Annotated in this window: 112 protein-coding genes, 2 tRNA genes, 1 other RNA gene and 2 pseudogenes (2 of these 117 running past the window's edge); 84 read left to right on the top strand and 33 right to left on the bottom strand. The window is 47.0% G+C overall.

Annotation, left to right across the window (positions count from 1 at the left end; translation table 11 throughout):
• From HH196_RS10185 to HH196_RS10230, 10 genes are all read left to right on the top strand, one after another.
• Nucleotides 1-1258, top strand: partial view of an FAD-dependent oxidoreductase gene (locus HH196_RS10185; RefSeq protein WP_169452011.1) — the 3' portion only. Its footprint begins 428 nt before the window's first position; the window shows 1258 of its 1686 coding nt (coding positions 429-1686); its start codon lies off the left edge, out of view; the stop codon is at nucleotides 1256-1258.
• Nucleotides 1258-2088 carry a shikimate dehydrogenase gene (locus HH196_RS10190; protein ID WP_169452012.1) on the top strand — a complete coding sequence of 277 codons (831 nt, stop codon included), beginning with the start codon at nucleotides 1258-1260 and terminating at the stop codon, nucleotides 2086-2088. The genes HH196_RS10185 and HH196_RS10190 overlap by 1 nt, the downstream gene beginning before the upstream one ends.
• 11 nt (nucleotides 2089-2099) lie before the next feature.
• Nucleotides 2100-3776, top strand: coding sequence for an FAD-dependent oxidoreductase (locus tag HH196_RS10195; protein ID WP_211160786.1), 1677 nt, complete (start codon nucleotides 2100-2102; stop codon nucleotides 3774-3776).
• The gene (locus tag HH196_RS10200) at nucleotides 3769-4578 is read left to right on the top strand and encodes a sugar phosphate isomerase/epimerase (protein ID WP_169452014.1); all 810 of its coding nucleotides are present in this window, start codon (nucleotides 3769-3771) and stop codon (nucleotides 4576-4578) included. Before HH196_RS10195 ends, HH196_RS10200 begins: the two co-directional genes overlap by 8 nt.
• Before the next feature lie 142 nt (nucleotides 4579-4720).
• Nucleotides 4721-5572, top strand: a complete 852-nt coding sequence (locus HH196_RS10205) for a LysR family transcriptional regulator (protein WP_211160787.1) — start codon at nucleotides 4721-4723, stop codon at nucleotides 5570-5572.
• A 107-nt stretch (nucleotides 5573-5679) separates the two neighbouring features.
• On the top strand, nucleotides 5680-6672 hold the full coding sequence (locus tag HH196_RS10210; RefSeq protein ID WP_169452016.1) for a tripartite tricarboxylate transporter substrate binding protein: 993 nt from the start codon (nucleotides 5680-5682) through the stop codon (nucleotides 6670-6672).
• Between the two features lie 91 nt (nucleotides 6673-6763).
• Complete coding sequence (locus HH196_RS10215) at nucleotides 6764-7288, top strand: tripartite tricarboxylate transporter TctB family protein (protein WP_169452017.1); 525 nt, start codon at nucleotides 6764-6766, stop codon at nucleotides 7286-7288.
• Entirely contained in the window at nucleotides 7288-8778 is a 1491-nt protein-coding gene (locus tag HH196_RS10220; protein ID WP_169452018.1) for a tripartite tricarboxylate transporter permease, read from the top strand. The genes HH196_RS10215 and HH196_RS10220 overlap by 1 nt, the downstream gene beginning before the upstream one ends.
• Nucleotides 8779-8863: 85 nt before the next feature.
• The gene (locus tag HH196_RS10225; RefSeq protein WP_169452019.1) at nucleotides 8864-9727 is read left to right on the top strand and encodes a shikimate dehydrogenase; all 864 of its coding nucleotides are present in this window, start codon (nucleotides 8864-8866) and stop codon (nucleotides 9725-9727) included.
• A gap of 136 nt (nucleotides 9728-9863) precedes the next feature.
• Entirely contained in the window at nucleotides 9864-11717 is a 1854-nt protein-coding gene (locus tag HH196_RS10230; protein WP_169452020.1) for a bifunctional sugar phosphate isomerase/epimerase/4-hydroxyphenylpyruvate dioxygenase family protein, read from the top strand.
• Between the two features lie 10 nt (nucleotides 11718-11727).
• Here HH196_RS10230 and HH196_RS10235 read toward each other — a convergent pair whose 3' ends face one another.
• Nucleotides 11728-12918 carry an ROK family transcriptional regulator gene (locus HH196_RS10235; protein WP_169452021.1) on the bottom strand — a complete coding sequence of 397 codons (1191 nt, stop codon included), beginning with the start codon at nucleotides 12916-12918 and terminating at the stop codon, nucleotides 11728-11730.
• 14 nt (nucleotides 12919-12932) lie between these two features.
• The gene (locus HH196_RS10240) at nucleotides 12933-13709 is read right to left on the bottom strand and encodes an ATP-binding cassette domain-containing protein (protein WP_169452022.1); all 777 of its coding nucleotides are present in this window, start codon (nucleotides 13707-13709) and stop codon (nucleotides 12933-12935) included.
• Nucleotides 13710-13887: 178 nt separating this feature from the next.
• Between HH196_RS10240 and HH196_RS10245 the strand changes: the two genes are divergently transcribed.
• The 3 genes from HH196_RS10245 (at nucleotide 13888) to HH196_RS10255 (ending at nucleotide 17101) form a co-directional block, all read left to right on the top strand.
• Entirely contained in the window at nucleotides 13888-14817 is a 930-nt protein-coding gene (locus HH196_RS10245) for a sugar ABC transporter substrate-binding protein (protein ID WP_169452023.1), read from the top strand.
• An 83-nt stretch (nucleotides 14818-14900) separates the two neighbouring features.
• Nucleotides 14901-16433 (top strand): ABC transporter permease, encoded by a 1533-nt coding sequence (locus HH196_RS10250; RefSeq protein WP_169452024.1) that lies wholly within the window; start codon nucleotides 14901-14903, stop codon nucleotides 16431-16433.
• Between the two features lie 119 nt (nucleotides 16434-16552).
• Nucleotides 16553-17101: a YaeQ family protein gene (locus HH196_RS10255; protein WP_169452025.1), complete on the top strand. Its 549-nt coding sequence runs from the start codon at nucleotides 16553-16555 to the stop codon at nucleotides 17099-17101.
• Between the two features lie 4 nt (nucleotides 17102-17105).
• Here the strand turns inward: HH196_RS10255 and HH196_RS10260 are convergent, their stop codons facing one another.
• Nucleotides 17106-17468, bottom strand: coding sequence for an outer membrane protein assembly factor BamE (locus HH196_RS10260; protein WP_169452026.1), 363 nt, complete (start codon nucleotides 17466-17468; stop codon nucleotides 17106-17108).
• A 79-nt stretch (nucleotides 17469-17547) separates the two neighbouring features.
• On the opposite strand from HH196_RS10260, the gene HH196_RS10265 reads away from it, so the two are divergent.
• The 3 genes from HH196_RS10265 (at nucleotide 17548) to HH196_RS10275 (ending at nucleotide 20007) form a co-directional block, all read left to right on the top strand.
• On the top strand, nucleotides 17548-18840 hold the full coding sequence (locus HH196_RS10265) for a DEAD/DEAH box helicase (RefSeq protein WP_169452027.1): 1293 nt from the start codon (nucleotides 17548-17550) through the stop codon (nucleotides 18838-18840).
• Nucleotides 18841-19076: 236 nt separating this feature from the next.
• Nucleotides 19077-19382: a hypothetical protein gene (locus tag HH196_RS10270; protein ID WP_169452028.1), complete on the top strand. Its 306-nt coding sequence runs from the start codon at nucleotides 19077-19079 to the stop codon at nucleotides 19380-19382.
• 10 nt (nucleotides 19383-19392) lie between these two features.
• The gene (locus HH196_RS10275; RefSeq protein ID WP_169452029.1) at nucleotides 19393-20007 is read left to right on the top strand and encodes a hypothetical protein; all 615 of its coding nucleotides are present in this window, start codon (nucleotides 19393-19395) and stop codon (nucleotides 20005-20007) included.
• Nucleotides 20008-20063: 56 nt separating this feature from the next.
• On the opposite strand, the gene HH196_RS10280 is transcribed toward HH196_RS10275, so the two are convergent.
• The 3 genes from HH196_RS10280 to HH196_RS10290 all read right to left on the bottom strand — a co-directional run bounded on the left by HH196_RS10280 (nucleotide 20064) and on the right by HH196_RS10290 (nucleotide 21453).
• The gene (locus HH196_RS10280; RefSeq protein WP_169452030.1) at nucleotides 20064-20810 is read right to left on the bottom strand and encodes a class II aldolase/adducin family protein; all 747 of its coding nucleotides are present in this window, start codon (nucleotides 20808-20810) and stop codon (nucleotides 20064-20066) included.
• A gap of 80 nt (nucleotides 20811-20890) precedes the next feature.
• On the bottom strand, nucleotides 20891-21205 hold the full coding sequence (locus HH196_RS10285) for a type II toxin-antitoxin system RelE/ParE family toxin (protein WP_169452031.1): 315 nt from the start codon (nucleotides 21203-21205) through the stop codon (nucleotides 20891-20893).
• Nucleotides 21205-21453, bottom strand: a complete 249-nt coding sequence (locus HH196_RS10290) for a type II toxin-antitoxin system ParD family antitoxin (RefSeq protein ID WP_169452032.1) — start codon at nucleotides 21451-21453, stop codon at nucleotides 21205-21207. The genes HH196_RS10285 and HH196_RS10290 overlap by 1 nt, the downstream gene beginning before the upstream one ends.
• Nucleotides 21454-22105: 652 nt before the next feature.
• Here HH196_RS10290 and HH196_RS10295 point away from each other — a divergent pair.
• The 4 genes from HH196_RS10295 (at nucleotide 22106) to HH196_RS10310 (ending at nucleotide 26685) form a co-directional block, all read left to right on the top strand.
• On the top strand, nucleotides 22106-23221 hold the full coding sequence (locus HH196_RS10295) for an integrase arm-type DNA-binding domain-containing protein (RefSeq protein ID WP_248276924.1): 1116 nt from the start codon (nucleotides 22106-22108) through the stop codon (nucleotides 23219-23221).
• A 22-nt stretch (nucleotides 23222-23243) separates the two neighbouring features.
• The gene (locus HH196_RS10300; RefSeq protein WP_169452034.1) at nucleotides 23244-23900 is read left to right on the top strand and encodes a hypothetical protein; all 657 of its coding nucleotides are present in this window, start codon (nucleotides 23244-23246) and stop codon (nucleotides 23898-23900) included.
• Between the two features lie 77 nt (nucleotides 23901-23977).
• Nucleotides 23978-24175 (top strand): AlpA family transcriptional regulator, encoded by a 198-nt coding sequence (locus HH196_RS10305; protein WP_169452035.1) that lies wholly within the window; start codon nucleotides 23978-23980, stop codon nucleotides 24173-24175.
• The gene (locus HH196_RS10310; protein ID WP_169452036.1) at nucleotides 24172-26685 is read left to right on the top strand and encodes a YfjI family protein; all 2514 of its coding nucleotides are present in this window, start codon (nucleotides 24172-24174) and stop codon (nucleotides 26683-26685) included. The genes HH196_RS10305 and HH196_RS10310 overlap by 4 nt, the downstream gene beginning before the upstream one ends.
• Before the next feature lie 414 nt (nucleotides 26686-27099).
• Here the strand turns inward: HH196_RS10310 and HH196_RS10315 are convergent, their stop codons facing one another.
• The 6 genes and pseudogenes from HH196_RS10315 to HH196_RS11645 form a co-directional block, all read right to left on the bottom strand.
• Complete coding sequence (locus tag HH196_RS10315; RefSeq protein WP_169452037.1) at nucleotides 27100-27750, bottom strand: hypothetical protein; 651 nt, start codon at nucleotides 27748-27750, stop codon at nucleotides 27100-27102.
• 92 nt (nucleotides 27751-27842) lie between these two features.
• Nucleotides 27843-28313, bottom strand: coding sequence for a hypothetical protein (locus HH196_RS10320; RefSeq protein ID WP_169452038.1), 471 nt, complete (start codon nucleotides 28311-28313; stop codon nucleotides 27843-27845).
• 215 nt (nucleotides 28314-28528) lie between these two features.
• Entirely contained in the window at nucleotides 28529-29857 is a 1329-nt protein-coding gene (locus tag HH196_RS10325; RefSeq protein WP_169452039.1) for a sensor histidine kinase, read from the bottom strand.
• Nucleotides 29858-29894: 37 nt separating this feature from the next.
• Nucleotides 29895-30194: a winged helix-turn-helix domain-containing protein gene (locus HH196_RS11635; protein ID WP_371807856.1), complete on the bottom strand. Its 300-nt coding sequence runs from the start codon at nucleotides 30192-30194 to the stop codon at nucleotides 29895-29897.
• 14 nt (nucleotides 30195-30208) lie between these two features.
• Nucleotides 30209-30308, bottom strand: a pseudogene (locus tag HH196_RS11640) (DNA-binding response regulator); the annotation flags it as partial.
• A pseudogene (locus HH196_RS11645) lies at nucleotides 30285-30563 on the bottom strand (response regulator); the annotation flags it as partial. The pseudogenes HH196_RS11640 and HH196_RS11645, both read right to left, overlap by 24 nt.
• Nucleotides 30564-30665: 102 nt before the next feature.
• Between HH196_RS11645 and HH196_RS10335 the strand changes: the two are divergent.
• The 5 genes from HH196_RS10335 to HH196_RS10355 all read left to right on the top strand — a co-directional run bounded on the left by HH196_RS10335 (nucleotide 30666) and on the right by HH196_RS10355 (nucleotide 37062).
• Entirely contained in the window at nucleotides 30666-31754 is a 1089-nt protein-coding gene (locus HH196_RS10335; RefSeq protein ID WP_169452041.1) for a tricarboxylate transporter, read from the top strand.
• A 79-nt stretch (nucleotides 31755-31833) separates the two neighbouring features.
• Nucleotides 31834-33864 (top strand): tripartite tricarboxylate transporter permease, encoded by a 2031-nt coding sequence (locus HH196_RS10340; RefSeq protein ID WP_169452042.1) that lies wholly within the window; start codon nucleotides 31834-31836, stop codon nucleotides 33862-33864.
• A complete protein-coding gene (locus tag HH196_RS10345) occupies nucleotides 33849-34946 on the top strand; it encodes a 4-oxalomesaconate tautomerase (protein WP_169452043.1) in 1098 nt (365 codons plus the stop codon). The genes HH196_RS10340 and HH196_RS10345 overlap by 16 nt, the downstream gene beginning before the upstream one ends.
• Nucleotides 34947-35023: 77 nt before the next feature.
• Nucleotides 35024-36004 carry a D-2-hydroxyacid dehydrogenase family protein gene (locus HH196_RS10350; protein ID WP_169452044.1) on the top strand — a complete coding sequence of 327 codons (981 nt, stop codon included), beginning with the start codon at nucleotides 35024-35026 and terminating at the stop codon, nucleotides 36002-36004.
• Nucleotides 36005-36006: 2 nt separating this feature from the next.
• The gene (locus HH196_RS10355) at nucleotides 36007-37062 is read left to right on the top strand and encodes an AbrB family transcriptional regulator (RefSeq protein ID WP_211160789.1); all 1056 of its coding nucleotides are present in this window, start codon (nucleotides 36007-36009) and stop codon (nucleotides 37060-37062) included.
• Here HH196_RS10355 and tcuB read toward each other — a convergent pair.
• Both tcuB and tcuA read right to left on the bottom strand, forming a co-directional pair.
• Nucleotides 37059-38204 (bottom strand): tricarballylate utilization 4Fe-4S protein TcuB, encoded by a 1146-nt coding sequence (gene tcuB / locus HH196_RS10360; RefSeq protein ID WP_169452045.1) that lies wholly within the window; start codon nucleotides 38202-38204, stop codon nucleotides 37059-37061. The genes HH196_RS10355 and tcuB overlap by 4 nt on opposite strands.
• Nucleotides 38188-39576, bottom strand: coding sequence for an FAD-dependent tricarballylate dehydrogenase TcuA (tcuA, locus tag HH196_RS10365; protein WP_169452046.1), 1389 nt, complete (start codon nucleotides 39574-39576; stop codon nucleotides 38188-38190). The genes tcuB and tcuA overlap by 17 nt, the downstream gene beginning before the upstream one ends.
• Nucleotides 39577-39665: 89 nt before the next feature.
• Here tcuA and HH196_RS10370 point away from each other — a divergent pair, with 89 nt between their 5' ends.
• The 3 genes from HH196_RS10370 to HH196_RS10380 all read left to right on the top strand — a co-directional run bounded on the left by HH196_RS10370 (nucleotide 39666) and on the right by HH196_RS10380 (nucleotide 42498).
• Nucleotides 39666-40322 carry a GntR family transcriptional regulator gene (locus HH196_RS10370; RefSeq protein WP_169452047.1) on the top strand — a complete coding sequence of 219 codons (657 nt, stop codon included), beginning with the start codon at nucleotides 39666-39668 and terminating at the stop codon, nucleotides 40320-40322.
• 550 nt (nucleotides 40323-40872) lie between these two features.
• Entirely contained in the window at nucleotides 40873-41736 is an 864-nt protein-coding gene (locus tag HH196_RS10375; protein ID WP_169452048.1) for a GyrI-like domain-containing protein, read from the top strand.
• A gap of 204 nt (nucleotides 41737-41940) precedes the next feature.
• Nucleotides 41941-42498, top strand: coding sequence for a hypothetical protein (locus tag HH196_RS10380; protein ID WP_169452049.1), 558 nt, complete (start codon nucleotides 41941-41943; stop codon nucleotides 42496-42498).
• A 377-nt stretch (nucleotides 42499-42875) separates the two neighbouring features.
• On the opposite strand, the gene ssrA is transcribed toward HH196_RS10380, so the two are convergent.
• Nucleotides 42876-43235: a transfer-messenger RNA gene (ssrA, locus tag HH196_RS10390) on the bottom strand.
• A gap of 41 nt (nucleotides 43236-43276) precedes the next feature.
• On the bottom strand, nucleotides 43277-43753 hold the full coding sequence (smpB, locus tag HH196_RS10395; protein ID WP_169452050.1) for an SsrA-binding protein SmpB: 477 nt from the start codon (nucleotides 43751-43753) through the stop codon (nucleotides 43277-43279).
• A 126-nt stretch (nucleotides 43754-43879) separates the two neighbouring features.
• On the opposite strand from smpB, the gene HH196_RS10400 reads away from it, so the two are divergent.
• Nucleotides 43880-44311: a type II toxin-antitoxin system RatA family toxin gene (locus HH196_RS10400; RefSeq protein ID WP_169452051.1), complete on the top strand. Its 432-nt coding sequence runs from the start codon at nucleotides 43880-43882 to the stop codon at nucleotides 44309-44311.
• 8 nt (nucleotides 44312-44319) lie between these two features.
• Nucleotides 44320-44622, top strand: a complete 303-nt coding sequence (locus HH196_RS10405) for an RnfH family protein (RefSeq protein ID WP_169452052.1) — start codon at nucleotides 44320-44322, stop codon at nucleotides 44620-44622.
• Nucleotides 44623-44658: 36 nt separating this feature from the next.
• On the opposite strand, the gene HH196_RS10410 is transcribed toward HH196_RS10405, so the two are convergent.
• Nucleotides 44659-44979, bottom strand: a complete 321-nt coding sequence (locus HH196_RS10410) for an outer membrane protein assembly factor BamE (RefSeq protein ID WP_169452053.1) — start codon at nucleotides 44977-44979, stop codon at nucleotides 44659-44661.
• A gap of 88 nt (nucleotides 44980-45067) precedes the next feature.
• On the opposite strand from HH196_RS10410, the gene fur reads away from it, so the two are divergent.
• Nucleotides 45068-45493 carry a ferric iron uptake transcriptional regulator gene (gene fur, locus HH196_RS10415; RefSeq protein WP_169452054.1) on the top strand — a complete coding sequence of 142 codons (426 nt, stop codon included), beginning with the start codon at nucleotides 45068-45070 and terminating at the stop codon, nucleotides 45491-45493.
• Nucleotides 45494-45537: 44 nt separating this feature from the next.
• Here fur and recN read toward each other — a convergent pair whose 3' ends face one another.
• The gene (recN, locus tag HH196_RS10420) at nucleotides 45538-47229 is read right to left on the bottom strand and encodes a DNA repair protein RecN (RefSeq protein ID WP_169452055.1); all 1692 of its coding nucleotides are present in this window, start codon (nucleotides 47227-47229) and stop codon (nucleotides 45538-45540) included.
• Nucleotides 47230-47384: 155 nt separating this feature from the next.
• Here recN and grpE point away from each other — a divergent pair, with 155 nt between their 5' ends.
• From grpE to dapB, 5 genes are all read left to right on the top strand, one after another.
• Nucleotides 47385-47963: a nucleotide exchange factor GrpE gene (gene grpE / locus HH196_RS10425; protein ID WP_169452056.1), complete on the top strand. Its 579-nt coding sequence runs from the start codon at nucleotides 47385-47387 to the stop codon at nucleotides 47961-47963.
• A gap of 102 nt (nucleotides 47964-48065) precedes the next feature.
• A complete protein-coding gene (dnaK, locus tag HH196_RS10430; RefSeq protein ID WP_169452057.1) occupies nucleotides 48066-49988 on the top strand; it encodes a molecular chaperone DnaK in 1923 nt (640 codons plus the stop codon).
• A 107-nt stretch (nucleotides 49989-50095) separates the two neighbouring features.
• Nucleotides 50096-51223 carry a molecular chaperone DnaJ gene (gene dnaJ / locus HH196_RS10435; protein WP_169452058.1) on the top strand — a complete coding sequence of 376 codons (1128 nt, stop codon included), beginning with the start codon at nucleotides 50096-50098 and terminating at the stop codon, nucleotides 51221-51223.
• The gene (cysE, locus tag HH196_RS10440) at nucleotides 51223-52017 is read left to right on the top strand and encodes a serine O-acetyltransferase (RefSeq protein WP_169452059.1); all 795 of its coding nucleotides are present in this window, start codon (nucleotides 51223-51225) and stop codon (nucleotides 52015-52017) included. Before dnaJ ends, cysE begins: the two co-directional genes overlap by 1 nt.
• Before the next feature lie 24 nt (nucleotides 52018-52041).
• The gene (dapB, locus tag HH196_RS10445) at nucleotides 52042-52851 is read left to right on the top strand and encodes a 4-hydroxy-tetrahydrodipicolinate reductase (protein ID WP_211160790.1); all 810 of its coding nucleotides are present in this window, start codon (nucleotides 52042-52044) and stop codon (nucleotides 52849-52851) included.
• A gap of 121 nt (nucleotides 52852-52972) precedes the next feature.
• Here the strand turns inward: dapB and HH196_RS10450 are convergent, their stop codons facing one another.
• From HH196_RS10450 to HH196_RS10460, 3 genes are all read right to left on the bottom strand, one after another.
• A complete protein-coding gene (locus HH196_RS10450) occupies nucleotides 52973-54196 on the bottom strand; it encodes a glycine betaine/L-proline ABC transporter ATP-binding protein (protein ID WP_169452060.1) in 1224 nt (407 codons plus the stop codon).
• Entirely contained in the window at nucleotides 54189-55085 is an 897-nt protein-coding gene (locus HH196_RS10455; protein ID WP_169452061.1) for a proline/glycine betaine ABC transporter permease, read from the bottom strand. Before HH196_RS10455 ends, HH196_RS10450 begins: the two co-directional genes overlap by 8 nt.
• Before the next feature lie 68 nt (nucleotides 55086-55153).
• The gene (locus HH196_RS10460) at nucleotides 55154-56152 is read right to left on the bottom strand and encodes an ABC transporter substrate-binding protein (RefSeq protein WP_169452062.1); all 999 of its coding nucleotides are present in this window, start codon (nucleotides 56150-56152) and stop codon (nucleotides 55154-55156) included.
• 180 nt (nucleotides 56153-56332) lie between these two features.
• Between HH196_RS10460 and HH196_RS10465 the strand changes: the two genes are divergently transcribed.
• Nucleotides 56333-56821: a MarR family winged helix-turn-helix transcriptional regulator gene (locus HH196_RS10465; protein WP_169452063.1), complete on the top strand. Its 489-nt coding sequence runs from the start codon at nucleotides 56333-56335 to the stop codon at nucleotides 56819-56821.
• A 50-nt stretch (nucleotides 56822-56871) separates the two neighbouring features.
• Here HH196_RS10465 and HH196_RS10470 read toward each other — a convergent pair whose 3' ends face one another.
• Nucleotides 56872-57453 carry an NUDIX hydrolase gene (locus HH196_RS10470; protein ID WP_169452064.1) on the bottom strand — a complete coding sequence of 194 codons (582 nt, stop codon included), beginning with the start codon at nucleotides 57451-57453 and terminating at the stop codon, nucleotides 56872-56874.
• Between the two features lie 97 nt (nucleotides 57454-57550).
• Here HH196_RS10470 and HH196_RS10475 point away from each other — a divergent pair, with 97 nt between their 5' ends.
• On the top strand, nucleotides 57551-58162 hold the full coding sequence (locus HH196_RS10475) for a CoA pyrophosphatase (protein ID WP_169452065.1): 612 nt from the start codon (nucleotides 57551-57553) through the stop codon (nucleotides 58160-58162).
• A complete protein-coding gene (locus HH196_RS10480) occupies nucleotides 58149-58328 on the top strand; it encodes a DUF1289 domain-containing protein (RefSeq protein WP_169452066.1) in 180 nt (59 codons plus the stop codon). Before HH196_RS10475 ends, HH196_RS10480 begins: the two co-directional genes overlap by 14 nt.
• A gap of 20 nt (nucleotides 58329-58348) precedes the next feature.
• On the opposite strand, the gene HH196_RS10485 is transcribed toward HH196_RS10480, so the two are convergent.
• Nucleotides 58349-59626, bottom strand: coding sequence for an HlyC/CorC family transporter (locus HH196_RS10485; protein ID WP_169452067.1), 1278 nt, complete (start codon nucleotides 59624-59626; stop codon nucleotides 58349-58351).
• An 84-nt stretch (nucleotides 59627-59710) separates the two neighbouring features.
• Entirely contained in the window at nucleotides 59711-60502 is a 792-nt protein-coding gene (locus HH196_RS10490; protein WP_169452068.1) for an inner membrane protein YpjD, read from the bottom strand.
• 135 nt (nucleotides 60503-60637) lie between these two features.
• Here HH196_RS10490 and ffh point away from each other — a divergent pair, with 135 nt between their 5' ends.
• From ffh to greA, 21 genes are all read left to right on the top strand, one after another.
• Nucleotides 60638-62029: a signal recognition particle protein gene (gene ffh, locus HH196_RS10495; RefSeq protein ID WP_169452069.1), complete on the top strand. Its 1392-nt coding sequence runs from the start codon at nucleotides 60638-60640 to the stop codon at nucleotides 62027-62029.
• 213 nt (nucleotides 62030-62242) lie between these two features.
• Nucleotides 62243-62491: a 30S ribosomal protein S16 gene (gene rpsP, locus HH196_RS10500; protein WP_169452070.1), complete on the top strand. Its 249-nt coding sequence runs from the start codon at nucleotides 62243-62245 to the stop codon at nucleotides 62489-62491.
• 20 nt (nucleotides 62492-62511) lie between these two features.
• Nucleotides 62512-63045 carry a ribosome maturation factor RimM gene (gene rimM / locus HH196_RS10505; protein ID WP_169452071.1) on the top strand — a complete coding sequence of 178 codons (534 nt, stop codon included), beginning with the start codon at nucleotides 62512-62514 and terminating at the stop codon, nucleotides 63043-63045.
• A gap of 36 nt (nucleotides 63046-63081) precedes the next feature.
• Nucleotides 63082-63789, top strand: a complete 708-nt coding sequence (gene trmD, locus HH196_RS10510) for a tRNA (guanosine(37)-N1)-methyltransferase TrmD (RefSeq protein WP_371807857.1) — start codon at nucleotides 63082-63084, stop codon at nucleotides 63787-63789.
• A gap of 26 nt (nucleotides 63790-63815) precedes the next feature.
• Nucleotides 63816-64172: a 50S ribosomal protein L19 gene (rplS, locus tag HH196_RS10515; protein WP_169452073.1), complete on the top strand. Its 357-nt coding sequence runs from the start codon at nucleotides 63816-63818 to the stop codon at nucleotides 64170-64172.
• Nucleotides 64173-64286: 114 nt separating this feature from the next.
• Complete coding sequence (locus tag HH196_RS10520) at nucleotides 64287-65618, top strand: hypothetical protein (RefSeq protein WP_169452074.1); 1332 nt, start codon at nucleotides 64287-64289, stop codon at nucleotides 65616-65618.
• A 110-nt stretch (nucleotides 65619-65728) separates the two neighbouring features.
• The gene (gene xerD / locus HH196_RS10525; RefSeq protein ID WP_248276853.1) at nucleotides 65729-66610 is read left to right on the top strand and encodes a site-specific tyrosine recombinase XerD; all 882 of its coding nucleotides are present in this window, start codon (nucleotides 65729-65731) and stop codon (nucleotides 66608-66610) included.
• A gap of 78 nt (nucleotides 66611-66688) precedes the next feature.
• The gene (locus tag HH196_RS10530) at nucleotides 66689-67408 is read left to right on the top strand and encodes a DsbC family protein (RefSeq protein ID WP_169452075.1); all 720 of its coding nucleotides are present in this window, start codon (nucleotides 66689-66691) and stop codon (nucleotides 67406-67408) included.
• Nucleotides 67409-67648: 240 nt separating this feature from the next.
• Nucleotides 67649-68950, top strand: a complete 1302-nt coding sequence (locus tag HH196_RS10535) for a homoserine dehydrogenase (protein WP_169452076.1) — start codon at nucleotides 67649-67651, stop codon at nucleotides 68948-68950.
• Nucleotides 68951-68961: 11 nt separating this feature from the next.
• On the top strand, nucleotides 68962-70356 hold the full coding sequence (gene thrC, locus HH196_RS10540; RefSeq protein WP_169452077.1) for a threonine synthase: 1395 nt from the start codon (nucleotides 68962-68964) through the stop codon (nucleotides 70354-70356).
• 48 nt (nucleotides 70357-70404) lie between these two features.
• Nucleotides 70405-71202 carry a YdcF family protein gene (locus tag HH196_RS10545; protein WP_169452078.1) on the top strand — a complete coding sequence of 266 codons (798 nt, stop codon included), beginning with the start codon at nucleotides 70405-70407 and terminating at the stop codon, nucleotides 71200-71202.
• The gene (gene recJ / locus HH196_RS10550; protein ID WP_169452079.1) at nucleotides 71199-72926 is read left to right on the top strand and encodes a single-stranded-DNA-specific exonuclease RecJ; all 1728 of its coding nucleotides are present in this window, start codon (nucleotides 71199-71201) and stop codon (nucleotides 72924-72926) included. Before HH196_RS10545 ends, recJ begins: the two co-directional genes overlap by 4 nt.
• Before the next feature lie 21 nt (nucleotides 72927-72947).
• Nucleotides 72948-73130, top strand: a complete 183-nt coding sequence (locus tag HH196_RS10555) for a hypothetical protein (RefSeq protein ID WP_169452080.1) — start codon at nucleotides 72948-72950, stop codon at nucleotides 73128-73130.
• Nucleotides 73118-74002 carry a deoxyribonuclease IV gene (gene nfo / locus HH196_RS10560; RefSeq protein WP_169452081.1) on the top strand — a complete coding sequence of 295 codons (885 nt, stop codon included), beginning with the start codon at nucleotides 73118-73120 and terminating at the stop codon, nucleotides 74000-74002. The genes HH196_RS10555 and nfo overlap by 13 nt, the downstream gene beginning before the upstream one ends.
• Nucleotides 74003-74023: 21 nt before the next feature.
• A complete protein-coding gene (locus tag HH196_RS10565; protein WP_169452082.1) occupies nucleotides 74024-74641 on the top strand; it encodes an NUDIX domain-containing protein in 618 nt (205 codons plus the stop codon).
• Nucleotides 74642-74653: 12 nt separating this feature from the next.
• Nucleotides 74654-75103, top strand: coding sequence for a DUF1249 domain-containing protein (locus HH196_RS10570; RefSeq protein ID WP_248276854.1), 450 nt, complete (start codon nucleotides 74654-74656; stop codon nucleotides 75101-75103).
• 4 nt (nucleotides 75104-75107) lie between these two features.
• Nucleotides 75108-75695, top strand: coding sequence for a YqiA/YcfP family alpha/beta fold hydrolase (locus tag HH196_RS10575; RefSeq protein ID WP_169452083.1), 588 nt, complete (start codon nucleotides 75108-75110; stop codon nucleotides 75693-75695).
• Between the two features lie 21 nt (nucleotides 75696-75716).
• Nucleotides 75717-77612 (top strand): DNA topoisomerase IV subunit B, encoded by a 1896-nt coding sequence (gene parE / locus HH196_RS10580; protein WP_169452084.1) that lies wholly within the window; start codon nucleotides 75717-75719, stop codon nucleotides 77610-77612.
• Between the two features lie 259 nt (nucleotides 77613-77871).
• Nucleotides 77872-79005, top strand: coding sequence for a glutamine-hydrolyzing carbamoyl-phosphate synthase small subunit (gene carA, locus HH196_RS10585; RefSeq protein WP_169452085.1), 1134 nt, complete (start codon nucleotides 77872-77874; stop codon nucleotides 79003-79005).
• A gap of 39 nt (nucleotides 79006-79044) precedes the next feature.
• A complete protein-coding gene (gene carB / locus HH196_RS10590; RefSeq protein ID WP_169452086.1) occupies nucleotides 79045-82266 on the top strand; it encodes a carbamoyl-phosphate synthase large subunit in 3222 nt (1073 codons plus the stop codon).
• A complete protein-coding gene (gene greA / locus HH196_RS10595; RefSeq protein ID WP_169452087.1) occupies nucleotides 82263-82742 on the top strand; it encodes a transcription elongation factor GreA in 480 nt (159 codons plus the stop codon). The genes carB and greA overlap by 4 nt, the downstream gene beginning before the upstream one ends.
• A gap of 152 nt (nucleotides 82743-82894) precedes the next feature.
• On the opposite strand, the gene HH196_RS10600 is transcribed toward greA, so the two are convergent.
• The 4 genes from HH196_RS10600 to yhbY all read right to left on the bottom strand — a co-directional run bounded on the left by HH196_RS10600 (nucleotide 82895) and on the right by yhbY (nucleotide 86345).
• On the bottom strand, nucleotides 82895-84208 hold the full coding sequence (locus HH196_RS10600; protein ID WP_169452088.1) for a TRAP transporter large permease: 1314 nt from the start codon (nucleotides 84206-84208) through the stop codon (nucleotides 82895-82897).
• Nucleotides 84205-84717, bottom strand: a complete 513-nt coding sequence (locus tag HH196_RS10605) for a TRAP transporter small permease (RefSeq protein ID WP_169452089.1) — start codon at nucleotides 84715-84717, stop codon at nucleotides 84205-84207. The genes HH196_RS10600 and HH196_RS10605 overlap by 4 nt, the downstream gene beginning before the upstream one ends.
• A 32-nt stretch (nucleotides 84718-84749) precedes the next feature.
• Nucleotides 84750-85793, bottom strand: a complete 1044-nt coding sequence (locus HH196_RS10610; RefSeq protein WP_169452090.1) for a TRAP transporter substrate-binding protein — start codon at nucleotides 85791-85793, stop codon at nucleotides 84750-84752.
• Nucleotides 85794-86042: 249 nt separating this feature from the next.
• Complete coding sequence (gene yhbY / locus HH196_RS10615; protein WP_169452091.1) at nucleotides 86043-86345, bottom strand: ribosome assembly RNA-binding protein YhbY; 303 nt, start codon at nucleotides 86343-86345, stop codon at nucleotides 86043-86045.
• Nucleotides 86346-86720: 375 nt separating this feature from the next.
• Between yhbY and ftsH the strand changes: the two genes are divergently transcribed.
• The 13 genes from ftsH (at nucleotide 86721) to pnp (ending at nucleotide 100886) form a co-directional block, all read left to right on the top strand.
• Nucleotides 86721-88766: an ATP-dependent zinc metalloprotease FtsH gene (gene ftsH / locus HH196_RS10620; RefSeq protein WP_169452389.1), complete on the top strand. Its 2046-nt coding sequence runs from the start codon at nucleotides 86721-86723 to the stop codon at nucleotides 88764-88766.
• A gap of 51 nt (nucleotides 88767-88817) precedes the next feature.
• A complete protein-coding gene (gene folP, locus HH196_RS10625; protein WP_371807840.1) occupies nucleotides 88818-89690 on the top strand; it encodes a dihydropteroate synthase in 873 nt (290 codons plus the stop codon).
• 2 nt (nucleotides 89691-89692) lie between these two features.
• Nucleotides 89693-91042 carry a phosphoglucosamine mutase gene (gene glmM / locus HH196_RS10630; protein ID WP_169452092.1) on the top strand — a complete coding sequence of 450 codons (1350 nt, stop codon included), beginning with the start codon at nucleotides 89693-89695 and terminating at the stop codon, nucleotides 91040-91042.
• A 77-nt stretch (nucleotides 91043-91119) separates the two neighbouring features.
• Nucleotides 91120-91482, top strand: coding sequence for a preprotein translocase subunit SecG (secG, locus tag HH196_RS10635; protein WP_169452093.1), 363 nt, complete (start codon nucleotides 91120-91122; stop codon nucleotides 91480-91482).
• Between the two features lie 6 nt (nucleotides 91483-91488).
• Nucleotides 91489-91574, top strand: a tRNA-Leu gene (locus HH196_RS10640).
• A 48-nt stretch (nucleotides 91575-91622) separates the two neighbouring features.
• Nucleotides 91623-91699 (top strand) — tRNA-Met (locus HH196_RS10645).
• A gap of 354 nt (nucleotides 91700-92053) precedes the next feature.
• Nucleotides 92054-92509 carry a ribosome maturation factor RimP gene (rimP, locus tag HH196_RS10650; protein WP_169452094.1) on the top strand — a complete coding sequence of 152 codons (456 nt, stop codon included), beginning with the start codon at nucleotides 92054-92056 and terminating at the stop codon, nucleotides 92507-92509.
• 31 nt (nucleotides 92510-92540) lie between these two features.
• Nucleotides 92541-94022, top strand: a complete 1482-nt coding sequence (gene nusA, locus HH196_RS10655) for a transcription termination factor NusA (RefSeq protein WP_169452095.1) — start codon at nucleotides 92541-92543, stop codon at nucleotides 94020-94022.
• A gap of 24 nt (nucleotides 94023-94046) precedes the next feature.
• Nucleotides 94047-96569 (top strand): translation initiation factor IF-2, encoded by a 2523-nt coding sequence (gene infB, locus HH196_RS10660; protein ID WP_169452096.1) that lies wholly within the window; start codon nucleotides 94047-94049, stop codon nucleotides 96567-96569.
• A 14-nt stretch (nucleotides 96570-96583) separates the two neighbouring features.
• Complete coding sequence (rbfA, locus tag HH196_RS10665) at nucleotides 96584-96985, top strand: 30S ribosome-binding factor RbfA (protein WP_169452097.1); 402 nt, start codon at nucleotides 96584-96586, stop codon at nucleotides 96983-96985.
• Nucleotide 96986: 1 nt separating this feature from the next.
• Nucleotides 96987-97940, top strand: a complete 954-nt coding sequence (gene truB / locus HH196_RS10670) for a tRNA pseudouridine(55) synthase TruB (protein ID WP_169452098.1) — start codon at nucleotides 96987-96989, stop codon at nucleotides 97938-97940.
• Between the two features lie 129 nt (nucleotides 97941-98069).
• Complete coding sequence (gene rpsO / locus HH196_RS10675; RefSeq protein WP_169452099.1) at nucleotides 98070-98339, top strand: 30S ribosomal protein S15; 270 nt, start codon at nucleotides 98070-98072, stop codon at nucleotides 98337-98339.
• Between the two features lie 435 nt (nucleotides 98340-98774).
• Nucleotides 98775-100886 carry a polyribonucleotide nucleotidyltransferase gene (gene pnp / locus HH196_RS10680; RefSeq protein WP_169452100.1) on the top strand — a complete coding sequence of 704 codons (2112 nt, stop codon included), beginning with the start codon at nucleotides 98775-98777 and terminating at the stop codon, nucleotides 100884-100886.
• 214 nt (nucleotides 100887-101100) lie between these two features.
• Here pnp and HH196_RS10685 read toward each other — a convergent pair whose 3' ends face one another.
• From HH196_RS10685 to HH196_RS10700, 4 genes are all read right to left on the bottom strand, one after another.
• A complete protein-coding gene (locus HH196_RS10685) occupies nucleotides 101101-104820 on the bottom strand; it encodes a calcium-binding protein (protein ID WP_169452101.1) in 3720 nt (1239 codons plus the stop codon).
• 10 nt (nucleotides 104821-104830) lie between these two features.
• Nucleotides 104831-105121, bottom strand: coding sequence for a hypothetical protein (locus HH196_RS10690; protein ID WP_169452102.1), 291 nt, complete (start codon nucleotides 105119-105121; stop codon nucleotides 104831-104833).
• A complete protein-coding gene (locus tag HH196_RS10695) occupies nucleotides 105122-106321 on the bottom strand; it encodes an HlyD family type I secretion periplasmic adaptor subunit (protein WP_169452103.1) in 1200 nt (399 codons plus the stop codon). It lies immediately after the preceding gene.
• Between the two features lie 101 nt (nucleotides 106322-106422).
• Nucleotides 106423-108582, bottom strand: coding sequence for a type I secretion system permease/ATPase (locus tag HH196_RS10700; RefSeq protein WP_169452104.1), 2160 nt, complete (start codon nucleotides 108580-108582; stop codon nucleotides 106423-106425).
• A gap of 141 nt (nucleotides 108583-108723) precedes the next feature.
• Here HH196_RS10700 and HH196_RS10705 point away from each other — a divergent pair, with 141 nt between their 5' ends.
• From HH196_RS10705 to rfaH, 11 genes are all read left to right on the top strand, one after another.
• Nucleotides 108724-108990: a CopG family ribbon-helix-helix protein gene (locus HH196_RS10705; protein WP_169452105.1), complete on the top strand. Its 267-nt coding sequence runs from the start codon at nucleotides 108724-108726 to the stop codon at nucleotides 108988-108990.
• 2 nt (nucleotides 108991-108992) lie between these two features.
• Nucleotides 108993-109271 carry a type II toxin-antitoxin system RelE/ParE family toxin gene (locus tag HH196_RS10710; RefSeq protein WP_169452106.1) on the top strand — a complete coding sequence of 93 codons (279 nt, stop codon included), beginning with the start codon at nucleotides 108993-108995 and terminating at the stop codon, nucleotides 109269-109271.
• 440 nt (nucleotides 109272-109711) lie between these two features.
• Complete coding sequence (locus HH196_RS10715; protein ID WP_169452107.1) at nucleotides 109712-110866, top strand: 1-acyl-sn-glycerol-3-phosphate acyltransferase; 1155 nt, start codon at nucleotides 109712-109714, stop codon at nucleotides 110864-110866.
• Nucleotides 110866-111342: a cyclic pyranopterin monophosphate synthase MoaC gene (gene moaC, locus HH196_RS10720; protein ID WP_169452108.1), complete on the top strand. Its 477-nt coding sequence runs from the start codon at nucleotides 110866-110868 to the stop codon at nucleotides 111340-111342. The genes HH196_RS10715 and moaC overlap by 1 nt, the downstream gene beginning before the upstream one ends.
• A 5-nt stretch (nucleotides 111343-111347) precedes the next feature.
• Nucleotides 111348-111602, top strand: a complete 255-nt coding sequence (moaD, locus tag HH196_RS10725; RefSeq protein WP_169452109.1) for a molybdopterin converting factor subunit 1 — start codon at nucleotides 111348-111350, stop codon at nucleotides 111600-111602.
• Nucleotides 111603-111612: 10 nt separating this feature from the next.
• Nucleotides 111613-112329, top strand: a complete 717-nt coding sequence (locus HH196_RS10730) for a 1-acyl-sn-glycerol-3-phosphate acyltransferase (protein ID WP_169452110.1) — start codon at nucleotides 111613-111615, stop codon at nucleotides 112327-112329.
• Nucleotides 112330-112630: 301 nt separating this feature from the next.
• A complete protein-coding gene (locus HH196_RS10735) occupies nucleotides 112631-112879 on the top strand; it encodes a type II toxin-antitoxin system Phd/YefM family antitoxin (protein WP_169452111.1) in 249 nt (82 codons plus the stop codon).
• Complete coding sequence (locus HH196_RS10740; RefSeq protein WP_169452112.1) at nucleotides 112869-113153, top strand: type II toxin-antitoxin system RelE/ParE family toxin; 285 nt, start codon at nucleotides 112869-112871, stop codon at nucleotides 113151-113153. The genes HH196_RS10735 and HH196_RS10740 overlap by 11 nt, the downstream gene beginning before the upstream one ends.
• Nucleotides 113154-113435: 282 nt before the next feature.
• Nucleotides 113436-113666, top strand: coding sequence for a type II toxin-antitoxin system VapB family antitoxin (gene vapB / locus HH196_RS10745; RefSeq protein WP_169452113.1), 231 nt, complete (start codon nucleotides 113436-113438; stop codon nucleotides 113664-113666).
• Nucleotides 113666-114064 carry a tRNA(fMet)-specific endonuclease VapC gene (gene vapC, locus HH196_RS10750; protein ID WP_169452114.1) on the top strand — a complete coding sequence of 133 codons (399 nt, stop codon included), beginning with the start codon at nucleotides 113666-113668 and terminating at the stop codon, nucleotides 114062-114064. The genes vapB and vapC overlap by 1 nt, the downstream gene beginning before the upstream one ends.
• A gap of 323 nt (nucleotides 114065-114387) precedes the next feature.
• Entirely contained in the window at nucleotides 114388-114867 is a 480-nt protein-coding gene (gene rfaH, locus HH196_RS10755; protein ID WP_169452115.1) for a transcription/translation regulatory transformer protein RfaH, read from the top strand.
• Here rfaH and HH196_RS10760 read toward each other — a convergent pair.
• A protein-coding gene (locus HH196_RS10760; RefSeq protein WP_169452116.1) for a tyrosine-type recombinase/integrase crosses the window boundary here: on the bottom strand, nucleotides 114860-115343 show its 3' portion. 464 nt of this gene lie beyond the right edge of the window; the window shows 484 of its 948 coding nt (coding positions 465-948); its start codon lies beyond the right edge, outside the window; the stop codon is at nucleotides 114860-114862. The genes rfaH and HH196_RS10760 overlap by 8 nt on opposite strands.

The raw sequence follows: 115343 nt of genomic DNA on the forward strand, positions 1-115343 counted from the left end.
CCCTATGGGTAAGCTCCGTGAATTGGTGCGCCCGCCTATCGAAGAATTTACTGTTCTTGGTGGTATGCAGGTTGACCGTATCGATATTCGTAACCTACTTGATCGTTACAAGTCAGTGAAATCATTTTTCTATGTTGGGCGTTTAGTTGCGACCTACGTGCTCGATCGAATTTTTTATGGACGTCACTCTCGCTATGTCATGGGGCAGGCGATGATTGCTCGTCTACTTCACTCAGCCAGTGAGCTTGGTGTTGATATAAAAGTGAATGCGTCGGTAACCGAACTTGTTGAAGAATCGGGTCGGGTTGTTGGAGTTAAGTACTCTGATAACGGCAGCACAAAAGAGGCTACTACCAAACGTGGCGTGTTGCTTGCTACGGGCGGGTTTGGTGCAAACAAAGAGCGTCAAAAACAGTACTACGAAGCTACATGCTCTGGTGTTTCACCTGCGAGCTCAGATAACAAAGCATCTATTCATCCACTGGTTGAAGCACTCGGTGCACACTATGGTTCTGCCGATAAACATCCTGCCTTTTACGCACCCTGTTCAACACGACAGCGCAAAGATGGTTCAACAGCTGTGTACCCTCACTTTGTCTTTGATCGAAGCAAGCCCGGTACAATTTGTGTTAATGACGAGGGCAAGCGCTTCCTAAACGAGACGATTTCATATCACGATTTCGGTCGAACAGCGTTGGCTATGCAGATGGGTGGTGAGCCGATTTGGCTTATCGGCGATCAGAGAGCTGCAAATAAGTATGGTCTAGGTTTACTCCGTCCAGGTGGCGATAACCCGAAACCTCTTATCAAAGAGGGCTACCTTAAGAGCGCATCAACTATTGCAGGGCTTGCGAAAGAGATTGGAGTATCCGCTGAAAATCTTGAAGCTACACTCAATCGTTACAACGAATCTGCAGTGCGAGGCGAAGACCCAGAGTTTGGACGAGGTAGCACACCATACCAGCAACATAATGGCGACCCGGATAACGCACCGAATACGACAATTCGACCGCTGTCAGGCCCATTCTTCGCAGTGAAGCTTGAAATAGGTGTCATAGGAACTGCAAAGGGCTTTGCAGGTAATGCATTTGCTCAGCTAAACAAGGGCGATGGCTCGGTCATTGAGGGAGTTTACGCTGCTGGTAATGACCTTCAATCAATCATGGGTGGTGTATATCCTGGACCTGGTATCACGATTGGTCCTGGAATCACCTTTGCATACATCGCGACTCAGCATGCTGCAGGGGAGTTGAGCTAATGAGTATTGAACTCTCAGGAGAGACTCGTCTTTTCCCTATTGTTGGTGACCCGATTGCCCAGGTTCGCTCGCCAAAGTATCTCACTGAAATTATGGCTTCGCGCGGGATTAACGGCATAGTTCCACCGGTCCATGTTGCTCCCTCAGAGTTGGCTGGCTTCTTTGCTACAGCCAAGGCTATTCAAAACTTGGATGGCATCGTCATTACACTGCCTCACAAGATCGACTCCCTGGCATTTTGTGATCGAGTGACAAAGCGTGCATCAGTGATTGGTGCTGTGAATGTGACGCGTCGAATGGCAGATGGGTGCTTCTATGGCGACAACACGGATGGTGAAGCTTATGTCTCTGCAATTCGAAATCGCGGTGGTGAGCCAGAGGGTAAACAGGTACTGCAAATTGGTGTCGGTGGAGCTGGAAGTGCGGTGGCCTATGAGTTTTTGGCGCAGGGTGTAGCAACCCTTTATATATTCGATGTTGATGCTGCTCGTTTATCTCAGGCAGTTACCAAATTAGATGCGGTGTTCCCGGGTCGTGTTCGAGCTGCAGAGAGTAACTCTCCTAAAGGTATGGATATAGTTGCTAATGTAACGCCGGTGGGTATGAAAGAGAGTGATCCTACGCCCGTTCCTTTGGATGAGCTTACGTCAGATATGATGTTTGGTGATGCGCTGACTAAACCTGCTATCTCTAAAACGGGTGAGTTTGCCCGCTCTATTGGCTGCAAAGCAATGGCTGGCGCTGATATGTTTGATGCACAGGCAGAAACACTCGTTAACTTTATGACAGACGACGAGTCTAAATTTCTCGCTGGATTTGAATTACTTTAATGGGGTCAAGAATGGATAACGCTCACTACGATATGATTGTTCTTGGCTCCGGCGCAGCGGGTCTGTCTTCTGCTGTCACGGCGGCTAAAAACGGCTTGCGTGTCCTGGTTATTGAGAAAGATAAGGATATCGGCGGGACCACGGCGTGGTCGGGTGGTTGGATTTGGTCCCCACGAAATCTGTTTGCCACTGCCCGCGGTATTCATCATGAACCTTCAGAGGTTAGAGAGTATCTGAAGAATGTTACCGGTCCGTTTTTTAATGAAAAGCGAGTTGATGCTTTTATAGAAAATGCGCCAAAAATGATCGACTTCTTTCACAAGAATACCTCACTTCAGTTTCAGGGTGATCCAGGTATTCCAGACACCTATGGACATCAGCCTGGTGCAGGAATGGGTGGACGTTCAGCGATAGCGGAGCCTTTTGATGCCAAAATGCTCGGCCGCGATTTTGCTAAATTGAAGAAGCCTCTAAACGAGACCACATTTTACGGCTTAATGATTCAGTCTGGGTCAGACTTGAAAGCTTTTATGTCGATGACTCGCTCTTTCAAGTCTATGGTGCACGTTGGCAAGCGTATGACGCGCTTCTTCTTTGACATGCTGCGTTTTAGACGCAGCACAGATCTTAGAAATGGCAATGCATTGATTGGTCGCCTTCTTAAATCAGCGATAGATCTCGGTGTGGAATTCAAGTTAGAGGCTCAGGTTACAGCCCTAGTCCAGCAATCAGATAGGGTTGTTGGCGTTAAATTGGGCGAACAAGAGATTTTGGCGAATAAAGGTGTTGTATTGGCCAGCGGGGGGTATCCGCATGATCAGCAGCGCAGAGAGAAGTTGTTTGTGCGAAATGCCGAGCACTCAACTCTTGCAACGTCGCTTGCTACTGGTGATGGTGCATCACTCGCTGAAAGTGTCGGCGGACATTTTAAGTCAGATACCGCAGCCCCAGCAGCCTACTGCCCTGTTTCATTGGTGCCCTGGCAGAACGGCCGTATTGGAGTCTTCCCTCATATCATCGATCGCGGCAAGCCAGGTCTGATTGCTGTCCGTCGAAATGGTCAGCGCTTCTGTAATGAAGGACTGGGTTACCACGACTTTGTTGCCGACCTTCAGGCTCAATTAGATGCCGACGAGCCTGCAAAGGCATGGATGATCTGTGATTACCGATTCTTACGTCGATATGGGCTTGGCATTGTTCGTCCAACTCCTGTTCCATATTCTCCATGGGTTAAATCTGGGTATCTCAAAGAGGCTAACACTCTAGAGGAGTTAGCACGCCAGTGTGGGATTGATTCAGCAGCTTTTGTTCAAACGGTAAAATCGTTCAATGACTCGGCTGCGAAAGGTGAAGATCCAGAGTTTGCTCGAGGTACAACTCCTTATATGCGTCTACAGGGAGATGCTGAAATTCAGCCTAACCCCTGTGTTGCGCCTATCTTGAAAGCGCCATTCTTTGCTATTGAAGTTGTTCCAGGAAGTTTTGGTACTTTTGCCGGTATAGATGTCGATGAGAATTGCCGTGTGCTTACCGCGGATCAGAAGCCCATCGAAGGGCTCTTTGCGGTTGGAACGGATGCCGCCAGCGTGTTTGGTGGCTTCTATCCGGCCGGCGGTATCGCAATTGGTCCTGCGCTGACCTTTGGTTATGTCGTAGGTAATTATGTAGCAGGCACGACAAATGAATAACTACCCTTTAGGGTTGGCACACCTTTCGGCCTTAGACCTGCCGCCTCCGCAATTTATTCGTGTAGCAGCGAAAGCTGGATTTAGTAGCGTTGGACTTCGCTTTGTTGCAGTAAACGATGTAACCCCGGGTTATCCGTTGATGTCTGATGCCAAGATGCTGCGTGAAACGAAAGATGCGTTATCAGAAACGGGACTTCGGGTTAACGATGTCGAGTTTTTAAAGTTCGAACCTGGTACTGATCCTCGCTCGTTTGATGCGTTAATTGATACGGCAGCAGAACTAGGCGCAAGAACTATTATTACCGCCCCTTATGATGAAGATCTCACTCGACTTGGTGACAACCTTGGGCAGTTTGCTGATCTGACTGCTGCCAAGGGTGTTCAGACTGTCCTAGAGTTTTTCCCTTGGACTGTCATTGATGACTTGGCGAGTTGCTGGAAGCTGGTACAGAACAGTTCAGAGCATCTAGGCATCTTAGTTGATTCACTTCACTTCAACCGTTCGAACTCGAGCATAAAGTTGCTAAAGAAAATTCCGGCTAAACGACTTCCGTTCGTGCAGCTGTGTGATGCACCTGTGCAATCGAGCTATACCTTTGAAGAACTGATTTACGCGGGTCGTGATGAGCGATTGGCGCCTGGGTTAGGTGAAATACCTTTGGCAGAGATTGTGACGGCTCTGCCGAAGGAAATAGTAATTTCACTCGAGGTGCCTCAGATTAAAAAGACTAAAGAGCTTGGTGAGGACCGGGTATTGCAGCAGCTCTTTGCCGATACACAAGCTTATCTAAAAAATCGATAATAAGTAGCATATAAGTTATTAGGTATAACTTACTATAATTTGTTAGTTTTATTATTAAGCGCAGTAAAGCGTAACAAAATAACCCCAAGGAATCGGTTTGCGCGATATAACTCTTAGGCAAATTGAAGCGATTAGAGCGGTCATGCTACGCGGGAGTATTCGCGGTGCAGCTGAGCATTTGCATGTCTCGGCGCCCGGAATAAGCCGCATTATCAAGCATGCCGAAGATACCTTGGGTATTCGATTGTTTGAGCGAAAGGGTGGCACCTTTGTCCCTGCGGTTGAAGCGAGAAACTTTTTTGACCAGTTGTCAGAAGTTTATAAAGGTGTTGAGAATCTTCAGCTTGCCCTTGAGTCGGTAAAACGCGGTGACGATTCAGAGTTGTCCTTCGCTTCTGCTCCATCAATAGCTGCTTACATTGCGCCGCAGGCGATACGGACGGTCAGAGACTGTTACCCAGGCCTCTATATCGATCTGAATATCGTTAAATATGAAGAGGCGATTGATTATGTCCTGCTAGAGCAGGGCGAATTCGCCATTATGACTACCGATGTTGATAGTCAGGGTATTGAGGTTAAGTTTCTGGGAAGTGTACCTGTAAAGGTCATTCTTCCTCTTGGGCATCAGTTGTCCTCGAAAGAGGTTATTTCGGTTCAAGATATCCGAAACGAATCGATTATAGGTGTTGATCCTCATGACCCTTTTGGTGCTCAGCTTTACGCGCCATTTAAAGATGCTGGACTCAATGTTGTCTATGCAACGCGAGGACGCTTCTCGCAAACGGTGATCGGTTTGGTTCGTGAAAATCAGGGTGTTGCGTTAATTGATGACACCTCTGTTTTAAGAAGAGATTTGAGTGGTGTAGAGGTTCGTGACTTGGCTGAAGATTACTATATCTCGGTCTACCTCTACTCTAAGTCTGGGCACAAGATGTCGAGTTTTGCACAACAGACGATTTCAGAAATTGAAAAAAGATTGGGTCGCGGAAAATAACATTAAGTTAACATTAGTTAAATATTGGTATTTTACGTTATTCACAACCGGGGCAAGAATGTAAAAAGGTCTTGGCCTAATAAATAAAAAAATACTGGAGAGATACAATGCGCAAGCTTCTTCTCGGTGCTGCTATAGCACTAACAGCTACTACTACGTTCGCTGCTGATTACCCTGCTAAAGATGTACAGGGCATCATCCAATGGGGTGCTGGTGGTTCTACTGATACTGTAATGCGTTCAGTAACACCGCACGCTGAAAAAGCGCTTGGTCGTGACATCGTTATGACTAACAAAACAGGTGGTGTTGGTGCGATCGCAATGAAATATGTAAACGCTCAGAAAGCTGACGGTTACACACTTCTAATGGGCGCTGAAAACCCACAGATGTACAAGACTCTTGGTCTTGCTGACATCGACTACAACGACATGATCCCAATTAACGTGTTGGCTCGTGGTGTACCAATTTTCGTTGCTCGTAACGATGCACCATACAACAACATGAAAGAGCTTGTTGCTTACGCTAAGGCTCACCCAGGTGAAGTTAAAACTGGTTCAACTGGTCCTGGCGGTCTAACTTCTATCGTTCTTGCTATGCTTAACGCGCAAGCAAACGTTGAGTTCACAGGTGTTCCATACGACGGTGACGGCCCAGCTCTTACAGCACTTCAGGGTGGCGCTATCGACGTAATGCCTGCGGTACTTGGTGCTGCTATCGAGCACGTTAAAGCGGGTCGTATGAAAGCGATCGGTCTTGTAGACGTTGCAGCTAACCCACTTCTACCAGGTGTTGCGCCAATCACTGAAGCATTCCCTGGTTACAACGAGTTCCTACCTTGGGGTCCATTCTTTGGTGTATTCGTGAAGAAAGGCACACCAGCTGATGCTGTTGCTAAACTTCAGGCTGCATACGCTGAAGGTGCTAAATCTCCTGAGTTCTTGAAGCTTATGAAAGATCGTGGTTTCACTGTAATGGGTATTTCTGGTCCAGAAGCTGAGAAATTCCTAACTAACTACCGTGCAACTTCGTCTTGTATCGTTCACAACGCTGGCTTCGGCAAGCAGGATCCTAAAGAGTTCGGTATCAACTGTTCTAAATAAGATCGTTTGAACGCAGCAGTCGGGTCTTTTCAGGCCCGGCTGTTTCTAACCATTTTGGCCAAGATGGCCACTATCTTGGATGGTTGCTTCTATGCTTCACTCTCAACACGCAACTGTAAAACCAGGCGAAGTTCTATTCGGCTTCCTACTGGTGGCATTCAGCCTCTTCCTGTTTTGGCAGTCTTACGAAATAGCGGGTTTTTCTGCGCTAAGTTCTCCAGGCTCATTTCCGCTAGCAGCTTCAGCACTCATGGTGATTAGCTCATGCATCGTGGCGGTTCAAAACCTTAAACTACCAAAACAAGAGGGTGCTTTTTTCTCAGTCGACATCATGCCTAAGATTGTCGCTGTTACCCTTGCGATTCTGTTGATCTTCTCAGTGGTGCTTGAAACTGTTGGTTTTATTCTAACGGCATTTGTTTTCTTGGTAGCCTCTATTCGTTACCTACATCGCTCTTCTTGGCAACGTACTTTGCTGCTCTCTACTATGATTCTTGTGATTATCTATGTTGTATTCCGCCTTATCTTCCAGGTTGTGCTTCCTGAAGGAATAGTGCCGGAGCGTGAGATTATGGCGTGGTTTGAGGATCTCTTTAAATCAGGAGGCACCAACTAATGGAAGCTATTAGTAACTTTTTAATTACATGGACCTCGATTGATCTTCTAGCGCTAACAGCTCTTGGAACATTCTTGGGTATATATATCGGTGCGATTCCTGGTCTATCAGTAACGATGGCCGTCTCAATCCTGATCTCATTTACCTTCTCTTGGGAGGTTTACAATGCACTAGCATTGATGGTGGGTGTCTTCATGGGTGGTGTTTACGGTGGTTCGCGTACAGCGATTCTGCTGAACATCCCTGGTGCTCCATCGGCAATCGCGACAGCGCTTGATGGTTTCCCAATGGCGCAAAAGGGTGAGGCAGGACGTGCTATCGGTCTCTCTACAGTGATGTCTGTAGTGGGTGGTTTTGTTGGGATTATTATTCTTTCAATTGCTGCGCCTAATATCAGTGAATTCGCACTAACCTTCCAGCCGCGTGATTACATGATGCTCGGTATCATGGGTATCCTCTTGGTAGGTTCGCTTTCTGGTGAGAGTTTGACCAAGGGTATCTTTGCCGGTGCATTTGGTATGTTGATTGGTACAGTTGGTCTTGACCCGCTAACAGCAGAAGAGCGCTTTACATTTGGCGTTGTCGAGCTGTGGAACGGGATCAATCCAGTGGCTGTCATGATCGGTATGTTTGGTCTCTCTGAAGCGCTGATGCAGCTTCATCATCTTGATAAACAGGCCATTAAACAGAAGTTAGATAAGATCATCCCTAGCTGGGGCGATGTGAAAAAATATCTGCCACTGAGTCTGCAAACTTCAACCATTGGTACCATTATCGGTGCACTTCCAGGTACGGGTGGTGATATCGCAGCCTTGATCTCTTACGACTACGCAAAACGCACGACGAAAAAACCGGAGGTGTCATTTGGTCAGGGTGCTAAAGAGGGTTTGATTGCTCCAGAGTCGGCTAATAATGCAGCTGTAGGTGGCGCCTATATTCCAATGCTAACCCTTGGTATCCCAGGTGATGCTGTAACAGCGGTATTTATTGGTGCGTTGTTCATTCATGGTTTGAACCCTGGTCCGTTGCTTCTGATCGAACGCCCAGAGATGTTCTGGATGACCGTAGGTAACCTGACTCTAGCTAATATCTTTGTTCTGATTTTTGGTCTGACGGGTATCAAAATCTTCTCTAAGATTGTTGAGTGTCCAAAAGGACTTCTCATCCCAATGATCTTTATGCTTTCGATTGTCGGTGCTTATGCTATTAACACCTCGATCGCGGATGTTTGGTGGATGATCGCCTTTGGTGTGCTTGGATATTTCATGAAGCTTTATGGCTTCCAAGTAGGCCCAGTAATTTTGGGTGTCATCTTGGCTCGTCTAGTTGACGAGAACTGGCGCCGTGCGATTATTTCGGAGCGTGAATCGCTTCCAGATTTCTTTGCCAATCTGTTTGCAAGTCCGCTTTCGGTTGCTCTCTTCACGATAATCGTACTTGCGGTTGTGACTCAGACCCCGCTAATGAAGCTGATCAAACGTAAAGGCTAATGTTTCATCTGACCACTCTTACTTGGGGTAGTGGTTATTTTTGAGAGGCTTAGGCCTCTCTTTTTTGGTCGAAAGGAGACCGAATATGACGATTAAGATTGGATTGATTGGACATGCAATCAGTCAGTCACAGTCCCCTGCGCTGCATGAGATGCTGGGTGAGATCTATGGTTTTGACGTGAAGTATGATCTGATCGAGCCAGAGCATAATACGCTTGAGTGCTTTCAGGAGACCGTCGATCGAATGAGATCAGAAGGGTACGTAGCAACCAATGTGACTTTTCCCTTTAAGCAGTTAGCAACGCATGTCGTTACGAATGGTGATCAGGCTGTTGAGATGGTGGGTTCTACAAATACAATGCGTATTGGGCAAGAATCGATTGATGCCACCAACACTGACTTTAGTGGCTTTGTAAAAGGCTATCAGAGCCGCCGTGGTGATAGACCAGCCGGTGACGTGCTGATGCTAGGAGCCGGAGGTGTAGGGCGTGCAGTGGCTTTTGGTTTAACGAAGCTCAATGCAAAAAAAATCTACGTCTACGACCTTAGTGCTGCAGGAGCTGAATCGCTCGTTGAAGCATTAGTTGCTGTAGGTGCAGATGCAGAGGCGATTCTAGCGGATGAGATCCCAACGATTGCTAAGCAGGTTGATGGTCTTGTGAACTGTACCCCTATAGGGCACCTTAAATCGCCAGGTAATCCATTAGATCCTTCGCTTTTCGGCGGACAGAAGTGGGCATTCGATGCCGTATATGTGCCACTGGATACTGAGTTTCTGAAAGCTTCTCATGCTGCAGGCCTTGATTTGGTTTCAGGCTTTGATCTCTTTTTCTATCAAGGAATCGATGCATTTCAGTTCTTTGTTAACAGTAAGGTCGATCCTAGTGAGGCGCGAACTCGGTTTGTTGAGAAGTTTAAAGTGAGCAGTGATCTTTTAGATCTAGCGTGAAATTAGAGAAGAGGCGAATGCCTCTTCTTTTTTGATTGATGAAATTTAAGTAATACAAAACTAATTAAATAGTATTTAGTGTTTTTTGTAGATCTTGCTAAAATGCCATCAGTTAAACCCAACTGGAGGGAACATCATGAAAACAGCAATCGCAACGGTAACACTCTCGGGCAGCTTGCCTAAGAAGTTAGAAGCAGCCGCAGATGCCGGTTTTGATGCTGTAGAGCTGTTTGATAATGATTTGATTCAGTTTTCGGGAACGCCGCGAGATGTTAAAGAGATTGCGGATGACCTAGGTCTTAAGATTTTAGCGCTTCAGCCTTTCCGTGACCTGGAGGGGATGCCAGAAGAGCTTAAACGTCAGAAGTTTTACCACATGCAGCGCCGTTTTGAGATGATGCATGAGTTAGGTACCGAACGTATCCTTTGTTGTTCTAACGTTTCCCCTTACGCAGTTGCTGATAAAGAGCGTTGTGCTGCGGACCTTTATGAAGCTGCAGAACTGGCGCATAAAGAGGGCTTCATTATGGGTTATGAAGCGCTATCTTGGGGACGTTACGTGGCTGATTATGAGGATGCTTGGGATCTTGTTAAACGTGCTAACCATCCTGCGCTTGGTATCAACCTAGACACGTTCCACATGTTCTCACGTGGCAATACACTCGATTGTCTTCGAGATGAGATAACCGTTGATAAGATCGCGTTAGTGCAGGTTGCAGATGCGCCAATTATTCCAACATCCGATCTAATGCACTGGAGCCGTCACTACCGCTGTTTCCCAGGGCAGGGTGATATGCCGGTTGCTGAGTTTATGAAGGTTCTGTGTGATAAGAACTTTGATGACTACATTTCTCATGAGATCTTCAATGATGAGTTCCGCTCTTCGTCTGCTGAACAGCGTGCCGTTGACGGTATGCGTTCACTTATTTGGTTAGATAAGACCTGCAAAGATGTAAAACCTACTGCAGATATCACTGATATTGAATTTGTAGAGTTTGCGATTGAGGGTGAGCAGGGTGAGGCGCTAGTTGAAACGCTCAACTCACTTGGATTCAATGAGACTCATAAACACGTTTCGAAAAATGTCAGCCTGATGCAGATGGGTGACATTAACCTTGTATTAAACCGCGAACCGACAAGTCAGGCGCACCAGCACTACCAGGTTCATGGTGCATCGGTATGTGCATTCGCTTTGACCACTTCAAGTGTGAAAGAGTCCCTCAGCCAGGCTGATGAGTACCGAATCAAGCGCTTTAAAAATGCTACGGGTCCTGGCGAGCTAAATATTCCTGCGTTGCGAGGCGTAGGGGATGGTTTGGTCTACCTTGTTGAACGTCATAAGAAGTTTCGTTTCTATGATGTCGACTTTGATGCAATTGAAGGCGCGCAGCCTGGTGATGCAGGACTTATCCGTATCGACCACATGGCGCAGTCAGTGGCTAATACAGACTTCCTGTCGGCCTCTTTCTTCTATAAATCGGTATTTAACTTTGATATTGCACCGGTGCAGGATCTTCCAGATATCTACGGATTGGTGACCAGTCGAGTGGCTTCTAGCCAAAATGGCCGAGTGAAGATTCCGCTTAATATGACAGAGGCTAAACAGGCGTCACCAGAGCGCTTCATTCAGCGTACCCATGGAGCAGGTGTTCAGCAGATCGCATTTGAGTGTGAAGACATCATCAAAGCGGCCGCTAAGCTGAGTCAGGATAAGGTTCTGCCAATTCCTGATAACTACTACCGTGAGATTGAAGGTAAGTTCCAGATTGAGCCGCAGCTTCTCGAGAAGATGAAATCACTTAACGTGCTCTATGATCGCAATGAAGATGGTGAGTTCTTCCACTTCTATACGCGCGAAGTACAGGGTGCATTCTTCGAGGTTGTGCAGCGTGTGGGGAACTATGCAGGTTTTGGTGAACCGAATGCCCACGTCCGTTTTGCTGCGCAGGCTGCGATTCGTGAGATGGAAGCAACGCTAGCGCTTAACTAAGCGTTAGCGATTAACCTGCCGCTTTAAGGAAGGCTTGGTTATCCAAGCCGAAGTTTGAGTAGATTGGAAGGAGTGCACCGCCTTTGGCGCGCGCTTCAAATCCTAAATGACCGGCAAGGATGCTTGGTTTCTCCAAACCTTCCCAGTTAGTTTCGCTGGTCGCAGCGTTAACTGCTGAAACTAGATAGTTAGTCGCCACCTTAGGTATGCGACCATCAATGATGATGCCATCCGGATCTAATAGCGCTGTGCCAGCTGCAACAGCGTCGGCAATGTATTTTGCAGCGCTATCTGCCCAGGCTGTGAAATGATTCCACGCCTCTTCACCCATCGATGCCGATAGGTTGGCAAAGTTAGCGCTTAGATTGTGCTCTTTCAGCGTTTTATCAAGCTGATGGAGTGAAGCTTTGTGGATCAACTGCTTACGATTCACCGTTGGAAGTGAACCAATCGCCCCTGCGTTTGAGTGGCTGCCATTCCAAATCTGACCGTTCATCACTACGCCGCCACCAATAAATGTGCCGACATATATGTAGATGATGTTTGACCACGCTTGTGGGTTGCCGAAGGTGATTTCCGCAAGGCAGGCTGCGGTTGCATCGTTGATGAGACTGACATCAAAACGTGTGCGTTTACGAACTTCGTGAAGGATATCGACCTTTGCCCAGTCGCGCAGTGCATTGCGTGCTTCAACTAGCTCGTCACTCCAGCCATCTAAAGCAAATGGCGCTGCAACACCGATTCCTGTGCATCGCTCAAGCTGAAGCGGACTGAGTGTATCTGTAAGCTTGAAGATGCTCTCTTGGATCTTGGTAAACACTTCGTTGGGAGTTGGGAAATCATACTCGTGAGTGAATTGAGTACGTACTTGCCCCGTGAAGTCCATAAAGAGGATATCGGTTGATGCACGACCGATCTTGATACCAATACTGTAAGCACCATCAGGATTGAGGCTGTATGGCGTTGAGGGTTGACCCACGCCACCACGACGTTTTGTTCCCGCGATTAGAAGATCCTGAGCGCAGAGTCGGTTGATGATTGATGCTGCAGTCTGTGGTGTTAGATTGGTCGCCTTAGCTATCTCGGCTTTGGTCAACGCACCATTCTCCCGAATTAACGAGAGAATGACCCGCTCGTTGTACTGGCGAACCCCAACTTGGTTGGAGCCAGATACTTGCTGAGTGACTGAGCTAAGACGCATATCTTCTAATATCCTTAGATGTAGCTCGCGTTTTCGTGCACGCCCTGGTCTGCTGCACCCGTGATCAATGAAACGATTTCGTTACCATTGGTCTCTTTAGCAACACGTGTACCCACGATGCGACCTTGACGGAATACCACAATACGATCGACAAGGTTAAATACCTGGCGAAGGTTGTGGCTGATAAGAATCATCGGAATGCCCTGTTCTTTCAGGCCGCGAATGATGTTCTCTACGCGTGTAGTCTCTTGAATACCGAGTGCAGCTGTTGGCTCATCCATGATGATAAGCTTTTCGCCCCAAGCTGCTGCACGGCTTATCGCAACACACTGGCGCTGACCGCCTGACATGCCACGAAGTGACTGAGAGAGGTCTGGAATTTTTACGCCAGTCTTCTCAAGCATCGCTTCAGACTCGCGACGCATCGCCTTTTTGTCTAGCCAGCTCAGTGGACCCAAGTTGAATTTGGTTTTCTCACGGCCTAGGAAGATGTTTGCTGGTACATCAAGTTCATCTGCAAGTGCTAGGTTCTGGTAAACAGTTTCAATACCTGCGTCACGTGCTTCTAATGGCGAAGCAAAGTCGATCTCTTCACCGTAAAACTTGATAGAGCCTGCAGTGCGCTGTTCAACACCAGTTAGGTTACGAACGAAGGTTGACTTACCTGCACCGTTGTCGCCAACGATTGCTACGTGCTCACCTGGAGCTAGGTCGAAATCCGCATCATTTAGAGCGTGTACACCGCCGTAATGCTTAGTTAAACCGCGAATTTCTAGTACTGGATGAGACATAACATCTCCTAAGATTAGAGGTTAATAATTGTTCGAATGAAGGCAAATGTAACGGCAAATAATTTTTAAATCAATTGAATTTAATAATTGACACGAAATTAAGTTTCAGGAATTATTCACCTCAGGCAACGACTCGGTCGCCGAAAACAAGAACAACCAAAATTTTGGAGATCTACCCATGAAATTGAAAAAAATGCTTGGTGTAATGGTTGCGGGTGCAATGCTTTCTGGCGCTGCATACGCGGACTCAATCGGTTACATCACTAAATCTGCTACCAACGCTGGTTGGATGATGATCAACCAGGGCGCAGCTGATGCTGCTAAAGACGCTGGTGTTGATCTAGTGACTGTTGGTCCTGCTTTCCAGGGCGACCTTTCTAGCCAGCTAGAAGTTTTTGAAAACCTTGTTGCACAGGGTGTTAAAGCGATCGGTATCGCACCAGTTGACTCTTCTGGTGTAGCTCCAGCAGTTAAAGATGCAATGGGCGCAGGTATCCCTGTAGTTGCAATCGATACTGGTGTATCTGGTGCTGACGTTACTTCATTCGTTGCTACTGACAACTACGCAGTTGCTAAAGTACAGGGTGCTGTTGCAGCTACTCTAATCAACGATGGCGACGCTATCATCTACGTTACTGGTAACCAGGCACAGTCTACTGGTCAGGAACGTCGTAACGGCTTCATCGAAGCATTCAAAACTGCACGCCCTAACTCTGAAATCCTAGAAGTACCAACTGAGTGGAACTCTCAGCAGGCTCAGGAAGGCGTAGAAGCTATCCTTAACTCACGTAGCGACATCAAAATGGTTGCTAACGCATGGGACGGCGGCACCATGGGTGCTAAAGCTGCAATGGAAAACCTAGGTCTTTCAGCTGGTGATATCAAACTAGTTGGTTTTGACGGTGCAACTGACGCTATCGAAGCTATGGACAAAGGTTGGGTACACGCTGATACAGCACAGATGCTTTACCAGATGGGTTACCAGGGTATCAAAGCAGCTGCTGCAGCAGCACAGGGTAAAGCAGTATCTCCACGTATCGATACTGGCTTCTTCCTAGTAACACCATCTACTTCTGGTGCTTACAAAAACCTAGTTGGTATCAAGTAATAACTTGATCCGATGATCTACGAATGGATCGGGTGTTACCCGGTCCATTTTTCTTTAAAGCTAATTAAATATGGTTCTTACACATGTCCTCTAGCAGCCTTCAAGACAAAGCGATCGGGTTAACAGTCTCGTTCTTTCGCAAGGAGTGGTCTGGTGCTCTTTTGGCGATCGTGATTCTAGCAATTGCAATCGAGATGGTGACTGACGGTAAACCGTTCTTCCACCCAACAAACTTGATGACGATCCTCAACAACTCAGCCGCGATTGGTGTCGTTGCTGGTGGCATGACACTCGTAATTCTCGCAGCAGGTATCGACCTGTCTGTCGGATCCGTTATGGGATTAATTGCAGCATTAACGGGCTACATTTGTAGCTACTGGGGTTTCCCAGCCTGGGCCGCAATTCTATCGGGTCTAGCAATGGGTGCAGCGGTAGGGATTATTCACGGAACACTGGTCGCTTACGTAGGCATGCCTGCCTTTATCGTAACTTTGGCTGGTCTTTCTGTTTGGCGTGGTGCTGCTCACTTATCTACAGGTGCCAAAGCGACGCCTAAACTACCTGAAACTTTTGATCTCTTTGGTCGTTACAACCCTTTTGCTGGGATTCGTGATGACTACAAAGCGGGCGAGCTTTCTGGATTTATGGAGTCAGTAGGTTCTTTTATTGATGCTCATTGGATGGATTTCTTCCGTACTTTCCAAATGAGTATGCTGATCTTCATTGTCTTCTTTATTCTGTTGGCGATGGTCGTATCTAATATGCGTCTAGGTCGCTACATCTATGCTATCGGCAGTAACGAGCAAGGCTCTCGTCAGGCTGGTATCAATACGAAAATGTACACGCTTTACACCTATGTAATCTGTTCGCTTGGTGCGGCGCTTGGAGCAATGCTGTTCTTAGGTCGTGCGCCTTACGCTAAATCTGACTACGGTCAGATGTGGGAGCTTGATGCGATTGCAGCGGTAGTTATCGGTGGTACCTCGCTATTTGGCGGCCGTGGCACAATCATCGGCACATTTATGGGTGTTATCCTGCTTAAACTGATTAACAACGGATTGACGCTAGCTCAGTTAGCGACTTTCTGGCAGATGGTTGTACTAGGTCTAATCATTCTTGTTGCTGTTGGTTTGGATATTGTTCGTCAATCTAAATCGGCTCTACGTGTTCAGCGAATGATGGGTGTGGTTGCAATTGTTTTAGCTCTGTTTGCAACACTGACGCCGGGTTCTAAAGTGATTAGCTCTGCTGTTACTCTTCACGAGCACAACAGCATGGTTGCTCTACAGGCGGCAGGTACTGACCTTGCAGCTAACCAGACTGCACGTCTTCTAGCAGAGCCAGTAGTGGCTGAGCACGCTGCGACTGTTGCAGCTAACTGGCAGCCAGCATTGCTTCTATTAGTACTTGTTGTTGCTGCACTACTAGTTTCTATCACTCTTAAACGTACTTTCGCTCTGGGTGCTGCTGCGCTTTATGCAGCGGGTGCTGTAGCGGTTGTTTCCATGGGAATGGCAGCGGTAGCGCCACTGCTTATCCTAGGTGCGGTCGTGTTGGCAGGTCTAACAACTGTGCCTTACATGTTCGATCGTGCACGTGCATTGAGTGAGTTTTAATTTTTCTAGGCCATTCCTAGCCGGGCTTGTCCCGGCTTTTTTTTGCCCGAAATAAACTCAGTAAAGCTTAGCTTCACGGAATCCCGTATACTGCGCCCATCTTACAAGGCGAAATTCTTATGGCTCAAAACTCAACAATTTTTAAAGTATTTCTTCAGATCGCAGATATGGATCGTCACTACTATGCCGACCACAATCTGACCTTAGCTCGTCACCCATCTGAGACTGATGAGCGAATGATGATGCGTCTGTTGGGTTTTGTCATAAATGCAGATGAGCGTTTGGAGTTTACTCGTGGTCTCTGTGTAGAGGATGAGCCAGATCTATGGAAGAAGAGCTACTCTGACGAAATTGAGCTATGGGTCGATGTAGGTTTGCCAGGCGAGAAACAGATCAAACGTGCTGCGAGTCGTGCACAGCAGGCACAAATAATTGCTTATGGTTCAGATCAGGCTTTTGATCCTTGGTGGAAGGGTGTGAAGGCCGTGGTGACTAAGCAGAGCAATGTTCAGTTACTTCGAGTCAATCCTGAGCAGAGTGAAGCCTTAGCAGATTTAGCTCAGCGCGGTACGCAACTGAGTGTGAACATCCAAGATGGCCAGCTTTGGTTTAGCAGTGAAAGTGGCGAGGTGACTATTGAGCTGGAAAAAATTTTCCCAGCTCAATAAGGGTTTACTGTAAGCCTTCAACCAATTGGTTGCAGGTGTTTAGTTCGTGAACAAAGGGCGAGTATTCGTTTGAATTCACAACAGCTTTTACAGCGGTCTCATCATCGAAAGTGATTACTAACTCGCATTTACCCTGTTGCGATGATTTGTTCTGTTCTGTATCCGAGTGATAGACCCAAACTGAAGTGTGCGGCCCGGTATCTGTTTTGCTTCGCGGACTCCCTAACTGCATCTCGACAGATGTTTTATCGAGTTTAATAAGACGTTCGCTAATCTTCTCAGTGGTGTCAAAACGCACCTGCGGGGCAGAACACGCGACGAGTAAAGATGTTGAAAGCAGTAGCCCAATTAATGCGGTACGGTTCATACTAACCTCCTAGAATTGAATTAAGCTAAGTCTTGCACGGCTTAACAGCCTCAGCAATAGAGTTTTACAAGGAATTTGAATGACTAAATTTGCCGATCTTGGATTGTGTGAAGAGCTGGTTGAGCAGTTACAGCTGCTAGGTCACCACACGCCGACACCGGTTCAGTCCGAAACCATTCCTTTGGCTCTAAATGGTGCTGACGTTGTTGCTGAAGCACAGACGGGAACCGGCAAAACTGCCAGCTTTGCCCTCCCAATGATCCAACGTCTGCAACGTGATGCCATTGAGGGTGAATACCGCCAGGTGCGTGGTTTGGTGTTAGTGCCAACGCGTGAACTTGCAGTTCAGGTGGCAGATCACACCCTCGAGTATGGACGCCCACTTAAGATGCGCGTCGTCTCTATCTTTGGCGGTGTTCGATTTGATAATCAGATTCGAAAATTAAAGCGCGGTGCAGATATCTTAGTCGCAACCCCGGGGCGACTTTTAGACTTGATCAGACACAACGAAATTTCCCTTAAAGAGGTTGAGATGTTGGTCTTTGATGAAGCCGATCGCATGTTGGATTTAGGTTTTATTGGCGATATTAGAAAGCTCTTGGACTTCATTCCCGAGAAGCGTCAAACGATGCTCTTCTCGGCAACCTTAAACGACTCTGTTGAGGTGCTGGCAGAAAAACTCCTGACAGAACCCAAGCGCATCTCCGTGACTCAACGCAATTCTGCCAGCAAACAGGTAAAGCAGAGTGCCTATGCTGTAGAGCATTCAGACAAATCGGATGTACTTGCGTTTCTTTTACGCAACGGTAACTGGCAGCAGGCCATCGTATTCACTCGAACCAAGAAGCGCGCGGATCAAGTGACGTTTGATTTGGCAGCCGAGGGGATAGGCGCGGTGGCAATACATGGTGATCGCTCCCAACGTGATCGTTTGGCAGCGCTAAAAGCATTTACAGAAGGTGAAGCCCAGATACTCGTGGCAACGGATGTTGCAGCGCGCGGTCTAGATATAGAGGCGCTGCCGCTTGTAGTGAACTATGAGTTACCTAATGTACCTGAGGCCTATGTGCACCGAATTGGGCGCACTGGCCGTGCTGGGCTACAGGGAAGGGCAATCTCTCTAGTGGGCGGTGATGAACGACGCTTCTTGAAGGCGATCTCTGATCTTTTAGGTAAGCCAATCCAACTTCAGCCGGTGCCAACTCTTGAATGTGGAAAGCTTGTTGAGGGTGGAGTGTTATCTGAGAAGAAGCGTAGCCCTAAAAATGGCAGTGTGTCGGCTAAAAATCACAGCTCTAAGGCAGCCCCTGAAACCTACCAAGTTGATAAATCTCGTAAAAGCTTGCGACCATCGCTTTTCAAAAAAGGGTAGCTCTGAACACTGCTCTTTAAGCCAGAAAGTCTTATAGAAATCATAACTGCAATAAATGTCATTTCGGTTTTGATTGAATCGAAAATATTGCTGAATCTATTCTGAAGATTTTTTCGTTTCTAACTGATTGAATTAACAGCTCTATGAATCATTTCTGAAGCGCAACAGTTACTCAGCCCCATATTTTCATAATCCTTTTCTACACTGAAGTTGTTCAGAAATTAAAGGAGCCCCTCATGAATACACTTATCCTAGCTACAGCGCTCTCATTTTTAAGCCCGGCTGAAGCCGCTACAGAAACATCAAACTGCAAATCGTTGGAGCGATATGCTGCCGTAGTCATGCATGCCCGCCAAACTGGTACCGGCAAAGCTGACATAAGCTCATTGGTTTCTACTATTCCGGCAAGTTACCAGCCAGCACTATCTAGCATGATTAACACGGCGTACAAGAAACCTCGTTTTCTATATTCCGGTGAGGAACGTTTAAATTCAGTCAATCAATTCCGTACAGAAATTGCACTTGAGTGCTACTCAAAGTGAGGATAGAACAATGAAAAAGTTAATGTTTACATCACTATTAGTTTCGACACTGTCTTTATCTGCAAGTGCATCGATAACGCTTCAGTCAGGTCAAGTTATTGGCCCTGATGGGGCTATTTATGATGGTATGTCACCACAAACTGAAGCTGCTTTGCTTGAATCTATCGAACCTGGCGAGACTAGGGTGGGAGTTGTTAACAATAGTTTTTACGTGATTGTTAATGATGAGATTACAACTGTTCCACTCAGTGATTTGCAGAGCTTAGATAGTGATTCACGTCTTGAGTACATAAAGGATGCAATAAAGAGTGACTACCTCGAGAGCGGATCAATTGAGTTATCTGATTCACTCAATCACAGTGAGGTGGAGAGAGAGCTTGAACATCAATCTAGTGAACTAGAGTCAGAAATGGAGCGTTATTCTTCTGAGATAGAGTCAGAGATAGCAAAGCATGAGACTGAAATTGAACAAGAATTAAGCAAACATGAAGCCGAAATTGAAAACGAACTTTCAAAGCATGAAACTGAAATAGAGCATCAGTTGGCGGAGCATAAATCCGAGATAGAAAGTGCTCATGATAATGGCGCTGAACACGATGATCATGATTCTGATGGCCATAGTTAAGAGTGTGTGAGCTAGATGGTTACAGTTCTAATCGACATCTAGCTCACTATATAAATCTACTCCTTATAAGAGGGATCGATCTTCTCAATGATGCGGGTGAAGGCTGCAACCGCATCTTTGCCTGCACCAAACTTCGGGTTGAAGTTGAGAGAGTCTCGTACACACTTATTAAGAACATCTTCTGGTATCTCAATCAGCTCACCCATCGATGCAGATGCCATCTGCACCTCACATGCGCGATTGACGAGCCACATTAGAGAGAATGCTTGCGCTAAGGTTGATCCTATAACGACGGGTCCATGGTTCTTGAGAAGAAGTACTGGTTTATCGCCAGCGCTCTCGAGAATACGAATCCCTTCATCTCGATGAACTGTAATACCTTCAAAGTCATGGTAGGCAACCTTCCCATACAGCTGAGCTGAATAAAAGTTAGTGTAACTTAACCCCTCTTTCAGACAGCAAACCGCGAGTGTAAGTGTGGTATGAACGTGCATGACACAGTGCCCACCTGGAACTCGCTTATGTATCTCGCCATGGAATGTGAATCCGGCAGGGTTTATCGGCCAATCAGAATGGCCAATGATGTTTCCGTCTATATCGACCTTAACCAGATTTGATGCAGTAACCTCAGTGTAGTGGAGCCCAAAAGGGTTTATCAAAAAGTGCTCATCTTCCCCGGGGATACGAAGTGAGATGTGGTTATAAATCGCCTCATCCCACTTCAAGTAAGCGAAGATACGGTACATAGCAGCGAGTTCTACACGGGCTTGCCACTCTTGTTCTGAATAGGTTGCTTTGGTCATGGGGTGTGGTTCTTTTTTATCTGTTTTGCAGTGAGTATAGAGGGCTGAGGGAAGGGTGTCAGCGGATAAGTCGTTCCTATTCAACTCTCAGAGAAGTAGTTGATCGTATCCATGTTTTTATGTGGTATGCCGATCATGTCTATTGTCTCGTGACCTATTAGATAAAACACTACGTGCTGACCTTTGGGAAGGCTGTAGTAGCCCTCGCAGATATCTGTTCTATGCCTACCCAAGAATGGATCCTCTGCTAACGATTTGAAGCAGGTCTCTAAACTCTTTAGATAGTGGTTGCGCTGACTATTACCCCAAGTTCTTTCAGTGTATCGGCCAATATTTTTTAGATCGTCGTATGCGCGGGGTGTGACTCGAACTCGTCGAACCAATTTTTTTGACATCAGGACTCCGCATCCAAGTCGGCGATCAATGAATCCATCGTAAAGTCCTCGACGAACTTTCCATTTTTGGCTTGTAATGCTCCTTCAGAAAGATGTGCACGAAGAGCTTCTATCTTGCTCTTGCGTTCTTCCATTGCTCTTAAAGCATCACGAACTACTTCGCTTGCGGATCCGTAACGACCGCTAGAAATTTCGTTTTTGATGAACGCTTCCCAATGTTCACCTAGGCTTAGGCTGGTAGTTGCCACAATTCACCTCATATATTCATATTTGTTAATAATGAATATAGTTTTATGGTGGTTGTAATTCAAGCATGGAGCACATTTAGTGTTTTCATGTGTGGCTTCTCTTAGTTCGAGTGGCGGGTTTGATGCAGGCCTTCCTGGCGCTCGGTCTGACGGAGCAGACTCTGGTAAATAAAAGTGGCGGGTTTGATTCGGGGCATCCTGCCCCTCACCCCTTTGGGGCAACACTTTGTGTTGTCCAAAACTACATCCTTGTAGTTTTGTCGAACCCGCTCCGCGGGCTCTGTAACCCGCCACAAAAATTAAAAAGGGCCACTCCCTTCGGGGTGGCCCTTTTTAATTTTGTATGGTGGAGGTGGCGTCCACCTAGGTCGTGTCACAATTTGTGTTGGCTAGTATTAATTTGTCATTATAAAACAATATCTTAAATTGTAATTTATAATTTTTATTTCTCTTTCTGTCGCATCATGTTGCACCCAATGCTATTATTTTATGTGGGAGCTTATGTGGTAACTGAAGCTGTCTTTGTGGTTCAAATTCCAATCTTCCAAATTCGATAGATAAATAGGGCTTCGAAGTGCCAAAAAAAGCTAAAGAATTAAGTGCCGCTGAAGTGCGACGACTTACTGATCAAGGACGTTATTCAGTGGGAGGGGTGGCCGGCCTGCAAATGCTGGTCTCAGCAACCGGAGCACGCTCGTGGGTTTTGCGAACACAAATGGGACAAAAGCGCCGTGATATAGGTTTGGGTGGATTCCCTGATGTTACTCTAGCTGGTGCTAGAGACAAGGCGAGAGAGTTACGCGAAAAAATATCTAACGGTATTGATCCTGTGCTAGAGAGGAAAGCAGCACGTGATGCAATGCGAGCCAGGCAAGCCAAAGTGTTAACATTCAAAGAAGCGGCATACCTATGCCATAACGCGCGCAAAGATGAATATAGTAATGTTAAGCACCGTCAGGATTGGATCAATTCATTAGAGCGTCATGCGTTCAGTGTAATAGGTGAGCTGTCTATCGATGCAATTGAGGTGCCACACGTTCTTAAAGTACTTGAACCAATTTGGAAAACCAAAACTGAAACCGCGACTAGGGTGCGCCAGCGTCTAGAGTCTGTTTTGAGCTGGGCAACAGTTTCTAAGTACCGCAGCGGCGATAATCCTGCGCGTTGGGCCGATAATCTAAGTGAGTTACTGCCTACTCCCAACAAAATTCGTAAGGTAAGACACCATAAAGCATTACCCTGGCAAAAGGTGCCAATGTTTATGGTTGATCTACAACAGCGAGAGGGTATTGGCGCACGTGCTCTGGAATTCATCATATTAACTGCTGCGCGCTCAGGTGAGGTTCGCTTCGCTACCTGGGATGAAATCGACTTGACTGCTAAGCTATGGACCGTCCCAGCTGATCGAATGAAAGCTCGCAAAGCTCACAATGTTCCGTTATCTGGTGCTGTTATAGAGTTACTTGAAGGTTTGCCCCGTATAGAGGGTAGCAATCTATTATTCACAGCACCGAGAGGGAATGCTTTATCAGATATGAGCATTTCAGCAGTATGCAAACGAATGGAAGTTGAGGCTACTCCTCATGGGTTTCGGTCATGCTTCAAAGATTGGGCACGGAGTCGTACTGCTTATCCCGATGAAGTTTCCGAACTTGCCCTTGCTCATGTTAACAATGATGCTACACGCGCAGCTTATGCACGGGATGAACTACTAGAACAACGTTCAAGACTAATGAGTGATTGGGCTAAATTCATAAATTCTTTATAACTAACTGTTAATTTGATGGGCTATGGATAACACAAAAATTAATCCTGTTCTCGAATATTTAGGTTATGGTGATCTACCCTTCCCGTACACTGATCCTGAGTTTTTATCTAAAGCAGAAGATGAACTAGTTACATGGAAAGACCTTCCAGATAGTTATAAGTTGGCCGCGCTTTGTCATCTTGAGTTTAAGTTTCTTTATCCAAACAGATTTGTGGTTGGTTTTTCAAAATGGTTGATATCAGGCCATCCGATTCATGTATTAATAGATTTCGAAACGATTGAAAAAGCTGGAATTAGGGTAACTCCAGCTATGCAAAAAATATTGGCTATAGCTACCAGTCAGTATCTTTATGACCAGACACCACTAAATAATCCTACTAATAAGACTACGGCCAAAAGGGTTGAAATTCAGAACCAGGCACTTCGACTCGCAGCTCAGCTAGAAATTTATATAGGCAACTCTAGGTCTTTAGCATGTAGTAAGGCGTCAAATTACTACAAAAATAAGTATCCCGATGCTGTTGGAATTAGTCCTGATAGACTGAAAAAGTTACTACAGAAACCTCCAAGACACTTTTTGGAGAGTGTAAAAAAAGATTATCAATCATCGGACAAAAAATCGATAACTGAAGTAATACAGTCTTTAGTAGCTATTCCAGATATTGAAGGGTCATTTTGATTTCAGAATGACCCTGACTCTGACATAGATTCAGACTTACTATCATTCTTGTCATTAACTAAGACGGGAATTTATAGATGTCTACACATATCGAAACTGCTTATCTTGCAGATCATCAAGTTGCTAATCGTTACTCTGTATCAAGGGCCACTATATGGCGATGGGTTCAGAGTAATCGATTCATAAAACCGGTCAAATTGTCCCCAGGGTGTACTCGTTGGCGCTTATCAGACATTGAGGTCTGGGAAGAAAATTGGCTGGAGGATGTTTTATGAAAAATCTAAAAAACACTACCAACGGGGTAGAGCAGTTTGGCGACAGTCACCCCGTAGGCAGCGACACTAGCAAAGCAGAGTGTGTTGAGAAGTTTAACCCAGATCAACCATTATTTCTCCATGGACGTGGCTTAAAACAAACATCTGGTTTCGATTATGTTTCTTTCAACCAGATCACGAATACAAAACCGACTGTTGGTCCAAAACTTGAGGCAGCATTCTTTGCTCCTCATGATGGTTTGGATAAAACAAAGGAAGGTGCCCTTGCTGGCGCTTTCTCGATGCTGATCATCGATCACGACACCGGTGACCTCAGCAAAGAGAAGATCAAATCTATCTATAAAGATGTGTGCTTCCACGCATACACAACTTCGAATCATCAACAGAAAGATGAGAGTCATCCTATAGGGCAGAATCGTTGGAAAGTACTGATCCCTCTCTTGCATTCGATCGACTTTGTTGAGTTCTCAAAACTATCGATCGGTACACAGCTCAGATTAGGTGCGGATCCATCACAAGCACGGCCAAGTCAGGTCTGCTTTATGCCGAACATTCTCTTCAAGGGTGCGCCATTTGAGACTGTTAGCAATATAGCTGAAGTATTTGATCCCTGTGATCGTCATCACCCTTTTGTGCAGTCAGCCTTGGATGCCTATGACCAAGATGGGTCTAGCAAGAGAGCATTAGCTGAGAAAGCACCTAGTAAAAAGTGTCCAGCGACCAAATCCGGGATCATCGGTTTGGTTAATGATGCTTTTGATATTCGAGCTGTTTTAACTCAGTTTGGATATCAACCGATTGGCGATCGTTTTCTAGCGCCTGAGAGCTCAAGTGGAATTCCAGGTGTTGTGATCTTCGACGATACGCAACGTTGTTATAGCCATCATTCAAAAGATAGCGATCCACTAGCAGATGGATATGCTCACGATGTGTTTGATGTTCTTGTGCATTACGAATTCGGGGGTGATGTTGGTATGGCAGTGGCTCACTACGCTAAAGAACTAGACCCTGAAGGTCAAAAGAATCGTCAGAATGAATATAGAGAAAACCAAGATTGGCCTGAGTTACTTCCTTTTGGAGAGGCTGTACCGGCCAACTTGCCAGTAGAACTGTGGCCCGAGAAACTCTCAGACTTTGTTCAAGGTCTAGCTGCTCAAACAGAGACCCCTACTGATCTTGCGGCCGTCCTTGTATTGGGTGCTTTGGCTACTGCAGTACAACAACCATTTCTTATACAGTTAGATAAGAAAAGTAAGTATATCGAGCCTTTATGTATATACGCACTGGCTGCTTTACCCCCCGCAACAAGAAAGTCTGCTGTATTTAAGAAGGTGGCGAAACCTTTTATAGATTGGGAATCTCAAAAGCGAAAAGAGCTAGGAGCGGAGGTCAAAGAGATCGAGGTAAAGGTTAGGCGTCTTAATAAAAAGTTAACTAAATTGGAGAAAGATTTAGCTAATGCAGCTGAGGCTCAGGTGGAAATGGACCTGGAGAAGCAGATCAGAGAATTGGAGTCTAAAATCCCAGTCGTGCCAACTCTGCCAAGGGTTTGGGCATCTGATGTGACAACAGAGCAATTAGCACTGCTCATGGAAGATAATGCAGAAACTTGTGGGGTGATGTCATCAGAGGGAGGTATCTTCGAAACAATGGCTGGTCGATATAACCAAGGAGTCCCCAATATCGATCTCTACCTACAAGCCCATGCTGGAGACCCTGTTAGGGTAGATCGAAAAAGTGGTGCACAAGTAATTCTCGATAATCCGCGTTTAAGCATGGTATTGGCGGTACAACCGGATGTTCTACAAGCGATGAAAAGTAAGCCTGGATTCAAAGGTCGAGGTCTTCTGGGTCGTTTCTTGTATGTTGTGCCGAATTCTAACTTGGGTTCTCGTACTGGCAATACAGTGGAAATTTCTCCATTTGTAGAAGCGGACTATGCGGTGTTGCTTGGAGACTTGTTGGATTTTGCCTTCATGCAGCGAGACGAAGATGGATCAATTATTAACTTATCAGATTCGGCTTTTTCAGAATGGAAATCTTTCTGGCATGAGGTAGAACAGGATCTGGCTGAAGGCGGTCGTTTCGAGTATTGCCGTGACTGGGGAGGTAAGCTTCCTGGTGCAGTCGGCAGAATAGCCGGGTTGTTTCATGTTGCTCGTCATAAAGAATCTAGTGGTAATACGGCATTATGTGTTGAAGATATGACGGCAGCAGTAGAAACAGGTAAGGCACTTGCTGAGCATGCTCTTCTTGCCTTCGATCTGATGGCTGTTGATCCTGATGTATCAGCTTCTCAAAGGGTCCTAAGATGGATAAAACGTAAACAGTTGAATGAGTTTACTCGTCGCAAGGTCTGTCAGGATCACAAGAGTTTGTTTACCAAGATTGGGGATGAGGCTGGGGCACTTGAGATACTAGCAGAGCGAGGGTATATACGTAAAAAACAGGCAAATCATCCACGAAGTACTCTATATGAAGTGAATCCGTTGATATTAGCAGGTGACTGATCAATGAGGTATTTGGGGTAGAATTCCTATAGTTAACCAATCTAGTGCTAACTCGCTAGATTGGTTAAAAAATAATAATTAGTAAATAAAAATCACCTAAGAGAATCTACCTCAAATACCTCAAATATTTGGCATGAGGGGATGTCCAACCGACACGAGGATTTTCAATAATCGAATGCGATTATAAGTTCAATTAAATCATATGGTTATTGGGGCGTCCGTTGCGTGACTTTCATAACTATGCAAAAAAACACTACTTAATTACACAAAACTCCGAACACACAACCTATTTAAATTACTCCTTACTAGCAAACGACGTCTTTTGGCTTTTTGCTAAGTGAGTGACTAGTTCAGTTTAAAGAAGGCATAGGTGTAGTAGTGATTTTCTCTATCAATGGATCGATCTAAATCAATTTAGGTAGGATTGGCTTTATCGTAATTGAGAGCGGTCCATTCTTGGATTACTCGCTGTTTTACCTCAGGCGGCAGAAGCATACCGGTCGGTATCTCTACTTTACCGTCAGTCGTCACTTTTTTTACAACGCAGGATTCTGATGTGATCGTGTTCAGGACTCTAATTCGCGTTAGCGCTTTATCCGACTTGGTATCATCTGGGAAACGAAACCCACTCACCATAAGACGGTAGCAGCCGATCTCTGCAAAAAAATCTTCTTCTGTAAGAAGTTTGTAGAGGGTTGCTTTTAGATTTTGAATTTCTTTTTGATTCTTGTGATGGGCTTCTTTTGTTCGATTCTTTAACTCAATTAGCGCAGCTTTAGCTTCTTCAGTTTTTCGCTTTTGTTCGTGTAGGCTGCGTTTTAATTTTTCAGGATTGAGTGAGTGAAGTAAATTTTTCTCTTTTTCCAATTTATTAATGTCAGACTTTAAACGAGCTAAATCTTGAATGGTCTTCTTCAAGATTGCGGCATCCTTTTCGTGCAGGCTTTTCGTTGAATCAAGTTCTTCTTTTAAACTTCCAGCATCGGCTCGAGCTGCCGATAAGGCATCTTCTAATTCTAAGATCCTGATTCCTTGCTCTAACTGGAAATAATTAATTTCGCTCACTTAAACTACTCACTATTACGACAGTTTATACCCTATAACTTGATGACTTAAGATTGGGAGATGTGATACGAAGAGATTTTCGAATTTTGGCACTAACGATGAGCAAATTTTATCAAGGATATAGCGCTACAAATTGCGCGGTCTATTGCTAAGTTGAGACGTTGAGGACCAAATAAAGAGTCCGTGTAGTTTGCTTTACCCTCAATGCGTAGATGTTGAGTCGAATCTTGTTTTTCGTTTGATGGGATTCGAACTTCGATATCTACCCAAGCCTTAGTTGAAACACCTATAGTAGGATGTTCAATATTGGTCAATCTTATTTCCAGAGTATTGCTGCCATTTTTTGGTGTCAATCCATAGTTATCTAAATTTAATAGAGCTGCAAAGTGAAGTTCGAAATTTTCTTTGAACCGTGAATGAATTAGGCCACTTTCTATATCGCTGCTGACATTCAGATTTGATGACCGAATTAGAGTTAGTGCAGATTCTAACTTTGGTGAGGACTCGATAATTTGAGTGCAAGAGTTATAAGAGGGTAGCTCTGTTAGCGACTGTTCTGCCATTACGTTACCACTGAGAAAGCTTAATAGCATTGATAGAATTTTAAAGTTAGTTGAAGATGCTATTGTTCTCATTTTGTGCACCGACTTGGTTTACTGTCCAGGAAAAACATGTTTGGTTAAAATTGTTTTATACAGTCGAGAAATGAATCGATAAAACGACCAACGCTTCAAGGGTGTTAGTGTCGTCAGGCCCGGCCTTTAGATTAATACTACACCTAATTAGCGCAGGGTAAACTGAGAGTTAAACTTGCCCCGCTATTAACTGATTCAATTACTAGCTTGCCTCCATTTTTCAATGCGGCAGTAGATGCTATCGATAGCCCAAGCCCGCTACCCTCTGATGGTTGAAGCTGCCTAAAACGGCTGAACACTTTATCCGAATCTTCGGGCTTAAGATCTGCTCCATCATCTGTTACGCGTATGCAAACTACCTGATCTCGTTTGAAGGTTTCTACAGTAACGCTATTTAAACTTTCTCCTCCATGTTTCTCAGCATTATCGATCAGGTTTCGTAAGGCCTCCTCAATAGCCACCTTATCTGCCAAGGTCACAAGCGGTTCACCAGCTTCGATGTATTCGAATTCTATCCCTGCCCTTATTATTTCTGGTGCCATGTCTTTACATACATTAAAAGCGATTTCATTCAAGTTTACATGTTCAGCTCGTTCTAGGTCTCCAAGACTGTCAATTCGCTCTAGTGATAGAAGTTGCTGAGAAACTCTTAGGCCTTGGCGCGCAGCCTTTTTTAATTGATTTAGCTGCTCCTTTCGATCTTCCTCACTCTTCGCATCAGCGAAAGTGCTTACTAATGCGGACACTGCCGCAGCGGGATTTCTTAGTTGGTGTGCCGCATCGGATACGAAATCATGTTGCTGATCAAGGCTCAGTTTGAGTTGTGAAAGTAGACCATTTAGTAAGCGCATAGTTTCATCCAGTTCAGCAGGAACTGGTGCTGCAATCGGTTTTAAATCTCTAACAGAGCGCTCGGAGAGCTCCTTTTCAATTTTTTGCAAAGGTCGTAGCCCGCGTTTGACTGCAATCCACACAACTACGCCTAAGACTAAGATCAGTACAAAGAATAAAGCAAGTGTTCTGAGTGCGAGTTCAAACTGTAAATTTGTTCGTGATGCTACACTTTGCCAAACAGTGACAATGTATGAACGCTCGAAGCCGCTGATAGTCCCGATACTTTTAAGTGCAACCACCCTTACAGGTTCACCTCTATAGGTAGCGGTTGCGAAGACGGGTTCGCCAACTTTAAGGCTGGCATAGTCAAAATCTGCTGGTGGATAGGCATAGCCAGTAAGGTGAAAGCCTCCAGTTTCAGCGACATGGTAGAAGATCTCTCCGCCAGTTGCATTAGTAATAATGTCACGTGTTGCAACAGAAATAAGATCACCTGAAAGCGTTGCAGTATCTCGACTAATTGCGATAGCAGTAGAAAAAAGTGTTCTATCTGAAAGCTTTTCAGCAACGCCACTATCGTACTCATAGCGCCAGATACCTAATCCCACTGAAAGAATAGTGAGTGGGATAGTGATCATGCCCACCAATCTAGAACTTAGAGAAGTAAACTTCATGTTAATCAACTAGTTCCAACATGTATCCTAATCCACGAGCGGTTTTGATCATCACACCGCTACCTTTGAGTCTTGAACGCAATCGTGACACAAAGGGCTCAATTGAGCTGTCCTCGACGTCTGCTCCTACACCGTAAATATGATCTATCAGTTGACCCTTCGAGACTAGTCGACCTCTTGAATCCAGTAAGCACTCTAGTAGAGCGGTTTCTTTGCGAGGCACGTCAATAATTTCATCATCAATTAATACTTGGCGGCTTCCTTTATCAAAAGCGAGTCTACCAAAGACTTCCTTTACCACCAGATCAAGTCGTTGACGGCGAAGTAAGGCACGAATCCTAGCTTCAAGCTCTTCCATTTCAAATGGCTTTACTAGATAGTCATCCGCTCCACGATCTAAGCCAGTGATTCGGTCAGCCATGTCTGCTCGAGCAGTCACCATAATAACCGGCGTCATCACCCCTTTGGCCCTTAAGCTGCTTAGCAGCTCAAATCCATCCTTGCCAGGGAGATTTACATCTAGAACGATTAGATCACTGCCCTCTCTTAATACGAAAGCTTCTGCTGAAGTACCGTTGTTTAACAAATCAACAGCGTGTCCATTGCCTCGTAAGCGAATGGCAATGGCGCTTGCTAAAGCTTCATTATCTTCAATAACTGTAATACGCATCTAATCTCGCAAGCTTGGCGCAAGGTTGTGTCAGTATTATCGGCTTTGTTAAGCATCCAATGCAGACATTCAATTACAAATATAATACGAGGAGTATCTTAGATGAAACTATCTAAGCTTAAAGTAGCACTAACCGCTGGCTTAACTGCCGTTGCGATCTCATCTTCAGTAAATGCAGCCGTTGATTTTAGCGGTAAAACAATCGAGTGGGTTATTCCGTTCTCAGAAACCGGTGGTTCTGCTAAATGGGCTAACTTTTTCGCACCACTTCTTTCAGAGCAGCTTCCAGGTAAACCAACTGTGGTTGTGAAGTTTATGCCTGGTGCTGGTTCTACAAAAGGTGCTAACTGGTTCCAAGAACAAAAGCACAGTGACGGTACGTTGCTCTTTGGTACTTCCGGCTCAACTCAGTTCCCTTACTTGCTTGAAGATCCACGAGTTCGCTACGAATACAATGACTGGAATGCAGTTATGGCATCAGGTACAGGTGGTGTAGCTTACCTGAACGCTAAAGATGGCAAGAAGTTTGATGGTTCTGCAAATAACCTTAAAGGTGTAGATTTTATTTACGGTAGTCAGGGTGCTACTACTCTAGATCTTGTTCCTCTCCTTGCATGGAAAATGCTCGGTATGAATGTCGAGCCGGTATTTGGTATCAAAGGACGAGGCGACGGCCGTTTAATGTTCGAGCGCGGCGAAGCGACTATCGATTATCAAACATCATCTTCATACATCAAAGGCTCAGCACCACTTGTTGAGGCAGGCTCTGCGGTACCAATGATGTCTTGGGGTGCATTGGATGAGAACGGTAACATCGTTCGTGACCCTACATTCCCTGAAATGCCATCATTTAAAGAGGTATGTGAAGCGACAGTGGGTTGTGAAACTAGCGGTGATGATTGGGAAGCATGGAAAGCCTTCTTCATCTCAGGATTTGCTGTTCAAAAACTGGCATTTTTGCCAGCTGGAACTCCCCAAGATGTCATCGATACTTATTCAAAAGCGTTTGATGCTGTGCGTAAACACCCTGATTTCGCTAAACTCGCAGCCAAACATGTCGGCAAGTATGATGTATTTGTAGGTAAAGGTGCCGAAAAAGCACTTAAAAATGCAACATCTGCGCCAAAATCTGCTAAGCAAAACGTCAAAGCTTGGTTGAAAAATGATTACGGTGTCGACCTCTCTAAATAAGTCACAGGTTCTCATCGAACATCAACCCTGCCAGAGTTTCTGGCAGGGTGTTTCTTGTAACTAAATATCTGGAAATTCCATGGACTTTTTAACTGGAGCTGTACCTGCATTGGCAGATGCATGGGCTCTAATTATGCAACCTATCGTACTTGGTTATCTGTTCCTCGGTGTACTTCTAGGGCTATGCGTCGGAGTGTTTCCCGGTTTAGGGGGCATCGCGGGCCTTTCATTGGTATTACCATTTATGTTTGGTATGGAACCTGTATATGGTTTAGCGCTGATGATCGGGATGCTTGCTGTAGTTCCTACTTCAGATACATTTGCATCCGTACTTATGGGAATACCTGGTAGTTCAGCTTCGCAAGCAACTGTGTTAGATGGCTTTCCAATGGCACAAAAAGGTGAGGCTGCACGTGCTTTATCAGCTGCATTTGCATCTTCGCTGTTCGGTGGTTTGGTTGGTGCTGCGTTTCTAACTCTTTTTATACTTGTCGCCCGCCCAATTGTTTTGGCCTTCGGGTTGCCCGAAATGCTCATGATTACAGTTCTGGGATTATCAATGGTCGCTGTTTTAGCTGGACGTATTGCGCTAAAGGGGATTGCTGCTGCTGGCCTGGGCATGATGATTGGTACCATAGGTGTGGCGGATGCTGGTGGTAGCCTGCGTATGGCAAGCTATGACTTCCCATACCTTACCGACGGATTGAAATTAGTAATTGTTGGCTTAGGCATTTTTGCAGTTCCAGAAATCGTTTCTCTACTTAGGCAAGATCGTTCTATAGCCAAAGAAGCTCAACTTGGAGCAGGTTGGACTGAGGGTGTGAAGGATTGGTTCAACAATAAATGGCTATCGATGCGTTGCTCCATAATTGGTGTGATCGTAGGAGTTATTCCGGGGCTCGGTGGTTCAGTTGTTGATTGGATAGCATACGGACATACTGTTCAAACAACGAAAGATAAATCGAATTTCGGTAAAGGAGAGATCCGAGGTGTTATTGGTCCTGAGAGTTCTAATAACGCTAAAGAGGGTGGCGGTCTTGTTCCTACTCTCTTGTTTGGCATTCCTGGATCGGGTTCAATGGCGATCTTTATTGGTGCCGTTGCACTGCTTGGTTCTGGCTCTATCGAGGTAGGGCCACAGATGCTGAAAAGCAATCTAGATATTACCTACTCTATTGTCTGGCTTTTAGCTCTGGCAAATGTTTTAGGTACATTGTTATGCATAGCTGCTTCTGGCGGTATAGCTCGCCTCACAACTATCCGGTTTACATATCTCGCACCGTTCCTGTTTATGCTGATCAGCTTTGCAGCCTTTCAGTCTGGACAGAATTTTGAAGATTTATTGGCACTATTTGCTATAGGTTTGATCGGCATATTTCTGCGTCGCTTTGATTGGTCTCGTCCGGCATTCTTAATCGGTTTCGTTCTTTCAAATCCAGTGGAAAAGTTTACAAACCAAGCTTTTCAGGTCGCTAGCTTCCGCTTCCGTAAGAGTTTCGAAGAGGGGATGGACTATGTATTCAGCCCGATCGTAATAATTCTAATCATTATCACTGTTATTTCAGTGGTTGTTGGTATTCGTCAAGCGAAGAAAATCATGTCAGAGGGTGAGTCTGTTGCCGGGAGTAAGCGTGCGCCATTGCTATTTCTGCTATGCGTGTCGGCTTACATATCTTTTGCTGTGGTTGATGCTAGCATGATCCCGGATTACAACATGACTGATAAAATCGTACCCCTCGTTATTGGCGGTATCGCACTACTCTGTTGCTTAGTTCTTTTTGCGCAAATGGTTTTGCGACCAGAGGGTGATACAATTTTTGCCGATAAAGAAATTGCAGGGGATGATGCAACTGCTCCGCACGGACTCTGGGCGACGCTGAGCTGGCTTGCGAGCCTGATCATTGCGACTTACTTTGTCGGATTTATCCTAGCGCTCGGCGGCTTTATGATCAGCTTCTTTAGAATCCGGGCTCAATCGAGCTGGGGTAAAACTATATTATTGACGGCTGCGGGTGTCGCGTTTATGTGTCTGATGGCAGGCGCATTGAATCGTGATTTCCCACCAGGCCTTTTGCAAGGAGCGGTTGATCTGCCATGGCCTCTAAACTAACTCAAACTGCTATACCTTATCTTTTCATGCGAGGTGGTACTTCGCGTGGCCCTTACTTCAAGCGTTCGGACCTGCCTGAAGATCTAGATACGCTTGCTCAAGTTCTTATAGCTGCTACGGGTTCAGGGCATTCGCTAAATATTGATGGGATCGGTGGAGGTAATGCCGTCACCACCAAAGTAGCCATGCTGTCAGTCTCCGATGATGAATGGGCAGATATAGACTACTTCTTCGCTCAGGTAAGTGTCGAAGAGCAGTTAGTCGACTTCAAGCCGACTTGTGGAAATATGTTGTCAGCTGTTGGGCCTGCTGCTATTGAAATGGGACTCATCGATGCGATTGAACCGATCACAGAGATTAAGATTCGTGCAGTGAATACGGGTGCCCGAGTAAAAGCGCGTGTCCGTACATCGGATGGAGCAGTGGTTTACTGCGGTGATACTGCAATCGATGGCGTACCTGGCACAGCAGCCCCTATCGAGCTCACTTTTCTAGATGTTGCAGGTGGAGCCACTGGCGCTTTTCTGCCTACAGGCAAAACGCGCGACCTAATTGATGGTGTAGAAGTCACATGTATGGATGTTGCGATGCCGTGTGCTATCGCTCGTGCAGAAGATCTTGGCATAACAGGATATGAAACTGTTGAAGAACTAGATAAAAATGCTGAGTTTTTTGAGCGGTTTGAAGCGATTCGTATCAAAGCTGGTGAGTTGATGGGCCTAGGCGACGTTAGAGAATCAGTTGTTCCAAAATTCGCGGTTCTGGCTCCTGCCAAGAATGACGGAACAATTGCGACGCGCTATTTCATGCCTTGGAAGACTCATCCGACTATGGCAGTTACTGGGGGACAGTGCATCGCTGCTTGCGCACTCACGCCTGGGAGTGTTGCCGATGGAATGCTTACACGGCCGTCCGAAAGCCCCAGCAACGTCAAACTAGAGCATCCAAGCGGTAGTATGGACGTATTAGTAGAGTTTAATACCAACTGCGGCTTTGAATTTGAAGCTGCGGGCCTGGTGAGAACCGCGCGTAAGCTTGCCGACGGTAATATTTTTGTTCCCGCAACGATTTGGGAGCCCTAGGATACTCAACACCGTCAATTTCGGTTGGAGTGTCGAAATAAGCCTGAATCTGTTCGATGAAGTTTAGGAGATTTGTAATGAAAGTGCATATCCTTGATGATTGGTTCGATACGTTAAAAACTTTACCGTGTTTTGCAAAGCTGGACGGGCACGAAGTGACTGTTTGGACTGACCACGTTGAAGAGGTCGAGCAATTGGCACTCCGCTTGAAGGATGCAGACGCAGTAGTACTGTTTCGTGAGCGCACAGCTGTCACGCGCGAGCTACTGGAGCAACTACCAAACCTAAAGCTGATCAGCCAGCGTGGAGTGTTCCCGCACGTTGATGTGCAAGCCTGTAGGGACAACAACGTACTTCTATGTTCAAAGCTACCCAAAGGGGGTGGCTCACCAAACTACGCTGCAGCAGAGCTGACATGGGGGCTAATTCTTTCTGCCATGCGGCAGATTCCTCAGCAAATGCAATCGCTGAAAGCGGGTGATTGGCAGATGGGTGTCGGAAAAAGCCTACGAGGCCGAACACTTGGTCTTTATGGTTTTGGCCTAATTGGTCAGGCCGTTGCAGAGGTCGGAAAAGCCTTTGGCATGCGGGTTCAGTGGTGGGGCTCCGAAGAGGGGCGTGCGCGTGCAAAGGCTGCTGGAGAATATGTACCAGAGAGTCGCGAGGCCTTCTTTGCTAGCAGCGATGTTGTCTCCCTTCACCTTCGTCTCGTGCCCGAGACACGTGGAATTATAACCTTGAGTGACCTTGAAACGATGCGTTCTGATGCGGTGCTTGTGAATACCTCTCGAGCTGGTCTAATCGCCCCTGGAGCTTTGCTAGCTGCATTGAACTCAAATGAGATTGAGATGGCAGCAGTTGATGTTTTCGATACTGAGCCACTTACAGATGCTACCGATGAGCTACTGAATCATGCGCGCCTTATAGGCACCCCCCATATCGGCTTTGTTACAAAAGACGAGTTCAACAAACAGTTTGGTGATGCATTCGATCAGATCAACGCATTCGCTGCTGGTGAGCCGTTAAATATGATAAACCCTGAGATCTGGAAAGAGTAAGGGTGATCACTCAGTTCATAGAAAGGCAGCGGACACGAATATCGACATTTTCTTTTGCACTGCTCGGCGTTGCTGCGTTTAAGGTATTGGATTTGCCGCTGCCCTTTCTATTCGGTCCCCTCTTTGCCTGTTTAGCTGCAGCGCTCCTAGGCGCCAAACTTCGCGGATTTGGAGTAATCTCCAAGATCGGTAGGGTAATTCTAGGGGTCGCAATCGGCTCATCGCTGACTCCTGCAGTCATCCACGTGCTGCCGAGTATTGCTTTGTCGGTCGCCTTTATTCCCCTATATGTAATTTTAATCGGTCTAATCGGTGTGCCGTTTTTTGAGCGTGTTGGTAAACTTGATCGCCAAACCGCGTATTATGCGGCCATGCCAGGTGGACTGCAGGATATGGTGGTTTTTGGTATCGAAGCGGGTGCAGATCCAAAAGCACTATCTCTGATACACGCAACCCGAGTGCTCATCGTTGTAGTGGTTGCTCCTTTGCTGGTTAGTCAACTCTTCGGTGCATCCCTAGATCGCCCCATTGGCGCTCCCGCGATTAGTATCCCGGGCCACGAGCTACTATTGCTGGCGCTTTCCGGAGTTATTGGCTGGCAAGTAGCAGAGCGATTGAAGCTCTTTGGAGCGACTATTCTCGGCCCCATGTTGGCATCGGCCATACTTTCCCTTTCTGGCGCCGTGGATAGTCGCCCACCAGCGGAGGCTCTTATTTTTGCCCAATTCTTTATAGGGCTCGGTATTGGGGTGTACTACACCGGTGTAAAGCTGAAAGAAGTTGCCGGTCTGCTTGCTGTGGCGACGGTCTTCATACTCATACTTGCAGCGCTAGCAGCCATTTTTACGATCGCTATAGCTTCAATAGATATGGGCCACTCTCAGTTAGACATTTTTCTCGCCTATGCTCCGGGTGGACAGGCTGAGATGACGCTCTTAGCAATCATCAGTGGGGCTGATCTGGGCTTTATCATAGTCCACCATTTGACACGTATGATTTTGGTTATCCTAGGAGCCCCATTCGTAGCCCGCCTGTTTTTAACAAGGACGAAAAATTAGCCGACGCTTCGAATCGCTATCCGATCTGGTTTTGCTACTCCGACTACTGCCTGATGGCGCTCCTGTTCGACTGCAAAGGCGACCAAAGCGATTAACCGATAGAAGCCGTGTATAAATTTTCCGTATGGCATGGATAAAAACAGCGCCATCACAAAGCCCAAGTGCAAGCAGAGTGCGGGCCCGACCCAAGGTGTTGTGCTCACTAGCATCAAGCCGAGTCCCGTAGCGCTGGTGGCAAAAAGCAAGACAAGAAAGCTCACATCCATACCACCATTGTTGCGCCCTCTGACTGCAGGGTCTGCTTTGCGCTTGAGTACTAGTAAGCCCAAAGGGCCCACCAACAAACCAATGCCACCTGTGATTCCCAAAAGTTTAGGAAGGGAGATATAGCCGTAGGGTGCAGGTAGTTCTAAGCCATAATGCATGACCGTAGCGACTGAGGTTGCCGCAAAACAAAGCATAAAACCCCAGAAAGTCGCCTGGTGAAACCAACGGCGCAGCATTGACGGTGTTTCGGTTGGATAGGAACAGCCTTGGCCATTACCTCCATCTAGATATTTCAAGCTGAGGGCTGCTTTGATACCGGTGCCAACGCTCGCCCAGTCGAGGCTAAATGGACTGGGCAAACTCAACGCACGCCAAAATTTTCGAATCGATAGACTAAGCGCCAGAAGGACAAAGATACCCACGGAGCCGAATAGAGAAACTAAAACGTTATGTGAAATCACACCGTAAAACTGGTTGGGGTGTGCTGCAAAGAAATCAGCACCGGTTAGTACCGCTCCGCCGGCCATAAAAAGGCCCAGTATCAATGCAGTCACAATAGAGACCCACAGACCATTTTGTGCGAACAGACGGCCGAGTGGGGCAGGCCAGGCGTACGCCGCATAATTCTCTTGACGTAAATCCGCAAAAACCGCTGCCACGTTTAGATTGAACTCATGCGGTGGTGCATATTGACAGTTGTGGTAGCACGAGCCGCAGTTATGACAAAGGTTTGCCAGATAGTCGAGGTTCTCGGTATTGAACTCAAGACGTAGTTCCATCGCCTGAAACACGGCGCAATGCCCTTCACAGTAACGGCAAGCGTTACAAATTGTCATGATGCGGGCGGCTTCATTCACATTATTTGTTGAGCGCATATTTTGCAGCCTCTCTTCCAGCAATCTGTCCAAAAACATTTCCAATTGTCATACCGATGCCGGCGAGGTACCCCTCGCCCAACACATTACCCGCCATTATTTCTCCTGCTGCGAAGATGTTTTCACTAGGGGTTTCGTCCCGCATCAGCATTTTTGCCTGTTGGTTTACGCCGACGCCAAGGTAGGTAAAAGTGATGCCTGGCTTGAGGCTGTAGGCGTTGTAGGGAGGTGTGTCTATAGGTCGAGCCCAGTTAGTCTTGTTTACTTCAAGCCCAGACGTAGCCAATCCATCGAGTTCGGTGTGGTCGAACGTCCCCGGTTGAACCGCGGCGTTAAACGTATCTACTGTGTATTTCAGTGTCTGAGGGTCGAGTCCAATTTTAAGCGCGAGCTCCTCGATTGTGTCGGCTGTCTCGGCAGGGAACACTGGAGGCATAAAAGCGCCTTTGGATTTGGCATCAATGATGACGTGTCCAATCTGATCTGGTTGTTTTGCGACAAGTCGGCCCCAAATTGCATAGCGCTTTGGCCAGAAATCCTCTCCCTCGTCATAGAAGCGCTTCGCCTCTTTGTTAACAACAATGCCGAGCGATACGCAGTCAACTCGGGTGCATATACCGCCATCAAACTTGGGGGCTCTGCCATCAATCGCTACTGCATGACACTGGTCAGGCTCGCCAATCTGCTTCGCGCCTTTGTCGAGCAGTAGTTTCAGTAGCTCCCCGCGGTTGTAGGGCGTTCCTCGAATAATAAAATTCTCTGCGACCGGGCCCCAAGCCTCCCTCAACCATTCGATGTTGGCTTCAAATCCGCCAGCAGCCGCCACAAAGGCTCGACCTTGAATGTACTCTTTGCCGATGTATGCACCCTCGAAGCGGCCCGCTTCAAATTTAATATCTGTAACTTTTGCTTCGTAAAGTATTCTGATTCCCAACTTCTCGGCAAAGCGGTAGAGCGCATTGATCAGTTGTTTACCTCCACCCATGAAGAAAGCGTTTGTGCGCCCTAGATGAAGAGTACCTCCCAGGGGGGGTTGGAACTGCACGCCTCGTTGCTCTAGCCAATCAACACAACTGGCTGATTCGCGCAACATCATCCTAGCCATTGACTCGTTAGTTTTTCCCTTGGTAACACGCAGGAGATCGTCCCAGTACTCCTCCTCATCATACACGCCGCTAAGTACAGAGAGCGGTCCATTATGCATAGGGCGCAAATTTCGAGTGTGGCGTGTGTTGCCTCCTCTGTAACTTTTGGGTGCGCCCTCCAGTAGACAAACTGACGCGCCAGCCTCTGCTGCAACAATTGCGGAGATGAGACCCGCCTGTCCACCACCGGCAACAATAACGTCGAACTCTTTTGTTGATGTGCTCATTTGCATTCCTGTGTATACAACTGCATGCAATTATTTCAGTGTTCTGTTAATCTGTCAAAAAAATTTGGAAAAGTGGAAGTGGAGTGGAAATGATAAACGACTCGAGAGATGAACGCTCGCGTGTTGAGATTGCATACGACAAGTTACTCACTGCTATACAGGAGGGAGAGTTAAAGCCGGGAACTCGTATCAGAGAGGTCGAACTTGCCGAAAAGTTTGGAATTAGCCGAACGCCTATCCGCGACGCTATCTTGAAGCTTGAATCTGAGGGGCTGCTGATTCATGAAGCGCGTAAGGGAGCGGTAATAAAGAGTCTGTCTCACCGAGAGATTATTGAACTCTATGCGATGCGAGAAGTCCTTGAAGGCACTGCTGCTCGCTACGCGGCACAACATGCCTCGAGTGCAGAGATAGAGGAGCTTAATGCCCTGAATGATCTAATGTATGAGTGCAGGTCAGAGCCTTCTCGCGTAGTGAGTTTTAACCGTCAGTTTCACAACCTACTCTACAGCTGTGCCAATAACCGTTACCTGCTTGGCGCACTGCGCAGCCTATCCAACGCTATGGCGCTACTTGGAAAGACCACCCTAGCTGATCCAGTTCGAACAGAAGAGGCTTTCAAGGAGCATAGCTCCATCGTAATAGCAATCGCACAGAGAGATGGTGATAGTGCAGAATTTGCCGCAAGAAAGCATATACTCAAAGCTAAGGCTGAGCGGTTGAAACTTTTAAGAGATAAGGTTTAACGGAGATATCACGATGATAGCTTCTAATCAGGTCGATTAGCCCCCCTTCTGGTGCATGTAATACAACCTCCCGTCTTTAATGCGTTAAGGGTATGCACATTTAAAAAAATCGCGAGGTGAAGGGCACATACAAAAAAGGCTTACATCGTCTGCAAGCCTTTAAATATGGTGCCTCGAGGCGGAATCGAACCACCGACACGAGGATTTTCAATAATCAAATGCAATTATAAGTCAATTAAATCATATAGTTACTGGGTCGTCCGTTGCGTGACTTTCATAACTATGCATAACAAAGCACTACTAACTTGCGCAAAAGTACGAATAGATCTGCATTACTAATTAATGACTCATTACCCGCAATAGCGGACTAAGGGTCAAAACGGAATTCTAAGTCACCAATATGCACAGAAGCTGTGCCGTCAGATAATCGTGCAAGCAAGCCCAGAATTCTCACTTCTTATACTGATCGTTATTTCAGCAATCTGAATCAAGACCAAGTCAACTAAACTCAATACCATGCCTACATGGTTTTCAGTGGTAAATTGTCGAAATGAACAGCTTGCACCAAAGAATAGAGCACGTTTGTGAATACATAGAGTACAACTTGGATGGTCCGCTTAGTTTGGACGTTCTAAGCGATGTAGCATGCTACTCCAAGTTTCACTTTCACAGGGTATTTAAGGCCGTTACGGGATTAAGTGTCCAGCAATATGTGCTTTACCTGCGACTGCGACGAGCGTCATTCCGCATCAGTTTTGAGAAAAATGTTAATTTGTCAGATATCGGTTTTGAGGCGGGCTTTGATAGCCCTGAGGCTTTCAGTCGTGCTTTTAAACGTGAAGTTGGACAGCTTCCAAGCGAATTCAGACAAAATGCTGATTGGGGAAACTGGAATTTACGGCTTAAGAGAGAGCAATCAAGACTCAATAAGAGGCATAAAATGGAAATTAAGGTTAAGGTTACAGAGTTCCCTGAAATACAAATCGCTTATCTGTCCCACATAGGTTCCCCAGATACCGTGCTCAAAACAGCTGGTAAGTTTATCGAATGGAGAAAAGAGACGGGGCTATCACCAGTAAAGACAAGCCGAACATTTGGTATCGCCTATAGTGATCCAGAAACCACACCCCCTGACGAGTTTCGCTGGGATGTTTGTGGGTCAGTTAAAAGCCACGTCCCTGAAAATAGTTTCGGCATTAAAAATGGAACGCTTCCAGCAGGGAAATGCGCTGTCATACGTCACAAAGGCAGTCACGACGGTCTTAGCGATTCAATTTGGCATGCAATAAAAAACTGGTTGCCTGAAAGCCAAGAGGAGCTTAGAGATCATCCGATTTACTTCGAGTATCTAAATTTTATTTTCGAAGTTGATGAGTGTGACTTGTTGACTGATATCTACTTACCGTTGAAGTGAATCTGATCAGAATCTGAAACGTCACTTAAGATGGATTAAGTGGCGTTCGACTGAAGTTCCAAAATAGGCACATTTAAGCCCTGCACTACCAGTCATACTTTATCGTAGGGAGGGCCGCTAAGGGCAATTGTAAGACATCATTTACACGCTTTTAGCGGACTAGTTTATGGTAAAATTAGAGTGTCCCAAATTGAGGTTCACCCTATGCCTAAATCAAAGAAACCATCCACATTAGAGTCTGAAATTTTAGCTGGCGCAGGCAGTGAATACATTTCCGCAGAGCTTGCTGGAGAGCTTTTCAAAACGGGTAATGGTTCTACCATAGATGTCGCTCAATTCGTCTCAGAAGCTCGCTCTTTAGCTAAGAGCGTTAAGTCTGGCGACAATGGTCATCTTGTCGATAAGCTATCGTCCCAACTTCACCTGCTTGATGTGCTTTTTACCCGTACTACCCGACTAGCAGTTGCTCAAAACAACCCTGAACGAATGCTGGCGATTTTGGATATGGCGCTGAAAGTTCAGAACCACACTCGCCGAACAGCTAGTACGATCAGTGAACTAACCCACCCTAAAGCCAATGTGAGCTTTATTCGAGCTGAGAATGCCAATGTGGCGACTAATCAGCAGATCAATTATTCAGAAAAAAATCTCGGAAACGAACTAAACACAGGTGATATCCATGAGATGGACAGACGAAGCTCGGGCAAAGCAAGCAGAGCGAATCAGGAAATCGAAGCCTTGGTTGAAGTCGACAGGGCCTAAAACAGAGCAGGGTAAGCGTATCTCCTGCATGAATGCTCTTAAGAGCGGCGCTTATGCTGCAGAGATGCGTGATCTAGAGATATTACTTCTAGAAATTAGCCGAGCTGTTGGTCATAACGATTGAGGTATTTGAGGTAGATTCTCTATAGTGGTTTTTAGTTAATATACCTATCTATAAATTCAAAAAAGTTAACCACACAGTAGTTTGGTTAATACAGGGAAATCTACCTCAAATACCTCAATCGTAGATTGTTGTGATCTAAGTCTTTTGCATAACACCTCAAAATACTCGCTTATTCTAGCCTTTTATCTTTTGTGGGGTGCTATGTGGGAATTATAAAAAAGCACCTTGTAAGGTGCTGATTTATAAGGTTGTTTGGTGGAGGTGGCGGGTTTCGAACCCGCGTCCGTCAATCCTCTGCCTCAAGCTCTACATGCATAGACATCTCTATTAAATTAACCCGTCACGAGCCGAGAGTCAGGCTGTTATGGGCGAGCCTTTTTAGTGTTTAACCCGTTGGCTTAAGGCGAAGACGCGGGGCGATTCTATCTCATATGACACTGCCGAAACTCTGAGTTATAGACACCTTAGAGGGCAGCGCTAGCAGGCTTAAGCTGCTAGAGCGTAGTTATCGTCGTTTGCAACTATAACTGTGTGATGAGGGATTAACGAGAATCATCACATTCTCGACATGCACCTAAGGGTTCGTAATCAGCGTCGAATCCAAGTCACCCCCAGAACGGGTCATTATAGAGTGTGCGAGTAACGTTACAAGCGTTATTGGTTTTTGCTTAAAACTCGCTGTTTCTCGCGATTCCAATCGCGCTCTTTTTCAGTTGCGCGTTTGTCGTGAAGTTTCTTACCTTTGGCAAGGCCAACTTCACATTTGATACGTCCCTCTTTCCAGTAGATTGAGAGAGCAACACAGGTGTAGCCTTTTGCTTCCACGGCTCCCGCTAAGCGGTTGAGCTCTGTGCGGTGCATCAGAAGCTTACGTGGGCGCACAGGGTCGGCTACTACATGGGTACAAGCTGTTTTAAGTGGTGAGAAGTGTGAGCCAAGGAGCCAAGCTTCACCATTTTTGAAGTCGATGTAGGACTCTACCAGTTGTGCACGACCTTCCCTGAGGCTTTTCACCTCCCATCCGGTTAGGACAAGTCCAGCTTCGAACTTGTTCTCTATCGTGTACTCAAAGCGAGCTCGCTTGTTTTGGCAGATGGTGTTGCCACCGGGTGCCTTCTTCTTTTTAGCCATGGCGCGGATTATATAGAGGCGGGGCTGGCAAAGAAAGGCGTTGCTAACTTGTTGGCCTCTTCTCTTGTGTGTCGATACGTTAACCGTGACAATATGGGCACAAGTTAGTTAATAGTGTTTTGATTTATGACGGTTGTGAATCGTACCGCCTTGGTTTTGCATACTGCAGAGCAGATGTTCGATCTGATCAATGATGTGCGTCGTTACCCAGAGTTTCTGCCCTGGTGTGCGAGTACCGAGGTCATTAGCGAAAGTGATGCGATGCTTGAGGCGACATTGAACCTCTCTAAGGGTGGTCTTAGTTACAGTTTTACAACGCGTAATGAGTTGAAACGTCCCGCCGAGATGAAACTCTCACTGGTTGATGGGCCTTTCCAAAAATTGGAGGGTGTATGGACTTTTACTGTTCTCTCTGAAGAGGCGTGTAAGGTTGAACTTAACCTCAATTTTGAGTTCTCGGGTAAATTAACGGGTATGGCGATGTCTAAGGTGTTTAACACTGTTGCCACCTCTTTGGTGGATGCCTTTGTTACCCGTGCTGATCAAATTTATGGATGAGGTGATCGGTGATTAAAGTTGAAGTGGCTTACGCGTTGCCTACAGAGCAGAAAATAATCTCTTTGCAGGTCGAAGAGGGAACAACTGTCTATGAAGCGGTAGCACGTTCTAAGATTGTTGATCTGTTCCCGCAGATTGATATCAATACCGACTCAATGGGTATATTCAGTCGAGCGATAACCGATCCCAAAGCGGAAATCTTGCGTGAGGGTGATAGGGTTGAGATCTATCGCCCATTGATTGCCGACCCCAAAGAGGTGCGAGCTAAGCGAGCAGCGCAGAAAAAAGCAGAAAACGAAAAGGCCAAGTAGATACTTGGCCTATTGCATATAGTTGGGCTTAACAGCTTAGTTTGGCTTGTAATCGCCTTCTAGTCGCACCAACCGTTCATTGTCAAAGTAGACGCTGAACTGGCGTAACTCAACCACCTTATCTTCTTTAACCATCTGGTAAACGTAGTCCCAGCGGTTTTTGTTAAAGGTGTCAGTTAATAGAGGTGTGCCTAGTACATAACGTACTTGGCTTGGCGTCATGCCAGGACGCAATTCGTCCACCATCTCTTGAGTAATATGGTTACCCTGCGGTACGTCCATCTTGTAGACACCAGGGAAATAGGTACAACCGCTGATTAAAAGAGCGGCAAAAGATCCAACGATTAGCTTACGCATCGGTTTAAAGCTTCCACTTTGTTCCGTAACAATGAATAATCGAGTCTAACATTGCTTGTTATTAATCGACTAGTTACAGATTCAATTTATGCCATTAGATAGCCAAGAACTTCGTCGCGCCGGTCTTAAAGTGACCCTTCCGCGTGTAAAAATTTATGAAATCCTTGAGGGAGGTGGTGAAGGTGACCATTTTTCCGCTGAGGATATCTATAAGATTTTGCTAGAGCAGGGTGAGGATGTTGGTCTTGCAACTGTCTATCGTGTTCTGACTCAGTTTGAAACTGCAGGATTGGTTTCACGCCACCATTTTGAGGGTGGTCACTCGGTATTTGAGTTATTGCGTGACGAACAGCATGATCACGTTGTCTGTGTTAAGTGTGGGCGTGTTCGTGAGTTTACGGATCCTGTGCTTATCGAGCGTTTAGTTGAGATTGGTAAAGAGCTAGGTTTTGATGTGAATGACCGCACTCTCTACCTATATGGAACCTGCAGTAACGGCTGCCAAGAGGCCTAGCTTATACTCATAAGCCTTTCAGGCGCTTCCTCCACTCCAGAGCGCTATGCAGATACCTTTTCGCTGCTGGCGCTTAACATCTCTTTAGCGTGTTCAAGCGTTGTGTTGGTGATCTCTAAGCCACCCAACATACGTGCAATCTCATTGACGCGCTGTTTTTCAGTCAGGGCGTTAATGCGAGTCTCAATAGTCCCAGTCTCAACTCCCTTGCTGACAAATAGATGCGTATGCCCTTGTGAGGCAACCTGCGGCTGGTGAGTTACACACATCACCTGGGCGCGTGCGCTCAGTTTGCGTAGTAGACGGCCTACTACTTCGGCGATGCCGCCACCTATGCCCACATCAACCTCGTCAAAGATAAGAGTTGGTGTGTCGGTGGTTTGTGCCGTCACGACCTGAATGGCAAGACTTATTCGCGAGAGCTCGCCACCTGAGGCAATTTTAGCCAGTGGTTTTGCAGTTTGCCCTGCGTTAGTGCTGATGAGGAACTCAATCTCTTCTAGGCCATTTGCCGTAATGTATTTAGGGTCAACTTCGCTCACTTTGGCTGTAAATCGTGCTGAAGCCATACCTAACATTTCAAGCTGCTTATTCACCTCGCCATCCAGAACCTTAGCTGCGTCTATACGCTGCTTACTTAGTTCACGAGCTTTGCTGATAAGTGCTTTGTAAGCTGAGTGCACCTCCGACTCAAGCACTTCGAGGTTTTCATCAACATGGCTTAGCACATCTAGTTGCTCGTTGAGTTGGTCGCGAAGCTCTGGCAGTTGCTCCGGTGCAACGCGATGTTTGCGCGCAAGGTCGTAGATTGTTGAAAGACGCTCTTCAACCTCTTGAAGTCGCTCTGGGTCTAAATCAACGCGCTGTAAGAAGTTGCTTAGCTCTCGCTCCGCCTCCTCGATTTGGATAAGTGCGGCGTTTAACATCTCTGCAGTCTGCTGAAGAGCTGGGGTATCTGCTTCCATATCGCCCAGCAGTTGTAGGGCGTGATTAACCAGCGATTGCGCATCACTCTCTTCGCCTTCACCGAGGAGAGTGGTGATTTGTTGGCCGCGAGTCAGAATGGCCCCTGCGTTGGCGAGGGTTTTCTGTTCTGCTTCTAGCTCTTCAAGTTCACCTACTTGAGGGTCTAAGCGATTTAGCTCCTCCGTTTGGTAGCTGAGGAGTTGTTGCTGCGCGTGCGCCTCTGCGCTCATATCTTGAAGGCGCTTGAGTTCTGTCTGTTTAGTCTGCCACTGTGCGAAAAGAGTGCGCACCTCTGTTGCTGACTCATCAGCTTTTGCAAAGTTATCCAGAAGAGAACGGTGGTGATCCCGTTTCAGTAGTCGTTGGTGTTCGTGCTGGCCGTGAATATCGACAAGAATCTCGCCCAGCTCTTTAACGCGATTAAGTGGGCAGGGGTGGCCATTGATGTAGCTTCGACTTCTGCCATCGGAAGTGAGTGTTCTTCGTAGAATGCACTCGCCTGCATCTTCGGATTCAAGTTCGTTGGCCTCTAGCCACTCGCGTGCTTCGCTGAGTTTGGTGATATCGAATGCTGCACTTATCTCTGCACGGTTTGCCCCTTCTCTGACTGAATCTGCTTCTGCTCGTTTACCAAGGGCAAGTCCTAATGCGTCTAGCATGATCGATTTGCCTGCCCCCGTTTCACCGCTGACAACGGTCATGCCGGCTTTTAGCTCTAAATCTAATGAAGAGACGATGGCGAAATTTCGAATGCTGAGAAGTGTAAGCATGGCTCAATACCTGTGTATGTATACAGTAACTGTATTTTTAACCAATAGTACCGGTTTGTTCAATATCTATGAGCAAAAAAAACCAGGTCGGGGTTGAATTTGTGTCAACCGATCCCACATAGGAGACAAGTTAGATTTAATTCGGAGATTCTTTAATGGCTAATGAAGATCAGAAGCCTGCTGAGCAGGTAGACGAAGCGGTTCAAGAAGCGCAGGTTGAAGATACTGGTGCTGTAGAGATTGAGGAGATTGTAACTATCGACTCTCTGCAGGCAGAGCTTGATGAAGCAAACCAGACAATTGCAGAACTACAGAAGCAACTGGCTGAACTAGAGCCGCGTGCACAGGCTGAAATCGCTAACCAGCGTCGCCGTGCAGAGGCTGAAGTTGAGAAGGCTCGTAAATTTGCTGTTGAGAAGTTCGCTTCTGAGCTACTTCCAGTTATCGACAGTCTTGAGCGCGCAATCGAATCAAGTCAGGTTGAAGACGAAGTTGTTAAGCCACTGCGTGAAGGCGTTGAGATGACTCACAAGATGTTCATCGATGGCGTAGCTAAGTTCAACCTAGAAGTTGTGAATCCAGAGGGCGAAGCGTTCAACCCTGAGCACCATCAGGCGATGTCTATGGTTGAGGTTGAAGGAACTGCACCTAATACAGTGATTGCAGTGATGCAAAAGGGCTATGTATTGAATGGCCGTTTGGTTCGTCCTGCAATGGTCATGGTTTCAAAGTAAGGGGAATTTATTCCGCCCCTCTTGATATTTAAAAGTCCGAACCCATATAGGGTGTAAGGAAATAGTTTAACCACCACTGGTGGAAATTTTTTGGAGATTTACATGGGTAAGATCATCGGTATTGACCTTGGTACCACCAACTCGTGTGTAGCGGTACTTGAAGGCGACAAAACTAAAGTAATTGAGAACGCAGAAGGCGATCGCACAACGCCATCGATCATTGCGTACTCTGCAGACGGCGAAACGCTTGTTGGTCAGTCGGCTAAACGTCAGGCTGTTACCAATCCAGAGAACACATTGTTCGCTATCAAGCGTCTGATCGGTCGTCGCTTCGAAGACGATGTTGTACAGAAAGATATCAAAATGGTTCCGTACAAAATCGCTAAAGCTGACAACGGCGATGCGTGGGTAGATGTGAAGGGTAGCAAGATGGCTCCTCCACAGATCTCTGCAGAAGTTCTTAAGAAGATGAAGAAGACTGCAGAAGACTACCTTGGCGAGCCAGTAACTGAAGCAGTTATCACTGTTCCAGCATACTTCAACGACTCACAGCGCCAGGCAACTAAAGATGCTGGTAAGATTGCGGGTCTTGAAGTTAAGCGTATTATCAACGAGCCAACTGCTGCTGCCCTTGCTTACGGCATGGATAAAGCGGCGGGTGACCGTACAATCGCAGTTTACGACCTAGGTGGTGGTACTTTCGATATCTCAATCATCGAGATTGCAGACGTTGATGGTGAGCACCAGTTCGAAGTACTTGCGACTAACGGTGATACATTCCTTGGTGGTGAAGACTTCGACCTTGCGGTTATCAACTACCTAGCAGGCGAGTTTAAGAAAGAGTCTGGTATCGATCTACACAACGATCCACTAGCTCTTCAGCGTCTAAAAGAAGCAGCTGAAAAGGCGAAAGTTGAGCTTTCATCTTCACAGTCTACTGACGTGAACTTGCCATACATCACAGCAGATGCAACAGGTCCTAAACACCTTAATGTTAAACTGAGCCGCTCTAAGCTTGAGTCACTAGTTGAAGACCTTGTACAGCGTTCACTAGAGCCATGTCGCATTGCGCTTCAGGATGCTGGTCTATCAGCGTCTGAAATCCAGGATGTCATCCTAGTGGGTGGTCAGACTCGCATGCCAATGGTGCAGGCGAAAGTTGCTGAGTTCTTCGGTAAAGAGCCACGTAAAGATGTAAACCCAGATGAAGCAGTAGCGATGGGTGCTGCACTTCAGGGTGCGGTACTTTCTGGTGACGTTAAAGACGTTCTTCTTCTTGACGTAACTCCGCTAACCCTAGGTATCGAAACTATGGGTGGCGTTGCTACAGCACTTATTGAGAAGAACACTACGATCCCTACTCGTAAGTCACAGGTCTTCTCAACAGCTGAAGATAACCAGACTGCTGTAACCATTCACGTAGTACAGGGTGAGCGTAAGCAGGCTGCGCAGAACAAGTCACTGGGTCGTTTCGATCTTGCAGACATTCCGCCAGCACCACGTGGCATGCCACAGGTTGAAGTAACATTCGATATCGATGCGAACGGTATCCTTAACGTATCTGCTAAAGATAAAGCGACTGGTAAAGAGCAGTCGATCGTTATCAAGGCATCTTCAGGTCTGAGCGATGATGAAGTTGAACAGATGGTTCGCGACGCTGAAGCCCACGCGGAAGAAGATAAGAAGTTCGAAGAGCTAACTGCAGCTCGCAACCAGGGTGATGCGATGGTTCACACCGCGCGTAAAACTCTGACTGATGCGGCTGATAAAGTGACTGACGAAGAGAAAGCGGGTATTGAAGCGGCTATCACTGCACTAGAAGAGGCGCTGAAAGGCTCTGATGCTGCAGAGATCACTGCGAAGACTGAAGCGCTAACTGAAGCAGTTTCTGCAGTTGCTCAGAAGATGTACGCAGATGCGGCCGCGCAGGGTGAAGCTGGCGGTGCTGAGGCTGACGCAGCTCGCGATGCGGGTGATGATGTTGTTGATGCTGAATTCGAAGAAGTCAAAGACGACAAGAAATAAGCACTGCAATTAGAGGTGCATGAGCGCCTCTTTTACACCACATCAACAGCGCGGGGGTCTTTACTCCCGCGTTGTCATATTCAAGACCTAGAGGCTGAAAAGCAGGCATGGATAAGCAAGATTACTATGAGTTGTTAGATGTTCCACGCGATGCATCTGACCGCGATATCAAGAAGGCGTACCGTCGTCTGGCGATGAAATATCATCCAGACCGTAACCCTGATGACAAAGATGCTGAGTTGAAGTTCAAAGAGATCAACGAAGCCTACGAAGTACTATCGGATGCGCAGAAGAAAGCTGCCTATGATCAATTTGGCCACGCTGGTGTAAATGGCCAAGGCGGAATGGGCGGTGGCGGCTTTGAAGGCGGCTTCGGCGATATCTTCGGTGATGTATTCGGTGACATCTTTGGTGGCGGCGGTGGTGGCCGTCGTCGTTCAAGTGTTCGTCGTGGCGCAGATCTTCGTTATAACCTAGACCTAAGCCTTGAAGAGGCTGTGCGCGGTTGTGAAAAGACACTAAAAGTTCCTACTTACGTTTCGTGTGAAACGTGTGACGGTAGCGGTGCTAAACCAGGCACGTCAGCGAAAACCTGTGGTACCTGTGGTGGTGCCGGTCAGGTGCGTATGCAGCAAGGTTTCTTCGCTGTACAGCAGACCTGTCCGAGCTGTCGTGGTGAAGGTAAGGTGATTAGCGATCCTTGTGGTACCTGTCATGGTCAGGGTCGCACTCAGAAAACTAAAACGCTTCAGGTTAAAATTCCTGCAGGTGTTGATACCGGTGACCGTATCCGCCTAGGTGGTGAAGGTGAAGCGGGTGCCCATGGCGGTCCTGCGGGCGATCTCTACGTTCAGGTGAGTGTGAAAGATCACCCAATCTTTGAACGTGACGGAGCTCATCTGTACTGTGAAGTGCCTATCAGTATCGTTGATGCTGCACTGGGTGGTGAGTTGGATGTGCCAACTCTGGATGGTCGCGTTAAACTTAAGATCCCTGCTGAAACGCAGACGGGTAAAATGTTCAGGCTGCGCGGTAAGGGTATAAAACCAGTGCGCGGCGGTTCACTAGGTGATCTAATGGTGAAAGTGGTTGTTGAAACCCCTGTAAGTCTTACAGCTCGTCAGAAAGAGCTGCTACAGGAGTTCCAGACGGAAACTGAACAGCACCAGAAACACGGTCCGAAAAAGCATGGCTTCTTTGATACCGTTAAGAAATTCTTTGAGGATATGACCTAGTGATAGGTGAGCAGACAGTTATAGATGTGTGGCAAACCCTACAGGCAGAGGCCAATAAGCAGTTAGCTGAAGAGCCTCTCCTGAGCAGTTTTTACCATGCAACCATTATCAGTCACCCAACATTACGCTCAGCACTTTCCTACCTTTTGGCAGAGAAACTAGCGGATGATGTGGTTCCTGCAGTGGCGATGCGAGAGATCTTTGAGGTTGCTTACGAGGCGAACCCTTCGCTGATTCAAGCTGCGTGTGCCGACCTGTTGGCGGTGTTTAACCGAGACCCTGCTGCGACTGACTACTGTACTGTACTGCTCTATCTGAAAGGCTTTCATGCGATCCAGTCTTACCGTGTGGCGAACCACATGTGGAAGACGGGCCGTAAATCGCTTGCCAAGTACATCCAGAGCCGTGTGAGCTCAACACTTCAGGTTGATATTCACCCTGCTGCAAAAATCGGTTCTGGCGTTATGTTCGACCACGCAACAGGTATCGTTGTGGGTGAAACCTGTGTCATTGAAGATGAGGTATCGATTCTTCAGTCAGTGACCTTGGGTGGTACGGGTAAAGAGAGCGGTGATCGCCATCCAAAAATTCGTGCAGGTGTCCTGATTGGCGCCGGCGCAAAAATTTTAGGCAATATTGAAGTGGGTGAGGGTGCAAAAGTTGGGGCAGGTAGTGTTGTACTTGAACCTGTTGCGCCGCATACCACGGTTGCAGGTGTCCCTGCTAAAGTGGTGGCATGCACGCTAAGTGCTAAACCTGCATTGGATATGGATCAAGGTCTCGATACCGAGTAACCGAGATCAGATAAGGAAAATTTGATGATACGTCTAGCCGTAACAGGTGCCGCAGGCCGAATGGGTAAAACCCTAATCGAAGCGATTGATGCTGCAGAGGGTGTCACTCTGGGAGCAGCGATTGTACTTCCAGATAGCTCATTAATTGGTGCTGATGCGGGCGAGCTTGCCGGTGTAGGTCGCATGAATGTCAAAATCACAGGTTCTCTTGAATCTGCTTTGAATGATTTTGATGTGCTTATCGATTTCACCAGCCCAGAATCAACAATGAACAACCTCTCTGTCTGCAATGCTGCAGGCAAGGGTATGGTTATCGGTACCACAGGTCTGACTGATTCTCAGAAAGCAAAGCTAGCTAAATTTGGCGAGACAATGCCAGTGGTATTTGCACCAAACATGTCTGTTGGTGTGAATCTATGTTTCAAACTGCTCGAAGTGGCTGCTAAGGCGCTTGGTGATGATGGTGGTTACGATATCGAAATCATCGAAGCTCACCACCGTCATAAAGTTGATGCGCCTTCAGGTACTGCATTGCGTATGGGTGAGGTTGTTGCCGATGCCCTAGGTCGTGACCTTAAGCAGTGTGCTGTTTATGGTCGTGAAGGTCAGACAGGTGCGCGTCCTGAGAAAGAGATCGGTTTCGAGACTATTCGTGCAGGTGATGTTGTCGGTGACCACACAGTGCTATTCGCAACAGAGGGTGAGCGTATCGAGATCACTCATAAAGCCTCTAGCCGCATGACTTTCGCTAAAGGCGCGGTGCGTGCTGCAGCTTGGTTGGCTGATAAGCAGTCTGGTCAGTTCGACATGCAGGATGTTTTGAACCTTAAATAGTTCAAGAGTTTTTGTTAGACTGCGTAAGTTGTTGTTCTCTAAGCCTGCGTTGAGTTTCTCACGCAGGCTTATTTTTTGCATAAAAAAGCCGGCTACTGCCGGCTTCTTATTTGGTGAGTCGTTATTTTTGCTCACCGCTCTCATTGCTATCACCACTGCTTCCCTCAACGAGAACTTCCGCAATACTTGATCGAGATAGTTCGCCTTGAAGGTGACCCTCTTCATCAACGACGGGTACTGGATGGTCTGCTTCTAAGGTCTCTGGAATAACTGTCTCTAGGACAGCATCACTTGAGATAGTAGAGACCTCTGCCATGTCAGCCTGTTCCCAGGTGTAGTCGGCATGGCCACTAGCTGCTTCCTCTTCAAGCCACTCTTGAGTAGCAACCCCTTGGAACTCGCCCTCATTGGATACGACATAGCCGTAGTCATGAGGCGCAGCTTTCATCTGCTTTAGTGCTTCGCCAATGGTCTCTGCAGTTATGCGGTAAGCGGGCTCCTTCATAACCGTCTCCACGGTAAGTGCGCGAGCACGGTTCACATCCTTTACGAAGGCTTCTACGTAGTCGTCCGCAGGATGCAGCAGAATATCTTCAGGTTCGCCCTGTTGAACTAGAAGGCCATCTTTAAGGATTGCGATGCGGTCACCAAGACGCAGTGCTTCATCCAAGTCATGGGTGATGAATATGATCGTCTTGTGTAGGGTCTGCTGAAGCTCAATCAGTTGATCCTGCATTTCACTGCGGATCAGCGGATCAAGTGCTGAGAAGGCCTCATCCATCAACAAGATTTCAGCATCTGTACAGAGCGCACGAGCAAGACCGACACGCTGCTGCTGGCCGCCAGAGAGTTGATTCGGATACTGCTCTTCGTAACCTTTAAGACCAACCGTCTCAAGCCATTCGCGTGCTTTGGTTAGGCGAGCATCTTTATCAACACCTTGAATCTTTAGACCATAAGCAACATTGTCAATCACTGTGTAGTGGGGCATCAATCCAAAGCGCTGGAATACCATCGACATCTTCTTGCGACGGAACTCTTCTAGCTCTTTTGGCGAGAGCTTCATCACGTCAGTGCCTTCAACAATGATCTCGCCTGCAGTGGGGTCGATCAAACGGTTGAAGTGGCGAATCAGTGTCGATTTACCTGAGCCGGAGAGTCCCATGATGACGAAGATTTCGCCACGGTTTATCTCCAAGTTGATCTCTTTTAAGCCGACAGTGTGGCCAGTTTCAGCAAGAATCTCATCCTTGCTTTTACCCGCTTCAATCAGTGGTAGAACGGCTTTGGGTTTGTCGCCGAAAATCTTGTAGAGGTTTTTAACCTGAATCAGTGCTTCACTCATGGCCGCCTCCTAGGTGTGCCTGGGTACGCTTCGCGTAGGCCTGAGAGACACGGTCAAAAATAATGGCCAATACAACAATCGCCAACCCGTTAAGCAGACCCAGCGTAAAGTATTGGTTAGTAATCGATTTAAGCACAGGCTGTCCAAGACCTTTTACACCGATCATCGATGCAATAACCACCATCGATAGCGCCATCATGATGGTCTGGTTGATACCGGCCATAATGGTAGGCATCGCAAGTGGTAGCTGCACTCCAATCAAGCGTTGTCGTGCGCTAGCACCGTAGGCTGTAGCGGCCTCCAGAACCTCTTTATCGACTAGTCTGATGCCAAGGTTGGTAAGACGAATCACAGGTGGAATGGCGTAGATAACTACTGCAATAACACCAGGAATGCGGCCGATGCCGAGCAGCATGACGACAGGTATTAGATAAACAAAGGCAGGCATCGTCTGCATAATGTCTAGCATTGGCGTGACTGTTGCTTGGACTTTATTTGAGCGAGCCATCGCAATGCCGATCGGTATACCAAGGATAATCGCCAAGAGTGTACAGACGGTGATGATACTCATCGTTCGCATCATGTCGTCCCACATGCCAAAGTAGCCAACGACCATCATTGAGACTGCTACACCAATGGTGAGTTTGGTTGAGCGACTCGCTGCAAAAGCCAGCGCCACGATCACTGCAAGCACCATCCACCAAGGTGAATTGAGTAGCAGCTTTTCAAACCAGATTAGAAAGCTAAGTAAAGGGTCAAAGAACGCTTCGATAGCGTCGCCGTATTCACGTGAAAAGTCGCGGTAGGCGCCATCAAGCGTTTTTCGAATATGGAGCAAACTTGCTCGATCGAGTTCTGGAATATCAGTAATCCAAGATTTCTCAGCCATAGATTCCTCTGTATAGGACCAAGAACGCCCCACTAGGATTAGCAGGGCGTTTTATTTTTTAAAGCGACTTAAAGTGCGCCTTCAACCTTCGCTGCTGCTTCTGCAGTCAACCAAGATTTCCATACATCTGCATGCTCGTTCAGGAAGTACTCCATCGCGATCTCACCATCTGCCTGGTTCTCATCCATCCATGCCAGTAGGCTGTTAAGCTGGGCGTTGGTGAATGCACGTTTAGCAAGGTAATCCATTACTGCAGGTGCACGATCTGCTAGTGCAGAAGTTGTGTAAGTTGAAACTGGAGATGATGGGTACATCGAAGGTTTTGGATCCTGACAGTCAGCCTTGTAGATACAGTCTAGGAAGTGCTGCTCATCTACGCCTGATCCAAAGTCAACTTTGACCATCTCGTACTTACCAAGGATCGCTGTTGGTGCCCAGTAGTAACCGAACCAGCCTTCGCCACGCTCATACGCGCGAGCAATTGAACCATCAAGGCCAGCAGCAGAACCTGGATCTACAAGTTCAAAATTGGCATCAGCCAACTTAAGTGCTTTGTGAAGGTTGCCTGAAGTGATCTGACAGCCCCAACCTGCAGGACAGCCAACAAATCCAGCTTTAGAAGAGTCTTCAGGATGTGGGAAAAGTTCAGGGTGCGCTTTGATACCTTCAATAGTTGCTAGAGAAGCATCTTTTTCTACCATGTATTTTGGTACCCAGAAGCCCTCTTCACCGCCGTCGCTGAATACTTTGCCAGCTACTGATAGTTTGCCTTCAGCGACTGCCTTCTCAAGACCCTCTTTAAAAGAGTTGGTCCAAAGCTCAGGTGCGATGTCTGGCTGCTGTTTTTCAATCATTGAAGTAGAGGTTGGTACCGTATCGCCTGGAACTAGTTCTGCTTCACATCCGAATGCGTTTTCAAGAATAAAGCGGTCGATGTTAGCGATCAGCGATGCTGATGCCCAGTTCATATCTGCAATTTGAACGCTACCACAGCTTGCGCCGTGTGAACCTGCGAATGCGCCTGTGCTCATGGCGAATAGTGACGCGGCAAGAATCTGCTTTTTCATTGGAGCTCCTTTCTGTTCCGTTATTTTTGTAACCAGTAACAAATTGGACATTTGCAACAGAGTTGATTAATACTAACAGCTGTAATGTTTAGAGTACAAATAATTATTGATCTAATTATTGTTCCATTAGGTCTCAATTAGGAATATAGTTCGCGCACTAATCAGGAGTGGCTAAGTTAAATGTCTGAGTTAGATCAATCACAAGCAGTTGTCATTGCGTTAAGAAAGATTATGCGTGCGACTGATATTCAGTCCAAGCGCGTCGCAAAAGTGTGTGGTTTAACGATTCCGCAGGTGATGGTGTTGCGGGCGATTGGTGAGCTTGGGGATGTAACGGTAAAGCGCCTTTCTGAATCTGTCTCACTGAGTCAGGCGACAGTGACCACTATTCTAGATCGCATGGATCAACGTGGACTAACCGTTCGTGTGAGATCTACGGTCGATAAACGTAAGGTCTATGCGCGCCTCACTGAGCAGGGTGTCACCATGCTCAACTCTGTGCCGCCACTTTTACATGATCGTTTTGAGTTGCGTTTTGCGCGTTTGGATGATGCCCAGCGTGCACAAATTCTTGAAACCCTTCAGCAGCTTGCCGCGATGATGGATGCCGATGCACTTGATGCTTCGCCGCTATTGGATGTGATGCCCATCAACGCTGAGAGCGAGTAAGAGTTACGCGCTCAAAACCCCGCTAACTGCTTTGCCTCCAATTCAAGCTTTTAGAATTGGCTTTCGGTCTGAGTCACACTTCGGTTGTTCTCAGGGTTGTTGCGATCAAGATCTATTCGATGAAAGCCGAACTTTCCACCCTCCGCACGCTCTTTAAAGAAGAGCTTCAATGCGTTAGTGACTGTCGGGAAAGCTAGCTCATCCCAAGGAATCTCAGACTCGCTAAATAGAGCGACCTCACTTGATTCGCTCGTGGGTGCAAAGCTTGGTGCTCTCAGTTTGGCAAGATAGAAGAGCTGCAGCTGATTCACATGAACTATCGAAGTGTGGGTATAGAGTGAAATGACCTCTACGTCCGCCTCGGCCTCTTCCCAGGTCTCGCGCATTGCGGCTTGCTCAGTTGTTTCACCGTTCTCCATGAATCCTGCAGGCAGTGTCCAGTAGCCAAATCTCGGCTCTATGTTGCGCCGACAAAGCAGGACTTTATCCTCCCAGATAGGCAGGCATCCGGCGATGATTCTTGGGTTTGAGTAGAAGATAGTTTCACAGGCAGGGCAGATATGCCTTGGCAGGTGATCGCCTGCTGGGATCTTAAATTCAACTGGGGTTGCGCATTCGCTACAGAACTTCATCTGATTTCCTTATTTGTCCGTACTGATTTAAACAGGCTGTCCCATTTTGCTCAACCAAAACTCACTATTTATAGTGAGTCAGTGTATCCTTAACTACATGATTAATCGTATCGAACAGACTCTCAAAACCTATTCCGCTTGGCGTTTGGGAGATGATATCTCTCGCCGAGATGAAGCGGCTGTTTTGATGCTTATTACGGATGAAGAAAATCCGCATGTCATTCTGACTCGACGCACTGCAGGGTTATCTAGTCATGCTGGTGAGGTCGCATTCCCTGGTGGCAAGAGAGATCCAGAGGACTCGAATTTAATTGCTACCGCTTTGCGTGAAACAGAAGAGGAGATTGGTATCTCTGGTTCTGAGATACGTATACTTGGGTCTCTTAGTGACATCCTCTCAAAGCATAAGCTGCGTGTTGAGCCTTGGGTTGGGTTGGTCGCCCCTCAAGTGAATCTGATTCCAAACCCTGATGAGATTGAATCGGTATTTAGAGTGCCAATAAGCTTTTTAATTGAACCCGGTACAGCACGATTTGATCAGTTCCAGGGGTTTGATGGCAAAACACGCTACGCCCCGGCTTGGGACTATCAGGGGTATGATATTTGGGGGCTGACAGCTTGGGTCTTGGCTGAGCTTCTCAACGCCGCTTTTGATGCAAAGATTAAAACTAGGCCAAGGCCAGAGCGAGTGTCAGATGGAGAAAGTTAAAAAAGTTCCCAACCCCTGTGTTGGTATCTGTGTTTTGGATATCCACGATCTGTGCATCGCGTGTAAACGATCTGGCATAGAGATCGCTTACTGGGGGAGCTACTCCGATGAGAAGAAGCGTGAAATTTGGCAGCAACTGCCCGAACGTGAAGTGAAAGAGATCTAAGTTCTCAAAGCCCTTAGGCCCTAGATCTCATCCTCTTCGCTCTTCTCTAACATCTGCACGCGAACCGTTTTTATAAGGTTGTCGCTGATCTGTAGTGTTTCAAACCGATAGTTCTCAATCTCCACACAGACATTCGCCTCGGGAATTGATTCAAGCTGTTCGGTAATTAGGCCGTTAAGTGTTTTCGGTCCATCGGTCGGAAGTTCCCACTCAAGTGACTTGTTGATTTCGCGAACATACGCTGAGCCGTCTATGAAGTAGCTGCCATCGTCCTGTGGGTGGATATCCTGGTTGATCTCAGCGTGATCTGCTGAAAGTGCGCCCACAATCTCTTCAAGAATATCTTCCAGTGTCACGATGCCCTCAACATCACCATACTCATCTACTACAACCCCGATACGACGGCTGTGTTTTTGGAAGTTAAGTAGCTGGGTCTGGAGTGGGGTGCTCTCTGGGACAAAGTAGGTTTCGTGTACCACGGCCAGAATAGCGGCTTTGGTCACTTTACCTGTTTGAATAAGTTGGGCCAGATTACGCATGTGAAGGATGCCGACGATCTGGTTGATATCGCCTTGGTAGACAGGCAGGCGAGTATGTTTAGTGCATGAGAGCTGTTCCAGGATCTGCTCTAGCTCTTGGTCTAGGTCGATCCCCTCTACCTCATTTCGTGGAATCATGATGTCGTTTACGGTGACATCGCCAAGCTCCAAAACCCCAAGCAGCATCGATTGGTTGCTTTGTGGTATGAGGGCCCCTGATTCGTTTACCAGAGTGCGAAGCTCCTCGGTACTGAGGTGGTCATTTTTGCCATCCAGTGGGTTTACTCCAAAAAGGCGCAGAATGAAGTTGGTGATGGCATTTACCGTTGCAACCAACGGGTAAAAAAGACGAAGCATCGGCCTTAGCAGAACAGCCGCAGGGAATGCGATGCGTTCTGGGTGAAGTGCGGCCAGTGTTTTGGGAGTTACTTCTGCAAAAATAAGGATAACCAGTGTCAGTGCCGCAGTGGCTATCGCGATACCTGCATCCCCCCATAAGCGTACCGCGATGACAGTCGCGATTGCTGATGCAAGGATGTTTACAAAGTTGTTGCCGATCAGAATCAGGCCAATCAAACGGTCAGGCCGTTCAAGCAGTGCCGCGGCTTTACGTGCGCCAAGGTGGTTGTTCTTTGCTAGATGCTTAAGGCGGTAGCGATTAAGCGACATCATTCCGGTTTCTGAGCCCGAGAAAAATGCGGAACAAAGGATAAGGATAAAGAGTAGAACTAAAAGCGAGGTTATCGACGCGTCTTCCAACGTGGGAGGCCTGATCTGTTAATGGACGCCCATTTTGGAAACTCTGCTGCTAGGTGTCAAGCGGCGGGATCAATCTGGAGGGGTTTAGCCGCCGATTATCAGTTCCAGTACCGCTTTTGAGCCAAAGAAAGCGAGCATTAGTAGAATGAAACCACTCAGTGTCCAGCGAAGTGCAGTTCGACTTCTCCAGCCAAACAGTGTGCGACCCGCTAAAAGTGTCGCAAAAATGACCCAGGCGATAAGGGAAAGAATGGTTTTATGAACGAGATGTTGAGCAAACAGATCATCCGTGTAGAACCAGCCTGTTACTAACGCCAGAGTTAGTAGCACCTGACCTGCAGCGATCATATCGAACAGTAAGTTCTCCATAACCTGGAGTGGCGGCAATGTATTGATGAGTCCGCGCGTACGATGCTGTTTGAGTGCGCGCTCTTGGCGGGCAAGAAGAATGACTTGCAGTGCTGCGAGGGTGAATAGGCTGTATGAGATTAGAGACAAGACGATGTGTAATACAACACCGCCTGTATATGCTCCTTGAGCGTGGCCAGGTAGTGCCCATGCGAAACCAACAGTGACTGCCGCTAGTGGAAAGGCCCAGGCAAACAGATTGTCGAGTTTATGACGAAGGCTACTGAGCAATAGGAGTGATACCACGGCTGCAGAGATAACCGAACCCGTTACAAAGAAACTTAGATTGAGTTTGCCATCAATCATCACAGCATTTGCTGATAGGTATAGGTGGGCAAGCAGTGCGACAAAACCGGTCAGGCGAATGGTCGAACGTGGAGTGGCGCCACTATTAGCAATGCGCTTCAGCTGCCACTGACTAGCAATCAGATAGAGCGCGACTGTAAGCAGTGTAAGTAGCGACAACATGGGAATCTCCATTCGGAAGGCATCAAACAATCTATAAAGTTTGGCACAAATCGTTTCGTTGGGAAATATGATGACGAAAGCGTTATACTGGGCGCAGTTTATTAGTCGTTAGTTCGACCAATCAAAGGTTTTAGGATGTTTGCAAATCTATCAGAGCGTTTAACGGGTTCACTTCGTACGATTACGGGTCGTGCGAAGCTGACTGAAGAGAATATTAAAGACACCTTGCGTGAAGTGCGCATGGCGCTTCTTGAAGCTGACGTTGCCCTGCCAGTCGTTAAAGAGTTCGTTAATGCGGTTAAAGAACGTGCTGTTGGTCAGGAAGTTTCTAAGAGTCTAAGTCCCGGCCAAGTATTCGTTAAGATTGTTAACGAAGAGCTTGTTCGCGTTATGGGTGAGGCGAATGAAGAGTTAAATCTTGCCGCTACACCACCAGCAGTTGTGATGATGGCGGGTCTGCAGGGTGCTGGTAAAACAACCTCTGTAGCAAAACTTGCGAGATTCCTTCGTGAGCGTAAGAACAAAAAGGTACTGGTTGTCTCTGCAGACGTTTACCGTCCTGCTGCGATTCGACAGCTAGAGACCCTGGCTTCTGAAGTTGGAGTCGACTTCTTCCCATCTACTGTCGAGCAGAAGCCGATCGATATCGCTAATGGTGCTATCGCCCATGCTCGCATCCAGCATCATGATGTAGTGATTGTCGATACAGCAGGTCGTTTGGCTGTTGATGAAGCCATGATGGCTGAAATCAAAGAGCTGAATGCTGCTGTTAAACCTGTCGAAACGCTGTTTGTTGTCGATTCGATGACTGGTCAGGATGCCGCTAACACGGCTAAAGCATTCAACGAAGTGTTGCCGCTTACCGGTGTCATCCTTACTAAGACCGACGGTGATGCTCGTGGTGGTGCTTCGCTATCTGTTCGCCACATTACTGGTAAGCCAATTAAGTTCTTGGGTGTTGGCGAGAAGGTTGATGCGCTGGAGCCCTTCCACCCTGACCGTGTTGCCTCGCGAATTCTGGGTATGGGTGATGTGCTATCTCTTATTGAAGAGGTGGAGCGCAAGGTTGATAAAGATAAAGCCGAGAAACTGGCTAAGAAAGTTGCCAAGGGTAAAGGCTTTGACCTTGAAGACTTCCGTGATCAGATTCAGCAGATGAATAACATGGGCGGCATGATGTCCATGATGGAAAAGATGCCTGGCATGGGGCAGATGGTTCAGGCTGCGCAGACAGCACAAGCTGAGCAGGGCATGCAGAAGTTCGCGGTGATCATCAATTCGATGACACCTAAAGAGCGTCGTAATCCAGATATTATTAGTGGTTCTCGTAAGCGCCGTATCGCTGCTGGCTCTGGTACCAATATTCAAGAGATTAACCGTCTGCTTAAACAGCACAAGCAGATGGCGAAGATGATGAAGAAGTTTGGTTCTAAATCGGGAATGATGAAGCTGGCGCGCGGTATGAAAGGCATGATGCCTCCAGGAATGGGTGGTATGGGTGGCCCGGGCGGATTCCCTAAGTTCTAATTGCAGTCATAAACTGCTGTATACGATTTAATCAAAAGGCTTTTAATGGGCGTGTGATTCGCGTAGAATCCGCGCTCTATTTATTTTGGGCTTCATCTGTTTGAGTTTTGAAGACGATTCTTACCTTTTAAGAGTTTGATTCTGCTGCTTCAGGTGGGGAAACAACAATGATGGGCGATCTCAAAACCCATCCGCGAAGTAAAGGGGTCCTTAATGGTCACTATTCGTTTGTCTCGTGGTGGCGCTAAAAAGCGTCCTTTCTATCACATCAACGTTGCAGATTCGCGCTTTGCGCGTGACAGCCGCTTTATTGAGCGTGTTGGTTTCTTCAATCCTGTTGCACGTGGTCAGGAAGAAAGTCTTCGTATCGATCTAGAGCGTGTTGATTACTGGGTGAGCAAAGGTGCTCAGCTAAGTGAGCGCGTAAGCACTCTAGTGAAAGAAGCACGTAAAGCTAAGTAATCGATTTAGGCCGGATAGCCATGGCAGAGTTAGACGCAGACGATTACGTAGTTCTCGGTCGCTTCAACTCACCATTTGGTGTGCAGGGTTGGATTAAGGTCTACTCCTACACAGACCCGATGGAGAACATCCTTAGCTATCGTCCTTGGCTGGTTAAACGCCAGGGTGCTTGGGAACCTGTAAAGGTAAAGAGCGCTAAAAAACAAGGGAAAGGCTTAGTCGCGAAATTAGACTCAGTAGATTCGCCAGAGGCAGCTCGACTCTTTTGTGAAGTTGAGATTGCAGTTCCTCGATCAGCTCTTCCAGAGCTAGAAGAGGGTGACTACTACTGGAGTCAGTTAGAAAACTTATTGGTTTATACCGAATCCGACGTTTTGTTGGGTCGGGTTGACCACCTACTAGAGACTGGCGCAAATGATGTGCTTGTCGTTAAGGGTACGGAAGAGAGCATCGATCGAGAAACACGATTGATCCCATACGTACTCGAGAAGGTGGTTAAAAAGGTCGATTTGAACACTGGAACCTTACGGGTCGATTGGGACCCTGAGTTCTGAGTTGTGTGGTTTGGGATCGTATCACTGTTCCCGGATATGCTTGAGGCGGTCACCCGTTTCGGCGTAACTGGAAGGGCAGTAAAGAGCGGACTGATCCAAGTCGAGAGCTGGAATCCTCGCGATTTTACTCACGACAAGCATCGCACCGTCGATGATCGCCCATTTGGTGGTGGTCCGGGGATGCTGATGAAGGTTCAGCCACTGCAAGATGCGATTGCCGCAGCAAAAGCTGCAGCACCTAGCCCCGCTAAGGTGATCTACCTCTCCCCGCAAGGGCGAAAGTTTGATCAACAAGGTGCGGCTGAGCTCACTTCGCAGGAGAGTTTGATCTTTGTCTGCGGACGCTACGAGGGGGTTGATGAACGCCTTATCGAAGCAGAAGTTGATGAAGAGTGGTCGCTTGGTGACTTTGTCCTAAGTGGCGGTGAACTCCCAGCTATGGTGATGGTGGATGCGGTAGCGAGGTTGGTGCCAGGTGTACTTGGTGATCAGGCCTCAGCTGAAGAGGATTCGTTCTCTGAAGGTTTGCTGGACTGTCCACACTACACAAGACCAGAGGTTTTAGATGGAGTTGGCGTACCGCCGGTTCTGATGAGTGGGAATCACGAACAGATCCGAAAGTGGCGACTCAAACAGCAGTTAGGGCGGACCTATGAAAGGCGTCCAGATCTGCTAGAACAGATTGATTTAAACTCGGAACAGCAGACGTTGTTAAAGGAATACATCAGCGAGACTAAAAAGTAGTCCGCTGTGAAAGTTAGGAGCGAGCGATGAGCAGCAAAAACTTGATCATTCAGCAGATTGAAGCTGAACAGACTGGCAAAGAAGTTCCAACCTTCGGCCCAGGCGACACAGTAGTAGTACAGGTTCGTGTAGTAGAAGGCACTCGTAGCCGTCTACAGGCGTTCGAAGGCGTTGTGCTAGGTAAGCGTAACCGCGGTCTGAACTCTGCATTCACAGTACGTAAAATCTCTCACGGTGTGGGCGTAGAGCGTACTTTCCAAACTTACAGCCCAAGCGTTGAAGCTATTGAAGTTAAACGTCGTGGTGATGTTCGTCAGGCTAAACTTTACTACCTACGTGAGCGTAGTGGTAAGTCTGCACGTATCAAAGAGAAGCTTAACTAATAGCAACTTTTTGATGAAAAAGGCGGCCTAGGTCGCCTTTTTTGTTTTTAACACTTTCTATTTGGGCTGTTTGGACTAGACTGGAGTGATATGACTCACTACTGGTGCTAAACAGTGCGTTGGATTAAAGCCCTCTTTCTCATACTTCTCTCTTCACTGCTGGTTGCTGGCGGTGGATACGGGTATGTATGGTACAAGGCTAAGTCCTATATCGATGAAACTCTGGTAGCAATTCTACCTGGCTACCGCGTCACCTATGAAAACCTAATCTTGGATCCACGTGGTGAGGTGCGACTGGAGGCAGTCGAAGCACAGCCGATTGGCTATCTCTCTAGTGTCTTTGTGAAACAGGTCAGTATTCGTGCTGATGCGCCACTCTTTTTTATGCAGGCAAATCCTGCGCTTGGTAGCGGTGATTGGCCAAGTTTTCTATCAATCAATATCGCAAAACTTCGCATTAATCTCGATGCTGACTTTATGGAGACCGCAACCGAAGGTTTAGGAGTTGAGGGAAGTGAGTTGGTGAATATTGCGGCATTAGGCTGTGGCAACGTCCGAGAGTTCTCGCTGCCAGTAATGAAAGCGATGGGTTTTCCAGAAATTCAGGCTGATCTCAATATTCGCCTGGATCCGGATAATGATCATGGTCGCCTTGTGCTCTCAAGTGATCTTGAACTTCTTGGGATCGCAGGCCAAAGTTTGTCGCTTGAGATGAGCTTGACGCCTGGCTATCTGACACCGCAAACACTTTTGGCGGCCAGTCCACGCCTGCAGAAATTCAGTTTCAAATATCAGGACTTGGGTCTCGCCTCACGTCGAGATAGCTTCTGTTCTGCTGAATCTAAGCTCAGTGTGGATGACTATCATGCGCTCCATTTGGGTCTGGTGAAGGCGCAAGCGGTTGAGCTAGGTATGGAGGTTCCCGATTCGCTGTGGGAACTCTATCAAAAAGCTAATGACTCTGGTGCTAATCTCTCACTGACGCTCTCGCCTGAAGGTGGATTGGGTAGTGAGCTATTTGTCTTGATGAATGCCCCTCATGTACTCGCTGAGCGGTTGAACCTTGGTGTGATGTTGAATTCGCAGCGCGTTGACCTGCAAGGGATAGATTGGCGGGCCTTGTTGCCATCGCCCGATAAGGCAGAAGAGTTTAAAAATATAAGTGAACCTTTTGTCGATGTTAAAAAATTGGAGCCAGTGGGGCTTGATAAGAACTTTGTTGAGCAGCGTCAGGTTGTGCAGAGCTATCAGGCAACTAGCTATGAAGATCTATCGAGCTATCTGCAGCATGATGTGCGCCTCTTTACCTACTTTGGTCGCCAAGTAGAGGGTCGTTTGCTCGCTGTCGATGATAAGAAAATAGTGGTGCTACGCAGGCTAGATCAAGGCTCTGCGAGCTATCCTGTAGATCGGGATAAACTAGAGGTCATTGAGGTTTATAGATAGTAAAACTATGATGTTTTGCGTCTAATAAATTGAGTGATTTTTGAGGTTCTACCATCACTACAGAAAATCAGGATCGTCGCTTTACTGCGAGAGAACCCAGCGCCAAAGAGGTGGCTTTAATCAAGGATTTCGTCCGAAGTCTCTGGTTGGAGAGAGGGCTCAGTCAAAATACTCAGGCCTCATATCGACGCGATCTTAATCAATTTGCATGTTGGTTGGCGGATCAGCGGAGTGCGTTGTTATCAGCCGATGCATCTTTAATTCAGCACTATCTGAGCTGGCGCATGGCTGAAGCGTTTAAGGCTAGTTCAACAGCGCGTCAGTTATCCTGTCTAAGAAGTTTCTATCGATACCAGTTGCGCGAATCGGTGATTGACATTGATCCTACCCTCAATATCGCCAACCCAAAGCGTGGGCGTGCACTTCCAAAAAGTTTGAGTGAGCAGGAGGTGAGCGATCTGCTAGAGGCGCCTGATGTGGAAGATGTATTGGGATTGCGGGACCGTGCCATGCTTGAGCTGCTCTATGGGTCTGGTCTTCGTATCTCTGAGTTAATAACTCTTGAAGTGGGCCAGATTGATCTCCGGGCGGGGTTGCTTCAGGTGGTGGGTAAAGGCGATAAAGAGCGACTAGTCCCGGTGGGTGAATCTGCAATTGATTGGCTGAAGCGCTATCAGCTGCAATCGCGTCCGCTCCTGTTGGGTGGTGATAATCCTGATACGCTCTTTTTGAGTCGGCGGGGTGTTGGGATGACACGCCAGACCTTTTGGCATCGCATTAAACACTGGGCGAATGTGGTAGGGATTAACTCTGAACTCTCCCCGCACACCTTGCGTCACGCATTTGCGACGCATCTATTAAATCATGGGGCAGACCTAAGGGCTGTGCAGATGTTGTTGGGGCATGCAAACCTCTCAACAACCCAGATCTATACCCAAATTGCGACCCATCGACTACAGCAGCTGCATCGAGATTTTCACCCTAGGGGTTAAAATCGCTGGGTGAAACCTTCAGTTCTTTGTCATACTAGTTCGCTATCTTATTGGTGATTTTAATTAAGAGAGAAAAAGATGAAACAGATTTTAACTGGGTTGGTTTTTGTAGCCTCTTTAGTCATGAGTTCTGCACAGGCGGGTGAGCCTGAAGTGCGATCTGCGCTGCTTAAGATTGACCCAGCCATTAAAATTGCTGCAGTAGATGGCTCTGAGCTACCAGGTTTCTTTGAGGTTTCGCTGGAGACGGGTGAGATCCTGTTTGTGACTGATGATGGGCAGTACATCGTTTCAGGTCGTGTTTTTCAGGTCTCTGATCAGGGGTTAGTAAACCTTACTGAGCGCCGTATGTCAGGCGTTCGTGCAGCGGCATTGGCTGATGTTGCTGATGCGGATATGGTTATCTACCAAGCAAACGGTGAGAAGCGGGCACGTATTTGGGTCTTTACTGATGTTGATTGCCCCTATTGTCAGAAGCTGCATGCCGAAGTGCCTCAGTTGAATGCGGCGGGTGTTGAAGTTGCTTACCTTGCATTTCCACGTTCAGGCCCAGGCGGAAATACTGAGAAACGCATGAATAAGATCTGGTGTGCTGATGATCGTTTAGCGGCAATGGATAGTGCGATAAACGGTCGTGATATGGATTCGGCCGCATGCGCGACACCTGTATTGAATCAATTGGCGCTTGGTCAGCAGTTGGGTGTGAATGGCACACCGGCAATTCTGACTGCAGAGGGCGCGCTGATGCCAGGTTATGTTCCGGCAGATCGTCTATTGCCGATGTTAGGAATTAAATAATTTCTGTAAAACTCTGCTAGCGTCGTGACAGGCTGAAGGCCAGTCACGATACTCTGTAGGTAGATTGGAACTACGGTGTCAGGCTTCAGCCTGACATCCGCTTTCAAATTACGTGAATAACCTTCAAATCCTCCCCAATACCCATAGTTCAAGCCCTCTTTCTAAGCTATAATCTGCCCCTATTTTTTAATGCTCAGGGTCGGATAATCCGCTCGAGCTCACTTCGAATGAGGTATGGTTGTGAAGCCGGTAAAAGTTGGCATCTGCGGAATGGGTACTGTCGGTGGCGGTACATTTGATGTTTTGACACGAAATGCGGAAGAAATTGCGCGCCGTGCGGGACGTCGAATTGAGATTGCTGCAGTTGCAATGCGTCGTCCTAATCCTGCAATTGATACGACTGGGGTACACGTTACTGCAGACGTTTTTGAAATTGCGACTAACCCTGAAATCGATATTGTTATCGAGCTTATCGGGGGCTACGACACCGCTCGTGACCTTGTAATGACCGCTATTCAAAACGGCAAACATGTTGTAACTGCTAACAAAGCTTTGATTGCAGTGCACGGAAATGAGATTTTCGCCGCGGCTCAAGAGAAGAACGTCATGGTTGCTTTCGAAGCATCCGTTGCTGGCGGTATTCCAGTTATTAAAGCGATCCGTGAAGGCCTGGCTGCAAACAAGATCGATTGGTTGGCAGGTATTATCAATGGTACTGGTAACTTCATCCTGACTGAGATGCGTGAGAAGGGTCGCGACTTTGCCGATGTATTGGCAGAAGCACAGGCGCTTGGTTACGCTGAAGCGGACCCAACGTTTGACGTTGAGGGTATCGACGCAGCACACAAACTGACCATCCTCGCATCTATCGCATACGGCATTCCGCTGCAGTTTGATAAAGCCTACACTGAAGGCATTAGTAAAATTACTGCTGAAGATGTGAACTATGCTGAAGAGCTAGGTTTCCGCATCAAGCATCTGGGTATTACACGTCGTACCGAAACAGGTATTGAGCTTCGCGTTCACCCAACACTTATCCCGGAAAATGCACTCTTAGCTAACGTTAATGGCGTAATGAACGCTGTATTGGTTGATGGTGATGCTGTCGGTCAGACGCTCTATTACGGCCCTGGTGCTGGTGCACTTCCAACAGCATCTGCGGTTGTTGCTGACGTTGTTGACGTGGTTCGTACACTGACAGCTGATCGTGATAATCGTGTACCACACTTGGCGTTCCAGCCGGCTGAACTATCTGATGCCCGCATTCTTCCAGTAGAAGAGGTGAATAGCGCATACTACCTTCGCTTGCAGGTTGCTGAGCGTCCAGGCGTGTTGGCGCACATCGCACGTATCCTGGGTGACAAGGGTATTAACATCGAAGCGATTATTCAGAAGCAGGTTGATGATGATCAGGTTCCTGTAATCCTTCTGACTCAGCGCGTACTTGAGTCAACGATGAATGAAGCGCTCCGCGAAATCGCAGCCCTACCTGATACGGTAGGTGAGATCACTCGTATCCGCGTTGAGCAGCTAGCAGACTAAGGAGATTTACTATGCGTTATATTTCAACTCGAGGCGAAGCGCCGGCACTTAATTTTGCTGACGTGCTGCTTGCCGGTTTGGCTTCTGATGGTGGTCTCTACGTTCCTGAGTCGCTACCAACATTTTCTAAAGAAGAGATCGCAAGCTGGGCAGGTCTTAGCTATGCAGATTTGGCATTCAATGTGATCAAACCTTTCGTTGAAGAGTGTATCTCTGATGTAGATCTGAAAACGATGATCGATGAGACCTATGCAGTCTTTAAACACGATGCTGTTGCGCCACTTGTGCAGATCGATAGCAACGAGTTTGTTCTTGAACTATTCCATGGTCCAACGCTAGCGTTCAAAGATTTTGCTCTTCAGTTGCTAGGTCGTCTAATGGATCACGTCTTGAAAGAGCGTAATGATCGTCTAGTGATCATGGGTGCTACTTCTGGTGATACCGGCTCTGCTGCAATCGAAGGTTGTCGTCACTCTGAACACCTAGATATCTTCATTTTGCACCCATACAAGCGCGTTTCGGAAGTTCAGCGTCGTCAGATGACTACCGTGCTTGCGGACAATGTCTACAACATCGCTCTCGAGGGTAACTTCGATGACTGTCAGCAGATGGTTAAAGATAGCTTCGCTAATCAGGGCTTCTTGAATGGTATGAAGCTTGGCGCCGTGAACTCGATCAACTGGGCGCGCATCATGGCTCAGATCGTCTACTACTTCTCTGCAGCACTGACGCTAGGTGGTCCACACCGCCCTGTCTCTTTCTCAGTTCCTACGGGTAACTTTGGCGATATCTTTGCTGGCTACCTTGCTAAGCAGATGGGCTTGCCAATTGATCAGTTGATTGTAGCTACTAACCGTAACGACATTCTGCACCGTGTTATCAGCGGCAACGATATGTCAAAAGGCACGCTGGAACACACACTTTCTCCATCAATGGATATCATGGTTTCATCAAACTTTGAGCGTCTTCTATTTGATGTCTACGGTCGTGATGGTGCTGCGGTTGCAGACTTGATGAACCGATTCAAAACTGAATCAGTTAGCCTAGGTGATGGTGAGTGGAATAAGGTTCGTGAGCTATTCTCAAGCTGCGCAGTTGATGATGAAACGACATGCAGCGTGATTGCTGAAGTGTTCGAGGCGACCGAGTACCTGCTTGATCCGCACACGGCAATCGGTGTGAAAGCTGCGCGCGAATGCCGCCGTGATATCAGCGTACCGATGGTGACACTTGCTACAGCTCACCCAGTTAAATTCCCTGATCCTGTTGTTCGTGCAGGCCTAGAATCACCTCTGCTTCCTGCTCACATGGCAGACCTGTTTGAGCGTGAAGAGCGCCTCACTGTGCTTGATAATGACCTCGCGACTGTACAGCAGTTTGTAGCGGGTCACGTACATAAAGCCTAATCGATAAGAGCCTATCTGCTTCTAAAGTGGATGGGCTCTTAGGTTTTTATGGATAGCTTCTTTAGCCTTTCAAAACTATTCTGGTTTCTTACTGCTCCAGAGCACATTCTGGTTTGGCTGCTTCTTCTAGCCTTTGTTGTCCTCATTTTTAACAAGCGTTCATTGGCGTTAAAGCTGATAGGCGCCGATCTGTTGCTCTGGATGCTGCTGCTAATGATGCCGCTGGGTGATTTGGTGATGCGTCCTTTGGAAGATCGTTTTACCCTGCCTGATTTGGATACCATTCAACCCGAGGGTGTTATTGTTTTGGGCGGTGGAGAGAGTCCAGAGCTAAGCTCAGTTTGGCGCCAATCTGAATTCAACTCTGCTGCTGAGCGTGTGATGGTTTTACCAGTTCTGGCTCGCCAATTTCCACAAGCTAAAATTATCTTTACCAGTGGCAGTGGCTCTGCACTGCGTCAGCAATTTAAGGGTGCAGATGCTGTCGCGGAGTATATTGATCAGTTGGGACTTTCTAGTCGTGTGCTTTTTGAAAATCAGTCGCGCAACACCTACGAGAACGCTCTTTTATCTGCTGAACTTTTAGGTGGCGTACCAGGGGGACAATGGCTATTAGTTACCTCTGCGTTTCACATGCCTCGCTCCGTCGGCATCTACCGTAAACAGGGGTGGAATGTTATCCCATACCCAGTTGATCACTACTCTTCCACAGAAACCGGTTTGAAATTAGATCCAAAGCTTTGGCGTAACCTTCGTGACCTCAATACCGCGATGCGAGAGTGGATTGGTCTAGTTGTCTATTACCTGACGGGTAAAACTGATCAGCTTTTACCGGGTGAACAATGAGTGAGTTAACAATTACAGATCGCTCGGCCACCGTTGTTGGAGATCTAGCAACTCTTCATCCGGTACTTGCTCGTATCTATGCGGGGCGGGGTGTTAAAAGCATCGATGAACTTGGTCATACTCTCGATAGATTGCTGCCTGATAACAGCATGCTTGGCATTGATGCTGCTGTTGATCGGCTCTACCAGGCATTTCTGAACCAGCAGCGCATATTAATTGTCGGTGACTTCGATTGTGATGGTGCAACGAGCACAGTTACTGGACTGCTGGCGCTTCGTGCTTTTGGTCTTAACTCAGTCGACTACCTAGTACCAAATCGCTTTGAGTATGGCTATGGCCTATCACCTGAAATTGTTGATGTTGCCGCCGCACGTAACCCTCATCTGATCATTACGGTTGATAACGGCATTTCAAGTGTCGAGGGTGTTGAAAGGGCAAATGCTCTCGGTATTGATGTAGTGGTGACTGATCACCACCTACCAGGTGACACGCTGCCTAATGCTGCCGCCATCGTTAACCCTAATCAGTCTGGCTGTGACTTCATGGCTAAATCGACCTGTGGTGTGGGCGTGGTGTTCTATTTGATGATCGCGCTGCGTCGTCGTTTGTCGGCTGAGGGGTGGTTTAAAAAGCTGGGTATTGCAGCTCCTAATTTAGGTGGCTTGCTCGATTTAGTGGCACTCGGTACCGTTGCCGACGTCGTAGCGCTGGAGCATAACAACAGAACACTCGTCTCTCAGGGGTTGGCAAGAATTCGCAAAGGTCGTGCCCGTCCCGGGCTGCTGGCGCTGTTGGAAGTGGCAGGGCGCAACCCTGAAACGCTAAGTGCTTCGGATCTTGGATTCGCTGTTGCACCACGTTTGAATGCAGCGGGTCGCTTAGATGACATCAGTTTAGGTATTGAGTGTCTATTGGCTGATGATCCTGAGCGTGCAAAGGGTCTCGCTCAGCAGTTGGATCAACTCAACCGTGAACGCAGAACTATTGAGACTCAGATGCAAGCTGACGCGCTAGCCCTGCTTGATCAGCTTAACTTTGATGAGTCATCGGTGCCGGCTGGTGTGGTGCTTTTTGATCAGGATTGGCATCAAGGTGTTATTGGTATTTTGGCCTCTCGAATTAAAGAGCGTCTGCATAGACCTGTCATCGTGTTTGCTCCTGGTGATGCGGGTGAGGTTAAGGGCTCCTCACGTTCCATTGAAGGATTTCATGTGCGCGATGGTTTGGATCGTATAGCGACGGAAAATCCTGGCTTGATCACCAAGTTTGGAGGTCACGCTATGGCAGCGGGACTCACTATTCAAGCAACGGATGTTGAGAGATTCTCTGAGTTGTTTGCTAAAGAGGTGCTTCGCCAAATCCGTCCGGAGCAGTTAGAACGTGTCGTAGAGACAGACGGTGTTCTTTTGCCTCAACAGTTTACTATGGAGCTTGCTCAACTGATTCGAGATGCAGGGCCCTGGGGTCATCAGTTCCCAGAGCCAAGTTTTCATGGCGAGTTTCGAGTGTTGCAGCAGCGCATCGTTGGGCAAAAGTATCTTAAGTTGGTTTTGCAGGAGCCAACAACAGGATTAGCGCTGGATGCGATCGCCTTTAATGTGGATACTGATGTCTGGCCAAACAGCGATATTCAGCGTGTAGAGGCTGTCTACCGTTTGGATATCAATGAGTTTCGTGGACAGCGAAATATTCAGATGATGATTGAGTGGCTTTTGCCACGCTAAATAGAAGAAAGAGAAGAGAATATGAACGATCTTACGACTGATGAATTGGGTGTTTTGGTATCTGTATTTGAGCGTGCAGGCATTGCTGAAGATGGCTCGGTTGAAGGTACGCTTTTTAAACTAGTAAAAAGCACACACAGTGAGCGCCTTGAGCTTGAATCGATGGATTTCGATGATTGTGCAGGCGGTGCATGCAAGCTGTAAATCGAAAAGATAAGCCCTACTACGTTGGTGCTCATGTCAGCGCTGCGGGTGGGGTTGAGAACGCTCCCTTAAACGCAGCGGCGATTGGTGCTAATGCGTTTGCGGTATTCACAAAAAACCAGCGCCAATGGGTTTCGAAGCCGCTGACCAGTGAAAGTATTTCGGCGTTTAAAGCGAACTGTGAAAAGCACGGCTTTTTGCCAGAACAGATCCTCCCTCACGATAGTTACCTTATCAATTTAGGACACCCAGAACAGGAGCCGCTGCAGAAGTCGCGCGATGCCTTTATTGATGAGATGCAGCGTTGTGAGCAGTTGGGGCTCTGTTACCTCAATTTTCATCCAGGTAGCCACCTTAAAAAGATCGATGAGTCGGCCTGTTTGGCTCGTATTGCAGAGTCGATCGATATCGCTACCGCTGAGAGCGACTCTGTTATTGCTGTGATCGAAACGACAGCGGGTCAGGGTACGAATCTGGGCTACAAGTTCGATGAGATTGCAGCGATTCTTGATCACTCTAAAAATCCTGATCGTATCGGTGTATGTATCGATACCTGTCACATCTTTGCTGCTGGCTATGACCTGCGTACAGCAGAGGCCTGTGAGGCTAGTTTTGGTGATTTTGAGCGGCTAGTTGGGTTCGATAAACTCTGTGGTATGCACATCAATGACGCTAAAGTGAAGCTAGGTTCACGTGTTGATCGTCACCACTCGCTAGGGCAGGGTGAGATTGGCTGGGAGGCTTTTCGCTACATAATGCAGGATGATCGTTTTCGTGGAGTGCCTCTCTGTCTTGAGACGATTGATGAGACGATTTGGGCTGAAGAAATTCAGCAGTTACGTCAATTTGCAGGTGAGGCGATTCGGGCCTAATTTGGCTTAAGCAGGTATAAGATGTCGGATATCGTGTGGCACCCAAGTTTTAAAACCGCTGATGCACGCATTGTCAAAGATGAGGTGGCGTTTCAGGGTTATTTCCGCGTGAAACGCCTTACGATAGCCCATAAAACCTTCGCTGGTGGTGAGATTGAGATTGTTCGTGAACTCTTTCAGCGCGGTGATGCGGTCTGTGTTGTTCTCTATGATCCAAAGCAGGATAAGGTTGTTCTGGTTGAGCAGTTTCGAATTGGCTCATTAAATGGTCCTTCACCTTGGATGCTTGAGCTGGTCGCTGGTGTTGTCGAAGTTGGCGAAACAAGCAATGATGTGGCTATTCGTGAATCTGTTGAAGAGGCGGGTGTCGTAATATCTGAACCACGCCGAATCATTCGTTACCTACCCAGTGGCGGCGGTTGTGATGAGTGGATTGATCTGCTCTATGCTGAGGTGGACGCATCAACTGCTGAGGGTGTGCACGGTCTGCCGGAAGAGGGTGAAGATATCCGGGTTCATGTTATTGCGGCTGATGATGCCTTTGCTCTGGTGCGTTCTGGCGTGATTAATAGCTCCCCTGCAATCATAGGGTTGCAGTGGTTAGAGTTGAATCGTACTCAATTACTAAAAACGTGTTAAAAGGGTGTTAAGTTGAGCGGTATTAAACGCAAATATGTGCCAGATCTTGTTAAGCAGAGTGTTATCTGCGAGACAAACTATGCACGTCTTGTGCGAATGCTGCCGGCAGGAGAATCGGCGGTAGAATACCGTATTGAGTGGCATCAACACCCCTATGTGGTCTCTATCCGTCGCGAAGAAGAGTTCTCCTACACCTCAACTTGGGTAGTCTCCTACTGGCCTGAAAATAGCTCCCCTTGGTTCAACCCTCAATCGATTGTTGTGCGTCTTTATCACGACGCGCGGATGGCTGAAGTGGTCTGTATGAAGCGTAAGCAACAGCTGTCAGGCCGCTACGAATATCCCAATGAGCAGATGCGTCATCCGGATGAGAAGTATCAGCTTAATCATCACTTTGCTGAGTGGCTAGGTTACTGCGTATCCCATGGTGCTGTGCCTTCCGTTCGAGTGGCTAGGGGTTAATAAAATGGCAGCTCATTTTATCTATGTTCACGGTTTTAATAGCTCCCCAGCCTCTTTTAAGGCGCAGCTTTTAATTGATTACTTTGCCAAGCAGGGTTGGGCTGATCGCCTTGATGTTCCAGAGTTGCCTGAATACCCACAGCAGGCGATGGCGCTATTAGAATCTCTTGTGGCTGCGCACTCTGAAGTGGTTTTGATTGGAAGCTCCCTAGGTGGTTTTTACACCACCTACCTGACAGAGAAGTATTCACAGGCGCGAGGTGTTTTAATCAATCCAGCCGTTGCACCTCATAAACTGTTGGTGCAGCTGCTTGGACCCAATGTGAATTATTACAACGGCAGGAAGTATGATTTGACCGAAGAGCATCTTCGCCAGGTTGAATCTCTCTATCTGTCAGAGCTGTCGCATCCCGAAAAGCTGTTTTTGCTTCAGCAAGAGGGTGATGAGACGCTAGATTATCGCGATGCGGTTCACTACTATCGCAAGTGTGAACAGATTGTTCAGCCAGGTGGTAATCATGGCTTCGAGAATTTTGACTCAATGGTGCCTGTGATTTTAAAGTTTGCAGATCGCCAACATACCGCTGATTAAGCGCTAGGAATAGAGAGATATATGTCTAAGGATTACAACGCAGGTTCGATAGAGGTTCTCAGTGGTCTCGATCCAGTTAAACGCCGACCTGGCATGTATACCGAAACGGATCGTCCCAACCACTTGGCGCAAGAGGTTATCGACAACTCTGTCGACGAGGCGTTGGCAGGACATGCCAAGCAGATCGATGTCACACTGCATGCCGACGGCTCTCTCTCTGTGTCTGATGATGGTCGTGGTATGCCAGTTGATATCCACCCAGAACAGGGGGTACCTGGCGTTGAGTTGATTCTTACCAAGCTTCATGCGGGCGGTAAGTTTAATAATGACAACTACAACTACTCGGGCGGTTTGCACGGGGTAGGTGTCTCGGTAGTTAATGCTCTGTCGAAGCTGCTTGAAGTGCAGATTAAGCGTGGCGGACAGGTTCATCGTATCGGTTTTGCTGATGGCGATAAGGTCTCTGACCTCGAAGTGATTGATACCTGTGGTCAGCGCAATACCGGTACCATGGTGCGTTTCCTTCCTGACCCAAGTTATTTCGATAACCCGAAATTCAGTGTATCTCGTCTAAAGCACAATCTGCGCGCCAAGGCGGTGCTTTGCCCTGGCCTGCGAGTTACCTTCTCTGATCTCTCTTCCGGTAAGAAAGATAAAGAGGAGTGGTACTACGAAGATGGTTTGGTCGCTTACTTAAAGGGTGTTACGCAGGTCTACGAAACCCTTCCTGAAGAGCCATTTACAGGGTCTTTGCAAGGTGAAGAGGATGCGGTTGAGTGGGCTGTACAGTGGTTCAAAGAGGGTGGCGAAATGCTCACTGAGAGCTACGTCAACCTGATCCCAACTGCCCAGGGCGGTACCCATGTAAATGGCTTGCGTACAGGTCTACTAGAGGCGTTGCGCGAGTTCTGTGAATTCAGAAGTCTGTTGCCTCGTGGCGTGAAGCTTTCACCAGAGGATGTCTGGGATCGCTGTTGTTATATTCTGTCAGCGAAGATGCGTGATCCACAGTTTTCGGGTCAAACAAAAGAGCGGCTCTCATCACGTGGTATCGCAGCTTTCATATCTGGCACTGTAAAAGATGCCTTCTTGTTGTGGCTGAATAAACACGTAGAAGAGGGTGAGGCGATCGCCGATATGGTGATCTCTAACGCTCAGAAGCGTCTGCGTTCAGCGAAGAAAGTTGTTCGTAAAAAAGTGACTCAGGGGCCCGCGCTTCCTGGGAAATTGGCAGACTGTTCGGGTGCTGAAACCGAGCGCAGTGAGCTCTTCCTGGTGGAGGGTGACTCTGCGGGTGGTTCTGCAAAACAGGCGCGTAGCCGCGAGTTTCAAGCGATTATGCCGCTTCGCGGTAAAATCCTAAACACTTGGGAAGTCGACTCGTCTGAGATACTGGCATCCCAAGAGATTCACGATATCTCAGTAGCTATAGGTGTAGACCCTGGTGCTGAAGACCTATCTTCTCTGCGCTATGGCAAGATTTGTATTCTGGCCGATGCGGACTCCGATGGTGCGCATATTGCCACCCTTATTTGTGCGCTCTTCTTAAGACACTTTAAGCCGTTGGTGGATGCAGGGCACGTCTATGTCGCGATGCCACCACTGTTCCGAATCGATGTTGCTAAAGATGTCTACTACGCACTGGACGAGTCCGAAAAGAACGCAATTATTGAGCGAATTAAGGCAGAGCGTAAGAATGCTCGCATCGGTGTTCAGCGCTTTAAAGGTTTAGGTGAGATGAACCCGCTTCAGTTGCGTGAAACCACGATGGATCCCGATACACGCCGTCTTGTGCAACTGACATTGGATGCTGGTGATGATACGCATCAGGTGCTTGATATGCTCTTGGCCAAGAAACGTGCAGCCGATCGTAAGAGCTGGCTTGAGGAAAAAGGCAATCTTGCTCAAGTTGGTTAAATTCATTAACCAATTTATTTAACGAGTTAGTTAATCTTTTTTCATCTTAAACGGCATCTTCGGATGCCGTTTTGCCGTGGACACTAAAGTCTAATTCATCTAAAATACCGAAGGTTTTGCCCAAGTCAGCGGCGAAACCCACCGATAAGATGTCTACAGAGCGAGGTAGCCCTGAGTTAGCCTCGCTTTTTTGCAGCCAAAAATTAGCCAGACATCGTTAAGTTTTTCGTTTATTTAGCCAGCGCGCGGGGAGGTTCATTTGACGCAGCCAGCCATTCTAGCCCTTGAAGACGGTTCTATTTTTAGGGGGATTTCGATTGGCGCCGAAGGCGAATCGACTGGTGAGGTAGTTTTCAACACCTCGATGACCGGTTACCAAGAGATCCTCACAGACCCATCTTACTGCCGTCAGATCGTGACACTGACTTACCCGCATATCGGGAACGTTGGTTGTAACCCTGAAGACGCTGAATCAGACCGCACTTGGGTTGCAGGTCTCGTGATTCGTGATCTACCGCTGATGGCGAGCAACTTCCGTTCAGAACAGGCACTGGATGCCTACCTTAAAGAGCGCAACATTCTCGGTATTGCTGGTATTGATACCCGCCGCTTGACTCGCATTTTGCGTGAAAAAGGTGCGCAGAACGGTTGCATCATGGCTGGTGAAAACCTAGATGAGGCTAAAGCAGTTGAAGCTGCTCGTGCATTCCCAGGCCTTAAAGGTATGGACCTTGCAAAAGTTGTTACCCGCGACACGCAAGATGCTTGGCGTACCTCAACTTGGAAGCTTGGCAGTGGCTGTGCTGAGATTGCTGATGCTGATCAGCAGTTCCATGTGGTTGCTTATGACTTCGGTGTTAAATCAAATATTCTTCGCATGTTGGTTGAGCGTGGCTGTCGTTTGACAGTTGTTCCAGCGCAAACACCGGCTGCGGATGTGTTGGCGTTGAACCCAGATGGCGTGTTCCTTTCGAACGGCCCTGGCGATCCAGAGCCTTGTGACTACGCTATCACTGCAATTCGCGAAATTCTTGAGACTAAGTTGCCTGTATTCGGTATCTGTCTTGGTCACCAGCTGCTAGCACTAGCATCAGGTGCGCAAACCGAGAAGATGAAGTTTGGTCACCACGGTGCCAACCACCCAGTTCAGGATCTTGACTCTAAGCATGTGATGATCACCTCTCAGAACCACGGTTTCGCTGTTTCTGAAGGTTCAATGCCAAGTACGCTGCGTGCGACCCATAAGTCGCTATTCGACGGCTCACTGCAGGGTATCGAACGTACCGATCGTCCAGCATTCAGTTTCCAAGGGCACCCTGAAGCGAGCCCAGGTCCACACGATGTGGCACCACTTTTTGATCGCTTTATAGAAATGATGCGCGCGGCTAACTAAGCGCACTCCCGGGAAAACAGTTTTAGATCAGGTTTTAATATGCCAAAACGTACCGACATACAAAGTATCCTCATCCTAGGCGCAGGCCCAATCGTTATCGGCCAGGCGTGTGAGTTCGACTACTCTGGCGCACAGGCGTGTAAAGCGCTTCGCGAAGAGGGTTACCGTGTAATTCTTGTGAACTCAAACCCAGCGACGATCATGACTGATCCGACCATGGCAGATGCAACTTACATCGAGCCTATCAACTGGAAAACCGTCGCTAAGATCATCGAAAAAGAGCGTCCAGATGCGCTGCTACCTACCATGGGTGGTCAGACTGCATTGAACTGTGCGCTTGACCTTGATCGTGAAGGCGTACTGGCTGAGTTTGGCGTTGAGATGATCGGTGCGACTCAGGATGCGATCGATAAGGCGGAAGACCGCGAACGTTTCGATAAAGCGATGAAGAACATCGGCCTTGAGTGTCCTCGTGCTTCGATTGCACACTCAATGGAAGAGGCGCTTCAGGTTCTTGATATGGTTGGCTTCCCAGCAATCATTCGCCCATCGTTCACCATGGGTGGTTCAGGCGGTGGTATCGCTTACAACCGTGAAGAGTTCATCGAAATCTGTGAACGTGGTTTAGACCTGTCACCTACTAATGAGCTTCTAATCGACGAATCGTTGATCGGTTGGAAAGAGTACGAGATGGAAGTTGTTCGCGATAAGAACGACAACTGTATCATCATCTGTTCGATTGAAAACTTTGACGCGATGGGTGTCCACACCGGCGACTCGATCACTGTTGCTCCAGCTCAGACGCTAACCGATAAAGAGTACCAGCTGATGCGTAACGCATCGATCGCAGTTCTTCGTGAGATCGGCGTTGAGACAGGTGGTTCGAACGTACAGTTTGGTGTCTGCCCAGAGACGGGTCGTGTTGTGGTTATCGAGATGAACCCACGTGTATCTCGTTCATCGGCTCTTGCATCTAAAGCGACAGGCTTCCCAATCGCGAAGGTGGCTGCGAAGTTGGCTGTGGGTTACACCCTAGATGAGCTACAGAATGATATTACTGGCGGTCGCACACCTGCATCTTTCGAGCCTGCGATCGACTACGTTGTCACTAAGATTCCTCGCTTCACTTTCGAGAAATTCCCGCAGGCAAATGACCGTCTAACTACGCAGATGAAATCTGTGGGTGAGGTGATGGCGATTGGCCGTACGCAGCAAGAGTCTCTGCAGAAAGCGCTTCGTGGCCTTGAAGTGGGTTCTGAAGGTTTCGACCCAATCGTTGATCTTGCAGCAGATGATGCGCGCGATAAGATTGTTTACGAACTGACTGAACCAGGCGCTGAGCGTATTTGGTACATCGGTGATGCGTTCCGTATGGGTATGAGCGTTGATGAAATCTACAAGCTAAGTGGCGTTGATCCTTGGTTCCTTGTTCAGATTGAAGACATCATCAAAGATGAGCAGCGCGTTTCTGAATCTGCATTGGGAGACCTATCAGCAGATGCTATCTTCGCACTGAAACGTAAAGGTTTCTCTGATGCCCGTCTTGCGAAACTTCTAGGTGTTTCTGAGAAGCAGTTCCGCAAGCACCGTCAGGGTCTTGGCATTCGTCCTGTCTACAAGCGTGTTGATACCTGTGCGGCAGAGTTTGCGACAGATACTGCTTACATGTACTCAACGTACGAAGAGGAGTGTGAAGCGAACCCATCGACTCGTGACAAGATCATGGTGATCGGTGGTGGCCCTAACCGTATCGGTCAGGGTATCGAATTTGACTACTGCTGTGTGCACGCAGCTCTTGCAGCGCGTGAAGATGGCTATGAAACAATCATGGTTAACTGTAACCCTGAAACTGTATCGACAGACTACGATACATCCGATCGCCTCTACTTTGAGCCAATCACGCTTGAAGATGTATTGGCTATCGTTGATGTAGAGAAGCCAAAAGGCGTTATCGTTCAGTACGGTGGTCAGACCCCACTTAAACTGGCCGTTGCTCTTGAGCAGGCAGGTGTCCCTATCATCGGTACCTCTTCTGAAGCGATTGATCGTGCCGAAGACCGTGAACAGTTCCAGCAGATGCTTAAGCGTCTTGGCCTGAAACAGCCAGAGAACGCGACTGTTCGTAGCCTTGAGCAGGCTGTGATTGAAGCTGAGAAGTTGGGCTACCCACTAGTTGTACGTCCATCATACGTACTAGGTGGTCGTGCTATGGAGATCGTCTACAAAGAGGACGAACTTCGCCGTTACATGAACTCGGCTGTAAAAGTTTCTAACGAAGCACCAGTGCTTCTAGACCACTTCCTAAACGCTGCAATCGAAGTTGATATCGATGCTGTATGTGACGGCAAACAGGTCGTGATTGGTGCAATCATGCAGCATATCGAGCAGGCGGGTGTTCACTCTGGTGACTCTGCATGTTCACTACCTCCTTACAATCTGGCAGCAGATATTCAGGATGAGATGCGTGAAATGGTTCGCAAGATGGCGATCGAGCTTGGTGTTGTTGGCTTGATGAACGTACAGCTTGCATACCAGGATGGCGAAATCTACGTGATCGAGGTTAACCCACGTGCATCACGTACTGTACCGTTCGTATCGAAATGTATCGGTGTTTCGCTAGCGAAGATTGCTGCTCTTGTAATGACTGGCAAGTCCCTAGAAGAGCTTGGTTTCACTGAAGAGATCATTCCGACCTACTTCAACGTGAAAGAAGCGGTATTCCCGTTCAACAAATTCCAAGGTGTTGACCCAATTCTTGGCCCTGAGATGAAGTCTACAGGCGAAGTTATGGGAACAGGTGAGACCTTCGGTGAAGCGTTCATGAAGGCGCATATCGGTGCTGGCGACAAACTACCTAAACCAGGTACTGCGTTCATCTCTGTTCGTGACGTAGATAAAGCGGCAGCGCTAGAATTGACTAAGCAGCTTGTTGATCTTGGCTTTAACATCATCTCGACCAGCGGTACGGGTGCGATGCTTAAAGAGAACGGTATTGAAGTTACCCTAGTGAACAAGGTGACTGAAGGTCGTCCAAACATCGTCGACATGCTGAAGAATAAGGAAGTGAACTACGTGGTGAATACCACTGAAGGCCGCAAAGCGATTGCAGACTCTGCAGATATTCGTCGCGCTGCACTTCAGCACAAGGTTCCATACTCTACGACTATCGCTGGCGCAGCTGCGATCACCGAAGCACTTCGCTACGGTGAAGAGCGTACAGTGCGTCGCCTGCAGGATATTCACGCGGAGTCAAACGCATGAGCACGCGCGTACCTATGACCGTTGAGGGCGAAGTAGCACTTCGCTCTGAACTAGAGCGTCTTAAGACTAAAGACCGTCCTACCGTTGTTGCTGCAATTGCAGAGGCGCGTGAACATGGCGATCTCAAAGAGAACGCTGAGTACCACGCTGCCCGTGAACAGCAGGGTTTCATCGAAGGCCGCATCGCCGAGATCGAGAGTAAGCTTTCTATGGCTCAGGTGATCGATGTAACGAGCCTGCCACACACAGGCAAAGTAATCTTCGGAACTACAGTTGATCTAATTAACCTAGAGACTGACGCTGAAGTAACCTACAAGATCGTAGGTGATGACGAAGCAGATCTTAAGCAGAACAAAATCTCTGTAAACTCCCCAATCGCTCGTGGCCTGATCGGTAAAGAGGAAGGCGATATCGCCGGAATCACTACGCCGGGTGGCATGATCGAATATGAGATTGCTGAAGTTAAGCATATCTAAGATTTAGCTTAGAGCAGAAAACCGCCGCGAGGCGGTTTTTTATTGTTAATATCCTGCCTTTGGCTGGGTATTTGCTTTTGAAGTTTTACTAGAATCTATAGTAACGAAAAAACCACCCGAAGGTGGTTTTTAGAATCAACAATCAGAATTGTTTAGTCCGGAATAATACCCCAGGTCAAAACTGGGAATATCAGTAGCAGCGCTACACGAACAAAGTCTGATGCTAGGAATGGCAGTACGCCTGCGAAGGTATCTCGCATCGGTACGCCATCTGCAATCTTGTTGATGATGAATACGTTCATACCTACCGGAGGGGTAATCATGCCGACCTCAACAACGATCAGACAGATAATGCCGAACCAAAGTGCGGTCTGCTCTTCTGTCATACCAAAATCTAGACCCATAATCGCAGGGAAGAAGATAGGCACAGTCAGTAGGATCATCGACAACGAGTCCATCAAACAGCCGAGTACCAGGTAGACAGCAAGCATAAGCAGTAGGACCATCATTGGCGCCATATTGGTACCAATAATCCAGTTTGCTAGCTCTTCAGGCATGCCGCTTAGGCTCAAGAAAGCGTTGAAGATATCTGCACCTAGAATGATTACAAAGATCATAGCGCTGTTGATCGCCGTTGATTTAAGACACTCTAGGAAACCTTCCCAGGTCAACTGACGGTTGATCAGTGCAATAACTATTGTGCCGACTACACCGTACGCCGCAGCTTCAGATGGCGTGAATATACCGCCGTAGATGCCGCCGAGAACGCCGATGAAAAGGAAGGCTGCTGGAATAAGATCAATAATAGCCTTGCCACGCTCTGCCCAGCTCGCTTTCTGGCTCTTGTCTGCATAGTGCGGACGCAGTTTAACCAGAATGGCAATAACCAGCATGTAGCCCATGATCGCCATGACACCAGGAACCATTGCCGCCATAAATAGCTTCACAATGTTCTGCTCAGTCAGAATGGCATAGATGATCAGTACAATTGATGGTGGGATTAAAATACCCAGTGTGCCGCCTGCAGCAAGAGCACCTGTTGCCATAGCACCGTGGTAACCGTGACGTTTCATCTCTGGAAGTGCAACTTGGCCCATAGTTGCGGCCGTTGCTAGTGAAGAGCCACAGATAGCGCCAAAGAGGCCGCAGCCACCGACAGCAGCTAGTGCTAGACCGCCACGATAGTGCCCAATGAATGCGTTTACACCGGTAAATAGCGAACGGCTAATTCCGGAGCGGGTAGCTAGGTTACCCATCAAAAGGAATAGCGGGATGATCGAAAGCGAGTGGCTCGCCATTTGACCAAATGATGAGCCCTTCATGTAGAAAAGAAGCGTACTGAAGTCATCAATTACTGAGTAACCTACGGCACCCGCTAGCATCATTGCGATACCGATAGGTACGCGTAGGAACATGATGACGAGCATGAACAGGATAATTAATCCTGCAATGACTGGATCACTCATTTAGCACCTTTGTAATCTGCATAGATCGCAATAGGTTTAATAAACCCAGCGATAGAGGTTAGGCTGAAACCAAAAGAGATAGTCATATAAAACCACCACTCTTTCATGCGAAGCATCATAGTTTCGTTACTGTAGCGTTGAGCCGCGAGGCCGCCATCATAAGCTTGAACTGCTAGGAAATAGAAAAGGATACCTAGTAGTAAGCTACCAACAACATCCATAAAAAGTCGAACACGCGCAGGGGCTGATGCAGTTAAGACGTCAACAATAACGTTACCTAGTCGCATTTGGCAGTAGGGAAGCGCGAGGGCAACCACCACGGCGGTGAACATCTGCACGATCTCGGTATCACCGTTAATCGGAGAGGAGAAAAAGTAACGGCCAGCCACACTGGTTACAGTGGTGAATGCCATTACCGTAAGAATTAAGCCCGATAAAAGAGCGAGCCACAAAGTGGCTCGCTCGAAGTAGTCCACAAGGGACCGGGTTTTGAGTAACAGTGCTGTCACTTAAACACCTTTTAGTTTATTTGCTGTACTAATTACTTGCTGTATTTCTCTAGCATAGCGTTAGCAGAGTCCATCAACTTCTGGCCAGGAAGACCTAGACCATCCATCTCTTTAACCCATTCGCCAGCTACGCCAGAAGTCGCTTCTTGCATCTTCTTAACTTCGTCAGCAGGCATCTGTGAGCGCTTAGCGTTCTCGTCGATCAGCTTACGACCGAAGTTTTCAGCGTTCTTGAAGAACTCACCACCGATTTTTGCGAAGTACATGCCAGAGTGATCATCCATCACTTTCTGAAGATCAGCAGGCATAGAGTCGTACTTAGCTTTGTTCATGCCTAGTAGGAAGACAGAAGTGTAAAGACCACGGCCGTCTGCAGTTTCAACTTCTACTGCGTTATCAACAAGCTCGTGAAGTTTTAGCGCTGGAACGATTTCGAAAGGTACTACAGTACCGTCGATAACGTTCTTAGCAAGTGCCTGTGGCATCTCTGGTACAGGCATGCCCACTGGTGTAGCACCAAGAGCTTCCAGAGCTGCAGCTACTGGACGGCTTGGGTTACGAAGTTTCTTGCCAGCGAAGTCTGCAACTGAGTCGATGGCATCGCCTTTAGAGTAAACAACGCCACGGTCGTGAGTCCAAAGACCAACAACGTGCATATCTTTAAATTCAGCCTGAACTTCAGGGTTTGCTTCGTAGTATGCAGTTAGCGCCTGTGAAGTTTCGTAGGCGTCAGTCACCATCCATGGGTTTTCAAATGCAGATACTGCAGGGAAACGACCTGGAGTGTAGCCAGGAAGCGTCCAGATTAGGTCAACGAAACCATCCTGAACCTGATCGACTAGCTGAGGTGGTTTACCACCAAGAGACATTGAACCGTAGATCTTGATTTTGATGCGGCCGTTAGATGCTTTCTCAATTGAGTCAGCCCATGGCTGGAAGAACTTAGCATGTGCAGGAGCCTTCGCTGGAAGGAAGTGGTGCATCTTAAGTTCGAAATCAGCTGCCTGTGCAGAAACTGAAACAAGTGAAGCAAGGATTGCTGCACCGGCTGCTTTGATAAATACGCGTTTTTTCATTGTTTTTCTCCTTGGGGATTTTTGTAAGCCTTACATTACTCTAATTTTTCACCGATAAAACTGCTGTCTAGATGAATTCTCATCCAATCTTGCGCTTGATCAATTAGAACGAGCTTTGTTTGGTTTTTACAGCTGCCAACATTAGGTTTGTTGAGGAGGGGTTGCAACCCTATATTCTCATTTTTGAATACCGGGTTGCGGACATTGAATCTGCGGTGAGTGCCGTAAAAACGGGGTTTTACGGTTGGATTAGCGCATTAAATTGGATAGCTTAGGGTTAGGCTCCTGTGATGCTCTGAATAGCACGGCGATGTTGCCTATCTCTTGAATGAGTTCCGCTTCCACTACGCCAACAAGCTCTTTTATAAGGGCTTTTTTAACGTCGCGATCGCCTACCGCAAATTTAACTTTAATCAGCTCGTGATCTTCAAGGGCGCGGTCAACTTCAAGTTGTACCCCCTCGCTCAGGCCATTGCCACCAACGATGACAATAGGATTTAGATCGTGAGCACGCGTGCGAAGACGCTTTTTTTGATCGGTCGTTAAGCTCATATTAGAATTAATACCTTTAATTGAATGGTCTTAATGTTGGGTTCATATTAACACCCTTTAATCAGCCCTAGTAGTATTGCATGGTTGCCATATTGAAGTGGTGAACGCGTTTGCAGTGGTGGTTAGTTTAATTTTTCATCTTTAGCCTGCTGTAACAGAGGGGCTTGTAATTTATGATATGGCCCCCACCTAAGAATTACTGTGGTTTTATCGACCTCATAGTGGATTGCACACTCCGTTATGTTTGTATTGATGTGCAAATTAGAATTTTAGGCAGTTGGGTCTTTAACCGGGCTGCTCGGAAAAGGTTTTTAGGGCGTATAACTTCATAAGGCAGTTTACGTTTAAAGTTTAGAGGAAATTGGTTTGAACGATATGGTTCGTAATTTAGTGCTCTGGTTGGTCATTGCTGCTGTTCTGATGACTATATTCAACAACTTCAGCGCTGAAAGTAGCGTAGGCCGAGTGAGCTACTCAGACTTTGTTGCTGAGGTGCAAGCGGGTCGCGTCAATCGTGTGACTGTTGATGGTTACACCATTAATGGCGTGCGCGATAACGGTGAGCGTTTTGAAACTGTTCGTCCAGCTATCTCTGACCCTAAATTGATCGATGATCTGTTGAAACATGACGTTATTGTTGAAGGTAAATTGCCTGAGCAGCAGAGCATTTGGCAGCAGTTGTTAGTGGCGACCTTCCCAATCCTGATCATCATCGCAATCTTTATGTTCTTCATGCGTCAGATGCAAGGTGGTGCCGGCGGCAAGGGCGGCCCCATGTCTTTCGGTAAGTCGAAAGCGCGCATGATGAGCGAAGATCAGATCAAAACCACTTTTGCCGATGTTGCTGGTGTTGAAGAGGCTAAAGAGGAAGTTGCAGAGCTTGTTGATTACCTTCGTGACCCTGGTAAGTTCCAGCGCTTAGGTGGCCATATCCCTCGCGGCGTTCTAATGGCAGGTAACCCAGGTACAGGTAAAACTCTGCTTGCGAAAGCGATTGCTGGCGAAGCGAAAGTGCCGTTCTTCAGTATCTCTGGTTCTGATTTCGTTGAGATGTTTGTAGGTGTGGGTGCGTCGCGTGTACGTGACATGTTTGATCAAGCTAAGAAACACGCGCCGTGTATCATCTTTATCGACGAGATTGACGCTGTGGGTCGTTCACGTGGTGTAGGCCTTGGTGGTGGTAACGATGAGCGTGAGCAGACACTCAACCAGTTGCTCGTTGAGATGGATGGCTTTGAGGGTACTGAAGGTATCATCGTCATCGCTGCGACTAACCGTCCAGATGTTCTAGACCCTGCGCTGTTGCGTCCTGGTCGTTTTGACCGTCAGGTGCATGTTGGGCTTCCTGATATCCAGGGACGTGAAAAAATTCTTAAAGTGCACATGCGTAAAGTGCCGCTTGGAGATGATGTTAAACCTGAGCTGATTGCGCGTGGTACGCCGGGCTTCTCGGGTGCTGATCTTGCAAACCTTGTTAACGAAGCTGCCCTTTTTGCAGCGCGTGAGAGCCGTCGTACTGTTGGCATGGATCAGTTTGAGAAAGCAAAAGACAAGATCATGATGGGCGCAGAGCGTAAGTCGATGGTGATGTCTTACAAAGAGCGTCTCAATACTGCATACCATGAAGCTGGGCATGCGATTGTTGGTCGTTTAATGCCAGAGCATGATCCTGTCTACAAGGTTTCTATTATTCCGCGTGGCCGTGCATTGGGTGTAACCATGTTCCTTCCTGAGGAGGACCGATACTCATTCAGTCGTCAGGGCATTATTTCACAGATCTGTTCACTCTATGGTGGTCGAATCGCTGAAGAGATGACGCTCGGCAAAGAGGGCGTTACCACAGGTGCATCAAACGATATTCAGCGTGCAACTCAGCTTGCTCGTAACATGGTGACGCGCTGGGGTCTTTCGGAGGAGCTTGGTCCTCTATTGTATGCGGCTGAAGATGATGATCCGTTTGGTCGTGGCATGGGCGGTGGCGCTAAGCCAACATCGGGTGAGACTCAAAACCGCATTGATGCTGAAGTTCGTAAGATTATTGATGAGTGTTACGAAAAGGCATACACCACGCTAAAAGAGAATCGAGATATTCTTGATTCTATGTGCGAAGCGTTGATGAAGTATGAAACCATCGGTAGTGATCAGCTAGATCAGCTGATGGAACGCAAAGAGGTTACACCGCCAGAGGGTTGGTCGGATGTGCCTGAGCGTGAGTCCGCAGCTGCTGAAGAGGTGGCTAAAGAGATGTCTCAGGTTAATCCTGCAGAATCTGATGTCCCTTCTGATGAATTATCTGATGTCCCTTCTGATGAATTATCTGAAGCTCCTTCTGATGAAGAGTCTGATGATCAATCTAATGATGCATCTGATACTCAAGCGAGTGATTCAGATGATGAGCCAACCGGTGAAGGTAAGGCATAAGCTAAATGCATTTAAATTGCCCGCGTTATCGCGGGCTTTTTGTTTTGTTGTGTGAGTAAAATTGACGTGTCACTGTTTGAATTTGCTGGTCGCACCCTAGATCTTTCACATACTCAGGTTATGGGTATTCTTAATGTCACTCCGGACTCTTTCTCTGATGGTGGCCATCTTTATGAATCAGAGGCGCTCTCCTTTGATCGAGCGCTGCGGCATGCTGAATTGATGGTCACTGCGGGTGCAACCCTCATCGATATAGGTGGCGAGTCAACACGCCCAGGTGCGGCTGAAGTATCAGAGCAGCAAGAGATGGATAGGGTCCTGCCGGTACTAGAGCGAATTAATAACGCTTTGGATGTGGTGGTGTCGATAGATACGAGCTCGCCTGCATTGATACGAGAGTCAGCTAAACTTGGCGCCGGGCTTATCAATGATGTGCGCTCGCTTGGGCGAGAGGGTGCTTTGCAAGCAGCTGTGGAGTCGGGTCTGCCGGTATGTCTGATGCATATGCAAGGGAGTCCTGCGACTATGCAGCGCCGGCCAAATTATTCAGATGTTGTTGCTGAAGTTAAAGATTTTTTAGCGCAGCAGTTGCGTCGTACTATCGCTGCAGGAATTCCAAAAGAGAAATTGATGATCGATCCAGGTTTTGGTTTTGGCAAAACCCTGGAGCATAATTTACAGCTACTCAATCGTATGGATCAATTGGTAGACTTAGGTGTTCCGATTCTATCAGGTACCTCACGCAAAACGATGGTCGGTCAGGTTTTGGATCGAGAGCCACAAGAGCGTTTGATCGGAAGTCTTTCGACTGTGGCCATTGCAGTAGAGCGTGGAGCAAGAATTATTCGTGTGCATGATGTTGCCGAAACGGTTGATATGGTGCGTATGACTGAAGCTATTTTAAATGAAAGGGTGGTCTGCTGATCATGACAAGAAAGTATTTTGGTACAGATGGTATTCGTGGTCGTGTAGGTACTTTCCCTATTACCCCAGATTTTGTTTTGAAATTGGGTTGGGCTGTCGGTCGTGTCTTTGCTCGCGATGGTCGCAAGCTTGTGCTTATTGGTAAAGATACCCGTATTTCCGGATACATGTTTGAGTCGGCTCTAGAAGCGGGGCTTTCAGCGGCAGGTGTTGATGTGTTACTGCTGGGCCCTATGCCGACCCCTGCTATCGCCTATTTGACTCGAACTTTCCGTGCTGATGCGGGTATTGTGATCAGTGCCTCTCACAACGCCTTTCACGATAACGGCATTAAATTTTTTAGTGCTGAGGGGACTAAGTTACCCGATGAGGTAGAGCAGCGAATCGAAGCTCAACTTGATCTTGCGATGACTACCGTGAGCTCGCAAGAGTTAGGTAAAGTGCGTCGCGTGAATGACGCTGCAGGCCGGTACATCGAATTCTGTAAATCAACAGCATCAGGTACCCTGAACTTGGCCGGCCTTAAAGTTGTTGTCGATTGTGCTAATGGTGCTGGTTACCACATAGCACCGAAAGTGTTCCGTGAGCTCGGTGCCAAGGTTTATGAGATTGGTACAGAGCCTGATGGCCTGAATATCAATGAAAATTGCGGTGCTACGGCTCCTCAACAGTTGCAAGAGAAGGTGATTGAAGTGGGTGCTGATCTAGGCATCGCCCTGGACGGTGACGGGGATCGCCTGATTCTTGTTGATCATAAAGGCGAAGTTGTTGACGGTGATGAGATCCTTTTCATTATCGCTCAAGCGCTGCATCAGTCAGGCGAGCTTAATGGGGGTGTAGTCGGTACATTAATGACAAACCTTGGACTTGAGCAGGCCCTAGCGAAGATGGATATTCCGTTCGTTCGTGCGAAGGTTGGTGATCGCTATGTGCTAGAGCAACTGGCCAAACATGGCTGGAACCTTGGTGGCGAAGGTTCAGGACATATCGTTTGTCGCTCAATTCTCCCTACAGGTGATGCAACAGTAGCCGCTGTTCAAGTATTAAAAGCTGTTGCGAACAGCAAGAAGACAATACATGAGCTTAAGCAGGGGATGCAGAAGCTTCCGCAGCGCATGATCAACGTGCGTCTTGAGCAGAAGGTAGATATCACTTCATCTGAAGAGGTGGCTCAGTTAGTGGCTACGGCAGAGGTTCAGTTGGCTGATAAGGGGCGAGTGCTTCTGCGTCCATCGGGAACTGAACCCGTTGTGCGAGTTATGGTGGAAGGGTCCGACTTAGACCAGGTCCATTCAGTCTGTGAGCAGCTTGCTGTTGACGTGGAAAAAGCACTTAAGAAACTTGTAAGTTGATATCCCCTCGGGTAAAATTCGCGCCTCTTTGAGTATCGCTACCGTTTTTTGGTAGCAAAATAGGATTTAAAGTAAGAATGGAAACAATCGTTCTCATCGTTCACGTACTGCTCGCTGCAGCAATTATCGCTCTTATTCTGCTTCAGCAGGGTAAAGGTGCTGAAGCTGGCGCGTCATTTGGTGGCGGTGCCTCTCAGACTGTTTTCGGTAGTGACGGTAGCGGCAGCTTTTTGGGTCGTGTGACTGCAATTCTTGCAGCAGGCATTTTTATTACTAGCTTTGTGCTAGCGGTGTTTGCTAAAGACAAAGCTCAAACAATCGGTGATGCAGGTATTCCTGACGCTGCTACTATCGAAGCAGCTGCACCGGCTCAGCAAGCACCAGTCGCTGAGGTTCCAGCTGTTAAGGAATCAGAGATTCCTTCTGCGGGGAACAACTAAGTTTTAGCCCAGGTGGTGGAATTGGTAGACACGCTATCTTGAGGGGGTAGTGTCCTTCGGATGTGCCGGTTCGAGTCCGGCTCTGGGCACCAATGTTGTAGATGTAACCGGTCCAGCGTATAATTTGGATCAGTTTTTGATGCGGGGTGGAGCAGCCTGGTAGCTCGTCGGGCTCATAACCCGAAGGTCGTCAGTTCAAATCTGGCCCCCGCTACCAACTTTTAGTGTTGGTGATTTGTGGAAAGGCCCGACGGTCGGACTCTGCTCTTCATACGGCGCAGCCGCTGAAGGTCAACAGTTCAAATCTGGCCCCCGCTACCACTCTTTGAGTGGTTCGTAGCATTAAAGTCTGAAAGATCGTTAGATCTGAAGGCTGGCTACCACTCCTAGGAGTGAAGAGTAGAATTCGATTTTTAGTCTTTCTACCCTGTTTGATAAAGCCCCATTGTTGGGGCTTTTTCGTACATTAAACGCTGATCTAATCAGCAACTGTACTGTCACAACAGGGCGGTATAGTACTAAGAATGGGTCCTAGTGACCCATTTTTTATTTTTGAAAATATAGGTGTTAAGTGTCAGCGAAACTAAAGCTGTTACAAGAGTTGATTGAACCGGTTGTTCAGGGATTAGACCTTGAACTATGGGGAATCGAATACAACGCTGCAGGTAAAACCAGCATGCTGCGAATCTACATAGATAGCCCACATGGTGTCTCTGTTGATGATTGTGCGCGTGTTAGCCACCAGGTTAGCGGCGTTATGGATGTTGAAGATCCAATCAGTGAAAACTATACGCTGGAGGTCTCATCTCCAGGTATGGATCGCCCTCTCTACACGTTGGCGCAGTATGAAGAGTTTGTGGGTCATGTAATCCAGCTTCGTCTTCGCTCGCCGTATGAAGGACGTCGCAAGTTTAAAGGGATTCTCAATGGAGTAGAGGGCGAAGATGTCCTCCTCGTTGTTGATAATACTGAATATCTGTTGCCACTCGACCTTATTGATAGGGCGAATGTGGTTCCGCAATTTTAAGCGCTTTAATAAGTAGGAGCGAAGAGCTGTTATGAATAAAGAGATTCTACTGGTAGCGGAAGCTGTCTCTAATGAAAAAGATGTGCCTAAGGCAGTTATCTTTGAAGCTATCGAAGTTGCGCTAGCAACAGCGACTAAGAAACGTTACGACGAAGAGGCGGACATCCGCGTTGTGATCGATCGTGCAACTGGCGACTACGACACTTTCCGTCGTTGGTTGGTTGTATCTAACGATGCTGTTCCAGCGCTAGGCACAGAACTGACTATGCAGGAAGCTGAAGAGATCGATACAAACCTTCAGCCAGGTGATTACCACGAAGAGCAGGTTGAATCTGTTGGATTTGGTCGTATCGCTGCTCAGACTGCTAAACAGGTTATCGTACAGAAAGTCCGTGAAGCTGAACGCGCTAAAGTTGTTGATCAGTACCGTGACCGTGTAGGTGAGTTGATCTCAGGTACAGTTAAGAAAGTTACGCGTGATAACGTCATCGTTGATCTTGGTAACAACGCTGAAGCGCTTCTTCCACGTGAGAATCTACTACCACGCGAAATCTTCCGTATGGGTGAGCGCGTTCGTGCGGTGCTTCAGGAAGTGCGTAGCGAAGGTCGTGGTCCACAGCTAATTCTTAGCCGTGCATCAGCAGAGATGTTGATTGAACTATTCCGCATTGAAGTTCCAGAAATTGCTGAAGAGATGATCGAAATTCGTGCTGCAGCTCGTGATCCGGGTGCGCGTGCGAAGATTGCCGTTAAAACGAACGACCGTCGTCTAGACCCAGTGGGTGCTTGTGTCGGTATGCGTGGTGCACGTGTTCAGGCTGTCTCTGATGAGCTAGGCGGTGAACGTGTAGATATCATTCTTTGGGACGACAACCCAGCGCAGCTAGTTATCAATGCGATGGCGCCTGCTGAAGTAGCTTCAATCGTTATGGATGAAGAGACTCACTCTATGGACGTTGCAGTCGATGAAGATGCCCTAGCTATGGCTATAGGTCGCAGCGGTCAAAACGTTCGTCTAGCCTCTGAACTAACAGGCTGGAACCTAAACGTGATGAGCGAGCAAGAAGCGGCTGATAAACACGAATCAGAAACGACTAAGGTTGTTGAGTTATTCATCAACCACCTAGATGTTGATCAGGATCTAGCAGAGCTTCTAGTAGCAGAAGGCTTCACCTCTATTGAAGAGGTTGCATACGTACCTGAAGCTGAAATGCTTGAGATTGAAGAGTTTGATGAAGATATCGTCCAGGCTCTTCGTGAGCGTGCTAAAGATGCACTGCTTAACCTTGCAATCGCGTCTGAAGAGCAGCTTGGCGATGCTAAACCTGCAGAAGATCTTGTGACTATGGATGGTATGGATGAAGCGCTGGCGCTGAAACTTGCTAGCCGTGGTGTGATCACTATGGAAGATCTTGCAGAGCAGTCTGTTGAAGAGCTAATGGATATCGAAGGCATGACTGAAGAGCGCGCAGGTGAGTTGATTATGACTGCACGCGCACCTTGGTTTGCATAATTACAACGGAAAAGGAGAACCCTTATGGCAGAAGTAACAATTAAGCAGCTTGCCGAGGTGGTTGGTGTATCCGTTGAGCGTTTGTTAACTCAGATGCAGGAAGCGGGAATCGACGGTAAATCGAATGATGCCACTGTCACCGAAACCGAGCGTCAGCAATTGCTTGCGCACCTTAAGCGCAGCCACGGTGAAGAAGATTCGGATGTCGGCTCACCATCAAAAATCACCTTGAAGCGTAAAACTACATCGACGTTAAAAGTAGGTGGTGCGGGTAGCCGCAAAACTGTAAACGTAGAAGTGCGTAAAAAGCGTACCTACGTAAAGCGCACAGAGCTTGAAGATGCTCCAGTCGTTGAAGAAGTTGCTCAAGAAGCTGTGGTAGAAACGGCTGTTGAAGCACCGGTTGCAGCGGTTGTAGAAGCACCAGCGGCAGTTGAGCCTGAAGCTAAACCAGAAGTAGTTGAGCCAGTTGTTGAAGTTGCAGCACCAGTGGTTGAAGAGCCTGTTGTTGAAGCTAAGCCTGCAGCAAAAGCTGCACCAGCTCCAGCTAAAAAACCTGAAGCAGTAAAAAGCAACGACGAGCCAAAAACTGAAAACCCTCGTAACAAGAACAAAGAGCGTGATTCGCGCCGTGGCGACCGTGATGATGACCGTCGTGGTGGCAAGAAAGGCCGTGAAGAACGCAACACGCTTAATGTTCGTGGCAAGGGTGGCAAGCCTCAGCGTGGTGGTAAACCCGTTCGCGGTGGTCAGCCAAATCAACACGGTTTTGAAAAACCAACAGCGGCTATCGTTCATGAAGTAACTATTCCTGAAACGATTACCGTTGCTGAACTTGCTAAGAAGATGTCTATCAAGGCAGCAGAAGTGATCAAGGTGATGTTCAAGATGGGCGCTATGGCAACCATCAACCAGCCTATCGATCAGGATACTGCGACTCTTGTTGTTGAAGAGATGGGCCACAAGGCTATCCCAATGCAGGAGAATGCGATTGAAGACGCCCTAATTGAAGCGATTAACGCCCATGAAGGTGAAGCTGAATCTCGTGCGCCGGTTGTGACTGTAATGGGTCACGTTGACCACGGTAAAACATCGCTTCTTGACTACATCCGTACTACCCGCGTAGCAGCAGGTGAGTCTGGTGGTATTACCCAGCACATCGGCGCATACCATGTTGAAACAAGCAACGGTATGGTTACCTTCCTTGATACTCCTGGACACGCAGCGTTTACCGCAATGCGTGCACGTGGTGCGTCACTTACCGATATTGTAGTCCTAGTGGTAGCAGCAGATGACGGTGTAATGCCGCAGACTGAAGAGGCGGTTCAGCACGCGAAAGCCGCTGGTGTACCTCTTGTTGTTGCAGTTAACAAGATCGATAAGCCAGAAGCTGATCCTGACCGCGTTAAGAACGAACTCGCTCAGCGCGACGTTATCCCAGAAGATTGGGGTGGTGATACTCAGTTCTGTAACGTTTCGGCTAAATCAGGTGAAGGTATCGATGCGCTTCTAGATTCGATTCTTCTCCAAGCTGAGATGCTTGAGCTTACAGCAGTTCGCGAAGCGCCTGGTCAGGGTGTGGTTGTTGAATCGCGTCTTGATAAAGGCCGCGGTCCAGTTGCAACGCTTCTTGTACAGAACGGTACCCTTAAGAAGGGTGATATCGTACTTGCGGGTCTTCAGTATGGCCGTGTACGTGCAATGCTGGACGAGAACGGTAAGCCGCTAGATGCTGCAGGTCCTGCAATTCCAGTAGAGATCCAAGGTCTGGATGGTACGCCAGATGCGGGTGAAGATTTCACAGTAGTATCTTCTGAGAAGAAAGCCCGTGAAGTTGCTCTGTTCCGTCAGGGTAAATTCCGTGAAGTTAAACTACAGCGTCAGCAGCAGGCTAAACTTGAGAACCTATTCTCGAACATGCAGGCGGGTGATGTTAAATCACTTAACATCGTCCTTAAGACAGACGTACGTGGCTCTCTAGAAGCACTAATCAGCTCTCTAGAAGATCTATCGACTGATGAAGTTAAAGTGAACATCGTCTCTGGCGGTGTTGGTGGTATCGGTGAGACCGACGCTAACCTTGCGCTTGCTTCTTCTGCGATCTTAATCGGCTTTAACGTTCGTGCAGACGCTCAGGCGCGTGCAATCGTTGAGCGTGAAGAGATGGAGCTTCGTTACTACTCCGTAATCTATGACATCATCAACGATGTTAAAGATGCGATGGGTGGTCTGCTATCGCCTGAGTTCAAAGAGGAGATCGTGGGTATCGCTGAAGTACGTGATGTGTTCCGTGCGCCTAAGATCGGTGCGATTGCAGGTTGTATGGTTGTTGAGGGTACCGTGTACCGCAACAAACGTATCCGCGTTCTTCGTGACAACGTTGTTATCTACGAAGGTGAGCTTGAATCTCTTCGTCGCTTCAAAGATGCCGTGAACGAAGTTCGTAACGGCATGGAGTGTGGTATCGGCGTTAAGAACTACAACGATGTTAAAGTCGGCGACCAGATTGAGGTTTATGACACAATCGAAGTTCAGCGTACGCTTTAAGATCAGGGACAATTATGGCTCGCGATTTTAAACGTACAGACCGAGTGGGTGAGCAGATCCAGCGTGATCTAGCCACCCTTATTCAGCGTGAGATCAAAGATCCACGCCTCGGTATGATTACCATCAATCACGTCAAAGTGGCAAAAGATCTTGGCTATGCTGAGGTCTACATCACTGTGATGCCCTACGGCGATATGGATCAGGCGCAGGTAACCAAAGATAGCTTAAGCGTGCTTAAGCAAGCAGCCGGTTTCCTTCGCACTGAACTAGCACGTGGCATTAAACTGCGTGTGATGCCACAGCTACGTTTCCATTACGATGAGAGCATCGAACGAGGCCGTCATCTGCACAGCCTCATCGAGAAAGCGCGTCGTTTAGAGGACGAAGCTGATACCGATCAGAACGACGAGAAGTAAGATGGCTCGACGTAAAAAAGGGCGCCGCATCGACGGCGTCTTTTTGTTAGATAAGCCGCAAGGTCTAACATCAAATTCCGCGCTTCAACGGGTTAAGCGACTTTATGATGCTGCAAAAGCAGGTCATACCGGCGCGCTTGATCCACTTGCGACAGGCATGCTTCCCATCTGTTTAGGTGAAGCGACCAAGTTTTCACAGTTCCTGCTAGACTCTGATAAGCGCTACATCACGACGGCTAAACTTGGTGTACGTACCGACAGTAGTGATGCTGATGGTGAAGTCGTTGAGACTAAACCTGTACCAAGCCTTGAGTGGGATTCATTGAATCAGCTTATTCAGGCACGCTTTGCTGGTGAAATTGAGCAGGTGCCATCGATGTTCTCGGCCCTGAAGCATAATGGTCAGCCTCTCTATAAACTTGCTCGCAAGGGTGAAAAAGTTGAGGTGAAGCCGCGTCAGGTAAACATCTATGAGATCAAATTGCTCGATCTTCGTGACGATGAAGTTGATCTTGAAGTGCACTGTTCTAAAGGGACCTACATTCGTTCAATCGTAGAAGATTTGGGGTTAGAGCTTGGGTGTGGTGCGCACGTCAGTATGCTTCGCCGAATCGGTGTTGCCAACTACGATGCTGCGAAATTGCTTACCATGGACGAGTTAGAGCAAATAGCGGCTGAAACTGAGACAGATCAAGGTCCAGAGTGCATACAAATGCGTTTAGATGCGTTATTATTGCCGCCCTGGAGTGCAGTGGACTCATTGCCTTCGATAGAATTGCCTGCTGATTTAGCAGTACGACTCTTACAGGGCCAGCGAATCACCGAACTTTTCGATGAACGCGGCCTGGTTAGACTCTTTGCTGAACAGCGCTTCCTAGGTATGGGAGAGGTTGAAGATACAGGTCGCTTAGTGGCTCGTAGACTTCTAGATACCTCCGAAGGTGCCCAGGCTTAGGTAAATTGATTTACCTCATTGAGGTATGACGCTGAACTGAAGATATGCTCGGTCCAGCGCGGCTTAACCCACAGCATTGCTATTCAAATTGAAAGTGGCTGTGTGCATATCGTAACTAGGAGAAATTCAATGGCTCTAACCGTTGAGAAAAAAGCTGAAATCGTTGCTGAGTTTGGGCGTGGTCAGGGTGACACTGGTTCACCAGAAGTACAGGTTGCACTTCTAACTGCGAACATTGAAGGCCTACAGGGTCACTTCAAAGCAAACAAGCAGGACCACCACTCACGTCGCGGTCTAATTCGTATGGTAAACCAGCGTCGTAAGCTGCTAGATTACCTTAAGAAGAAAGACGCAACTCGTTACGTTGAGTTGATCGGTCGTCTTGGCCTACGTCGCTAAGATTCAGACTCCAAGGGCCATACTCCGTATGGCCCTTTTATTTTAACCAGCCACTTAGGAATCTACGAATAAGTCCATGACATCTCAGGCCTACAGTCATATTTAACATCAAGGCGTGTCGTCGAAGGCCTAGCGGGCTAAGTCGAGACGTCACAACACAGATGATGGATATGACTGAAGGCCCCGCAGGGCGAGATCTGAAACCTCCTGCTACTGCGTTGAATTGCTTACTAAGGACTAAGGCCATTAGTTGCGCAATTCGCCTTGTATCTGAAAGCTTCAGATCCCGCTGAGATATTATGGACTTGTTCGCAGATTCCTTAGATCTGATAGCTTGTACTCAATTGAGTTTGGTTCGAATTCAACTGAGTACTAGCTTTTAAGATTGAAGATCGAAAGTGAGTGGCACTTAGTAAACACACTAGGAGCTAATCGATGTTTAATGCGATTACTAAAACGTTCCAGTTCGGTAACGACACTGTAACGATTGAAACCGGTAAGGTAGCTCGTCAGGCAACTGGCGCAGTTATGGTTACTGTTAACGAGAAGACTCAGGTTCTTTGTACTGTTGTTGGCGCTAAAGATGCTAAAGATGGTCAGGACTTCTTCCCGCTATCTGTTCACTACCAGGAAAAATACTACGCTGTAGGCCGTATCCCTGGTGGCTTCTTCAAGCGTGAAGGCCGTCCAACTGAGAAAGAGACGCTGACTTCTCGTCTAATCGACCGTCCAATCCGTCCACTATTCCCTAAAGGCTTCATGAACGAAGTTCAGGTTGTATGTACGGTAATGTCTTCTGACAAGAACGTAGATCCAGATATCGCTGCAATGCTTGGTACTTCTGCAGCACTAGCTATCTCGGGTATCCCATTCCTTGGCCCAATCGGTGCAGCACGCGTTGGCTTCACTGAAGATGAAGGCTACATCCTAAACCCAACATACGCTGCGCTTGCTAACTCTGAGCTAGACATGGTGGTTGCGGGTACTAACGATGCAGTTCTAATGGTTGAGTCAGAAGCTAAAGAGCTTACTGAAGACGAAATGCTTGGTGCAGTTCTATTTGCTCACCAGGAGATGCAGGTTGCTATCAACGCAATTAACGAATTTGCAGCGCAGGCTGGCAAAGCTAAGTGGGATTGGAAACCAGCTGAGAAGAACGTAGCGCTTAGCGATGCGATCAATGCAGCATTCGGTGCTCAGATCACTTCAGCTTTCCAGGTTGCTGACAAAATGCAGCGTCAGGACACGCTAAAAGCACTTCGCGAGCAGGTTGTTGCTCAGTTTGCGACTGGCGCTGAAGGTGCTCCAGATTCAGCTGAAGTTTCTAAAGTATTCGCTTCACTTGAGAAAGCGACTGTACGTGAGCGTATCCTTAGCGGTGACCCACGTATCGACGGCCGTGATAACAAAACCGTTCGTCCAATCGAAGTTGAAGTTGGCGTACTGAAAGGTGTTCACGGTTCTGCGCTATTCACTCGTGGTGAAACTCAGGCAATCGTTACTTGTACCCTAGGTACTAGCCGTGATGTACAGATCATCGACGCGCTTGAAGGCGAACGTCGCGATCCATTCATGCTTCAGTACAACTTCCCTCCATACTCTGTAGGTGAAGCTGGCCGTATGGGTGGTACTGGTCGTCGTGAAATCGGTCACGGTCGTCTAGCTCGTCGTGGTGTTGCAGCGGTGCTTCCTACTCAGGATGCTTTCCCATACACCATGCGTCTAGTATCAGAAATCACTGAATCTAACGGTTCATCTTCAATGGCTTCTGTGTGTGGCTCTTCACTAGCGATGATGGATGCAGGTGTTCCTGTCTCTGCTGCTGTTGCAGGTATCGCGATGGGTCTTGTTAAAGAAGATGATCGCTTCGCAGTCCTAACTGACATCCTAGGTGACGAAGACCACCTAGGCGACATGGACTTCAAAGTAGCGGGTACTGAGCAGGGCGTTACTGCACTTCAGATGGATATCAAGATCACTGGTATCACAGAAGAGATCATGGAGATCGCTCTAGAGCAGGCACATGATGCGCGTGTTCACATCCTTCGTGAAATGGCTAAAGTGATTGGTTACGCACGTCCAGAACTTGCTGACCACGCACCAGCGATGACACAGCTTAAAGTGAACCCAGAGAAGATTCGTGACGTTATCGGTAAAGGTGGCGCGACTATCCGTTCTATTACAGAACAGACTGGCGCTTCAATCGATCTTGATGATGACGGTACAGTTCGTATCTACGCTGACAACAAAGCTGCTTCACAGGCTGCTGTTGACCGTGTAATGGCGATCACTGCAGAAGCTGAAATCGGCAAGATCTACGAAGGTAAGGTTGTTCGTATCGAAGAGTTCGGTGCATTCGTTAACATCCTTCCAGGTAAAGATGGCCTAGTTCACATTTCACAGATCGCTAAAGAGCGTGTAAACAAAGTGACTGACTTCGTTAACATGGACGACATCGTGAAATGTAAGGTGCTAGACGTCGACAACCGCGGCCGCATCAAGCTTTCAATGAAAGATCTAGAAGAAGACGAAACTGCAGAGAACTAAGAACTGCTGATTCGTTTTACAAAAACCGCCGCAAGGCGGTTTTTTTATGTCCCAAGTATTTAAATACGCCGGGTCTGACCCGATTTTCAAGTTACGCTCATATCTACGGAAAACGCTGTGAGACAGGGGTTAGACCCGTTTGTACTTCTAAAGATTAACTCTACATGCCGAGAGGGCGGATGACAGGCTAGGGCCTGTCACCGGTCAACTCCTTCTACTCCCTATGCCAAGCGATATCCAAGGTGTTCTGAAGCTCAATTGCTTCGCTCTCCTCCTCTTGGCCGTCATCGAATGCTGTCATTGCTTGAACGATCAGCCGTATATCAGCAAGATCAGCATACCCATCCTCAGATTCTAAGCGATCTACGGAGGATTCATCCCAGTTCTCGATAATGGTTGTATTGTTACTTTTGAGGTTTTTAATCAGGAGGTTCTCTCCCTCTCTGCTAAACCAGAGGTTTTCAGAATCCTCTTCAAATTTTATGGTGTCGTTACCACTTGTATCATTGATACGGTCATTACCGTCAAAGTTATTGATAAGGTAGGTATCGTTTCCTTCGCCTCCTTGGAGCATATCATCGCCACTTCCGCCGATAAGGGTGTCGTTCCCATTACCTCCATCTAGAACGTCATTGTTTACACCGCCATTAAGGGTGTCCTTTCCGTTACCGCCGAACAGTTGATCATTACCTGCACCTCCGTCTAGCGTATCTGACTCATTACCTCCATGCATTGAGTCATCACCACTACCGCCCCACATTACATCGGCACCATTACCACCTTCAATCGTATCGTTCCCATCGTCACCAAATAGTGTGTCATTACCATTCCCCCCATTGATGACATCATCTCCACGGCCGCCGCGTACATGATCGTTGCCTGCTTGTGAGAAGATAGTATCCACACCATTTAGACCCTGGATGAGATCATCACCCTGGCTTGTTTTTTGTGTGCTAGATATGATTTCTGTTGTGTCTAAAAGGGTGCCGTCTGCAAATTCTATAGTTTGAATTGCATTTTCCGACAGCGTATCTCCATTGAAGTAGTTCGATAGCGTTATAGTATCGCTACCTCGATTGACTGAAAGATGCAGATCGTTTTCAAGGCGGGTTATCTCAACTTTTCTCGCCGAAATACTCTTATCAAATAGGATTTTATCGACTCCTCCTTCACTATTGTCGATCACGTCATGGCCGAATCCTGAGCTGAATAGGTAAGTGTCGTTGCCTTTTCCTCCGTAAAGATGGTCATTACCCGCATCACCTGACAATGTATCGTTACCACTGTTACCAAAGAGGTGATCGTCGCCTTCTAAACCATGAATCTTGTCATCTCCCCCAGCGCCATAAATAGTATCCTCTGAGCTTGATCCCTCTATCAGATCATCACTCTCCATGAGGTAAATCGAATTATTAATTTCTGCACTGACTGATAATTCGCTGATATTGAATGACCTTGATTCACCATCTATTTCGAACACTAGCTCCTCTAGCCAGTTATTAGTTCTCTCATTATTAAGATAGGCATCTACTACTGTTATTTGATCGGTTGTTAGTTTTCCCGTTTTAGTTAACAGGCGAATAACAATATCATTTCCATCAACCCCGGTACGTAAGACCTGTACCTCTTCTGGCGCTATATCAGAAGCGAATTTAATGCGGTCAATACCTGAGTGTTCCTGGATCTGATCTTTCCCGGATCCTCGCGCTATCAGGTACGTGTCATCCCCGGCACCGCCGTAAATGTGGTCATTGCCTTCCAGCCCATCTAAGGTGTCGTCTTGCTCACTACCAAAGAGGTGATCGTCCCCATCTGATCCTTCGTTCTCGATCAGGGACTCTAAGGTTTCAAAATTTATCGATGAGCCGTCTGCAAATGTGATGTTTTCAATGACACCTTCTCGAAGCGAACCGTCAAAGTCGTAAACATTGGCTAGAGTGATTTCGTCGTTACTCAACGGCTCGTCAGAATCAATAGTGATAGTGAGGTCTATAAGTCCACGGGCAACGCTTATATTCTCAAGTGAAATGCCTGCGCCAAAATTAATCGTATCTCGGCCATCACTGTCATAGATCCAATCGGCGCCATCTCCTTTGTTGTATTCATAGTGGTCATTACCAGCACCACCGAAAAGGGTATCGTCTCCTCGGTTGCCGTGAATCAGTTCGTCAGCGGAAGTTCCTGTTAATGTATCGGCTTGATCTGTACCGGTAATAATTGAGTCGATTAGATATGGTCTAATTGAGTCGTTCGCATCCATATTAGACTCAACAATATCGTAGCCGATCGAGCGAATACTCAGGTTTGTAACCGTTTGATAAATCTCTGACGCTTTTATCAGGTCACCGTTACTTATGAGGCTAGCAACATAGATTTCAAACTCAGTCGTATCAGGTACAAACTCCTTTGTAATGCTATCGAACTGAACACCTATTTGATCGAAGATATCTTTGTAGTGTGACTGAGCCATCAACTGACCATCGATGTAACTCTTGAACTCTTCATATTGCGCAATAAGCACAGGTGCCGCGCGTCCATGAGGATTGTGGTCTCGCTCGCCCCAACACCAGGTGCCCAAATAATCTTTACCAGTAAATGCCTCTAGAGTCTCTAATTGTCGAGCATCCATCACGTGGCCATAAATCTTAGTTGCATTGCGGCTATTAGGATCTACATCGGTTACACCGGCCCACTCGTAGATAATTTCATCGATTATGGTGTTTCGGATATTTGAGTCAGGCTCATAAATGAAGCTTTCTACAAGCTTGATGAGCTCCTCATTGGCCATCATCGCTTGTTGAAGATCAGAAACTAGCCCGTAACCTTTAATGTTCGGTAACGACGCTACCTCCGCCGATACCTCTAGCAATTCTGTTGCTCTGGTTAGTGTGGGATTGGTGTTGAACCAGACATCAGTTGCAACAGATCGGGAACCATCCGCGTAGGTGATTGAGGCGGTTTCACCTAAGGTGTTACCACTTTGATTTTCATTTGAAGAGGAGTATTCGGTACTGATAGCGCTGATTCCTGCCTCTTCAAGCGTGAGCATTTCAAACTCCTGGCTGACGCCATCTAGATTGAGATCTCGCCATACTCTAAACATATGGAAAGAGTCATCGAATGAGTCGAATGTACCGTCTTCATTTGTGTCGTACTCCTTCAGAGCCTCAAAGCCATTACTCGCCAACTCACCATTCTCAAGCTTACTGTTATTTCCGAATAGCTCCGAGCCATCATCAATAGTCCCATTACCATTCTTATCAATAGCTAAAAGACCATCTTCAGGTGAAACCCAACCGGTGCGTTCCGCAAAGCCGTCTCCATTATGATCAAAGTTGACCTGCGCATCAGTACCTAGGGTTTGAATACCGTTGCCATCTAGATCGAGAACAATAGGTGAGGTGATTTGTTCAGCATTAGCAAAACTTGGCTCCTCAACATACGCTTCATTGGCAGCGAACTCCCAATCGTTCCAAGATAGTTCAACTTCAGGTTGATGTAGCATCAAATCAAACAGTGGGTCTAAGGTGCCTTTTTCTGCGAGGTATTCTCCAAAGTCGTCAGCTAGAGGATAAAGAGCCATTAGAGGGACTAGAACTGCAGTGTGAGGACCAGGAATTAGGGAAGCTGTAGTACCTATTAATGCGATTACGTTACCTAGCTCAATAGAATCATCATTGTAATCTTCTAGAACTTCAGCGAGGGCTGCTGAAAAAGCGTATCCTCCAAAAACTCGCCCTAATGTCATTCCGAACAATGATTTTTCATTAGTTGTTACATCAGCGATTGATGATGCTATTGCTGCAAAAGCAGATATGATTTCCAGTGGGGTCGATTCTTTTGATTTAAAAATTCCAATTTGTTCATCATAAGTTTTTACGCTTACTGTTACTGAAAGGGCATCAATTAAGCCTTCCTTGGCTATAGTCGTCATAGTTGTTCCTCTATTTATTAAATGCTTGTGTCATCGCTAGAATCCACATTGCGGTTCCATACCCAGTTATTGAGTAAAGTAGATAAATTCTTATGTCATCCCTAATTAGATTATTTCTAAATAGGATTGCGATTATTGATAGTGGTATCAGGGTGTAGCCAAAAAACTGCAGATATTTGTCACCTGGAACCTGAGTTAAAAAAAAGGCTATCGTTCCGAAGAAGGAAAATTTTCCTACGAGAATTTGCTTAAAGGTGACGATCTCCTCCTTATATACAGGGGGGGCGTTTTTATCTGACATTCATCGCTCCTCCACTGAGTCTTCTTTTGCCCTTAATAAAGGCGTTAGTAGGTATTCGATTAGTGTTCGTTTACCTGTTTTCATCTCTGTACTCACAGTCATCCCTGCTGCGAGTGGGGTGTTAGCGCCATTTACGAGTAACTCGTTTGAAGCTAACTTTAGCTCGGCTTTGTAGACCAGCTGGCCATTACGATCCTCCTCTGAATTAGCCGAGATATTGGTTATAACAGCATCGATGACGCCATATTTTGTAAATGGGAATGCATGTACTTTGATCTCGGCAGGTTGGCCGATATGCACAAAACCTATGTCTTTGTTCTCCAGCCAAGCTTCTGCATTAAGTGGCTGGTTAGTGGGAACAATAGTCATAAGATTTTGAGTTGGACTTATTACCCCGCCAATCGTTGTCACCTCCAGGTTGGTCACCCTGCCAGCGATAGGGGAACGGATATCGAACTGTTTTCGCTCCTCTCTAATTTTGATGAGTTGCTTGTTTAGCTCTCTATTCTCATCTTCTAGGCGGAGTAGCTCTTTAAGTGTCGTGCTTAGGGTCTCTGCCTTAACGCCGTCAATTTGACTATTAATGGCTTTAATAGCTGCAGTGGCCTGGGAAATAGCGATCTTTGCGCCTGAGACTTGGCTTTTGAGTTCGATTAGTTTTAGTTCAAGATTCTGAACGGTTTGTTTATCAATTAGATTCGTTTTGAGAAGTCTTTGCGCCGATTCAAACTGTTCGGTCAGTATTGGCATTGCTGCTTCTGCATTACTTAGCGAGATTTCGGCAAGCAGTTTCTCATTCTGCCGAACCTTTAGCTGTTCGTTTAACTGCTGGATTTTAGAATTGTAGCCATGCTTTTCCTCAATCAAGAGCCGGCGCTGGTGTTTAACAATCCCATCCACAGATCCCTTCCCGCCGATAAGAAAAAGATGAAAGTTCTCAACACGTCTCTTCTCTCGTTGGTTTTTCTCTAATCTTGCAACGATGAGAGATTCATCGATCTTTATGAGTGAGTCATCCAGCTGCATCAATAGTTGGTTAGGTAGAACCAAATCACCCTCTTTAATGTTTATGGCCGCTACTTCACCGCCAGTAATAGATTGCACAGACTTTACCTGCCCTATAGGGGTCAGTTTTCCTTCTGCTCTCGCGACAATATCTACTTGTCCGAGAATGGCCCAACCAACAGCTAGTGCAAACATTGTTAGGATTATTCTGCCTGTTACTTTTGCCAGTGGGTGAGGTGGAGAGTCTTGGATTAGAAGAGCTCCAGGTAGAAATTCCGTTACCTTGTCATTACTTCTCATACAGCACCTCCGTGTGCAGCCCCTATCTGTTCTGGCAAAGCGAGATTTTGTTGGATCGCAAAGAGCTTTGCATACACCCCCTTATTTTTGATAAGTGCATCATGACCACCCTGTTCAACAATTTGCCCCTGATTTAATACAAAGATGCGATCGCAACGCGCCACTGCTGAGAGCCTATGGGCAATGGTAATGACGGTTCTACCCTTGCGAATAGACTCCATATTTCGTTGCAGCTCGAATTCAGATTCATAGTCGAGTGCGCTGGTTGCTTCGTCGAATATTAAAATTTTGGGGTTGGTGAGTAGGGCACGTGCTATTGCGATTCGCTGCCGTTGACCGCCGGAGAGATTGCAGCCTCGCTCTCCAGTATTGGTGTCATATCCCTCTGGTAGTGCACAGATGAATTCATGAGCGCCGGCCATTTTTGCTGCGTGGGTTATCTGTTCGATTGTGGCAAAAGGGGCTCTTACAGCAATGTTCTCACGTATCGATTTATTGAATAGGAAACTCTCTTGAGGAACGACACCAATGTTTGATCTTAACCAGTCGATATTAACCATGGAGAGATCGACGCCATCTACTAAAACGCGCCCCTGGTTAGGAAGATACATTCGCTGAACTAATTTGGTGAGAGTGCTTTTACCCGATCCTGATGAGCCTACGATACCAATCGACTCTCCTGCTTTGATATTGAATGAGATGCTTTTTAGCGTTGCTGGTGTATCTGGTTTGTAGCCGAATGTGACCGAGTCAAAACTAATTTCACCTTTGAAGCCAGGAATTGAGGTACGTGATTTAGAGAGTTGTGATTCTGTTGGCGTATCGAGAATCTCTGCAAGTCGTTTAAGTGAAATGCCCGCCTGTTGAAAATCTTGCCAAAGTTGAACAAGTTTCAAAATGGGTGCAGAAACTCGTTGAGCGATCATGTTGAATGCGACTAGCTCGCCCACGGTGAGTGAACCATCAATGACTAGATGGGAACCAAACCAAATTATGAGTATGGTTGTCAGTTTGCTGATTAAACCTGCGACTTGCGATGCAATGTTGTTTAAATTTTGTGACCGAAAGCCGGCCTTCACATAATGAGCAAGTTGCCCCTCCCAGCGGGTTTGAAGTTTTGGTTCAAGTGCCATCGATTTAATGGTTTCCACACCGGAAATAGACTCAACCAAAAACGCCTGGTTCTCCGCTCCACGTCTGAAGCTTTCATTAAGCCTAGCTCGTAAGCCTGGCGTGATAAGAATGGAGAGAAGAATGTAGAGTGGAATTGCTCCAACAACTACCCAAGTCAGTGTTGGACTGTATAGCCACAACACGGCAATAAAGATTAGCGTAAAGCTAAGATCGATCGTCAGTGTAAGTGCCGTCCCTGTAAGGAACTCTCGTAACGAATCTAGCTCCTTTACACGCGCAACGCTGTGTCCTACCTGTCTATTTTGAAAGTACGCAAGAGGTAGCTTCATAAGGTGGTCATAAAGCTTCGCCCCGAGTTCTACATCAATTCGGCTTGCTGTGTGGCTGAAAAGGTAGTTCCTAATTGTGCCTAAAAGGGCATCAAAAATGGCGATACCTATAAAAGCGATAGCGAGGATATCTAGCGTGGTAAACCCACGGTGAACTAATACTTTGTCCATGACTATCTGAAAGAATAGGGGAGTAGCTAGTGCAAATAACTGTAGGAAAACGCTGATAATCACTATTTCAGCAAATAGCTTTTTGTATTTCTTTAGCGCTGGAATAAACCAATTCAGTCCAAAGCGTTGATTGAATCCCTGTGTGCTGTGCATATCGGTGGCGAGCAAACTTTCGCCACTCCATAAATTCTCAAGCTGAGCAGCACTAATTGATTCTGGTGATTTGGACTGAGCCACTAAGTAGCGGGTCTCGCCTTCACGAATTTTCTGGTTAAGTAGTACAAACGGCGAGCCACTTCGATCAATCAGAATGGCAGGTAGTAATTCATTTCTAAGCTCTTCTGGCTTTAAAGTTTGCTTTTTAACTTTGAAGTCGTGCTGTTTAAGAGCTCTTTGGATATCTGTAATTTCAAGCGTACCGTCACTGTTTACATATGTATGTTGTAGCTGAACCGGATCTGCTTGACTGTTTCTTAGCTGTAAGATTGTATGTAGGCAAAATAGCCCTGAATCCCATTTCATCTTTAAGTCCCCATCCTTGGTTACCCTTTAAGGTTTAGCACAAGATTCAAATTTTTGTGAAAAATTGAGAAGTTTTAGCCAAAAGTTGAATGGGAGAGTAAATGTATTACAATGAATACATTGTATTTTTGGAGGTGTGGAGTGGGAGTTACAACTGTTCGTCTAAGCGATGAAATGGAAAAGCAAATAGATCAGCTAGCTTCGAGTACTCAAAGGTCAAAAGGGGCGGTAATTAAGCAAGCCCTTAATGAGTTTATAGAGAAGCAGGCTTTGGAAGAGCGAAGATGGCAGCAGACTCTTGATGCCATTGAATCCGTCGCAAACGGTGAATTTGTGGATGGAGACGATGTGCATCAATGGATCCGTAGCTGGGGGGCCGAAGACGAACTATCTACCCCTGGTGCTTAATTTTGAAATTAATATATTCAAAATCAGCGGTTAGAGACCTAGCTCGATTAAAAGAGTTTATTTTTCTAAGTGATCCACCGGCAGCGCGAAGGGTGATAACACTCCTATTAAAACGATTGGAGTTGTTGATGACATTCCCTGAGATCGGTGTTCCAGTTAGCAAAGCCCCTAAGCCAAACTCTGTTAGAGATTTATTTGTGGGTCAATACGTCGTGCGTTATCTAATCAGCAATAACTTAATTACTATTCTAAGAATTTGGCATGAGAAAGAAGATAGGTAAAAAGGGTGTATGCCCCCGCAGCTTCCTTACTTTAGGGGCATACTGAGAGTTTAAAGCAAGGCTCACTGTGCTCTCGAAACCTGACAGTCCTTGCCAAGCACTTGGTCTTTACCAAGGTTTAAGAATTAAAAGCTGGTTCGTCGGCGCTAGATAACTCCCCAGCTCTCAATTTTGTATATCTCGTATTTGGAATTCCCTTTCCAGAGATACACGTAGGAAATAACCGAAGTTGAGTTTCCAAACCCTCCATCCGTGAAGGTCCCATTATGTATAGTCCAGGTTTTTGAGTTCTGCATAAATTTTTTGAAAATTTAGACTAAGGTCTAACAGTAAAGCTGCGTTTTTATAATTTCAGCAAACCTGTAGCGATATGTTTTAAAGATGCTTCTTTCTCTTTAAACCTTTAAAATGTTCAGACTTTCTCTATACGTGAAGCGCTAATGACTACAGACGCCCAATTGCAAGAAGACTCAGATAAGCAGCAAGAAGACCCATACAAAGAGATTCGCCCCTATCGCGATGACGAAGTTGGGCAGGTTCTTTTTGATATTCTCCATGATAATGAATTCATCGACGCGATAACCAAGTATCAATTCCCTAAAGCATCTAAATGGGCAGGCTGGTTTTTACGACCAGTGGTTAAGCAGGTTTTAGCGGCACGCTTGAGTGATATTGATTCTGTCGAAGGTTTTCAGGAACTGGTCTCTACCTATATGGCCAAGATGATCAATCGCAGTACTACTAAGGTGAGCTGTAGTGGCATAGAGAAGTTGGCTCATGATGAGTCTTACCTCTTTGTATCGAATCACCGTGATATCGCGATGGATCCAGCGTTTGTTAACTGGATGCTCTACCACAATAAAATGGAAACAGCGCGTATCGCGATTGGCGACAACCTTCTGCGTAAGCCGTATGTTTCTGATTTAATGCGTTTGAATAAGTCATTTATTGTGAATCGTTCTGCTAAAGGACGCGAGATGATGACCGCACTAACGCAGCTATCATCCTACATCGACCACAGCATTCAGACTGGCCACTCTGTTTGGATTGCGCAGCGTGAGGGCCGCGCGAAGGATGGTAATGATAGGACTGATCCAGCACTGCTAAAGATGTTCTATATGTCACAGCGCAAGCAGCGTTCATTTAGTGAAATGGTCGAGCGCTTGAATATTGTTCCTGTTTCGATCTCTTATGAGCTAGATCCTTGTGATGCAGCCAAAGCCAATGAGCTGGCCGCTAAAGCATCCGACGGTAACTACGTTAAGGGTGAGTTCGAGGATATTCAGAGTATCGTTCGCGGTATAGTGGGTAATAAAGGTCGAGTGCATGTTGCCTTTGGCGATGTCATCACTGGTGATTTCCAAGATGCCGATGCGCTTGCGGCGGAGATTGATCGTCAGATTTATCTTAACTATCGTTTACAGCTAACGAATTTAGCGGCATCGGGTCAAGAAACCGATGCTGAGGGCCAGGCATTGCTGGAACAACGCCTAGAACAAGTGACTGGTAGTGCACGTGATATCTTGAAAGCGATGTATGCAAAACCTGTAGAAAACTTCAAAGCAGCCGAAGCTGAACTTGTAGGAATGGATTGATGTCTGAATTTACTCATATCGACTCTAAAGGTCAGGCTCGTATGGTCGATGTGTCTGAGAAGGAAGTGACCTTTCGAGAAGCGCGTGCCGTTGGACGTGTAACAATGGAGCCTAATACGCTTGAGATGATTGTTTCAGGTGGTCATAAAAAAGGTGATGTTTTAGCGACTGCCCGTATCGCTGGTATCATGGCTGCTAAGCGCACCTCTGATTTGATTCCAATGTGCCATCCTTTGATGTTGAGTAGCGTGAAAGTCGAGTTAACCCCCAATCAGGCTGAAAATTGCGTTGATATTGAAGCAATTTGTAAGCTCAGTGGCCAAACTGGCATTGAGATGGAAGCACTTACCGCGGTGTCAGTTGCAGGTTTGACCCTTTACGATATGTGTAAAGCGGTTGATAAAGCGATGGTGATTGACCAGGTTCGCCTTGTAGAGAAGAAGGGTGGTAAATCTGGCCACTACCTTGCTGAGTAACTTTTATGTTGAAGATTGTCTATTTCGCCAGCCTCAAAGATAAGATTGGTCGCTCTGAAGAGACGCTGGAACTGCCAGCTGGAGTTGAAAACCTCGATCAACTAGTTGGCGCTCTGAGTGCCAAGCATGGTGAAGTTTGGAGTTCTGTCATTAATGGTTCCACTATTTTGAACGCAGTAAATCACGAAATGTGTGAGCGCTCACAACCAATCAAAGATGGTGACGAAATCGCCTTCTTTCCGCCAGTGACTGGAGGCTAAGCTCAGCACTATGATCTCTTTTATACGTTCTCTGCTTTACTACGCTGCTTTTTATCCAGCGACCATCATTTATGCATCACTCTGTTTGATCGTTGGTAAGTTTTTACCTTTCCGTCAGCGTTTCATCTTTTTTACTCAGCTGAATAAGTTCTACATCTTTTGGTTGCGCGTAACTTGCGGGATTAAAGTGGATGTAAAAGGGCGTGAAAACCTCCCAAAAGATGGCGCCTATGTGGCTATCTCTAACCATCAGAGCGAGTGGGAGACGATCTATTTTCAGTTGCTGATTAGCCCGCAGGTCGTGGTGCTGAAGAAAGAGCTTTTGAAAGTTCCCTTCTTTGGCTGGGCACTTGCTATGTTGGAACCTATTGCCCTAGACAGAAGTGCAAAACGTGGCGCTCTAAAGCAACTGCTTGAACAGGGAAAAGATAAGCTGTCACGTAAAATTCCAATTCTTATATTTCCTCAGGGTACACGTTTACCTGTTGGTGAGTTAGGCCGCTGGAATAAAGGCGGTGCCATGCTGGCCGTTGCAAGCGAAGTTCCATTAGTGGCTATAGCTCACAACGCTGGGCGCTTCTGGCCCGGCAAGGGTTTTGTGAAACACTCTGGCACAGTTGAGGTGGTTGTCAGCCCTGCTATCGAAACGGTTGGTAGAAGTGTTGATGAGGTTCATACAGCCTCAGTTGAATGGTTAGAAGAACACCTTAAAGAGATAGGCGCGTAAACCTCGTTTTTAAGTTTTTTCGATTTTTTTGAAATAAATTCGGATTCTGCTGGCGCTATTCAAAATCTTTACTATTCTTGTATTACGTTGCTTGTACAAGGAAGTGCAAACCAAAGTGAATTTGGTTGTCAGGATGACAATACGCAGCGATGAAGCCCGGTGCCAATGATTGGTATCCGGGCTTCGCTTTTTTAAACGCGTTATTATGATAAGACCTATTTAAAGAGCTTTAAATAGGTCTTATTGTTGTCCTTTTATTTTCAAAAGTTTATATTTATAAAAATTATTTTTAGGAGGTTGTATGCCGCGCCAAGTTTTAGCTGATCTCTGTGTAAGTATCTCTGAGCTTAAGAAAAATCCTAGCGTAGTTGTTGCTCAGGGTGATGGCTTTCCTGTAGCTGTGCTTAACCGTAATGAACCTGATTTTTACTGTATCCCAGCTGCAGCTTGGGAGGAGATAACAGACCGACTTGAGGATATCGAACTGAACATGATTGCTGATCAGCGTGTTGATCAACCAATCATCGAGGTTGATATTAATGAGCTATAAGTTAGCCTTCCGCCAAGATGCTAAAAAAGAGTGGGATGCCCTCTCTCCATCAGTGAAGGAGCAATTTAAGAAGAAGTTGGTTGAGCGTCTAGAGAATCCGCGCATTCCCAGTAGTAAGCTATCTGGCGTAAAAGATCGTTACAAGATCAAACTAAGGCAGGCCGGTTTTAGACTAGTCTATGAAGTTAGAGATGAGATAGTCACGGTCGTGGTAGTTGCTGTAGGTAAAAGAGAACGCAATGCGGTTTATAAAATGGCAATGAAACGCATTTGAGTTGAAATTGAATTTACTGATTTAAAACTAATTCAAAAAAATTGGAATTTTACTGGCGTAATTAAAAATCTTTACTACTCTAATAATACGTTGCATGCACAAGGATGTGTAAACCAAAGTGAATTTGGTTGTCAGGATGACAATACGCAGCGATGAAGCCCGGTGCCAATGATTGGTATCCGGGCTTCGCTTTTTTGGGTTTAGTAAAATTGGGATATACAATTGACATATACAAGATGCGGGTTTACTGTTTTATTTATTAATTAGTTGAGGAGTTCGTTGATGCAGAGTGCTCGGATTTTTAAAAGTAATACCTCTCAAGCTGTTAGGTTTCCAAAGCAGGTGGCATTACCGGATAGTGTAAAAGAAGTAGATATTATAGCTATGGGACGTGCCAGGTTAGTTGTTCCCTCAGGTGAGGGTTGGGATAGTTGGTTCGATGGTGAGGCTGTAACAGAGGATTTTATGGAAGTGCGAGATCAGCCTGAGGGTCAAGCAAGGGAAAGTCTCTAATGCTCAAGTACATGCTCGATACAAATATCGTAATCTACACGATTAAGAATAAACCCGAAGTTGTTAGAAGTCGTTTTAAGCAACATTACGGTCAGATGTGTATCTCGAGTGTAAGTTATATGGAGCTGATTTTTGGTGCTGAACGTTCAGGTAATCCGGAAAAAAATTTAAGAGTTTTAGAGGGTTTTGTTGCACGTATGGATGTTATTCCCTTTGACAGTGAAGCTGCTGTTCATAGCGGTCAGCTTCGTACAGAACTTGCTAATAAAGGAACTCCGATTGGACCCTACGATTTAATGATTGCGGGGCATGCAAGATCTGAGGGTTTTATCTTGGTAACCAATAATGAAAAAGAGTTTGTTCGAGTGCCTGGTTTACGTGTGGAAAATTGGCTGTGAGCTTTGCATGATAAGAATGTGAAGGTCCTTCTTTCTGGGTAGAAAAGTCAGATTCTTCTCTGTTTTTTAAATTAATTAAAAAATATTAGAAATTTACTGGCTTAATTATAAATCTTTACTACTCTAATAATACGATGCATGCACAAGGATGTGTAAACCAAAAGGAACTTGGTGGTCAGGATGACTAAATGCAGCGTTGAAGCCCGGTGCCAATGATTGGTATACGGGCTTCACTTTTTTCATATCAGGCGAGTCTATCGACTGGCCAATACACGTTCTCTTTTGTTTATAATAGTCTCATATTTTGTTCTTAGGACTTCGTTATGTTCAACTGGTTCGTGATTCAATCTAAGCCTGGCCAACTTCTTAAGGCTCAAGCAGAGTTGGAACAGCAGGGTTTTGAAACTTACCTACCCTTGCTGAAAACTGAGCAAATAAAAAAGGGTAAACGGGTCGAAGTCGAAGCCCCTCTCTTTCCAGGCTACCTGTTCATCTTTCTTTCCAAAGAAGAGAGTAATTGGCGCCCAATTCGTTCAACTCGTGGTGTGGCAAAGTTAATTAGTTTTGGTAGCGAGCCTGCAATCGTCCCAAAAGATGTTGTAAATGCCATTCGTGCACAGTTACGCCACACTGATGCCGAACAGTCATTCAGAAAAGACGATAAGGTTTCTATAAGTGATGGCCCCTTCAAAGACTTGCAAGCAGTGTTTATAGAGTACGACGGTGAACAGAGAGCGTTTGTTTTGATGGAGTTGTTAGGGCGTTGGCAAAAGATGTCTGTCGAACTGTCGGCTATTAGTTAAAGGCTGTTACCTCCCAAACCGGCGTACACTCTTCGATATGAAGTTCGGCTGGGTTTACGTTATCGACCCAGCTCTGCAGATACCTTAATGTTGTTGTCTCTTTCCGCCATCCGCCACGCAACATAATCTTTTCTAACGGCACGCCTGCATTCAACATATCTAGCGCAGCACCCACCCGAAACGAGTGGCCGCTTAAGTGTGGAAGGTCTCGACGCCTAGCCCGGTATTGCAAATCGACCAGAATAATATTGATGGATGCTGGGTTGAGTTTATCACCTAGGGTTTTGTTGTCTTTACGTATGGATCGCAGAATGCGTCCCTCTGTAGCCCCAATTCGACGCTTCCATTTGGTTATCTTGGTTGCTAGTAGATCGCTTATAGGGATGAGTTTGCCATCGCCTAATTGATCGGTTTTAGAGCGTTTAAGGTTTAATGCAAAGTGGCCATTTGGCAGTGTCTTTAAATCCTCAAAACAG

Origin of the sequence: Marinobacterium sp. LSUCC0821, from assembly GCF_012848475.1 — a bacterium.
Classification (GTDB): domain Bacteria; phylum Pseudomonadota; class Gammaproteobacteria; order Pseudomonadales; family Balneatricaceae; genus Marinobacterium_E.

Bases quoted from the DNA above. Each gene is read 5' to 3' on its own strand.
- HH196_RS10210 (WP_169452016.1), top strand. From the start codon at position 5,680: ATGCGCAAGCTTCTTCTCGGTGCTGCTATAGCACTAACAGCTACTACT.
- HH196_RS10275 (WP_169452029.1), top strand. From the start codon at position 19,393: ATGAAAAAGTTAATGTTTACATCACTATTAGTTTCGACACTGTCTTTA.
- nusA (WP_169452095.1), top strand. From the start codon at position 92,541: ATGAATAAAGAGATTCTACTGGTAGCGGAAGCTGTCTCTAATGAAAAA.
- HH196_RS10410 (WP_169452053.1), bottom strand. From the start codon at position 44,979: ATGCGTAAGCTAATCGTTGGATCTTTTGCCGCTCTTTTAATCAGCGGT.
- HH196_RS10255 (WP_169452025.1), top strand. From the start codon at position 16,553: ATGGCTCAAAACTCAACAATTTTTAAAGTATTTCTTCAGATCGCAGAT.
- carB (WP_169452086.1), top strand. From the start codon at position 79,045: ATGCCAAAACGTACCGACATACAAAGTATCCTCATCCTAGGCGCAGGC.
- HH196_RS10600 (WP_169452088.1), bottom strand. From the start codon at position 84,208: ATGAGTGATCCAGTCATTGCAGGATTAATTATCCTGTTCATGCTCGTC.
- HH196_RS10200 (WP_169452014.1), top strand. From the start codon at position 3,769: ATGAATAACTACCCTTTAGGGTTGGCACACCTTTCGGCCTTAGACCTG.
- yhbY (WP_169452091.1), bottom strand. From the start codon at position 86,345: ATGAGCTTAACGACCGATCAAAAAAAGCGTCTTCGCACGCGTGCTCAC.
- dapB (WP_211160790.1), top strand. From the start codon at position 52,042: ATGATACGTCTAGCCGTAACAGGTGCCGCAGGCCGAATGGGTAAAACC.
- HH196_RS10455 (WP_169452061.1), bottom strand. From the start codon at position 55,085: ATGGCTGAGAAATCTTGGATTACTGATATTCCAGAACTCGATCGAGCA.
- HH196_RS10205 (WP_211160787.1), top strand. From the start codon at position 4,721: ATGCTACGCGGGAGTATTCGCGGTGCAGCTGAGCATTTGCATGTCTCG.
- thrC (WP_169452077.1), top strand. From the start codon at position 68,962: ATGCGTTATATTTCAACTCGAGGCGAAGCGCCGGCACTTAATTTTGCT.
- greA (WP_169452087.1), top strand. From the start codon at position 82,263: ATGAGCACGCGCGTACCTATGACCGTTGAGGGCGAAGTAGCACTTCGC.
- HH196_RS10305 (WP_169452035.1), top strand. From the start codon at position 23,978: ATGTCTACACATATCGAAACTGCTTATCTTGCAGATCATCAAGTTGCT.
- HH196_RS10220 (WP_169452018.1), top strand. From the start codon at position 7,288: ATGGAAGCTATTAGTAACTTTTTAATTACATGGACCTCGATTGATCTT.
- recJ (WP_169452079.1), top strand. From the start codon at position 71,199: ATGAGTGAGTTAACAATTACAGATCGCTCGGCCACCGTTGTTGGAGAT.
- grpE (WP_169452056.1), top strand. From the start codon at position 47,385: ATGGCTAATGAAGATCAGAAGCCTGCTGAGCAGGTAGACGAAGCGGTT.
- trmD (WP_371807857.1), top strand. From the start codon at position 63,082: ATGCTTGAGGCGGTCACCCGTTTCGGCGTAACTGGAAGGGCAGTAAAG.
- HH196_RS10335 (WP_169452041.1), top strand. From the start codon at position 30,666: ATGAAACTATCTAAGCTTAAAGTAGCACTAACCGCTGGCTTAACTGCC.
- HH196_RS10235 (WP_169452021.1), bottom strand. From the start codon at position 12,918: ATGCGTCTTAGCTCAGTCACTCAGCAAGTATCTGGCTCCAACCAAGTT.
- tcuB (WP_169452045.1), bottom strand. From the start codon at position 38,204: ATGCGCTCAACAAATAATGTGAATGAAGCCGCCCGCATCATGACAATT.
- vapB (WP_169452113.1), top strand. From the start codon at position 113,436: ATGCAGAGTGCTCGGATTTTTAAAAGTAATACCTCTCAAGCTGTTAGG.
- moaC (WP_169452108.1), top strand. From the start codon at position 110,866: ATGTCTGAATTTACTCATATCGACTCTAAAGGTCAGGCTCGTATGGTC.
- HH196_RS10225 (WP_169452019.1), top strand. From the start codon at position 8,864: ATGACGATTAAGATTGGATTGATTGGACATGCAATCAGTCAGTCACAG.
- HH196_RS10260 (WP_169452026.1), bottom strand. From the start codon at position 17,468: ATGAACCGTACCGCATTAATTGGGCTACTGCTTTCAACATCTTTACTC.
- HH196_RS10265 (WP_169452027.1), top strand. From the start codon at position 17,548: ATGACTAAATTTGCCGATCTTGGATTGTGTGAAGAGCTGGTTGAGCAG.
- moaD (WP_169452109.1), top strand. From the start codon at position 111,348: ATGTTGAAGATTGTCTATTTCGCCAGCCTCAAAGATAAGATTGGTCGC.
- recN (WP_169452055.1), bottom strand. From the start codon at position 47,229: ATGCTTACACTTCTCAGCATTCGAAATTTCGCCATCGTCTCTTCATTA.
- HH196_RS10460 (WP_169452062.1), bottom strand. From the start codon at position 56,152: ATGAAAAAGCAGATTCTTGCCGCGTCACTATTCGCCATGAGCACAGGC.
- rfaH (WP_169452115.1), top strand. From the start codon at position 114,388: ATGTTCAACTGGTTCGTGATTCAATCTAAGCCTGGCCAACTTCTTAAG.
- parE (WP_169452084.1), top strand. From the start codon at position 75,717: ATGTCTAAGGATTACAACGCAGGTTCGATAGAGGTTCTCAGTGGTCTC.
- HH196_RS10565 (WP_169452082.1), top strand. From the start codon at position 74,024: ATGTCGGATATCGTGTGGCACCCAAGTTTTAAAACCGCTGATGCACGC.
- secG (WP_169452093.1), top strand. From the start codon at position 91,120: ATGGAAACAATCGTTCTCATCGTTCACGTACTGCTCGCTGCAGCAATT.
- HH196_RS10740 (WP_169452112.1), top strand. From the start codon at position 112,869: ATGAGCTATAAGTTAGCCTTCCGCCAAGATGCTAAAAAAGAGTGGGAT.
- HH196_RS10545 (WP_169452078.1), top strand. From the start codon at position 70,405: ATGGATAGCTTCTTTAGCCTTTCAAAACTATTCTGGTTTCTTACTGCT.
- HH196_RS10300 (WP_169452034.1), top strand. From the start codon at position 23,244: ATGGATAACACAAAAATTAATCCTGTTCTCGAATATTTAGGTTATGGT.
- HH196_RS10215 (WP_169452017.1), top strand. From the start codon at position 6,764: ATGCTTCACTCTCAACACGCAACTGTAAAACCAGGCGAAGTTCTATTC.
- dnaJ (WP_169452058.1), top strand. From the start codon at position 50,096: ATGGATAAGCAAGATTACTATGAGTTGTTAGATGTTCCACGCGATGCA.
- HH196_RS10465 (WP_169452063.1), top strand. From the start codon at position 56,333: ATGTCTGAGTTAGATCAATCACAAGCAGTTGTCATTGCGTTAAGAAAG.
- HH196_RS10575 (WP_169452083.1), top strand. From the start codon at position 75,108: ATGGCAGCTCATTTTATCTATGTTCACGGTTTTAATAGCTCCCCAGCC.
- HH196_RS10310 (WP_169452036.1), top strand. From the start codon at position 24,172: ATGAAAAATCTAAAAAACACTACCAACGGGGTAGAGCAGTTTGGCGAC.
- ffh (WP_169452069.1), top strand. From the start codon at position 60,638: ATGTTTGCAAATCTATCAGAGCGTTTAACGGGTTCACTTCGTACGATT.
- HH196_RS10555 (WP_169452080.1), top strand. From the start codon at position 72,948: ATGAACGATCTTACGACTGATGAATTGGGTGTTTTGGTATCTGTATTT.
- HH196_RS10715 (WP_169452107.1), top strand. From the start codon at position 109,712: ATGACTACAGACGCCCAATTGCAAGAAGACTCAGATAAGCAGCAAGAA.
- HH196_RS10245 (WP_169452023.1), top strand. From the start codon at position 13,888: ATGAAATTGAAAAAAATGCTTGGTGTAATGGTTGCGGGTGCAATGCTT.
- HH196_RS10735 (WP_169452111.1), top strand. From the start codon at position 112,631: ATGCCGCGCCAAGTTTTAGCTGATCTCTGTGTAAGTATCTCTGAGCTT.
- HH196_RS10250 (WP_169452024.1), top strand. From the start codon at position 14,901: ATGTCCTCTAGCAGCCTTCAAGACAAAGCGATCGGGTTAACAGTCTCG.
- rplS (WP_169452073.1), top strand. From the start codon at position 63,816: ATGAGCAGCAAAAACTTGATCATTCAGCAGATTGAAGCTGAACAGACT.
- HH196_RS10345 (WP_169452043.1), top strand. From the start codon at position 33,849: ATGGCCTCTAAACTAACTCAAACTGCTATACCTTATCTTTTCATGCGA.
- HH196_RS10530 (WP_169452075.1), top strand. From the start codon at position 66,689: ATGAAACAGATTTTAACTGGGTTGGTTTTTGTAGCCTCTTTAGTCATG.
- HH196_RS10610 (WP_169452090.1), bottom strand. From the start codon at position 85,793: ATGAAAAAACGCGTATTTATCAAAGCAGCCGGTGCAGCAATCCTTGCT.
- HH196_RS10285 (WP_169452031.1), bottom strand. From the start codon at position 21,205: ATGTCAAAAAAATTGGTTCGACGAGTTCGAGTCACACCCCGCGCATAC.
- HH196_RS10480 (WP_169452066.1), top strand. From the start codon at position 58,149: ATGGAGAAAGTTAAAAAAGTTCCCAACCCCTGTGTTGGTATCTGTGTT.
- HH196_RS10400 (WP_169452051.1), top strand. From the start codon at position 43,880: ATGACGGTTGTGAATCGTACCGCCTTGGTTTTGCATACTGCAGAGCAG.
- HH196_RS10325 (WP_169452039.1), bottom strand. From the start codon at position 29,857: ATGATCACTATCCCACTCACTATTCTTTCAGTGGGATTAGGTATCTGG.
- pnp (WP_169452100.1), top strand. From the start codon at position 98,775: ATGTTTAATGCGATTACTAAAACGTTCCAGTTCGGTAACGACACTGTA.
- HH196_RS10320 (WP_169452038.1), bottom strand. From the start codon at position 28,313: ATGGCAGAACAGTCGCTAACAGAGCTACCCTCTTATAACTCTTGCACT.
- HH196_RS10280 (WP_169452030.1), bottom strand. From the start codon at position 20,810: ATGACCAAAGCAACCTATTCAGAACAAGAGTGGCAAGCCCGTGTAGAA.
- tcuA (WP_169452046.1), bottom strand. From the start codon at position 39,576: ATGAGCACATCAACAAAAGAGTTCGACGTTATTGTTGCCGGTGGTGGA.
- HH196_RS10370 (WP_169452047.1), top strand. From the start codon at position 39,666: ATGATAAACGACTCGAGAGATGAACGCTCGCGTGTTGAGATTGCATAC.
- fur (WP_169452054.1), top strand. From the start codon at position 45,068: ATGCCATTAGATAGCCAAGAACTTCGTCGCGCCGGTCTTAAAGTGACC.
- rpsP (WP_169452070.1), top strand. From the start codon at position 62,243: ATGGTCACTATTCGTTTGTCTCGTGGTGGCGCTAAAAAGCGTCCTTTC.
- dnaK (WP_169452057.1), top strand. From the start codon at position 48,066: ATGGGTAAGATCATCGGTATTGACCTTGGTACCACCAACTCGTGTGTA.
- HH196_RS10730 (WP_169452110.1), top strand. From the start codon at position 111,613: ATGATCTCTTTTATACGTTCTCTGCTTTACTACGCTGCTTTTTATCCA.
- truB (WP_169452098.1), top strand. From the start codon at position 96,987: ATGGCTCGACGTAAAAAAGGGCGCCGCATCGACGGCGTCTTTTTGTTA.
- HH196_RS10450 (WP_169452060.1), bottom strand. From the start codon at position 54,196: ATGAGTGAAGCACTGATTCAGGTTAAAAACCTCTACAAGATTTTCGGC.
- infB (WP_169452096.1), top strand. From the start codon at position 94,047: ATGGCAGAAGTAACAATTAAGCAGCTTGCCGAGGTGGTTGGTGTATCC.
- HH196_RS10350 (WP_169452044.1), top strand. From the start codon at position 35,024: ATGAAAGTGCATATCCTTGATGATTGGTTCGATACGTTAAAAACTTTA.
- rbfA (WP_169452097.1), top strand. From the start codon at position 96,584: ATGGCTCGCGATTTTAAACGTACAGACCGAGTGGGTGAGCAGATCCAG.
- HH196_RS10695 (WP_169452103.1), bottom strand. From the start codon at position 106,321: ATGTTTGCACTAGCTGTTGGTTGGGCCATTCTCGGACAAGTAGATATT.
- HH196_RS10475 (WP_169452065.1), top strand. From the start codon at position 57,551: ATGATTAATCGTATCGAACAGACTCTCAAAACCTATTCCGCTTGGCGT.
- HH196_RS10700 (WP_169452104.1), bottom strand. From the start codon at position 108,582: ATGAAATGGGATTCAGGGCTATTTTGCCTACATACAATCTTACAGCTA.
- vapC (WP_169452114.1), top strand. From the start codon at position 113,666: ATGCTCAAGTACATGCTCGATACAAATATCGTAATCTACACGATTAAG.
- HH196_RS10190 (WP_169452012.1), top strand. From the start codon at position 1,258: ATGAGTATTGAACTCTCAGGAGAGACTCGTCTTTTCCCTATTGTTGGT.
- HH196_RS10375 (WP_169452048.1), top strand. From the start codon at position 40,873: ATGAACAGCTTGCACCAAAGAATAGAGCACGTTTGTGAATACATAGAG.
- HH196_RS10230 (WP_169452020.1), top strand. From the start codon at position 9,864: ATGAAAACAGCAATCGCAACGGTAACACTCTCGGGCAGCTTGCCTAAG.
- HH196_RS10340 (WP_169452042.1), top strand. From the start codon at position 31,834: ATGGACTTTTTAACTGGAGCTGTACCTGCATTGGCAGATGCATGGGCT.
- rpsO (WP_169452099.1), top strand. From the start codon at position 98,070: ATGGCTCTAACCGTTGAGAAAAAAGCTGAAATCGTTGCTGAGTTTGGG.
- smpB (WP_169452050.1), bottom strand. From the start codon at position 43,753: ATGGCTAAAAAGAAGAAGGCACCCGGTGGCAACACCATCTGCCAAAAC.
- HH196_RS10470 (WP_169452064.1), bottom strand. From the start codon at position 57,453: ATGAAGTTCTGTAGCGAATGCGCAACCCCAGTTGAATTTAAGATCCCA.
- HH196_RS10195 (WP_211160786.1), top strand. From the start codon at position 2,100: ATGGATAACGCTCACTACGATATGATTGTTCTTGGCTCCGGCGCAGCG.
- HH196_RS10685 (WP_169452101.1), bottom strand. From the start codon at position 104,820: ATGACGACTATAGCCAAGGAAGGCTTAATTGATGCCCTTTCAGTAACA.
- HH196_RS10690 (WP_169452102.1), bottom strand. From the start codon at position 105,121: ATGTCAGATAAAAACGCCCCCCCTGTATATAAGGAGGAGATCGTCACC.
- HH196_RS10240 (WP_169452022.1), bottom strand. From the start codon at position 13,709: ATGTCTCATCCAGTACTAGAAATTCGCGGTTTAACTAAGCATTACGGC.
- HH196_RS10270 (WP_169452028.1), top strand. From the start codon at position 19,077: ATGAATACACTTATCCTAGCTACAGCGCTCTCATTTTTAAGCCCGGCT.
- ftsH (WP_169452389.1), top strand. From the start codon at position 86,721: ATGGTTCGTAATTTAGTGCTCTGGTTGGTCATTGCTGCTGTTCTGATG.
- rimM (WP_169452071.1), top strand. From the start codon at position 62,512: ATGGCAGAGTTAGACGCAGACGATTACGTAGTTCTCGGTCGCTTCAAC.
- glmM (WP_169452092.1), top strand. From the start codon at position 89,693: ATGACAAGAAAGTATTTTGGTACAGATGGTATTCGTGGTCGTGTAGGT.
- nfo (WP_169452081.1), top strand. From the start codon at position 73,118: ATGCAAGCTGTAAATCGAAAAGATAAGCCCTACTACGTTGGTGCTCAT.
- HH196_RS10490 (WP_169452068.1), bottom strand. From the start codon at position 60,502: ATGTTGTCGCTACTTACACTGCTTACAGTCGCGCTCTATCTGATTGCT.
- HH196_RS10380 (WP_169452049.1), top strand. From the start codon at position 41,941: ATGCCTAAATCAAAGAAACCATCCACATTAGAGTCTGAAATTTTAGCT.